Origin of the sequence: Solidesulfovibrio alcoholivorans DSM 5433 (assembly GCF_000702665.1) — a bacterium.
Classification (GTDB): Bacteria; Desulfobacterota; Desulfovibrionia; order Desulfovibrionales; family Desulfovibrionaceae; genus Solidesulfovibrio; species Solidesulfovibrio alcoholivorans.
Window position 1 is genome coordinate 1 of record NZ_JNJA01000010.1, and the last position, 114,880, is coordinate 114,880.

At 66.5% G+C, this 114,880-nt stretch carries 97 protein-coding genes and 2 pseudogenes (1 of these 99 cut by a window edge); 64 read left to right on the forward strand and 35 right to left on the reverse strand.

The window, feature by feature from the left end:
• The 4 genes and pseudogenes from Q368_RS25830 to Q368_RS0116050 form a co-directional block, all read right to left on the reverse strand.
• Nucleotides 1-219: pseudogene (locus tag Q368_RS25830) on the reverse strand (IS21 family transposase); the annotation flags it as partial.
• A gap of 331 nt (nt 220-550) precedes the next feature.
• Nucleotides 551-859, reverse strand: coding sequence for a helix-turn-helix domain-containing protein (locus Q368_RS0116040; RefSeq protein ID WP_029460072.1), 309 nt, complete (start codon nt 857-859; stop codon nt 551-553).
• Nucleotides 846-1,211: a type II toxin-antitoxin system RelE/ParE family toxin gene (locus tag Q368_RS0116045; RefSeq protein WP_029460073.1), complete on the reverse strand. Its 366-nt coding sequence runs from the start codon at nt 1,209-1,211 to the stop codon at nt 846-848. The genes Q368_RS0116040 and Q368_RS0116045 overlap by 14 nt, the downstream gene beginning before the upstream one ends.
• Before the next feature lie 54 nt (nt 1,212-1,265).
• Nucleotides 1,266-2,426, reverse strand: coding sequence for a tyrosine-type recombinase/integrase (locus Q368_RS0116050; protein WP_029460074.1), 1,161 nt, complete (start codon nt 2,424-2,426; stop codon nt 1,266-1,268).
• Between the two features lie 519 nt (nt 2,427-2,945).
• Between Q368_RS0116050 and Q368_RS0116055 the strand changes: the two genes are divergently transcribed.
• From Q368_RS0116055 to Q368_RS23990, 6 genes are all read left to right on the forward strand, one after another.
• Nucleotides 2,946-3,230 (forward strand): RNA recognition motif domain-containing protein, encoded by a 285-nt coding sequence (locus tag Q368_RS0116055; RefSeq protein WP_029460075.1) that lies wholly within the window; start codon nt 2,946-2,948, stop codon nt 3,228-3,230.
• 280 nt (nt 3,231-3,510) lie between these two features.
• Nucleotides 3,511-3,753: a hypothetical protein gene (locus Q368_RS0116060; RefSeq protein ID WP_029460076.1), complete on the forward strand. Its 243-nt coding sequence runs from the start codon at nt 3,511-3,513 to the stop codon at nt 3,751-3,753.
• Between the two features lie 74 nt (nt 3,754-3,827).
• The gene (locus Q368_RS26665; RefSeq protein WP_169740604.1) at nt 3,828-3,998 is read left to right on the forward strand and encodes a hypothetical protein; all 171 of its coding nucleotides are present in this window, start codon (nt 3,828-3,830) and stop codon (nt 3,996-3,998) included.
• Nucleotides 3,999-4,116: 118 nt separating this feature from the next.
• Nucleotides 4,117-5,349, forward strand: coding sequence for a hypothetical protein (locus tag Q368_RS0116070; RefSeq protein ID WP_029460077.1), 1,233 nt, complete (start codon nt 4,117-4,119; stop codon nt 5,347-5,349).
• Between the two features lie 94 nt (nt 5,350-5,443).
• Nucleotides 5,444-5,746 carry a Sec-independent protein translocase subunit TatA/TatB gene (locus Q368_RS27445; RefSeq protein WP_043786208.1) on the forward strand — a complete coding sequence of 101 codons (303 nt, stop codon included), beginning with the start codon at nt 5,444-5,446 and terminating at the stop codon, nt 5,744-5,746.
• A gap of 318 nt (nt 5,747-6,064) precedes the next feature.
• Nucleotides 6,065-7,300, forward strand: a complete 1,236-nt coding sequence (locus tag Q368_RS23990; protein WP_052360208.1) for a saccharopine dehydrogenase family protein — start codon at nt 6,065-6,067, stop codon at nt 7,298-7,300.
• Nucleotides 7,301-7,415: 115 nt separating this feature from the next.
• On the opposite strand, the gene queC is transcribed toward Q368_RS23990, so the two are convergent.
• From queC to Q368_RS0116095, 3 genes are read right to left on the reverse strand one after another with little or no spacing between them, the layout of a single operon-like run.
• A complete protein-coding gene (queC, locus tag Q368_RS0116085; protein WP_029460079.1) occupies nt 7,416-8,114 on the reverse strand; it encodes a 7-cyano-7-deazaguanine synthase QueC in 699 nt (232 codons plus the stop codon).
• Nucleotides 8,115-8,123: 9 nt separating this feature from the next.
• Entirely contained in the window at nt 8,124-8,759 is a 636-nt protein-coding gene (locus tag Q368_RS0116090; RefSeq protein WP_029460080.1) for a 7-carboxy-7-deazaguanine synthase QueE, read from the reverse strand.
• On the reverse strand, nt 8,756-9,130 hold the full coding sequence (locus Q368_RS0116095) for a 6-pyruvoyl trahydropterin synthase family protein (protein ID WP_029460081.1): 375 nt from the start codon (nt 9,128-9,130) through the stop codon (nt 8,756-8,758). Before Q368_RS0116095 ends, Q368_RS0116090 begins: the two co-directional genes overlap by 4 nt.
• A 119-nt stretch (nt 9,131-9,249) precedes the next feature.
• Here Q368_RS0116095 and queF point away from each other — a divergent pair, with 119 nt between their 5' ends.
• Nucleotides 9,250-9,687 carry a preQ(1) synthase gene (queF, locus tag Q368_RS0116100; RefSeq protein ID WP_052360209.1) on the forward strand — a complete coding sequence of 146 codons (438 nt, stop codon included), beginning with the start codon at nt 9,250-9,252 and terminating at the stop codon, nt 9,685-9,687.
• Here queF and Q368_RS0116105 read toward each other — a convergent pair.
• Nucleotides 9,650-10,573: a YhjD/YihY/BrkB family envelope integrity protein gene (locus tag Q368_RS0116105; protein ID WP_052360210.1), complete on the reverse strand. Its 924-nt coding sequence runs from the start codon at nt 10,571-10,573 to the stop codon at nt 9,650-9,652. The two genes, queF and Q368_RS0116105, sit on opposite strands and share 38 nt — an antisense overlap.
• 237 nt (nt 10,574-10,810) lie before the next feature.
• Between Q368_RS0116105 and Q368_RS26670 the strand changes: the two genes are divergently transcribed.
• Entirely contained in the window at nt 10,811-10,984 is a 174-nt protein-coding gene (locus Q368_RS26670; RefSeq protein ID WP_169740605.1) for a hypothetical protein, read from the forward strand.
• A 160-nt stretch (nt 10,985-11,144) separates the two neighbouring features.
• On the opposite strand, the gene Q368_RS0116115 is transcribed toward Q368_RS26670, so the two are convergent.
• Both Q368_RS0116115 and Q368_RS0116120 read right to left on the reverse strand, forming a co-directional pair.
• Complete coding sequence (locus Q368_RS0116115) at nt 11,145-11,963, reverse strand: caspase family protein (RefSeq protein ID WP_052360211.1); 819 nt, start codon at nt 11,961-11,963, stop codon at nt 11,145-11,147.
• A gap of 238 nt (nt 11,964-12,201) precedes the next feature.
• On the reverse strand, nt 12,202-13,257 hold the full coding sequence (locus Q368_RS0116120; protein WP_029460085.1) for a hypothetical protein: 1,056 nt from the start codon (nt 13,255-13,257) through the stop codon (nt 12,202-12,204).
• A gap of 267 nt (nt 13,258-13,524) precedes the next feature.
• On the opposite strand from Q368_RS0116120, the gene uvrA reads away from it, so the two are divergent.
• Entirely contained in the window at nt 13,525-16,290 is a 2,766-nt protein-coding gene (uvrA, locus tag Q368_RS0116125) for an excinuclease ABC subunit UvrA (RefSeq protein ID WP_029460086.1), read from the forward strand.
• Between the two features lie 121 nt (nt 16,291-16,411).
• Here uvrA and Q368_RS0116130 read toward each other — a convergent pair whose 3' ends face one another.
• Together Q368_RS0116130 and Q368_RS0116135 are read right to left on the reverse strand one after the other, a co-directional pair.
• A complete protein-coding gene (locus Q368_RS0116130) occupies nt 16,412-17,215 on the reverse strand; it encodes a 4Fe-4S dicluster domain-containing protein (protein ID WP_029460087.1) in 804 nt (267 codons plus the stop codon).
• Nucleotides 17,216-17,318: 103 nt separating this feature from the next.
• Nucleotides 17,319-17,480 carry a hypothetical protein gene (locus tag Q368_RS0116135; RefSeq protein WP_029460088.1) on the reverse strand — a complete coding sequence of 54 codons (162 nt, stop codon included), beginning with the start codon at nt 17,478-17,480 and terminating at the stop codon, nt 17,319-17,321.
• Nucleotides 17,481-17,754: 274 nt separating this feature from the next.
• On the opposite strand from Q368_RS0116135, the gene Q368_RS0116140 reads away from it, so the two are divergent.
• Together Q368_RS0116140 and Q368_RS0116145 are read left to right on the forward strand one after the other, a co-directional pair.
• Complete coding sequence (locus Q368_RS0116140; RefSeq protein WP_029460089.1) at nt 17,755-20,094, forward strand: methyl-accepting chemotaxis protein; 2,340 nt, start codon at nt 17,755-17,757, stop codon at nt 20,092-20,094.
• Nucleotides 20,095-20,452: 358 nt separating this feature from the next.
• Nucleotides 20,453-22,744: a methyl-accepting chemotaxis protein gene (locus tag Q368_RS0116145; protein ID WP_029460090.1), complete on the forward strand. Its 2,292-nt coding sequence runs from the start codon at nt 20,453-20,455 to the stop codon at nt 22,742-22,744.
• A 164-nt stretch (nt 22,745-22,908) separates the two neighbouring features.
• On the opposite strand, the gene Q368_RS0116150 is transcribed toward Q368_RS0116145, so the two are convergent.
• Nucleotides 22,909-23,808 carry a hypothetical protein gene (locus Q368_RS0116150; protein WP_156955758.1) on the reverse strand — a complete coding sequence of 300 codons (900 nt, stop codon included), beginning with the start codon at nt 23,806-23,808 and terminating at the stop codon, nt 22,909-22,911.
• A 305-nt stretch (nt 23,809-24,113) separates the two neighbouring features.
• Here Q368_RS0116150 and Q368_RS0116155 point away from each other — a divergent pair, with 305 nt between their 5' ends.
• From Q368_RS0116155 to purE, 4 genes are all read left to right on the forward strand, one after another.
• Entirely contained in the window at nt 24,114-26,447 is a 2,334-nt protein-coding gene (locus Q368_RS0116155; RefSeq protein ID WP_029460092.1) for a methyl-accepting chemotaxis protein, read from the forward strand.
• Nucleotides 26,448-26,624: 177 nt separating this feature from the next.
• Entirely contained in the window at nt 26,625-28,961 is a 2,337-nt protein-coding gene (locus tag Q368_RS0116160; protein WP_029460093.1) for a methyl-accepting chemotaxis protein, read from the forward strand.
• Between the two features lie 171 nt (nt 28,962-29,132).
• A complete protein-coding gene (gene purD, locus Q368_RS0116165; protein WP_029460094.1) occupies nt 29,133-30,413 on the forward strand; it encodes a phosphoribosylamine--glycine ligase in 1,281 nt (426 codons plus the stop codon).
• Between the two features lie 2 nt (nt 30,414-30,415).
• Nucleotides 30,416-30,910, forward strand: a complete 495-nt coding sequence (gene purE, locus Q368_RS0116170; protein WP_029460095.1) for a 5-(carboxyamino)imidazole ribonucleotide mutase — start codon at nt 30,416-30,418, stop codon at nt 30,908-30,910.
• Between the two features lie 66 nt (nt 30,911-30,976).
• Here the strand turns inward: purE and Q368_RS0116175 are convergent, their stop codons facing one another.
• The 3 genes from Q368_RS0116175 to Q368_RS26675 form a co-directional block, all read right to left on the reverse strand.
• A complete protein-coding gene (locus Q368_RS0116175; protein ID WP_029460096.1) occupies nt 30,977-31,390 on the reverse strand; it encodes a Ros/MucR family transcriptional regulator in 414 nt (137 codons plus the stop codon).
• Nucleotides 31,391-31,722: 332 nt separating this feature from the next.
• Nucleotides 31,723-32,451, reverse strand: coding sequence for an EAL domain-containing protein (locus tag Q368_RS0116180; protein WP_052360213.1), 729 nt, complete (start codon nt 32,449-32,451; stop codon nt 31,723-31,725).
• A 191-nt stretch (nt 32,452-32,642) separates the two neighbouring features.
• Entirely contained in the window at nt 32,643-32,801 is a 159-nt protein-coding gene (locus Q368_RS26675; RefSeq protein ID WP_169740606.1) for a hypothetical protein, read from the reverse strand.
• 102 nt (nt 32,802-32,903) lie between these two features.
• Between Q368_RS26675 and Q368_RS0116190 the strand changes: the two genes are divergently transcribed.
• The 10 genes from Q368_RS0116190 to Q368_RS0116235 all read left to right on the forward strand — a co-directional run bounded on the left by Q368_RS0116190 (nt 32,904) and on the right by Q368_RS0116235 (nt 43,691).
• On the forward strand, nt 32,904-34,223 hold the full coding sequence (locus Q368_RS0116190) for a MiaB/RimO family radical SAM methylthiotransferase (RefSeq protein ID WP_245611373.1): 1,320 nt from the start codon (nt 32,904-32,906) through the stop codon (nt 34,221-34,223).
• Nucleotides 34,220-34,798, forward strand: a complete 579-nt coding sequence (locus tag Q368_RS0116195; RefSeq protein WP_029460099.1) for a DUF4416 family protein — start codon at nt 34,220-34,222, stop codon at nt 34,796-34,798. Before Q368_RS0116190 ends, Q368_RS0116195 begins: the two co-directional genes overlap by 4 nt.
• Nucleotides 34,783-35,664 (forward strand): YicC/YloC family endoribonuclease, encoded by an 882-nt coding sequence (locus Q368_RS0116200; RefSeq protein WP_029460100.1) that lies wholly within the window; start codon nt 34,783-34,785, stop codon nt 35,662-35,664. Before Q368_RS0116195 ends, Q368_RS0116200 begins: the two co-directional genes overlap by 16 nt.
• A 14-nt stretch (nt 35,665-35,678) precedes the next feature.
• Nucleotides 35,679-35,939 carry a DUF370 domain-containing protein gene (locus Q368_RS0116205; protein ID WP_029460101.1) on the forward strand — a complete coding sequence of 87 codons (261 nt, stop codon included), beginning with the start codon at nt 35,679-35,681 and terminating at the stop codon, nt 35,937-35,939.
• Nucleotides 35,929-36,558 (forward strand): guanylate kinase, encoded by a 630-nt coding sequence (gmk, locus tag Q368_RS0116210; protein WP_029460102.1) that lies wholly within the window; start codon nt 35,929-35,931, stop codon nt 36,556-36,558. Before Q368_RS0116205 ends, gmk begins: the two co-directional genes overlap by 11 nt.
• A 90-nt stretch (nt 36,559-36,648) precedes the next feature.
• A complete protein-coding gene (locus tag Q368_RS0116215) occupies nt 36,649-37,521 on the forward strand; it encodes a tetratricopeptide repeat protein (RefSeq protein ID WP_029460103.1) in 873 nt (290 codons plus the stop codon).
• Nucleotides 37,518-38,378, forward strand: a complete 861-nt coding sequence (locus Q368_RS0116220; RefSeq protein ID WP_029460104.1) for an HDOD domain-containing protein — start codon at nt 37,518-37,520, stop codon at nt 38,376-38,378. Before Q368_RS0116215 ends, Q368_RS0116220 begins: the two co-directional genes overlap by 4 nt.
• Nucleotides 38,379-38,445: 67 nt before the next feature.
• Complete coding sequence (gene recJ / locus Q368_RS0116225; RefSeq protein ID WP_029460105.1) at nt 38,446-40,164, forward strand: single-stranded-DNA-specific exonuclease RecJ; 1,719 nt, start codon at nt 38,446-38,448, stop codon at nt 40,162-40,164.
• A 166-nt stretch (nt 40,165-40,330) separates the two neighbouring features.
• Nucleotides 40,331-41,809, forward strand: a complete 1,479-nt coding sequence (locus tag Q368_RS0116230) for an outer membrane homotrimeric porin (RefSeq protein ID WP_029460106.1) — start codon at nt 40,331-40,333, stop codon at nt 41,807-41,809.
• 400 nt (nt 41,810-42,209) lie between these two features.
• A complete protein-coding gene (locus Q368_RS0116235) occupies nt 42,210-43,691 on the forward strand; it encodes an outer membrane homotrimeric porin (RefSeq protein ID WP_029460107.1) in 1,482 nt (493 codons plus the stop codon).
• A 78-nt stretch (nt 43,692-43,769) separates the two neighbouring features.
• Here the strand turns inward: Q368_RS0116235 and Q368_RS0116240 are convergent, their stop codons facing one another.
• Together Q368_RS0116240 and Q368_RS0116245 are read right to left on the reverse strand one after the other, a co-directional pair.
• Nucleotides 43,770-45,131 carry a tetratricopeptide repeat-containing serine protease family protein gene (locus Q368_RS0116240; RefSeq protein WP_029460108.1) on the reverse strand — a complete coding sequence of 454 codons (1,362 nt, stop codon included), beginning with the start codon at nt 45,129-45,131 and terminating at the stop codon, nt 43,770-43,772.
• On the reverse strand, nt 45,128-45,664 hold the full coding sequence (locus Q368_RS0116245; protein WP_043786213.1) for a hypothetical protein: 537 nt from the start codon (nt 45,662-45,664) through the stop codon (nt 45,128-45,130). Before Q368_RS0116245 ends, Q368_RS0116240 begins: the two co-directional genes overlap by 4 nt.
• Before the next feature lie 233 nt (nt 45,665-45,897).
• Between Q368_RS0116245 and Q368_RS24805 the strand changes: the two genes are divergently transcribed.
• The 5 genes from Q368_RS24805 to Q368_RS0116270 all read left to right on the forward strand — a co-directional run bounded on the left by Q368_RS24805 (nt 45,898) and on the right by Q368_RS0116270 (nt 51,195).
• Nucleotides 45,898-46,227 (forward strand): hypothetical protein, encoded by a 330-nt coding sequence (locus tag Q368_RS24805; protein WP_084158840.1) that lies wholly within the window; start codon nt 45,898-45,900, stop codon nt 46,225-46,227.
• 69 nt (nt 46,228-46,296) lie between these two features.
• Complete coding sequence (locus Q368_RS0116255; RefSeq protein WP_029460111.1) at nt 46,297-47,028, forward strand: EI24 domain-containing protein; 732 nt, start codon at nt 46,297-46,299, stop codon at nt 47,026-47,028.
• A 161-nt stretch (nt 47,029-47,189) separates the two neighbouring features.
• Entirely contained in the window at nt 47,190-49,082 is a 1,893-nt protein-coding gene (locus tag Q368_RS0116260; RefSeq protein ID WP_029460112.1) for a potassium transporter Kup, read from the forward strand.
• A gap of 122 nt (nt 49,083-49,204) precedes the next feature.
• A complete protein-coding gene (tatC, locus tag Q368_RS23300) occupies nt 49,205-50,290 on the forward strand; it encodes a twin-arginine translocase subunit TatC (RefSeq protein WP_052360214.1) in 1,086 nt (361 codons plus the stop codon).
• A gap of 404 nt (nt 50,291-50,694) precedes the next feature.
• Nucleotides 50,695-51,195, forward strand: a complete 501-nt coding sequence (locus tag Q368_RS0116270; RefSeq protein ID WP_029460114.1) for an RlpA-like double-psi beta-barrel domain-containing protein — start codon at nt 50,695-50,697, stop codon at nt 51,193-51,195.
• 147 nt (nt 51,196-51,342) lie between these two features.
• Here the strand turns inward: Q368_RS0116270 and Q368_RS0116275 are convergent, their stop codons facing one another.
• The 3 genes from Q368_RS0116275 to Q368_RS0116285 all read right to left on the reverse strand — a co-directional run bounded on the left by Q368_RS0116275 (nt 51,343) and on the right by Q368_RS0116285 (nt 54,079).
• Complete coding sequence (locus Q368_RS0116275) at nt 51,343-51,543, reverse strand: hypothetical protein (protein WP_029460115.1); 201 nt, start codon at nt 51,541-51,543, stop codon at nt 51,343-51,345.
• Nucleotides 51,544-51,762: 219 nt separating this feature from the next.
• Complete coding sequence (locus Q368_RS0116280) at nt 51,763-53,415, reverse strand: AMP-binding protein (RefSeq protein WP_029460116.1); 1,653 nt, start codon at nt 53,413-53,415, stop codon at nt 51,763-51,765.
• Between the two features lie 103 nt (nt 53,416-53,518).
• Nucleotides 53,519-54,079: a helix-turn-helix domain-containing protein gene (locus Q368_RS0116285; RefSeq protein WP_029460117.1), complete on the reverse strand. Its 561-nt coding sequence runs from the start codon at nt 54,077-54,079 to the stop codon at nt 53,519-53,521.
• Nucleotides 54,080-54,282: 203 nt separating this feature from the next.
• Between Q368_RS0116285 and Q368_RS0116290 the strand changes: the two genes are divergently transcribed.
• On the forward strand, nt 54,283-54,861 hold the full coding sequence (locus Q368_RS0116290; RefSeq protein WP_029460118.1) for a helix-turn-helix domain-containing protein: 579 nt from the start codon (nt 54,283-54,285) through the stop codon (nt 54,859-54,861).
• Nucleotides 54,862-54,876: 15 nt separating this feature from the next.
• Nucleotides 54,877-56,550, forward strand: a complete 1,674-nt coding sequence (locus Q368_RS0116295; RefSeq protein WP_029460119.1) for an AMP-binding protein — start codon at nt 54,877-54,879, stop codon at nt 56,548-56,550.
• A gap of 102 nt (nt 56,551-56,652) precedes the next feature.
• Here Q368_RS0116295 and Q368_RS0116300 read toward each other — a convergent pair whose 3' ends face one another.
• The 5 genes from Q368_RS0116300 to Q368_RS0116320 form a co-directional block, all read right to left on the reverse strand.
• On the reverse strand, nt 56,653-57,867 hold the full coding sequence (locus Q368_RS0116300) for an acyltransferase family protein (RefSeq protein WP_043786217.1): 1,215 nt from the start codon (nt 57,865-57,867) through the stop codon (nt 56,653-56,655).
• Nucleotides 57,868-57,923: 56 nt separating this feature from the next.
• Nucleotides 57,924-58,364, reverse strand: a complete 441-nt coding sequence (locus tag Q368_RS0116305) for a MarR family winged helix-turn-helix transcriptional regulator (RefSeq protein ID WP_052360215.1) — start codon at nt 58,362-58,364, stop codon at nt 57,924-57,926.
• 5 nt (nt 58,365-58,369) lie between these two features.
• Complete coding sequence (locus tag Q368_RS0116310; RefSeq protein WP_029460122.1) at nt 58,370-60,274, reverse strand: heavy metal translocating P-type ATPase; 1,905 nt, start codon at nt 60,272-60,274, stop codon at nt 58,370-58,372.
• 250 nt (nt 60,275-60,524) lie between these two features.
• Complete coding sequence (gene gap / locus Q368_RS0116315; protein WP_029460123.1) at nt 60,525-61,541, reverse strand: type I glyceraldehyde-3-phosphate dehydrogenase; 1,017 nt, start codon at nt 61,539-61,541, stop codon at nt 60,525-60,527.
• 12 nt (nt 61,542-61,553) lie between these two features.
• Nucleotides 61,554-62,114 (reverse strand): GAF domain-containing protein, encoded by a 561-nt coding sequence (locus tag Q368_RS0116320; RefSeq protein ID WP_029460124.1) that lies wholly within the window; start codon nt 62,112-62,114, stop codon nt 61,554-61,556.
• A gap of 345 nt (nt 62,115-62,459) precedes the next feature.
• On the opposite strand from Q368_RS0116320, the gene dksA reads away from it, so the two are divergent.
• The 5 genes from dksA to ybeY all read left to right on the forward strand — a co-directional run bounded on the left by dksA (nt 62,460) and on the right by ybeY (nt 68,312).
• Nucleotides 62,460-62,822, forward strand: a complete 363-nt coding sequence (gene dksA, locus Q368_RS0116325; protein ID WP_029460125.1) for an RNA polymerase-binding protein DksA — start codon at nt 62,460-62,462, stop codon at nt 62,820-62,822.
• 179 nt (nt 62,823-63,001) lie between these two features.
• Nucleotides 63,002-64,528, forward strand: a complete 1,527-nt coding sequence (locus Q368_RS0116330; RefSeq protein ID WP_029460126.1) for an NFACT RNA binding domain-containing protein — start codon at nt 63,002-63,004, stop codon at nt 64,526-64,528.
• A 91-nt stretch (nt 64,529-64,619) separates the two neighbouring features.
• Nucleotides 64,620-65,606: a PhoH family protein gene (locus Q368_RS0116335; protein ID WP_029460127.1), complete on the forward strand. Its 987-nt coding sequence runs from the start codon at nt 64,620-64,622 to the stop codon at nt 65,604-65,606.
• Nucleotides 65,569-67,887, forward strand: coding sequence for an HD family phosphohydrolase (locus Q368_RS0116340; RefSeq protein ID WP_029460128.1), 2,319 nt, complete (start codon nt 65,569-65,571; stop codon nt 67,885-67,887). Before Q368_RS0116335 ends, Q368_RS0116340 begins: the two co-directional genes overlap by 38 nt.
• On the forward strand, nt 67,884-68,312 hold the full coding sequence (ybeY, locus tag Q368_RS0116345) for an rRNA maturation RNase YbeY (protein WP_029460129.1): 429 nt from the start codon (nt 67,884-67,886) through the stop codon (nt 68,310-68,312). The genes Q368_RS0116340 and ybeY overlap by 4 nt, the downstream gene beginning before the upstream one ends.
• Nucleotides 68,313-68,334: 22 nt before the next feature.
• Here the strand turns inward: ybeY and Q368_RS0116350 are convergent, their stop codons facing one another.
• From Q368_RS0116350 to Q368_RS0116360, 3 genes are all read right to left on the reverse strand, one after another.
• Entirely contained in the window at nt 68,335-69,246 is a 912-nt protein-coding gene (locus tag Q368_RS0116350; protein ID WP_029460130.1) for a DMT family transporter, read from the reverse strand.
• Between the two features lie 87 nt (nt 69,247-69,333).
• A complete protein-coding gene (locus tag Q368_RS23305; protein WP_043786222.1) occupies nt 69,334-70,149 on the reverse strand; it encodes a helix-turn-helix transcriptional regulator in 816 nt (271 codons plus the stop codon).
• A 31-nt stretch (nt 70,150-70,180) separates the two neighbouring features.
• Complete coding sequence (locus tag Q368_RS0116360; RefSeq protein WP_029460132.1) at nt 70,181-71,839, reverse strand: PAS domain-containing sensor histidine kinase; 1,659 nt, start codon at nt 71,837-71,839, stop codon at nt 70,181-70,183.
• 140 nt (nt 71,840-71,979) lie between these two features.
• Here Q368_RS0116360 and Q368_RS0116365 point away from each other — a divergent pair, with 140 nt between their 5' ends.
• The gene (locus tag Q368_RS0116365) at nt 71,980-72,315 is read left to right on the forward strand and encodes a hypothetical protein (protein WP_029460133.1); all 336 of its coding nucleotides are present in this window, start codon (nt 71,980-71,982) and stop codon (nt 72,313-72,315) included.
• Between the two features lie 83 nt (nt 72,316-72,398).
• Here the strand turns inward: Q368_RS0116365 and Q368_RS0116370 are convergent, their stop codons facing one another.
• Nucleotides 72,399-72,707, reverse strand: a complete 309-nt coding sequence (locus Q368_RS0116370; RefSeq protein WP_029460134.1) for a Dabb family protein — start codon at nt 72,705-72,707, stop codon at nt 72,399-72,401.
• Between the two features lie 107 nt (nt 72,708-72,814).
• Here Q368_RS0116370 and lplA point away from each other — a divergent pair, with 107 nt between their 5' ends.
• The 7 genes from lplA (at nt 72,815) to Q368_RS25835 (ending at nt 80,431) form a co-directional block, all read left to right on the forward strand.
• Nucleotides 72,815-73,792 (forward strand): lipoate--protein ligase, encoded by a 978-nt coding sequence (lplA, locus tag Q368_RS0116375; protein ID WP_029460135.1) that lies wholly within the window; start codon nt 72,815-72,817, stop codon nt 73,790-73,792.
• A 199-nt stretch (nt 73,793-73,991) separates the two neighbouring features.
• Nucleotides 73,992-74,681, forward strand: a complete 690-nt coding sequence (locus tag Q368_RS0116380; protein ID WP_052360216.1) for a CerR family C-terminal domain-containing protein — start codon at nt 73,992-73,994, stop codon at nt 74,679-74,681.
• A complete protein-coding gene (gene hlyD / locus Q368_RS0116385; RefSeq protein WP_029460137.1) occupies nt 74,678-75,679 on the forward strand; it encodes a secretion protein HlyD in 1,002 nt (333 codons plus the stop codon). The genes Q368_RS0116380 and hlyD overlap by 4 nt, the downstream gene beginning before the upstream one ends.
• Entirely contained in the window at nt 75,676-77,418 is a 1,743-nt protein-coding gene (locus Q368_RS0116390; RefSeq protein ID WP_029460138.1) for an ATP-binding cassette domain-containing protein, read from the forward strand. The genes hlyD and Q368_RS0116390 overlap by 4 nt, the downstream gene beginning before the upstream one ends.
• On the forward strand, nt 77,415-78,542 hold the full coding sequence (locus tag Q368_RS0116395) for an ABC transporter permease (RefSeq protein WP_029460139.1): 1,128 nt from the start codon (nt 77,415-77,417) through the stop codon (nt 78,540-78,542). The genes Q368_RS0116390 and Q368_RS0116395 overlap by 4 nt, the downstream gene beginning before the upstream one ends.
• Complete coding sequence (locus Q368_RS0116400; protein ID WP_029460140.1) at nt 78,539-79,651, forward strand: ABC transporter permease; 1,113 nt, start codon at nt 78,539-78,541, stop codon at nt 79,649-79,651. The genes Q368_RS0116395 and Q368_RS0116400 overlap by 4 nt, the downstream gene beginning before the upstream one ends.
• Nucleotides 79,652-80,215: 564 nt before the next feature.
• Complete coding sequence (locus Q368_RS25835; RefSeq protein WP_052360217.1) at nt 80,216-80,431, forward strand: hypothetical protein; 216 nt, start codon at nt 80,216-80,218, stop codon at nt 80,429-80,431.
• Between the two features lie 115 nt (nt 80,432-80,546).
• On the opposite strand, the gene cooS is transcribed toward Q368_RS25835, so the two are convergent.
• From cooS to Q368_RS0116425, 4 genes are read right to left on the reverse strand one after another with little or no spacing between them, the layout of a single operon-like run.
• The gene (cooS, locus tag Q368_RS0116410) at nt 80,547-82,427 is read right to left on the reverse strand and encodes an anaerobic carbon-monoxide dehydrogenase catalytic subunit (protein ID WP_029460142.1); all 1,881 of its coding nucleotides are present in this window, start codon (nt 82,425-82,427) and stop codon (nt 80,547-80,549) included.
• Between the two features lie 17 nt (nt 82,428-82,444).
• Nucleotides 82,445-82,978, reverse strand: a complete 534-nt coding sequence (locus Q368_RS0116415) for a 4Fe-4S dicluster domain-containing protein (RefSeq protein WP_052360218.1) — start codon at nt 82,976-82,978, stop codon at nt 82,445-82,447.
• Nucleotides 82,979-83,026: 48 nt separating this feature from the next.
• Nucleotides 83,027-84,292, reverse strand: coding sequence for an NAD(P)/FAD-dependent oxidoreductase (locus Q368_RS0116420; RefSeq protein ID WP_029460144.1), 1,266 nt, complete (start codon nt 84,290-84,292; stop codon nt 83,027-83,029).
• Nucleotides 84,293-84,295: 3 nt separating this feature from the next.
• The gene (locus tag Q368_RS0116425; protein ID WP_052360219.1) at nt 84,296-85,084 is read right to left on the reverse strand and encodes an ATP-binding protein; all 789 of its coding nucleotides are present in this window, start codon (nt 85,082-85,084) and stop codon (nt 84,296-84,298) included.
• 1,437 nt (nt 85,085-86,521) lie between these two features.
• On the opposite strand from Q368_RS0116425, the gene Q368_RS0116430 reads away from it, so the two are divergent.
• The 19 genes and pseudogenes from Q368_RS0116430 (at nt 86,522) to Q368_RS0116520 (ending at nt 112,213) form a co-directional block, all read left to right on the forward strand.
• On the forward strand, nt 86,522-88,126 hold the full coding sequence (locus Q368_RS0116430) for an efflux transporter outer membrane subunit (RefSeq protein WP_052360220.1): 1,605 nt from the start codon (nt 86,522-86,524) through the stop codon (nt 88,124-88,126).
• A gap of 213 nt (nt 88,127-88,339) precedes the next feature.
• Nucleotides 88,340-89,509: an efflux RND transporter periplasmic adaptor subunit gene (locus Q368_RS0116435; RefSeq protein WP_029460147.1), complete on the forward strand. Its 1,170-nt coding sequence runs from the start codon at nt 88,340-88,342 to the stop codon at nt 89,507-89,509.
• 8 nt (nt 89,510-89,517) lie between these two features.
• Entirely contained in the window at nt 89,518-92,688 is a 3,171-nt protein-coding gene (locus Q368_RS0116440) for an efflux RND transporter permease subunit (protein WP_029460148.1), read from the forward strand.
• A 121-nt stretch (nt 92,689-92,809) separates the two neighbouring features.
• Nucleotides 92,810-93,864, forward strand: a pseudogene (locus Q368_RS23995) (SulP family inorganic anion transporter); the annotation flags it as partial.
• Nucleotides 93,865-94,035: 171 nt separating this feature from the next.
• Nucleotides 94,036-94,443 carry a sodium-independent anion transporter gene (locus Q368_RS27060; RefSeq protein ID WP_281174642.1) on the forward strand — a complete coding sequence of 136 codons (408 nt, stop codon included), beginning with the start codon at nt 94,036-94,038 and terminating at the stop codon, nt 94,441-94,443.
• A 157-nt stretch (nt 94,444-94,600) separates the two neighbouring features.
• A complete protein-coding gene (locus Q368_RS0116450) occupies nt 94,601-95,818 on the forward strand; it encodes an MBL fold metallo-hydrolase (protein ID WP_029460149.1) in 1,218 nt (405 codons plus the stop codon).
• A 355-nt stretch (nt 95,819-96,173) separates the two neighbouring features.
• Nucleotides 96,174-98,168 carry a TonB-dependent receptor gene (locus Q368_RS0116455; RefSeq protein ID WP_029460150.1) on the forward strand — a complete coding sequence of 665 codons (1,995 nt, stop codon included), beginning with the start codon at nt 96,174-96,176 and terminating at the stop codon, nt 98,166-98,168.
• 15 nt (nt 98,169-98,183) lie between these two features.
• Nucleotides 98,184-98,879, forward strand: a complete 696-nt coding sequence (locus Q368_RS24005) for a class I SAM-dependent methyltransferase (RefSeq protein ID WP_052360223.1) — start codon at nt 98,184-98,186, stop codon at nt 98,877-98,879.
• Nucleotides 98,880-98,910: 31 nt separating this feature from the next.
• Nucleotides 98,911-99,543 carry a class I SAM-dependent methyltransferase gene (locus Q368_RS0116465; protein WP_052360224.1) on the forward strand — a complete coding sequence of 211 codons (633 nt, stop codon included), beginning with the start codon at nt 98,911-98,913 and terminating at the stop codon, nt 99,541-99,543.
• Nucleotides 99,540-100,394: a metal ABC transporter solute-binding protein, Zn/Mn family gene (locus Q368_RS0116470; RefSeq protein WP_052360225.1), complete on the forward strand. Its 855-nt coding sequence runs from the start codon at nt 99,540-99,542 to the stop codon at nt 100,392-100,394. The genes Q368_RS0116465 and Q368_RS0116470 overlap by 4 nt, the downstream gene beginning before the upstream one ends.
• A complete protein-coding gene (locus Q368_RS0116475; RefSeq protein WP_052360226.1) occupies nt 100,366-101,163 on the forward strand; it encodes a metal ABC transporter ATP-binding protein in 798 nt (265 codons plus the stop codon). Before Q368_RS0116470 ends, Q368_RS0116475 begins: the two co-directional genes overlap by 29 nt.
• Before the next feature lie 9 nt (nt 101,164-101,172).
• Entirely contained in the window at nt 101,173-101,997 is an 825-nt protein-coding gene (locus Q368_RS0116480; RefSeq protein ID WP_029460155.1) for a metal ABC transporter permease, read from the forward strand.
• Between the two features lie 560 nt (nt 101,998-102,557).
• Nucleotides 102,558-102,953 carry an energy transducer TonB gene (locus Q368_RS26485; protein WP_052360227.1) on the forward strand — a complete coding sequence of 132 codons (396 nt, stop codon included), beginning with the start codon at nt 102,558-102,560 and terminating at the stop codon, nt 102,951-102,953.
• A gap of 261 nt (nt 102,954-103,214) precedes the next feature.
• Complete coding sequence (locus Q368_RS27450) at nt 103,215-103,307, forward strand: DUF4113 domain-containing protein (protein ID WP_425423684.1); 93 nt, start codon at nt 103,215-103,217, stop codon at nt 103,305-103,307.
• A 996-nt stretch (nt 103,308-104,303) separates the two neighbouring features.
• Nucleotides 104,304-106,049, forward strand: coding sequence for a potassium-transporting ATPase subunit KdpA (gene kdpA, locus Q368_RS0116500; protein WP_029460157.1), 1,746 nt, complete (start codon nt 104,304-104,306; stop codon nt 106,047-106,049).
• Nucleotides 106,050-106,063: 14 nt separating this feature from the next.
• Nucleotides 106,064-108,133, forward strand: a complete 2,070-nt coding sequence (gene kdpB / locus Q368_RS0116505) for a potassium-transporting ATPase subunit KdpB (protein WP_029460158.1) — start codon at nt 106,064-106,066, stop codon at nt 108,131-108,133.
• Between the two features lie 128 nt (nt 108,134-108,261).
• Nucleotides 108,262-108,849, forward strand: coding sequence for a potassium-transporting ATPase subunit KdpC (kdpC, locus tag Q368_RS0116510; protein WP_029460159.1), 588 nt, complete (start codon nt 108,262-108,264; stop codon nt 108,847-108,849).
• A 9-nt stretch (nt 108,850-108,858) separates the two neighbouring features.
• Nucleotides 108,859-111,528, forward strand: coding sequence for a sensor histidine kinase (locus Q368_RS0116515; protein ID WP_029460160.1), 2,670 nt, complete (start codon nt 108,859-108,861; stop codon nt 111,526-111,528).
• A complete protein-coding gene (locus Q368_RS0116520; RefSeq protein WP_029460161.1) occupies nt 111,515-112,213 on the forward strand; it encodes a response regulator in 699 nt (232 codons plus the stop codon). Before Q368_RS0116515 ends, Q368_RS0116520 begins: the two co-directional genes overlap by 14 nt.
• 523 nt (nt 112,214-112,736) lie before the next feature.
• Here the strand turns inward: Q368_RS0116520 and Q368_RS23315 are convergent.
• A protein-coding gene (locus Q368_RS23315) for a PAS domain S-box protein (RefSeq protein ID WP_043786226.1) crosses the window boundary here: on the reverse strand, nt 112,737-114,880 show its 3' portion. Its footprint extends 901 nt past the window's final position; the window shows 2,144 of its 3,045 coding nt (coding positions 902-3,045); its start codon lies beyond the right edge, outside the window; its stop codon occupies nt 112,737-112,739.

The window sequence follows — 114,880 nt, forward strand, 5'->3', positions numbered from 1 at the left end:
TTTATCTTCCTCCAGCCGACGTTCCAGGGACGCAATAAATGCTCCAAGCATAGGGCGTGGCTGCACACGACGTTCGTAATGCAGTTCTGTCAGGTCGCCCCGCAGGATTTTCCGTACCGTGTTTTTGGAAAGGCGCAGTTCTCTGGCAATCTGCTTGATCGGCTTTTCTTGCCGCATCGCGGCCAGCCGGACCTTCCTGATCGTTTCCACTATCAGCATCTCCTCTCGCTGCCCCTCCCGTCTCCGATGATCGAAGACATCTAAGGGGGCTGCCGAGGGGGTCAATTTTGGACGCTGATTTCATCCAAAGAGGGGTCAATATTCCATGCTGATCAACAGCGATAGCATTCAGCTAGATATTCATCATCAGGAAACATTATCTTTTCCATGACTTCTGCCCAAGCATCATCTTGACTTTTGTCTTGTATGTCTAGGTCAGGCACAACAAGCCCCCTTCAGCTTATCCCTTGAAGAATCCAGGGCCAGCCGCCAAGGGAAGCGGCTTTTCGCCGGTGATGATCAGTCGCCGGCTAGACCCTGGAAGAATCGACTACCGGCAATCCCGGCCGGGTTCCCGCAGGACGCGGCGCACCACATCCGGTTCGCGGTCAATGACGAGCAGGTACGCCCTTGCCGGGCCTTCCGGGTTGCGGGATTTCTGCTCCCAGTGCCGAAGCGTGGCGAGCTTGAAGCCGAAGACACGGGCAAACTCCGCCTGGGTCATCTGGAGCTTTTCCCGGATGCGTCGCACGTCCACCGTTTCGGGGATATGAACGGCGAAGTCCTCTTCGGGTATCTCACCTCGGGCAATGGCCAGGGCCTCCCGTGCGCCCTGAAGAATACGGCTACCCTCTCCCATGCTTGGTTCCTTCTCGATATTCCTGGACGATCCGGGGAAGGATCGCCCGAAGTTCGTTGCGTTCAGCCATGCTCAGGTTCGCCTTCTCGTTTTTGGCGAACAGGGCCAAGGCGAAAAGCGGGATGCTGAGATCGTGAAAATAGTACACGACACGATAAGCCCCGCTCTTACCCTTCCCTTCCCCGGCAAAGCGGACCTTGCGCACCCCGCCCGTGCCTTCCATGAGCACGCCGGCCGAAGGATTCGCGGCCAGAAAATTGACGAGGCTCCGGTGCTCTTCCTCAGACAGCCCGACCCGTTTGACGTCCCTCAAAAACGTGGGCGTCTCGATCACTGTGAGCAGCTTCGTCATAACAGAAGTAATCCAATGGCGTACAAAGTCAATGTGGGCGCTGGCGAGGCGGGGCTATTTCACGCCACGCAGCTTTTGGGGCTCCGATTGGATTCCATTCATGATATCCCCGGCGACATCCGCCGCCCGCTTGAGCGCTTCGTCGGCCAAATGCGCATATCGTTGTGTCATTTTAGGGCTTTTGTGAGTCATGAGCTTTTGCAGGGTATAAAGATCGACCTTCCCCGATGAGGCCAGAAGGGACGCGTAGGTGTGCCGCAGGCCATGCAGCGGGCGGAAATCCTCGGGCAAGCCCGCCCGCTGCTTCACCCGATCCACCATGCGGCGTACGTCAGTCCGTTGCCCGCCCCCGCGCCCGGGGAAGACATATGGGCTCTCTGTGCGCGGATGATTTTCCAGCACCTGCCGGGCCGGGTCGCTCATGGGGATTTTCTGGTCCCGACCGCCTTTCGGGTCGCGCAGGGTGATGAAGCCTTGCAGGAAATCCACGTCCTCCCATTGGAGCTTGAAAAGTTCGCCCCGGCGCATCCCCGTGAAAAGCGCCAATCGCATCATATCGGCCACGTCGATATTGGTTTCTTCGTCCAGGGCGGCCAACAGACGGGAGAGCTCGTCCGGGGTCAGGCTTTCCATCTTCTCATTGTCCACTTTGGGCAGATCGATGGAGAGCCGTCCGGGGTCGGGGTTCGAGCAAAGGCCCTGCTTGACGCCGTAGGCGATGATTCGCTTGAGCAGGGCAAGGACAGATTTCACCGTCTGCGGAGCCTTGGTCTTGGCGAGCTTGGAACGCAACCGGGTAACGTCCAGGGTAATGATATCATCCGGGGTCTTGTCACCAAAAGCGGGAGCAAGGTGCAGATGAAAGCGACCGTCGTCGGTACGAAGGCCCTTCCCTTCCTGGCGATGGCTTTTGTACTCGTCCCAGATACGGGTGAGGGTCCAGCGGTTGGCCTCAGCATCCTTGGCGGCCTGGATGGCATCCCGACGGCCCTGATTCGAGAGCGCCTTGCCTTCGATGCGCTCCGCCCTGATCCGCGCCGCTTTGGCCGGGGTCATGTTGTCCTGAACCGCCCTGCCGGCCTTTTCCTCGACGAGCTTTCCATCGCGGCGGTAGCGGATAAAATAGATGCGTTCGGGCTTGCCCGAGGCCACGGCCGTACCCATGATGAATGTGACACCCGGGTAATCGGTCTTGAAGCGTTCCTGCTTCGGCATGGTGAGCTCCATGGTCGGAGGGCTTTGGCGGAAGGTCGGAGGGATGCGTCCCCCACACTATCCCCCACACCTGAAGTCAAAATAGATGGCTTTCGGTAGAAGTCGATACGAAAAGACATCTTGAAAAAGCCATTAAAATAGCAGGATATAAAACTTTGTACGAACCAGTAACAACCGAGCCCGCCGGCCTGTCACGTCGGAGGGCGCGAGTTCAAGTCTCGTCGGCCCCGCCAGGAAATCCAGGGAGTCAGATGCAAATCTGATTCCCTTTTTTCTTTTGGCGCAGGGTATTCCCAGCGCCATCCCCGGCACACAAAATCGCGAAAGGCCCAGGAGAACCGGACAAAACACACCGCGTTCATTTTTTTTATTTTTACCTGTTCGCCTTTACATTTTCAGGGCTGTGCGTATATTGTAATTCTGTCTTTAAACGAGCATACTTTTTTGGATCTTGGACGTCTCCCGGTGCACAGCTCCAAGCAATGCGAAAAAACATGCCCAAAACGGGAGCGAGAAACCTTGTCCAAGAAACTTTATGTCGGAAACCTGTCCTTTAATTCCACCGAAGAAGACATCCGTACCCAGTTCTCCACTTTCGGGGAAGTCATCAGTGTAAACCTCATCACCGACAGGGAAACCGGACGCCTTCGTGGCTTCGGCTTCGTCGAGATGGACGAGGAAGGCGCTCGGGCCGCCATTCAGGGTATGGATGGCAAGGATTTTGGTGGGCGGAATCTGAAAGTCAACGAGGCCGAAGACAAACCCCGTTCCGGCGGCGGTGGCCGCGGAGATCGCCGCTGGTAGGCCGAAAGCCCCAGCGCATATCCCGAAAAGAAAGGGTCAGGACTGGTTCCTGGCCCTTTCTTTTTGAGAACGGCTCGTCGAAAAAGGGGAGACCTTGGCCGGCCGGAGTCCCGGCGGCCCCCGCTTGCGGCAGCCCGTTTTCCCAGGGACCGGGGATGCCGCATCCGGTCCGTCCCGCCGGCTTTCCCATCGCCCTTGCGCGGTGGCGACGCGGGACGCGCCAGACCCAGGCCGAGCATATCCGCAACGGACCGTAACGGACCGGGTTCAAAGGAGCATCATGAAAATCGGGGCCACGAAACAGCCGTGCGTCGCGGACAAAATGGCCGAGGCGAAAGAATTGTGCCTGACCCGCCTCCGAGCCGTGCCCCGGGAAAAACGGGACGCCGTCGCCGACGCGATCCTCGCCCTGGCCGAGCCGGAGTGGTGGGACCGAAGACAAAAAGGTTCGGATGTTTTTCTGCTCATCCTTGAGTCGCGCAAGGCGGAAACAATACGAATCATTCAAGACGCCTCCAAGTAGCCCCACGGGTTGCAGCCGCGCTGTCGCTTCCCCTCCCGGGATGACATGTGCCCCTGTCCCTGGTATTTGGGATCATGGAATGGATCTTCATCAGCTTTGCCGTGGGGCTCATTGCCGTACTGGCCATCTTCGCGACAGCGGCCAATAACAATGACGGCGCGACCGTCCCCGGCCATTTCGATTTCGACAAATACAAATCCCGGGAAATCTCCAAGCGCGGCCTGTTCGCCAAGACGAAGTGGTGATGCCGCTCGCCAGCGACAAACGGCTCTTCGTTTCTCATCAGCGCGTTCAGCCACCCGGCTGACCGGTTTCCTCAGGGCCGGAACGTGCCCTAACCAGGCGATACAGGGAGGTTCCCCCATGCCCCCGTGCCCGTACAGAAGGACAGCGCTTCGTCCCTGGACGCGTTTTGCCGCAAACGCCATCGCCTTGTGCGGCTTGCTCGTACTGGCCGCATCGCTGGCCGTGCCCACGCTTGCCGCCCCGCCCGCCAACGAAGCGGCCAAGCCGTCCGGGACAGCCGCATGGTCGTTCGACAAGGTCGGGCTCAAGGGCGTGCTCTATCCCTCGCTGATGCTGAACATCGCCAAGATGAAGCTGGACATGCAGCACAACGACGACGAATTGGGGGACCGCAACGGCCTGTTCGGCGTCAAAGTGACCGCACCCCGCGCCGGAGCCAAGGCGGTCGTGGAGATGCGCGCCTCCTCGCCGCTGGTGAACCCAGGCCGGGCGGAAGCGACGCTTTCCCGCAGCGGCAAGGCCTATCACATCTATCCCTTTCTCACCTTCGCCGATCCGATCACCCTGGTGAAACAGCCTGTGCGGATGACCATGACCGCCACCTTGTGGCTGGACGGCGTACCGCAAGGAGAACGCAGCGCCCAGGTCACCATCGCCTCGGCCAACGACTGCGTGCACAGCTTCGAGGACGACGACGAGTACTACGACACGGATTGGCTCTACGCCGCCTATGTCAACGAGAACCATCCGGTGGTGCAGCAGATTTTGCGGGAGGCCCTGGCTACGGGAGAGGTTGCGTCATTTTCGGGTTACCAGACGGATGCCGTGGGGGTGCGCAAACAGGTGAAGGCGGTCTGGCAGGCGTTGCGCCGGCGCGGCATCCGCTATTCGAGCATCAAAACGCCCTCGGTCAAACCCAAGGATGTCGGCGTGCAGCACGTACGTTTCATCAGCGAGGCCCTCGCCGGCGGGCAGGCCAATTGCGTGGAAGGCAGTTGCCTGCTGGCTTCGATCTTCTACAAGATAGGCCTGGAAACGGCGCTGGTTTCGCTGCCCGAACACATGCTCGTCGGCGTCGCGCTCGATCCCGGCGGCAGGCGGCAATTGTACCTGGAAACCACCATGCTCGACGATTCCACCTTCGAGGAAGCCCTGGAATCCGGCGAGGAGCAGGTCGCCGAGGCCAACGAAAAGGCACGCAAGGCCGCGGCGCGGAAAAAAGCAAGCAAGGAGGATGACGACGAGGACGAAGCGCCGAACATCATCTCCATACGCGAGATGCGCAAAGCCGGAGTGCTGGCGATCCCGGACCGCGACGCGTCGCGCCAGCAGTTCTTCCAGGTCAAATGACCCGGGCGCGGATTGCAGATTGTTCAGGATGCCTTGTCCAGGCGCTGCCAGCGCATTATACGGGCGGGCGAGACGACAGCACTGGAGGCATGCTATGGGATTGTTCGAGCCGATTCACTTTGTCGTCATCCTCGCAATCGCCCTCGTCATCTTTGGCCCGGGCAAGATCGGCGACCTTGGCGCGACCCTCGGCCGGTCGATCCGGGATTTCAAAAGAGCCATGAACGAGGAGACGCCCGCTCCCTCCCCCGCCATACAAACGGCAACGCTCCAGGCCGCACCCGCCGCACAGGAGGGGGCAAACGCCGTCCCACCCGAGTCCCAGGCCTCTGTGCAGCCGCATGCAGCGCCGACAGGCGCTGCGGCGAAGTCTCCCGACGTACCGGCGTCCGCATGACGTTTCCCGTAATCTGACGCCACCCGCCGGCCGCAAAAAGGGATCGGACGCCGCCTTGCCGCCGGCACAGGCGCGTCCTTCCCGGCGGCCGTTGCGGGCATGCGCCAGGTGCCGCTCACGCCCGCCGCCCGGACGCAGGCCGTCGAGGCCGGCCCGGCCGCATTGCCTTTGCGGCGATTATGCTCTAGCCAGGGAACCTGCTTAAAAGAAAAACATTTCCTGCGCGGGCGCAACGACCGGTCCGTGGCGGCCCGCCGCAGCGGCCAGGGAACGCCGAGCCGTACGGCTCCCCGGGACCCGGCGGGGAGGAGGCATCGCATGCACGGACGCGTCCTGCTGCTCGGCGCGGGCGGCACAGGGGCCATGGCGGCGCGCGCCCTTTCCCACTTCGACGCCGTCACCGGACTGGTCGTGGCCGACCCCGACCGCAACGCCGCCGCGCGCACGGCGCTGGCCTGTCGTGCCGACGCCGAGGCCACGGTCGTGGATGCCACGGACCACGCGGCGCTCGTCGGCCTCATGGGCCGGGCCGACGTGGTCCTCAACTGCCTGTCCCCCGCCTCGCGCTTCGGCCTGCCGGTCCTTCACGCCGCCATCGAGGCGGGCACGGACGTCCTCGACCTCTGCGACGACCCGGACGCCGCCTGCGACATGCTGGACTGCGACGCCGAAGCCAGGCGCGCGGGCGTGACCGCCGTGGTCGGCATGGGCGCAAGCCCCGGCGTCAGCGGCATGCTCGCGGCCTGCGTCGTCTCGCGCCTGGACGCGGTGGAGCGCCTCGTCGTCGGCTGGAACATCGAGGAAGCGGCGAACGCCCCGCTCCCCTTTGCCGCGGACGCGGCGTATTGGATCACGCAGTGCACGGGCGCGATCCCGGAATGCCGCGACGGCGCGCTGGCCGAGGGCGCGCCCCTGTCCGACCTCCCCATCGCCTACCCCGGCCGGGGCAGGCGCGTCCTTTACAGCGTTGGCCATCCCGAGGCCGTGACCTTCCATTATTCCTGGCCCGAGGTGCGCGAGGCGCGTTGCGGCCTGGTCATGCCCGCGGCCTGGATCGGCCCGTTGCGCAAGCTGCGCGAGGAGGTGGACGCGGGCGCGATGCCCGTGGAGCAGGCGGGGAGAAAGCTCGCCGCGTTGGCGACGGGAGACGGCTGGATCGAGGACATGGTCGCGTCGCTGGCGCACCTCGTGGACGGCCCCCGGCTGCCGCGATGCTTCGTCCTCGGCGAGGGAGTACGGGACGGCGAAAAGCGCACCGTGGCCGCGTCGCTTGCGGCCACGCCGCCGGATGCGGCGTCCCTGGCCGGCGTGCCGCTGGCGCTCGGGGCGCTGCTGCACCTGCGCGGCCAGACCCCGGGACCGGGCGTCATGGCCCCGGAGCGGGCGTTCGAGCCCGAAGCCTTCTTTCGGCTGTTCGCGCCTTACTGCACGTTGCCCGGCCCCTGCCCGGCCAACCGGCTCATCGCCATGGCCGAGGCCGAAACGGCGCAAGAAGCGACGCATAACCAACGAGACGAACAAAAGAAATTTTCCCTCACCGCCTCGTCCCGATAACAGAACGCCCGTCCGGCCTGCCCCGTCGGGGAGGTCCAGGAGGGGATCATCCCCTCCTGGCCGCCGGGGGCATCTTCATCTCCTCTCCCCCTGCTCTCCCTACTCCCCCTCTCCTCTATCCCACATACCGCGTCGGGTCGGGCAGGCCGGCTTCCTCGAAGCCTTTCCTGCGCAGCAGGCAGCTGTCGCAACGGCCGCAGGCGAGGCCTTCGGGCGAGGGGTCGTAGCAGGAATGGGTCAGGCCGTAGTCCACGCCCAGGCGCGTGCCCAGGCGCACGATCTCGGCCTTGGTGAGCGTCAGCAGCGGCGTGTGGATGGCGATACGCAGCCGGCCTTCCACGGCCTCCTTGACGGCCAGGTTGGCCATGGCCTCGAAGGCGCGCACGAACTCCGGCCGGCAGTCGGGGTAGCCGGAATAATCCAGGGCGTTGACGCCGATGAAGATGTCCTGCGCGCCCAGGACCTCGGCCCAGCCCAGGGCCATGGACAGGAAGATGGTGTTGCGCGCCGGCACGTAGGTGACCGGGATGTCGGCCTCCATGGCGGCGGTGTCGCGGTCCTTGGGCACGGCGATGTCGGCCGTGAGCGCCGAGCCGCCGATGGCCCCGAGCGGCAGGGGCAGGATCAGGTGCGCGGCGACGTCCATGGCCCGGGCCACGCGTTTTGCCGCCGTAAGCTCCACCTTGTGCCGCTGGCCGTATTCGAAGCTCAGGGCGCAGGGCGCGAACCCTTCGCTTTTCGCCACGGCCAGACAGGTCGTGGAATCGAGGCCGCCGGAAAAAAGCACCACCGCCTTTGGGGGTTGCGTGGACATACGCCTTCCTTACACGCCCCGGGCGTCGGGGCTCCAGATGATCTTGTGCTGTTGCAGGGCCAGCCGCGCCCGCACCCTGTCCGCCAGCATCCAGGCGGCCAGCGCCGCCGGGTCGAGCTCGCCGGCCACGGGCGAAAAATGAACCATGCGCGTGGCCCATACGCGTTTGGCCACGTCCACGGCGAACCGGTAGTCTTCGCGCCCGGCGAGCACGAACTTGACCTCGTCACGCGGGCGCAGCCTGTCCAGGTTGGCGTAGTCGTTTTGCGCTTCCATGCCGCTGGCCGGGCATTTGACGTCGAGGATCGCGACCACGCGCGGGTCGAGCACGGCGATGTCGCGGCTGCCGTTGGTCTCGACAAGGACCGTGAGCCCGGCGTCGGCGAGGGCCGCGGCCAGGGCCGGCGCCTCCGGAGCCAGGAGCGGCTCGCCGCCCGTCAGCTCGACCAGCGGGAGGCCGAAGGCGCAAAGCGCCTGCGTGGCCGCGGCCACGGACATTTCCGTGTACGACTCCAAGGCGTAGCGCGTGTCGCACCAGCGGCAGGACAAATTGCAGCCGGACAGGCGCAAAAAGGCGCAGGGCCAGCCGGCGAAGCCCGATTCGCCCTGGATGCTGGCGAAAATCTCATGGACCTTGAGGCTCACGGCTTTTCCGCGTAGCTCGCGGCCAGGCCCTCGCTCTCGACCACGGTGACCTTGACCACGCGCACGCGGCCGTCTTCCAGGCGCGTGCGCAACTGGCCGAAGATCCAGGCCGCGATGACCTCGGCCGTGGGGGGGGAAAGCTCCGGCACGTCGTTGAGGCAGGCGTGGTCCAGGCGGACGAAGCAGGCGTCGAGGGCGGCGCGCACGTCCATGAAATCGGCGACCATGCCGGAGACCAGGGTTTCCGCGGCCAGCTTGGCCGTGACCTCGAAGTTGTGCCCATGCATGGACGCGCACGGCCCGGGATGGCCGGGCAGCCGGTGGGCGGCGCTGAATGCGCCGGAGACTTTTATGGTATAGGTAGCGGCCATGCGGCCCTCCGCGTCGTTGCAGATCCGGGGCGGTCGTCGTAGGAAAGGCCCCCTCCCCGGCGCGCCGCCGGGGGCGCAAAGACAATCACGGCCTCGTGCGGCCGTCAAGGAGAACGTCCATGCCCGAAAAAACGAACCCGGCCGCGCCGAAAGACGACGTGAGCGCGCTCAAGACCCTCGGCCAGGGGGCCACGGCCTACCCGCGCACGGTGACACCCGGGCTGCTCGAGACCTTCCCCAACGCCTTTCCCGGCCGGCACTACACCGTGACCTTTCAAAGCGACGAATTCACGAGCCTTTGCCCCAAGACAGGCCAGCCCGACTTCGGCAGCATCACCATCCGCTACGTGCCCGGCGAGCGCTGTATCGAGTCGAAATCCTTGAAGCTCTACCTCTTCAGCTATCGCGACGAGGGTACGTTCATGGAAACGCTCACCAACCGCATCCTCGACGATCTCGTGGCCGCCTGCGCGCCCCTGGAGATGGAGGTCACGGGCGATTTCGCGGCGCGCGGCGGCATCACGATCGCGGTTTCGGCGCGCTACGAGCGGCCCTGAAGCCCGGGAGCCACGGGCCGACGACGATACGGCCGCCAAAGGGGGCTCTTTCCTGCGGCGGCTGGTGCTTTTGCCAGTCGCGCACGAACCATGCCCCCCACAAGAGCACCCAGGCGTTGTAATCGAGCCAGAGCAGAAACAGGATCGCGCCGCTCAAGGGCCCATAGACCAGATGGTAGCGCGGCAGGCCGGCGACCATGGTGGTGAAGGCGGCGCTGACGCAAAAGACCGCCCCGGCGAGCACGGCCGCAAGCGCACACAGAAGCTTGAGCGGCCGCCTGGGCAGAAAGAGCAGATAAACCACCAGGAAGAGCCCCGTCAGACAGGCCACGCCCCACACGGGCGAAAGCCGGCGCGCCAGGCTGCCGACCGGCTCCAGGCGGGGCAGCTGCGCGCAGTAGAGCGCGGCCGCCATGGCCGCGACGAACAGCGCGCCCACAAACGGCCCCTTGAGCACGGCGAGCATTCGTTGCCGCAACGGCCGCTCCGCCGGCCGCTCCTCGCGCCAGGGCAGGGACAGGGCCCGGCCGAGCGCCCCCACGAAAAGCCACGACGACCAGAGAATGAACGCCACGCTGGTCCAGCTAAGGCCCGGCGACGCCCACAGGAGCTTGCGCGCGCGCGCGACCAGGATCTCGTCCACGAACGGGGCGAGCGATGCCATCTGCCGCCGCAGCAGCACCTGCGCGCTCCAGTTCTCCCCGGCAATCAGGCCGTAGCCCACGAGCATGACAAAAAAAAGCGGAATGCAGGAGAGCAGGGCGTAAAACGCCAGCGCGGCGGCTTGCGCCGGGCCGCTTGCGCGCAGAAATCCCGACGTCGCCCTGGCCGCGGTTTCGAGTACGGCGCGAAAGCGCGGTCCCGGCGTCAGGAACGCGATCTTCACGGCCGCCCCTCCCCACCCGGGCGGGTCGGACGGCGCGCACGACTCCCTGCGCGCCCGAGGAAAAGCGCGCCCCGGGCCGCGATGTTCTGCAACCGCCACGTCGCTGCACGCGACACAAGCATGGAAAGGTATTTTTTCATGGTCGGCCCCTTTGCGCTACCGGCTTCGGGGGAAACCGGCAAGGCCTGCCGTGGAACGAAATGTGCATGATTGCGGGGGAACACAGGGAGGAGACACATGTTCGCACCGAGCATCCAATTGGAATCCATCAGTTTCTTCGAGCCTGTCGCCGGTGTGTGGCGCGAGGAGGCCGTCAAGGACCCGGCAGGAAGCGACGCCGCCGCCCCTGCCCTTGCGCACGGCGACGACGACGAGGATTTCGAGGCCTTCTGCCGTCGTTCGCTGTTGTAGCAGCTCCTTGTGGCAGCCCGGCCGCAAGCGTTGTGCCGGCTTCATGCAACTGGACGCCCCTGCCGCAGCGAAAATGCGGCAACGGCCGGGAAGACCCGGCCGTTGGGGGCGAAGCGCATGGAAATGCCCACACGGCGCACAGCGCCGCGTACCCGTTATCTTAGGAGAAGACAGGCTGCTTTGCCAGTTCCTTGGCGCACTCCAGTTGGGGAATCTGGGCGTACCGGTTATATGTCATGGCATTACGCAGCCGCTGCAAAACGTCGTCCCTCGCGATTTTGCCGTTGGCCTCGCGGATGATTTTGCAGAAGTTGTAGGTAAACGCCCCGTTGTAAGAGTCGTTGATCAGGGCATCCGCCGACGTCTGCCAATCCAGGCATGCCGCCCAGCACACTTCCTTGTCCGGCACGGATTTCACCAGTTCCCTTTTCGGCAGCAGTTCGCCCTCGGCGCGGCATTGGATATCCAGCGGCGGCGGCATGAAGCGCACACGCTGCACGGCGTCGGCCACCGTATCCGGTCTGTCAAACCCGCCCTTAGTCCCGGTGTAGGAATGGCAGCAGTCAAGCAACACCTCCAGGCGGGCTCCTGTCGCCGTCATTTTCTCCATGATCACCCCGAGCTCGTCGTCGAGTATATAAGTTCCCCTATCCCATTCCATATCTACCGGGCACAGCAGTTCGTCCAGGCCATCACCCATCTTTTCGTCGTCCCTATCCCGGATCTGCGAACCGTGGCCGGAATAATGAAACACAATGAAATCACCTGACTCTGCCTTGTCCGTTAGGAGTTGCAAACGATCCAGCATGGCGGCTTTGGTGGCCCGCTCATCAAGCAACACGTGTATGCCGCTGTTTTCAAAACCATAATAGTCCTTTAGAATATTTCGGATGTTCGTCACGTCATTGACACAGCCCTGCAGCCTGTTCTGCGCATCCGGATACGCATTGATCCCGACAAGCAATGCTTTCTTTGCCATAGCGAACCTCCTTATATACAAAATAAGATACATTTAAAGCGTATTTTATCAAGAGAAATATTCATTAGGCGCACCAAGAGGATAACATGGACATCCGGTCCCGCTACGCGCAACACCTCATAGCGGGGCATCCCCGAAAAGCGACGCAACCCCGACACCACGTGGTCAAAGGAAAAACATGCTGGAAAAAGGGACCGTTCGCCGCATGAATACGCGGATTCAGCGCCTTTTCGCGCGGCTACCCGTCCCCGAAGCGCGGCAGCGCCGGTTCGCGCTCGCGCACGAGCCGGCCGGCAAGTACCGCGCAGTAGCCGCAGGCCCGGCAGTCGCGACAGCAGCCGTCCGTGCGCGCGAAAAAGTCCCCGGGCAAGGCGTCGTTCGGGATTTCCAGCCGGCCGGACAAAATTTCCTGGCTATCGAGCAACCAGGCCAGGTTTCCGTGGAACGCGCCGGCGAAATACGCGCGCACGATGGCCGCGAGGTCCGCGGCCGGGCGTGTGCGGCCGCAGATTTTCAGGAAATCGACAATCCCCTCCAGATGGTGCGCGTCCTCGGGCCGCACGAAGGGCGAGGCGAGCATCCGGCCGGGGTGGTGGTAGAACGAGCGCAGGCAGCCGAGCTCCCGGTTCATGTCCGGCCCGAGCGGACAGGAAGCCAGTCGTGAAAGCGCGATGTGGGCGTCGTGGGCGGTCTTGAACGGACAGGCGTACAGGCAGCCCTCGTTGGCCATGAGCCCCAGGCGCAGGCCGGGAAACACCTCCCGCGTCCGGGACGCGAGCGCGGCCAGCCGGGCCGTGTCGCGGTTGCAGTCGCGGTCGAGGATGAGCGCCTGCGGGAATTTGAAATGCGTGTCCGCCACGGCCTCCAGCACGGCGGCCAAGCGTTCGAAGCCGTGCAGGCGGAAATTGATGCTCGGCACGGCGCACAACGCGCCGGCCACCTCCGGCGAGGCGTCGGACAGGGCCGTGAGCAAATAATGGTCGGCGTAGACGATGCCGGTGATGGCCCCGGCCGCGAGATAGCCTTCGAGCAGCATGACGATGTCGCGCAAGGCGTCGCCGCGGTAGGTTTCCGGCGCGTGGAAGGCGGCATTGAGAAGCCCCAGGCGCGGCACGCCGGGCATGGCGCGCAGCCCCAGGGCCAGGTCGCCCGGCGAGGCGTCGCTGGCGTCCGGAAGCCGGGCGTCCGGGGTATCCGGCCCCAGGCGGAAATAGACCGCCTCGAGCGCAGGGGCGTTTTCGGCGAGAAACGCGGCATAGGCCGCATCGGGCACGAAAGGGACCTCGTAACGCATTGGGTCGCTCCTTGCCGCGCCTGCCGCCCCGCCCGGGCGCGCGGCCCTCTCGGACTAACGTGAACAGCTGTTAACAGCAAGCCTTCCCTGGCCGACGAAAGTGGTTTTCTTCACAAACAGGTCGCGCCCCCGGGCTGGCAATGGGACAAAACGGGCGCAGCTTATGCCGCCTTCGGCGACGATCCGGCGACATCGCCCCCGCACCCTTGCCTTTTGCGCGTTCGGGCTTATGTTGCGGGTTTGCCGCTATGACTTTTGGAGGCGTTCATGTCCGAGGCTCCCCGCATCCGCATCGAAGGCGCACGCCAGCATAACCTCAAAAACCTCACCCTGGACATCCCCCGCGACAAGCTCGTGGTGGTGTGCGGCCCGTCGGGGTCGGGCAAGTCCACGCTGGCCTTCGACATCGTCTACGCCGAAGGCCAGCGGCGCTACGTGGAATCGCTGTCCGCCTACGCCCGGCAGTTCCTGCCGCAGATGGACAAGCCGCAGGTGGACAAGATCGAGGGGCTGTCCCCGGCCATTTCGCTGGAACAGCAGACCGCCACGCGCAACCCGCGTTCGACCGTGGGCACGGTGACGGAAATCTACGACTTCCTGCGCGTGTTCTACGCCCGCCTGGGCAAGCCCCACTGCCCCAAGTGCGGCCAGCCCATCACGGCCCGCACCACCGACGAAATCATACACGACGTGTTGGCCTTTCCCGAGGGCGCGAAACTCCTGCTGCTCGCGCCGCTGGTCGAACATCAAAAGGGCACCCATGCCGACCGGCTCAAGAAACTCAAGAGCCAGGGGTTCGCGCGTGTGCGCGTAAACGGTGCGGTCACCAACCTGGAGCCCCTGCCGGAGCTGGAAAAGAACAAGCGCCACAACATCGATCTCGTGGTGGACCGGCTCGTGGTCAAGGACGGCATCCGCTCGCGCCTGTCCGATTCGGTGGAGCTCGCCCTGGGCCAGGGCGAGGGACGGCTCATCGTCGCCGACCACGAAGGCAAGGCGGCCGACCGCATCTTCTCCACGGCCTCCTCCTGCCCCACCTGCAAGATCAGCGTGCCCAAGCCCTCGCCGCAGCTTTTCTCCTTCAACAGCCCCCAGGGGGCCTGCCCGGCCTGCTCGGGCATCGGCGCGGTGGAATATTTCGAGCCGGCGCTGCTTGCGCCCAACAAGGGCCTGTCCCTGGCCGGCGGCGGCATCCTGCCCTGGAAAAGCGAACGGGCGCTGGCGCGCTACGCCCGCCGCCTGGAGGACCTGGGCAAACGCCACGGCTTCACCCTGAAAACGCCCCTGGCCGATTTTTCCCCCGAGGCCTGGGCGGCGCTTTTTTTCGGCGACAAGCCCTTCGGCTGGGAAGGCGTGGTGCAACTGCTCGAGCACGGCCAGTCCTTCGGCTCGGTCTGGCGCGACGAACTGGCCCGCTACCGTCAGTCGCGGCCCTGCCCGGTCTGCATGGGCGCGCGGCTGCGGCCCGAGGCGCTGGCCGTGAAGGTGGCGGACACCAACATCTTCGAATTCTGCTCCATGCCCATCGACCGGGCCCTGGCCTGGATATCGGCGCTCACCTTCGCCGGGGCCGAGGCGCTCATTGCCGAGCCGCTGCTCAAGGAACTCACGCATCGCTTGAAGTTTCTCACGGGCGTCGGCCTCGACTACCTGTCGCTCTCGCGCAACATGGCCACCCTTTCCGGCGGCGAGGCCCAGCGCATCCGCCTCGCCGGCCAGCTCGGCTCGGGGCTCGTCGGCGTCACCTACGTCCTCGACGAACCGAGCATCGGCCTGCACCCCCGCGACAACGACCGCCTCCTCGGCACGCTGCGCCAGTTGCAGGGCCGGGGCAACACCGTGCTCGTGGTGGAGCACGACGAGGCCACCATCCGGCACGCGGACCACGTGGTCGAGCTCGGCCCGGGTTCGGGGAGGCTCGGCGGCGAGATCGTCTACCAGGGCGACGTGGCCGGCATGCTTGCGGACGAGAAGTCGCTGACCGGCAAATACCTGCGCGGCGACGCCGCCTCGCCCATTCCGGAAACGCGCCGGCGGTCGGAAAAATCCCTGGTGCTGCACGGCGTGACCACCAACAACTTGAAAAACATCGACGCGGAAATTCCGCTCGGCTGCCTGGTCTGCGTCACGGGCGTTTCGGGCTCGGGCAAGAGCTCGCTGGTCATGGACACGCTCTACAAGCACCTCGCCCTGGCCAAGGGCCTCAAGGTGGACGCGCCGGGCATGATCGCGGGCATCGAGGGGGCGGAGCTCGTCGAAAAGATCGTGAGCATCGACCAGACGCCCATCGGGCGCACGCCGCGCTCCAACCCGGCCACCTACACCAAGGTGTTCGACGAGATCCGCGAGATTTTCGCCACCACGCCCGACGCCAAGCGGCGCGGCTTCAAGCCCGGCCGGTTCAGCTTCAACGTCAAGGGCGGGCGCTGCGAGGCCTGCGGCGGCGACGGGCAGATCCGCGTGGAGATGCACTTCCTGCCGGACATCTTCGTCACCTGCGAGGTCTGCGGCGGATTGCGCTACAACCGCGAAACCCTGGACGTGCGCTACAAGGGGCTGACCATCGCCGAGGTGCTGGACCTGACCGTGCGCCAGGCCAGGAGCTTTTTCGAGAACTACCCGGTGCTCGACCGCAGGCTCGCGGTGCTCGAGGAAGTGGGGCTCGAATACCTGCACCTGGGCCAGCCGGCGACGACCCTTTCCGGCGGCGAGGCCCAGCGCATCAAGATCTCGCGCGAGCTCGGCAAGCGCAGCCTGCCCGGCGCGCTCTACATCCTGGACGAGCCGACCACGGGGCTGCACATGCAGGAGGTGGGCAAGCTCATCACCGTGCTGCACAAGCTCGTGGACAAGGGCGCGAGCGTGGTGGTCATCGAGCACAACACCGACGTGGTCGCGGCCTCGGACTACGTGATCGACCTCGGCCCCGGCGGCGGCGAGGCCGGCGGGCGCATCGTCGCCAAGGGCACGCCCGAGGAGCTCAAGGCCAATCCCGATTCCGTGACCGGCCGCTTCCTCACCCTGCTCAAATAACGCCCCCGGCCCCTGCGCCACCGCCCGGACGCAGTCCTTCTCCCCCATCGAGGAGGTCCAGGAGGGGGATCACCCCCTCCTGGCCGCCGGAGGCACTCTTCCTCCCCTCCTCTCCTCCAATCTATAGAAATATCTCAGGCTCCCGCCGTTCGTGGCAGTTGGCGGCGAGGCGCTGCGCCACCGCGAGCATGGCCGGATGGGTCACGCGGCGCGCATGCGTGGGGCAGGCCTTGACGCAGGCGCAGCAGCGGATGCAGGCGAAGGCGTCCGTGGTCACGACGCCCTCCTCGTCCAGGCGCACGGCCCCGACGGGACAGATGTCCGCGCACAGGCCGCAGCCCTGGCAAAGCGCCGCATCCGCCTGCGGCGACACCCCGCCCGAAAGCCCGGCCTCGCGGTAGGGCCGGTTGCCGGGAACGGCAAGGGGCGGACAGGCCGCCACATCGGCCAGCCCCGCGAGCTTGGCCGCCACGGCCAGGCCGAATTCCCGCGCCGCGCGCAGGTCGTCGGCGTCCGGCCGGCCCGGGGCGATGGGCGTCGCGTCACTGCTGAAGGAATGCTCGCCGACGAAGGCCCCGGCCGCCAGAGGCGTAAATCCCAGTTCCACCGCCAAATCGCGGAGTTCCAGCAACGCGTCTTCATAGGCCCTGTTGCCGTAGACCACGACCAGCACAGCCGGGCCGCCAGCGCCTTTTATCCGCCGCAGGCGGTCGACGGCCGTGGCCGGCAGCCGGCCGGCGTAGACCGGCACGCCGAAAACGGCCAGGAGGTCCGCGCCGACGGCCGACGGCGCGCCCGCCTCCGCCCCGGTCAGGTCGAGGTCCTCGGCCCGCGCCAACCCCAGACCCGCGCCAATGGCCCCGACCACCGCGCGCGTGGTGCCCGTGGGCGAAAAATAAACCAGCCGCGACGCAAGTTCACGCATCGTACCCCTCCCCCGGCCTGTCCGCCTTCCCAAATCCGTCGACACGACAGCTCCGGACAAGCATGAAGCGCGTGTCGTGCGAAAACAAAAACACAGGGACGCCCTACAAGTCGTCGTCGCGGTCGTCCTTGCCGGTCATCCACTTGTCGATGGGATTGTCCTTGCCGGGATGGCGGTCCTTGTAGTTCTTGGCCCGTCGGTTGAAATAGGCCAGGATCACGAAGCCGAACACGATCAGGACGAGCAGGAACATGCCGTTGCTCATAGGCGCCTCCGGGCTGTGCGATCAGGAGCAGGCCGCGGCGGTTCTTCCACGTCGGAACGCCCGACGCCTTGCCGAGGCCAAACCTTGCAAAAACGTCATCGCAGTATTCCCGATACGCCGCCCCCGTCGCCTTGTACAGCCTCCGCAGCCGCATCGCCGCGCCGCCGTTGCCGACCCGACACACATCGTCTTTACAGTCGCGTCCCTCGACCAACGGAGGGGACCGGGCAAGCGTCCCCCACATCCTGGCGCAACATTTTCCCTGGAGCCACCCATGCGCAGTTTCGGCATAAGCGGCGTACTGACCCTGGCGGTCAGCGCAACGGTCCTGGCCGGCATCCTGGCCCTGCTGTTCTACGTTTCGCAAACCACGACCTCCCTCGCCGAGGTCATGGCCGAGCAGTCCATGCGGCAGCTGGCCGACGCCGCCTCCGATTCCCTGGACCTCCGCGCGGCCCAGGCCACGGAGTTGGCCTCCGCCCTGGCCAGGCGTCCCGGCATCCGCGACGCCTTCGAGGGCAACCAAGCCGTCGCCAAGACAGTCCTTAACGAAACACTCGGCAGCTACAAGGACGTCTTCTCCATCCTGGTCCTCGACGCTTCGGGCAGACTGCTGGCCGGGCGCAACGCGAAAGGCCAGGACTACGAGCAGGGCATGTCCTACGCCGAGCGTTCCTACGTGGCGGCCTACCAATCCGGCGCGGCCACGTACGTCACGCCTTCGGCCTACAAGTCCAAGCACGGCGGAGGGCTCATCATGTCCGCGTCGAGTCCGGTCTATGGCCCGGACAGAAAGCTCCTCGGCGGCGTGGTCGTCAACATGGACATCGCCCCCATCGCCGCCGATCTCGTCAACCACCTGCGTGTCGGCGAGAAGGGCTATGGCTTCGTGGTGGACGCCTCGGGCATGGTGGTCGCCCACGGCGCGGATGCCGGACTGGTTGGCCAGGATGTGTCCGGGCTCGATTTCATCCGTAAGCTCATGGAAATCCGGACGGGCATGTTCGACTACCTCTGGAAGGGCGAGGAAAAGGCCATGGCCACGGTCCGCTCCGCCAAGACGGGCTGGTACACGGGCATCACCGCGGCCAAGGCCGACCTTACGGCAGTCGCCCACAGCCAGCGCTTCGTTCTCCTTGGCGTGGGCCTTGCCGTGGTGGCGCTTTGTACCTGCGTCATCGTCCTCGTCACGCGCCGGCTTGTGCTGCGGCCTCTTGCGGCGCTTGCGGCCTACAGCGACAGCATCGCCTCCGGCGCATACGGCGCGACGCTTTCCGGCGGCTTCCGCTTCGAGATGGCGACGCTGGCCGAGCACCTGCGCAGGATGGTCGCCCAGCTCAAGGAGCGCCTGGGCTTTGCCAAGGGGCTGCTCGACGCCATGCCGCTGGCCTGCGTGGTCGCGGGCCCGAACGGCAACATCCGCTTCCTCAACCAGCCCGTGCTCGACTTTCTGGAAGCCGACGGCAAGCCCGAAGACTACCTCGGCCAGCCGGCCGGCGCCTTTTTCTACGGCGATCCGGACCGTCCCACCATCACCATGCGCACCATGCAGGAAGGCAAGGCCCTCACCGGCATCCAGACCGAGGTGGCCACGCGCAAGGGCAACATGGCCTTCACGCAGATCGACGCAGCGCCCCTCTATGATCTCGACGGCGTCTGCCTCGGCGGTTTCGCCATGTTCACGGACCTGTCGCAGTTGCGCTGCCAGCAGGAGCAGATCGCGGCGCAAAACGATTTGATCGCGCACGCCGCCGCCGAGGCCGCCGCCGTGGCCGAACGCATGGCCTCGGCCTCCCAGGAACTGTCGGCCCAGATCGAACAGTCGAGCCAGGGGGCCATGGACCAGAGCGACCGGGTGCGGGGCACGGCGACGGCCGTGGAACAGATCAACGCCACCATCCTGGAAGTGGCCAGAAACGCCGCCGACACGGCCGCGAACGCGCACGAGGCCCAGGAAATGGCGCGCAGGGGCGCTTCGCTGGCCGAGGCCGTGGTCACGGCCGTGGACACCGTGCGCGGCCGGGCCGTCGGCCTCAAGGAAACCATGTCCGAACTCGGCGGCCGCGCCCAGGGCATCGGCGCGGTCATGAACGTGATTTCCGACATCGCGGACCAGACCAACCTGCTCGCCTTAAATGCCGCCATCGAGGCGGCCCGGGCCGGCGAGGCCGGACGCGGCTTCGCCGTGGTCGCCGACGAGGTGCGCAAACTCGCCGAAAAAACCATGGCCGCGACCAAGGAAGTCGGTGCGGCCATCGCCGGCATCCAGCACGGCACGGCCGAAACCGTGGCCATGGTGGACGGGGCCGTGGCCAGCGTCGAGGAGGCCACGACCCTGGCCAAATCCTCGGGTTCGGCCCTGGCCGACATCGTGGCCGTGGTGACCACGGCCGGGGACCAAGTCCGGGCCATCGCCACGGCCGCCGAGGAACAGTCGGCAACCGTCGAGGAGATCAGCCTGTCCGTCGCGGCCATCAACCGCATCGCCTCGGAGACCGCGGACGCGATGCTCCAGTCGGCCACGGCCGTGACGGAACTGGCCGACCAGGCGCAGGGCCTGTCCGGCCTGGTCGCGGACATCCGCGGCAACGGCCGGACCGCCCTGCCGGCATAACGCCCGCCCGTCCACGCCGCCCCGGCCGCCGCTGCCGGGGCGGCGTCCCGCCTCCCTCCGCTCCCTTCCTGTGCCGTCGCCAAGGTGCGGCGCGAGGCCAAACCTGATTAATTGGTATTTCTTTGGGACCGATAAGAATCGAAAAAACAGCCTAGAAAAAAAGATCGGAGTACCTTAAAGAATGGCGGTTCGACTCTCCGGGACCGTCAAATATAGAGCGTTTCATACTCTATACTTGACAAGATATCTTCTCGAAGTGCGTTCTCCTTCCAGATCAACGACAGCCCGGGCGCCGGCATAATATCTTTTTCAGGATTCACGGCGCACGCAAGCACGCCGTCCATTATGGAGAACCCTCATGCGTAAGATGGGCATCAATGCCGTCCTGACCCTTGCCGTCCTCGTTTCGCTTTTTATCGGCATCGCCACGCTGATCGTCTACACGACCACCTCCACCTTCACCATTTCCACGACGCTCCAGGAGCAGGCCCTGACGCAGACGGCCAAGAGCACGGCCAGCGTGCTCGAGCTTTTCATCGAAAACGCCAAGGATGCGGCGGAGAACCTGGCCAACCTGCGCGTCGCCCAGGAGGCCCTGTCCGGCGACGCCGCGCGCGCCCAGGCCATGCTCAACAAATACGTGGCCAATTCCAACAATCTCACCTCGGCCATGCTCATCGCCCCCGACGGCAAGCCCGTGGCCGGCGTGACCAAATCCGGGGACCCCCTGGCCGCAAGCTACGCCGACCGCGAGTATTTCAAGGCCATCATGGGCGGCAAGCAGGAATACACCACCAAAACGATTCTCAAAGGGAAAACCACGGGCACGCTGCTCTTCGTGGTCGCTCACGCCGTGGTGGACGACGCGGGCAAAACCCTCGGCCTGGCCGTCGTGTGCCCCGCCTGGGAACACTTCACCAAGAAGTTCATCGACCCCGTCCGCTTCGGCAAGACAGGCTACGGCTACATGCTGGACGCGGACGGACGGGTCATCGCCCATGCCATGAACAAGTCCCTGCTGCTGGGCCGCCTTCTTGACGAAAGCATCACCGAACGGGTCCTGGCGCTCAAGAACGGCATCCTGAACTATCTGTTCCAGGGCGAGAAAAAGTACATGGCCGTGGCCGAGGTGCCGCAAACGGGCTGGCTCGTGTGCATGACCGCCGCGGAATCGGAGATGTCCGGGCTGGCCGCCGGGCAGCGCAACGTGCTCATCGTCCTCGGCGTCGCTGTGCTGGCCGTGGTCGCCGGCCTGATCATGGTCTTCAACCGGGTGGTGGTCATAAGGCCGCTTCACGCCATCATGGACTTCGCCGGAAAAGTCGCCGCCGGCGACCTCAAGGCCGCGCTTTCCGGAAAATTCCGTTTCGAGCTGGCCGCCCTGGCCCAGGATCTCGGCGCCATGGTCGCGGAGCTCAAAAACAAGCTCGGCTTCGCCCAGGGCGTCATGAACGGCATCCCCACCCCCTGCGGCATCGTCGGCCCGGACTGCAACACGATCTGGGTCAACGAGCACATCTGCCGGCTCCTGGAAAAGCCGGGCGCGCCGGAAAGCTACGTCGGCCAGCGCTCGGGGCTTTTCTACCTCAACGACGCCGGCAAGGAGACCTGCTCCGACCGGGCCATCCGCGAACGCCGCCAGGGACACAACCAGCTCGACTACGTCACTCCGTCCGGGAAAAAGTTGCACATCCAGGTCGTGAGCACCCCGTTCTACGACATGGACGGCCAGATCCTCGGCTCCATTTCCTTCTGGGACGACCGTACGGAACTCCACGAGCAGCAGATGCGCATCGAACGCCAGAACGCGCTCATGGCCGACGCGGCGGCCAAGGCCGCGGCCGTTTCCGACCGCATGGCCTCGGCTTCCCAGGAACTCTCCGCCCAGATCGAACAGGGCAACCAGGGGGCCCAGGAGCAGAACAACCGCGTCCAGGACACGGTCACGGCCGTGGAAGAGATGAACGCCACCATCCTCGAAGTGGCGCGCAACGCCGGCGACACCGCCCGGGGCGCGCAGGAGGCCGGGGACAAGGCCCGCGAAGGGGCCGACGTCGTCGTCAAGGTGGTGGCGGCCGTGGGCGGCGTGCGCGACGCCGCGGGCAAGCTCAAGGACAACATGCGCGACCTGGGACAGCAGGCACGGGATATCGGCGCGGTGCTCGGGGTCATCTCCGACATCGCCGACCAGACCAACCTGCTTGCGCTCAATGCCGCCATCGAGGCGGCGCGCGCAGGCGAGGCCGGACGCGGCTTCGCGGTCGTGGCCGACGAAGTGCGCAAGCTCGCCGAGAAGACCATGCACGCGACCAAGGAGGGAAACAAAAACATGGTGGACGAGGCCGCGGCCGCCGTGGATACGGCGACCGCCCTGGCCGAGCGTTCGGGCGCGGCGCTTGCCGAGATCGTGAGCGTGGTCCAGGCGGCCGGCGACCAGGTCCGCGCCATCGCCACGGCGGCCGAACAGCAGTCCGCCACGTCCGAGGAGATCAACCGCTCCATCGAAGCCATCAGCAGCATCGCCTCGGAAACGGCCGACGCCATGTCCCAGTCCGCCCAAGCCGTGACCGAACTGGCCGAACTGGCCCAGAACCTGACCGCGCTCGTGGCCGGCATCCAGGGCGGCGGGCAGGCCGCCCTCGGCGCGTAACGGCCTTTCCTCTTCGTACCGCCCCGGCCGCAACGCCGGCCGGGGCGCTTCCCTGCCGTGCGGGGCGCGCGACGCGTCCGTAAAAGCGCCTCCGCTTTTCGGAAACCATTCGCTCAATCCGTTCTTTTCCGGAAAAACACGGACGGACCAGGAACGATCGCGGCCTAGACGCCGGCGAAATACGCCGTCACCGCCGCATAGTCCGCGTCCTCTTGCGTCAGCGGCTTTTCACGCAGCGTGCGCGTAAGCAGCGTATCGAACGCCGCGGACATCCCCTGCCCCTCCGCCAGGCGCTGCTTGACCGCGCATGCCGTAAAGCGGTCCGGCTCTGCGCTGAATTCCAGGTTCCCGGACAGTCCCCGCAGCTTCAGGTAAAACGGGTCGCGTCGGCGCATCAGCATGGATTCCATCGGATTGGGGCCGACCATGTAGCCCAGGAGCTGGAAGTCTTCCGAATGGTAATGGACGTGGACGAAGTTGTTCCAACGGAAGACCGTGCCGCGCAATTCCACGGGGATGCCGTCGATGACGATGACGCCGGCGATGGCGATGCCCTCGTCCGTCTGCGCCTCGGTCCTGGCCACTCCCTGGAAAATGATGTCGCGCTCCTCGGGCCGGTAATAGATTTTGTGCACGCCCGACAGGAGCTGGTACAGGGGGTAGTTCGCCGCAACGCCGTTGTGCGCCGCGATGTGCTTGCGCGCCTGGTTGTCGTAGAGACAGACGTCCAAGGCGCGCCCGCGGGCGAACCTGTTTTTGTGCCGCAAGATCTCGCAGGAAAAAGCCGCCGAGTATGCGCCGATGGACGCATCGACGAACACGTGGACCGGAACCTGGAAAAAACCGGCGTAGCGTTCCAGGCGGTGCGCCGGAATGCCCGAGCGGATATCCTCGATGACGGTGTTGACGCTGCGCGGCAGGCCGCACTGGGCCCAGCGGTCGTTGGCGGAGATATGGTTCGGCCCCACGCGGGTGCCCCATGACAGACCAGACAGCTTCAAGGCCATGTAGAGCTTTTCGCCCGTAGCGTTGACGCGTAGGGTTTTCGGTCTTCCCTGAGCCATCCACATGCTCCGCCGCTTCTTACGAATACGTCAGCAAGATAAATTGGTGTTTGTTTTATGTCAATAATAACCAAGAAATACGTCTGCAGCTCCTCCGTGCGCCGCGGCGCAGGAACGCGGCGATGCGCGACGCGGGACGCAGGCTTCCGCCGACCCGCCCTTTTTTGTTTTCCGATTGCGCCGATTCACAACATCCTGTAAAATGTTGCAAGGTTGTATCAAATGTCGGGAGAACGTGTCGTCGGCGAACGGGCTTGGTCCGGCCCGCCCCGTCGCCCGGCACATGCCGTCGACCGGAGGAAGGCATGAAAAAAGCGAGCATCAATACGGTTCTCACCCTGCTTGTCGCCGCCCTGGTCCTTGCCGCCGTGCTCGTTCTGGTCGGGTACGTCTCCACCTCTTCCTACGAAATGGCCACCCGCCTTGAGGAGTCCTCGTTGCGGCAACTGGCCACGGGTGCGAGCCGCACCCTCGAACTCTACCTCGACGACGCGGCCGACGTGGCCAGGGCGCTGTCCACCCAGGACGCGGTCGTGGAGGGGCTTGCCGGCAACAGCGGACGGCTGGCCGCGCGGTTTCGCAACTACATCGAAAGCTACCAGCAGTACTGGGCCATCTTCGCCTTCGACACCTCCGGCAAGATCGTGGCCGGCTTCAACGCCAAGAAGGAGGACATGGCCGGGGGCAGCCGCGCCGACCGCAGCTACGTCAAGGGCGTGCTCGGCGGCCAGGATCTGGTGTTCACGGACAAGGTCCTTTCCGCGCGCAGCGGCGACATCCTCATCTTCGTGGTGGCCAAGGCCGTGCGCGACGCCTCGGGAAAACTCCTCGGCGGCGTGGCCGTGTGTCCCAAGTGGAACGTCTACGCCAAGGATTTCATCGACCCCCTGCGCTTCGGCGAGCGGGGCTACGCCTTCATGCTCGACGCCGCGGGCACGGTCATCGCCCACGGCACGGACAAGGGCCTGCTCCTCAAAAGCATGGCGGACGTCGATTTCATCAAGGAGGCCCTCGCGCAAAAGGACGGCTCCCTGTCCTACGACTGGAAAGGCGAGCGCAAATACATGGCCCTGGCCCGGGTGCCGACCACGGGCTGGATCGTGTGCATGACGGCCTACGAGTCCGAGATGACCGCGCTTGCCCGCAGACAGCGCACGATTGTCTTCGCGATCGGCGCCCTGGCCCTCGTCCTGGCCGTGGCCGGCATCGCCCTGGCCAACAGGAGCCTGGTGCTGCGCCCCCTGTCCCGCATGGCGGCCTATACCGCCCGGATCGCCGGGGGCGACCTGCACGCCACCCTCGACGGAACCTTCCGTTTCGAACTCGCCGCCCTGGCCGGCAACCTGCAGCGCATGGTCGGCGAACTCAAGGAGCGCCTCGGCTTCGCCCAGGGCGTGCTGGCCGGCATTCCGGCCCCCTGCGCCGTGGCCGGGCCGGACAGCCGCATCCTGTGGATCAACCGCCAGGCCGTGGAGCTCCTGGAACTGCGCGCCACGCCCGAATCCGCCAAGGGGCAGGACGCGGGAGCGCTTTTTTACGACGACCCCGGCCGGGAGACCCTGACGCACAAGACCATCGCCGCGCGCCAGGGCCTGTCCCTGGACGTGGACTTCACGACCAGAAGCGGCCGACTCCTGCACCTGCACGTGGACACCACGCCCTTTTACGACATGGACGGCAGCCTCCTTGGTTGCCTGGTGTTCTGGAACGACCTGACCGCCATCACCGCCCAGAAAAATCGCATCGAGGCGCAAAACGCCCTCATCGCCGACGCGGCAGCCAAGGCCGCGGCCGTTTCCGACCGCATGGCCTCGGCCTCCCAGGAGCTCTCCGCCCAGATCGAGCAGGGCAACCAGGGGGCCCAGGAGCAGAACAACCGCGTCCAGGACACGGTCACGGCCGTGGAAGAGATGAACGCCACCATCCTCGAGGTGGCGCGCAACGCCGGCGACACCGCCCGGGGCGCGCAGGAGGCCGGGGACAAGGCCCGCGAAGGGGCCGACGTCGTCGTCAAGGTGGTGGCGGCCGTGGGCGGCGTGCGCGACGCCGCGGGCAAGCTCAAGGACAACATGCGCGACCTGGGACAGCAGGCACGGGATATCGGCGCGGTGCTCGGGGTCATCTCCGACATCGCCGACCAGACCAACCTGCTCGCCCTAAACGCCGCCATCGAGGCGGCGCGCGCAGGCGAGGCCGGACGCGGCTTCGCGGTCGTGGCCGACGAAGTGCGCAAGCTCGCCGAGAAGACCATGCACGCGACCAAGGAGGTCGGCGAAGCCATTTCCGGCATCCAGCACGGCACGGCCGAGACCGAACATATGGTGGACGAGGCCGCGGCTGCCGTGGATACGGCGACCGCCCTGGCCGAGCGTTCGGGTACGGCGCTTTCCGAAATCGTGAGCGTGGTCCAAGCGGCCGGCGACCAGGTCAGCGCCATCGCCACGGCGGCCGAACAGCAGTCCGCCACGTCCGAGGAGATCAACCGCTCCATCGAAGCCATCAGCCGCATCGCCTCGGAAACCGCCGACGCCATGTCCCAGTCCGCCCAGGCCGTAAGCGAGCTGGCCGAACTGGCCCAGAACCTGACCGCGCTCGTGGCCGGCATCCAGGGCGGCGAACAAACCGCCCTCGCCGCCTAGCTTCGCGTCTCCCGGCTCGGGCCCGGCGTCGCGCCGGGAGACGCACTTGTCCCTTTCGTCACAAATCCGGCTTGCCTCTCTCCTTGTTCGCGGCTATGGGGACAGCCGCATCGCCGCCGACGCGCCGGCATGTTGCCGCGCCGCCGCGCATCCGGCGATCTTTCCAAAGGAGTCCCCATGCGCAAAGCCGGCATCAACGCGATTCTGGCCGTGACCGTCACCCTGTTCATCCTGGCCGGCGTCGCCGTTCTCGTCGTCTACGTTTCCCACTCGTCCCTGGACATGGCCGAAACGATCCAGACGCAGGCCCTGTCCGAACTGGCCCGCGCCACGGCCGACAGCACGTCCACGTACCTGCGCGGCACGGCGCAGGTCGTCGATTCTCTGGCCTCCCAGGACGCCATCAAGGAGGCCTTCGCCGGCTCCCCGACGCGAGCCCAGGAGCGACTGCGCAATTATATACAGGGATTCAAGGACTATTTCTCCTTTTTCCTGTTCGACGCCAAGGGCAGGATCATCGCCGGCGTCAATGCCGACGGCAAGGATCTCACCGGCGGCGACCGGACGAACCGGGAGTACGTCCGGGCCATCCTCGACGGCAAGGACCTCGTGTTCAGCCGGTCGATCATGAAGGCCACAAGCGGCGACGCCCTCATTTACGTCGTGGCCAAGGCCGTGCGCGGCGCGGATGGCAAGGTGCTCGGCGGCGTGGTCGCCTCGCCGCTTTTAAGCGACTTCACGGGACACACCATCGACGCCGTCCGCTTCGGCAAGCGCGGCTACGCCTTCATGCTCGACAGCCAGGGGCGGCTCATCGCCCACGGCGGGGACAAGAACCTCATCCTCACCGACCTTTCCCGGGAACCCTTCGTGCGCAAGGCCCTGGACGCGGGCTCCGGAACTTTTGCCTACGACTGGAAAGGCGAGGCCAAGGTCATGGCGGTCGCACCGGTTGCCGCCACGGGCTGGCTCGTGTGCATGTCGTTTTACACCGACGAGATGACCGCCCTGGCCCGGCAGCAACGGTTGACGCTTACCGGCATCGGCCTGGCCGTGGTGTTCGTGGTCGCGGGCCTCATCACGCTGCTCAACCGCCGGCTGGTGCTGCGCCCGCTGCATTCCCTCGGCGCGTTCACCAGGCGCGTGGCCGACGGCGACTTCAGCGCCACCCTCGACGGCGCGTTCCGGGCGGAACTCGGCGCCTTCGCCGACGCCCTGCGACACATGGTGGGGCAGCTCAAGACACGGCTCGGCTTCGCCCAGGGCGTGCTCGACGGCATCCCCACCCCCTGCGGCATCGTCGGCCCGGACTACGCCATGACCTGGGTCAACGACCACCTTTGCCGTTTCCTGGAAAAACCCGGCACGCCGGAATCCTACGTCGGCATGCGCTCCGGCGCTTTCTACTACGACGACACGCAACGCGAGACCCTCTCCGACCGGGCCATCCGGGAACGCCAGCCCCTGGAAAAGGAGTTCGACTACCGGACGCCTTCAGGCAAGGACCTGCATGTCGCCGTGCGCACGACCCCGTTTTTCGACCTTGACGGCAATATGCTCGGCTCCATCTCCTTCTGGCTGGACCTCACGGAAATCCACGCACAGAAAAGCCGCATCGAGGCGCAAAACGCGGTCATCGCGCAAACCGCGGCCAAGGCGCTCGTCGTGGCCGACCGCATGGCCACCGCCTCCCAAGAGCTTTCGGCGCAGATCGAGCAGTCGAGCCAGGGGGCCCGGGAACAGAACAACCGCGTCCAGGACACGGTCACGGCCGTGGAGGAAATGAACGCCACCATCCTCGAAGTGGCGCGCAACGCCGGCGACACCGCGCGCGACGCGCAGGAAGCCGGGGCCAAGGCCCGCGAAGGAGCCGCGCTGGTGACGCGGGTCGTGGGCTCCGTCGGATCCGTGCGCGACGCCTCGGCCAGGCTTCGGGACAACATGCACGAACTGGGGCAGCAGGCGCAGGGCATCGGCACCGTGCTCGGGGTCATCTCCGACATCGCCGACCAGACCAACCTGCTCGCGCTCAATGCCGCCATCGAGGCGGCGCGCGCCGGCGAGGCCGGGCGCGGCTTCGCGGTCGTGGCCGACGAGGTGCGCAAGCTCGCCGAAAAGACCATGCACGCGACCAAGGAGGTCGGCGACGCCATTGCCGGCATCCAGCAGGGCACGGTCGAAACCGGGCACATGGTGGACGCCGCCGCCGCCGCCGTGGACGATGCCACGACCCTGGCCGAACGCTCGGGCGCGGCGCTTTCCGAAATCGTCAGCGTGGTCGAAACCGCCGGCGACCAGGTGCGGGCCATCGCCACGGCGGCCGAACAGCAGTCCGCCACCTCCGAGGAGATCAACCGCTCGGTCGAGGCGATCAGCGGCATCGCCTCGGAAACGGCCGAGGCCATGACGCAGTCCGCGGACGCCGTGGCCGACGTGGCCCGGCAGGCCCAGGAACTCCACGGCCTCATGCGCGAACTCGACCAGGGCGGCGGGGACCGGCGCGCCCTGGCGTAGCCCGGCACGTTTGCCATTCGACGGCTTTCCCGTTATCTTTCGCTGCTTCGGTCGGCACGGCCGAAGCAGCGGAAACGCTCCTTATTTCCCCTTCCGGGGGACGGCGCCGGCAGGCCGCGACACGCTGCCGCCAGCGGCTCCGTTTCCCGTGACCCCAAGGAGAGAAACCTCATGCGCATACTCGTGGTCGGCTCGGGCGGGCGGGAGCACGCCCTGGCCCGCACGCTCGTAAAAAGCCCCGACGTGTCGGCGGTGCTCGCCGCGCCCGGAAACGGCGGCACGGCAGGCGTGGGCGAAAACGTCCCCGTCGCAGACAGCGACGTCCCCGGGCTCGTGGCCCTGGCCAAGGACCGCGGCATCGACCTCGTCGTGGCCGGCCCCGAAGCGCCGCTCGTGGCCGGCATCCGCGACGCCATGGAAACGGCCGGCATCCCCTGCTTCGGCCCGGACGCCTACGCCGCGGGCCTCGAAGGCAGCAAGGCCTTTGCCAAGGACGTCATGGCCGCGGCCGGCGTGCCGACCGCCGCCTACGCGACCTTCACCGACGCCGCGTCGGCCCGGGCCTACGTGGAAAAGGTCGGCGCGCCCGTGGTGGTCAAGGCCGACGGCCTGGCCGCCGGCAAGGGCGTGACCGTGGCCGCGACCAAGGAAGAGGCGCTGGCCGCCGTGGACGAGTCCCTGGTCGCGGGCGCGTTCGGCAAGGCCGGGACCAAGGTCGTGGTGGAAGAGGCGCTTGTCGGCGAGGAGGCCTCGTTTCTGGCCTTTTGCGACGGCGCGGCCTCCGTGGCCATGACCGCCTGCCAGGACCACAAGGCCGCCTACGACGGCGACACCGGCCCCAACACCGGCGGCATGGGCGCGTACTGCCCGGCCCCGGTGCTGCCCCCGTCGCGCTACGAGGAGACCAAGGCCCTGGTCATCGACCCGATCCTGCGCGAGATGGCCAAGCGCGGCCACCCCTTCACGGGCATCCTCTACGCCGGACTCATGATGACCGCCGACGGCCCCAAGGTCCTCGAATACAATGTGCGCTTCGGCGACCCGGAATGCCAGCCGCTGCTCGCGCGCCTGGAAAGCGACCTGCCGGCCATCTTCTTCGCCTGCCGGGCCGGGACGCTCACGCCGGAGCTCGTGCGCTGGTCCGCGAAAAGCGCGCTGTGCGTGGTCATGGCCGCGCCCGGCTATCCGGGCAGCTATCCCAAGGGCATGGAGATCACGGGCATCGCGGCGGCCGAGGCCGATCCGGCGGTGACGGTCTACCAGGCCGGCACGCGCCGCGACGGGGAGCGCATCCTCACCTCGGGCGGCCGGGTGCTCGGGGTCACGGCCCTTTGCGACACCCTGGCCGCGGCCAAGGCGACCGCCTACGAGGCGTGTGCGAAAATCCGTTTCGACGGCGCGTTCTACCGCCGCGACATCGGCGACAAAGGACTCAAGCGGGAGGGCAAATAGCTATGCGCGTTGCCATTTTCATCGGCTCGATCTCGGACGAAGAGAAGATGCGTCCCTGTTCCAAGGTGCTCGATTCGCTGGGCATCGACCACATGTTCACCGTCACCTCGGCCCACCGCACCCTGGAGCGCACGGAGCGGCTGCTGCGCGAATGCGAGGCCGCCGGCTGCCAGGTGTTCATCTGCGCCGCGGGACTCGCCGCGCACCTGGCCGGGGCCGTGGCCGCGCGGACGGTCAAGCCGGTCATCGGCGTGCCCCTGTCGTCCTCGGGCTCGGCGCTCGGCGGCATGGACGCCATGCTGTCAACTGTCCAGATGCCGCCCGGCTACCCCGTGGCCACGGTGGCCCTGGACGGGGCCGGCGCGAAAAACGCCGCCTGGCTCGCCGCCGCCATCCTGGCCCTTGGCGACCCGGAACTGGCCGGGCGCATCGAAGCCGCCCGCCAGGGTTTCGCCAAGGATGTGGAGACGGCCGCCGCCAAACTCAAGAAAGCGTAACCCGCTTTTTTCCGGCTCAAAAAACGAAAAAGCCCGGGGCCGCCCCCGGGCTTTTTCGTGTCGGCCCTAGGCCTGCGTGGCTTTCACGCGTTTTTCCCAGAGCTTCATTTCCTTCATCTTCTTGCGGCGCTCCCGCTGCAATTCCTTGCACACAAGCGGCATGCCCTTGGGGTATCCCCACTTCTCCCGGTAGGTATCCGGGGTCAGGCCGAACTTGCCCAAGTGCTTTTTGGTGAGGATCTTGAAGGACTTGCCCGACTCGAGGCAGATGATGCTGCGTTCGCGCACGGCCTTTTTCGGGTCCACGGCCGGCGTCTGGACAACCTGCTCGGCGGCGTCCTCGGCCGCGCCCGCGCCTTGCAGGCTGCGGATGCTTTCCGAAAGGCGACGCACCATGGAACTGATCTCTTCCTCGGTCATGTTCCGGACACTGGCCTGGGCTTTGACGATCTCCAAGGCCTCCTTCAAACTGTCATCCATGGATACTCCTTCATCGCGCATGCGATACGACAAGGGCCACGCCGTTTCCGGCAGGCCGGCATTTTTATTGCTCGAACGGGCACGCATCCCCGGCCGCCGCGCGGGTTTCGCCGCAACAGCCGCGTTCCGGGCCATGGCGGCGTCCGGCGGACCCTCTGCGATCCGCCGCCGCGCAACCGACCCCGCTCCGCCTTCCCCGAACCGGGACCGGCAAAAACGGCGGCGGGGAGGGTCCGAGGGCAGGCAGACCATCCCCGCGCCGCAACCCTTCCGTGCCAACGGAAGGGAAATCGCTTCGCGCGCCGTTTCCGCTTGAGGGCCGTCAGGCCGTGCTATCCGTCCGCCCGCCGAAGGACGGCGGCGGAGACCGTCTTTGCGGCCTCCCTGCGCCACGCGCCGAGGACATAGCGCACACCCAGACGCTTGTAGGCCGGGCGTTTGCTGTCGGCGCCGACATCCTCCACGGCCACGTCCATGAGCAGGTTGCCGGCGAACGCCAACACCTCCTCCAGGGCCTGGTGACGCCTGTCCATGTCCCAGTGCCAGGGCATGCGCCCGGGGGAAACGCGCAGGATATCGGCCGGCAGCAACTCCATGAACCGTGCCGGCGGCGCATCCAGGTCGAAATTGTCGAGCAGGATGCGCGCCCCGGCCCGTTTGCAGGCCACGAGCAGCTCCAGGGACCGGGCGGGCTGCGCGAACAGTTCGCCCACGTCGAACATGAGGATGGCGCGCGCGGGGGCCACGCCGTAGGTTTCGCGGATGCGCTGCGGCAGCAGGCCGAGGCGCGCGCGCACCAGGGAGGCCGCGCCGTCGCGCGTCTTGCGGGCGAGAATCGCGCGCACGTCCGCGGGCCGCTCCGGCGACGCGGAATGCCAGTGGACCGGGCCGGCCGCATCGACCTCGCGCGCCGGCGCGGTTTCGATGCCGGCCACGGCCCCCGACCGGATTTCAACCAAGTCGCGGAAATAGAACTCTCCCCGGAACCGGGGCGTCATTTCCGCAGCGGGCCCTTCGAGCCGGGCGGCCGGATAAGGCCACTGAAAAAGCGTGTGCGCCATGAGCGTCCTTCACCTGTTTTGCCGGGACGCTCTTCCAAGAATCGCTCCAATCATGAACTTCTGTCTGTACAGTATGTTACAAAATCTGATCAGTCCTGAATCCGGGATTTTTTGATCGTTGCCATTGTTTTGTCTTTTTTCCAGGACATCAAAAACCACCACACCCTGTCCGGGAATTCCTTTACGCGGCGTCAGCCGGTCATGCCCGTCAGCTTGGCCAACACGCCGAGCGAGGCCGCCAGCAGCTTGTAGCGCAACGGCTCGGGCAAATGCCACACGGTCATGGCCATGTACGCGCCGAAGCCGGCCAGGACGAGGAGGTCGAACAATACGATGACGCGCTTTTTCATGGCTGCCTCCCAGGGGAATTTTTTTCCCCGCCGCCATACCCGAAGCAAACCCCGTTCCCACGCGCCATGGACCCCGCCGCCCTCCTCTGCTATGCGCCTGCCATGCGAAACGACCGTCCCGTGCGCTTTTACCTGGAAACCCTGGGCTGCAAGGTCAACCAGTACGAAAGCCGCGCCCTGTATGAAGCCTGGACCGAAGCCGGCCTGGTCCGCGTGGACGCCCCGGACCAAGCCGATCTGGCCGTGGCGCTCACCTGCGCCGTCACGGCCAGGGCCGAGGCCGAAAGCCGCAAACTCGTGCGCGCCCTGACGCGCGAAACACCCGAAGGCGCACGCGTCGTGGCCACGGGCTGCGCCGCCGTGGTCAGCCCGCAAGCCCTGGCTGCCCTTGGCGCGGCCGTGGTCCCGGACAAGACGCACCTCGGCCGCCATCCCCTGGGCCCGGATAGCGCCGCGCCGCGCCCGGACGACGTCTATCCCGCCCTCGCCGTATCCGGCTACGACCGGGCGCGCGGCCTGCTCAAGGTGCAGGACGGCTGCTCCCACGGCTGCTCCTACTGCATCGTGCCCGCGGCCCGGGGGCCGTCCGTGTCGCGGCCCCTCCCCGACATCCTGGCCGAGGCCGGCCGCCTGCTCGCCGCCGGACGCCGCGAGCTCGGCGTCACGGGCATCAACCTCGGCCACTACGGCCGCGAGTTCGCCCCGCCGCAGACGTTCTGGACGCTGCTTGCCGCCCTGGACGCGCGCCTTGGCCAGGAGCCGCCCGGCACGGCGCGGCTGCGCCTGGGCTCGCTTGATCCGGACATGCTCACGGACGCGGGCCTGGAAGTTCTTGCCCGCTGCCGCAACGTCTGCCCGCACCTGCACATCTCGCTGCAAAGCGCCGACCTGGACGTGCTTGCGGCCATGGGCCGCCGCCGCGGCGACGCGGACCGCGTGTCCTCTTTTGTGGACAAACTAAGTCAAGAATGGCCGCTCCTGGCCGTCGGCTGCGATGTCCTGACCGGCTTCCCGGGCGAATCCGAGGCGGCTTTCGCGCGCACACGGGAATTCCTTGCCGCCCTGCCCCTGACCTACGCCCATGTTTTTCCCTATTCGCGCCGCCCGGGCACCCGCGCCGCATCGCTGCCAGGCCAGTTGCCCAAGAAGGAGCAGGCCGCGCGCGCCAAAATCCTGCGCGAGCTGGCCGTGGCCAAGGGCCGGGAATTTCTGGCGCGCCTTTCCCGGGCGGCGCGCCTGGACGTGGCCCTGGAACGCCTGGACCCGGCCGTCGGGGCCTGCGGCCAATACGTCGATTGCCGTTTCGAGGCCCCGGTCGCCGCGCCGGCGGGGGCCATCGTCGCGGCGCGGCCCGTGGGGCCCGTGGGGACGGACGGGCAGGTCCTGCGCGTGCTGCCCCTTGCGCAAGAGGGCGCGCCGTGAGCCAGCCCCACGAGCCGCTTCCGGCCAAGCGCGTCTGTTCCGTGCTCTCGGCCGCATTGCCCGAGGTCTGGCCGCAGGTCGTCTCCGGGCTTGCGGCCTGCTTCGGTCCGGCGGAAATCGTCTATCCCGAGCGGCCGTTCACGCACACGGCCCACTACGACGCCGAGCTCGGCGCGCCCATTTCCCGCCGCGTGCTGGCTTTTACCGACCTGGCGGCGCAGGGGAGCCTCGGGCGCGACAAGGCCGCGACCAACGCCCTGGAAAACGCCCTGCGCCTGCCGGACGGCCGCCGCCGCGTCAACCTCGACCCGGGGCTTTTAACCCAGGAGCGCTTCGTCCTGGCCACGGGCAAGAACTTCACCCACCGCATCTACCTCGGGGACGGCATTTTCGCGGACCTGACCCTTGTGTTTCAGGCCGGCTCCTGGCAAACCCTGCCCTGGACGTTTCCCGACTACGCCTCCCCGGACATGCTCGAGATCCTGACCGACATCCGCCGCCGCTACAGGCGGGACCTGCGGGAGGCCGCGTCCGCCATCATTTCCTCCAAGGAGCGCCCATGCCCAAAAGCATGACCGGCTACGGCAAAAGCCTCGTCGAAACCGATTCGTATACGCAAGTCTGGGAAGTGCGCGGCGTCAACAGCCGCTTTCTCGACCTCAAGTGGCGTCTGCCGCTTTTCCTGCGCCCGAGCGAAGCGGCCCTGGAACGGGTCGTACGCGAGCAGGTGGCGCGCGGCCGCCTGGAAGTCCACCTGGAATTTTCGCCCAAGCGCACCGACATGTGGAAGGCTACGCTCGACACGGGCCTGGCGAACGCCATGCTCGACGAGCTCGACGCCCTGGCCAAGGCGCGGGAAATCCCCCACGCGCCCGACCTCAACCGCCTGCTCGGCCTGTCCCAGCTGTGGCGCGAGGAGGCCGTCGAGCCCGATCCCACGCTGTTCGAGAACTTGAGCCACGGCCTGCGCCTGGCGCTGACCGACTTCAACGACGCGCGCTCCCGCGAGGGCCGCGCCCTGGCCGACGACCTGCTCGCCCGGCTCGTCACCCTGTCCGCCTGGCGCGACGCCATCGAGGCGGCCTCGCCTGCGGTCAAGGCGGAAAAGATGGAGCAGCTCGCGGCACGCATCGCGCTGGTGCTGGAAAAGGCGGGCATCGAGCCGGCCCAGGACCGGCTGCTCCAGGAGACGGCCATCCTCGCCGACAAGCTCGACGTGTCCGAGGAACTGACGCGGCTTTCCGGCCACCTCGGCCGCCTGGAAGGGCTGCTGCGCGAGGGCGGCGAGGTCGGCAAGAAGCTCGACTTCCTGGTGCAGGAAGCCTTCCGCGAGATCAACACCTGCGGCAACAAGGCGCAAAACCTCGACATCAGCCGGCTGGTCGTGGATTTCAAGGCCGAGCTGGAAAAATGCCGCGAACAGGTGCAAAATCTCGAATAGCCAAGGAAGGACGCATGGCCCAGGGACTGCTCAACATCGGCTTCGGCAACTTCGTGGCCGCCGCGCGCGTCACGGCCATCGTCAACCCCGCCTCCTCGCCCATGCGCCGCCTGCGCGAGGAGGCACGCAACGACAAGCGGCTCGTGGACGCGACCCAGGGCCGCAAGACACGATCCATTATCATCACCGATTCCAACCACGTGATCCTGTCGGGCATCCAGGCCGAAACCTTAAGCGCCCGTTTCACCGTGGAGGAGGACGACCATGCCGGCTAAACGCCTCGGCCTTTTTCTCGTGGTCTGCGCCCCGTCCGGGACGGGCAAATCCACGCTCGTAAGACGCCTTTGCGCCGAATTTCCGAATCTCTCCTTTTCCGTTTCCGCGACCACGCGCCCGCCCCGCCACGGCGAGACCGACGGCGTGGACTACCACTTCCTCGACCGGGACACGTTCCTCGCCTGGCGCGAGGCGGGCCGGCTCGCCGAATGGGCCGAGGTCCACGGCAACTTCTACGGCACGCCGCTGGCCCCCGTGCGCGAAGCCATGGCCGCCGGCAAGGACGTGCTCTTCGACATCGACGTCCAGGGCGCGGCGCAACTGCGCCAAAGCCTTGGGGCCGGGGCCTACGTCTTCATCCTGCCGCCCACACGCGCGGAACTCTCGCGCCGGCTCTCGGCGCGCGGCACGGACTCCCCGGAGGTCGTGGCCAAGCGCCTCGCCGCCGCGCCCAAGGAACTCGCCGACGCGCCGCTTTTCGACTACTGGGTCGAAAACGCCGAATTGGAAGCGGCCTATGCCGACCTGCGCGCCATCTACATGGCCGAGCGCCGCCGACCGTGCTGCCACCCGGACCTGCTGCCCGAACTGCTGGCCCAATGGGATGCGGCCATTTAGTCGGGAAAACCATTTTCCGAGGACATTGACCCTTTCCATTGTTTCCGGTTAATATGCAATAAAGTATTTTCTTCGCATTCCAGGGACGCCATGAGCCAGAACCAGGACAAAGCCCCGAAGCCTGGCGCAGCCGGGCCGGACGATGCTGCCGGCCAGAAGCGCGAGCGCATCAAGGGCATCTTCTCCACCCAGGCCATCCAGAAGGTGGGCACCGGAACGACGACGCGTCGCACCATCCAGAAGATGTACTGGTTCGTGGAGGAAGATGCGTCGCACAACCTGGAGATCCAGCCGCTCAACAAGAACTACGTGCCGTCGGGCCCCAAGCGCCGCATCAGCCTGGAAGAGCTGCTCGAAAAATTCTCGCCCGAGCCCGAATTCTACGTCTCCACGGTCTATCCGCGCCTGCGCGAACTGAACATGGTCATCCAGAAAGGCGAGAAGCACCGCGAGAAGGGCGAGATCTTCAGCGCCGAACTGGAATTCGGCCAGGCCCTGGCCGTGGACGAGGAGAACATCCGCGCCAACTTCGGCCTGGGGCTCACCTACCTCGACCGCGGCGAGTCCAACAAGGCCGACGACATCTTCCAGCGCCTGGTGCGTCTCGACGCCTCCTTCGACAAGGAGCACAAGCACCTGTTCAACGAATTCGGCATGAGCCTGCGCAAGAACAAGATGCTCGACCAGGCCATCGATTATTACCAGCGGGCCGAAAGCCTGGCCGTGCGCGACGACCACCTGATGTTCAACATCGCCCGGGCCTTTTTCGACAAGAAGGACTACGCCCGGGCCATGGAGTACCTGCAAAAGGCCCTGGCGCTCAATCCCAACCACGCCGAGTCCCGCCGCTTCGCCGCTTTTCTCGAGGAAAAGGGCTTGGCCAAGGGGACCCTGCCCGCCGCGACACCCGCGCCCGGCGACGACGACGAACCCTCCCGGGGGGGGGAAGAACTGCCCTCATGAGCCAGGAACGCGGCCAGCGCTTCCTGCTCGACCTGCCTGCGGTCAAAAACGACCTGCCCTATTCCCCTGACCTGCTCACGCGCCTGTTTCGCTTGACCGGCGAGGAAGGCCTGTCGCCGCTCGAGGCCATCGCCGCGGCCGTGGCCGAGGACCAGGGCCTTTCCGCCCGCCTTCTGGCCCTGGCCAATTCCGCCTTCTACGGGCTTCAGTCCCAGGTGGGCACGGTGGGCCGGGCCGTGGCCGTGCTCGGGCTGCGCGAGGTGCGCTCCCTGGTGCTGGCGCTCGGCATGCGCGGGCTGGCCGACGCGCGCCCCCTGCCGCCGGGCTTCGCCTTCGCGCCCTATCTCGCGCACCAGCTGGCCGTGGCCGGGGCCGCCCGGGGACTGGCCCGCACAACCGCCGCCATGGACCCGGACGACGCCTTCACCGCGGGGCTGCTCCACGACCTCGGCAAGCTGCTCACGGCCCTGTACCGGCCCGAGGACTGGCAGGCGCAGGCGGCCCTGGCCGCGGCCGAAAGCCTCTCCTGGCACGAGGCCGAGGAACGCTACTGGGGCCTGGACCACGGCCTGATCGGCGGCATGGTCCTGCGTTCCTGGAACCTGCCCGAGACCCTGACCGAACCCGTCAACTGGCACCATGCGCCGCTCGCCGCGCCGGGCCGTCCCCTGCCCTGCGTCCTGGCGAGTCTGGCCGACGCCCTGGCCCGCGAAGTCACGGACACGCCGCAACCGGGCATCGCGCCCGACCCCTCCCTGGCCGCGCTGCTCGGCCTGTCCCTGGACGCGGCCCGGCAGTGCGTGGAAACGGCCCTGGCCGACGGGGACACCGCGGCCCTGGCCGCCGCCCTGGCCTGAAGCGACCCGCCACCCATCTTGCCTTGCGCCCCTGCCCGGGGCATCATGGCTTTTTCCGGAGCGCCCCTTGCAAAAAAAATGGATTTTCCCGCCAAACGGCGTCGGCCCCGCCCTGGCGATGGCCGAGGCCCTCGGCATCTCCCCGGCCATCGCCGCCCTGCTTTTGCGTCGCGGCTGCGAAACGGCCGAGGCCATGGACGCCTACCTTTCGCCCGGGCTGCGTCGCCTCATGCCGCCCGCGGCCATCCCGGGCATGACCGAGGCCGCGGCGCTCCTCGCCCGCACCCTGGACGCCGGCGGCACGGTCGCCATCTGGGGCGACTACGACGTGGACGGCATCACGGGCACGGCACTGCTCGTCGAATTCCTGCGCGGCCACGGGCACGAGCCCCTGTGGCGGCTGCCCGAGCGCGCGGCCGAGGGCTATGGCCTCAACGCTTCCGGCATCGAGGAACTGGCCGCGGCCGGGGCGACGCTGCTCGTCACCGTGGACTGCGGCATCGGCGGCGTGGCCGAAGTGGCGCGCGCCAAGGAGCTCGGACTTGGCGTCATCGTCACGGACCACCACCTGCCCGGCCCCGAACTGCCGCCGGCCGACGTGGTGGTCGATCCCAAGCTGGCCGAGGGGCCGGGCTTCGACCTGGCGGGCGTGGGCGTGGCCTTTTTCCTGGCCGCGGCGCTCAACCGGTTGTTGCCCGGCGCGCCGTCCGACGTGCGCCGCCTGCTCGACCTCGTCGCGCTCGGCACCCTGGCCGACGTGGTGCCGCTGGCCGGGCAGAACCGCATCCTGGCCAAAAACGGCATGCTGCTTCTGGCCGAAGCGCCGCGTCCCGGCATCCATGCCCTGAAGGAAGTCTGCAATCACAATCCCAAGGCCGCGCTGACGGCGTCCCAGGTGACCTTCGGCCTGGCCCCGCGCATCAACGCCGCAGGCCGCATGGGGCGTCCAGACGCGGCGCTTTCCCTGCTGCTGGCCCCGGACCTGGACACGGCCCGGCCGCTCGCCGCGGAGCTCGACGCCGAAAACGCCCGACGCCGCGCCGAGGAGGACGCCATCCTCGCCGAAGCCATGGCCCAGGCCGAAGCCGGTCCGGACCGCTTCGGCCTGACCCTTTTCGCGCCCCACTGGCACCAGGGCGTCATCGGCATCGTGGCCTCGCGCGTGGCCGAGCGGCGCAACCGCCCCACGCTCATCCTCACCAGCGACCCGGCCAAGGGCCTGCTCAAGGGCTCGGGCCGCTCCATCGAAAACTGCGACCTGCACGGCCTGTTGTGCGAAATCGCGGACGTGCTGCAAGGTTTCGGCGGCCACAAGCAGGCGGCCGGACTTTCCATTCTTCCGGAAAACCTCGACGCCCTCGGCCGCGCCTTCGACGCGGCCGCGGCCCGCGCGCTCGGGCCGGCGGTGCCGCCGCCCACGCTGCGCCTGGACGGGGAACTGTCCTTCGGCGAGGTCACGGCCACGCTCGTGCGCGAACTCGGGCTGCTCGAGCCGTTCGGCTGCGGCAATCCCGAGCCCCTTTTCGCGTCGCCGCCGGTGGCGGTGCTGTCGCGCCGCGTGTTCGGTGAAAACCATGTGGCGGTTTCGCTTCGCGACGGGGCCGCGGGCGTGACGCTTCGCGGCAAGGCCTGGCGCATGGCCGACGTTTTCGGGGAGCGCAACGGGGCCCGCGCGGTGCGCGTGGCATATACGCCAAAAATGTCGTATTTTTCGGGCGTGCCGGAAATCGAGTTGCGGCTTCGCGATATGCAGGAAGAAAACCCCCGCGAAGTTTCCAATTTGTAATTTCTGTGTAAATTATTTCAATACGTTAACACCTCATACGTCCTTGCTCCATTTCGTAACAATCGCATAGTGTTGCGCCGTGATGGTGGAATCGGCTTCGCCAGCCCGATCCGCCGTCACGGCCGTTCGGCAATCGGAACCGGATCACGCAAGGAGGAAGGATTTTATGAAACGTTTTGGCATGTTGGCCATTGCCGCCGCCCTGCTCCTGGGCTCGGCCATTGGCGCGTCCGCCGCGACCGAAGTGAAAATGGTCGGCGACGCCTTCGTCTACGGCACGTTCAACGCCAACCAGAACTTCACCGGCTGGAGCACCGGCACCTGGGACAACAATTCCGGGGCCTACACCGGCGCCGGCACCCAGACCGAAGACCGCTTCCAGATCTGGGAGCGCTTCCGCCTGCGCACCGACTTCGTGGCCAACGAGGCCGTGAAGTTCCGCCTGGGCATCAAGGTGCAGGACACCTGGGGTCACGGCACCTTCACCGCCGCCAACCCCACCACGGCCGTCGAGGTCTACCAGGCCTTCCTGCAGTTCAAGCTGCCGGATTGCAACGTGGAAGTGACCGCCGGTCTGCAGGACTTCTCCCTGCCGGCCAACGCCTTTTTCACCGACTCCGTCATCTACGGCGGCGACCGCGCGGCCGCCCTGGTCATCAACGCCCCGTTGATCGACGACACCCTGTCCGTGATCGCGTCCTACGCCCGCATGCTGGACAAGAACCGGACCTTCGACACCACCACCACCCAGGTGGCCGACGAGTTCGATCTTTACACGCTGGCCCTGCCCATCACCGTCGAGGGCTTCAAGGCCACCCCGTACGGTGCCATCGGCGTCGCCGGCCGTGACGCCAACTACTTCACCGCCGGTTCCTACGGCCCCAACTCCACCTTCGCCGACAGCCTGCTCTCCGCCGGCACGTTCCTGACCCCCACGGGCATGCGCAACGCGCAGAACGCCTACTGGTGGGCCGGCGGCACCTTCGAGGTGACCGCGCTTGACCCGGTGAAGTTCTATGCCGACGTGATCTACGGCGCCGGCAACCAGGGCGACCGCAAGAAGGACAGCCGCGAAGGCTGGTTCATCGACCTCGGCGCCGAGTACACCGGCTGGGACGTGCTCACCCCGCAGGTCTTCGCCTGGTGGTCCACGGGCGAGGACAAGTCCACCCGCAACGGCTCCGAGCGCATGCCCTCGATCATGACCAACTGGGGCCCGGGCAACAGCTTCCTGTTCGACGGCTCCCAGGAGCTGCTCAAGCAGGGCAACATGGGCGTCAACCCCATCGGCTCCAACGGCATCGGCGCTTCGCTCAACAACATCTCGTTTATCGAGAAGCTGACCAACCGCCTGACCTTCGTCTACCTGCGCGGCAACAACTCGGCTTCGGCCATCCGCTACCTGAACACCTACATGGGCAGCAACCCGTACTTCACCATGGGTCGCGACCTGACCACCAACGAATACATCATCGGCGCCAACCTGGACGCGACCTACCAGATCTACGAGAATCTGGCCGCCGTCCTGGAAACCGGCTGGGCCCACGGCGATTTCCAGACCAGCGTCTGGGGCCATCGCCTGGCTGACAAGGCCCGTCAGGGCGACGCCTGGAAGGTCGCCTTCGGCCTGACTTACAAGTTCTAGTTTCCCGCGAAACCCTGCCTGCGACGCAGCCGGCCCCCCTCGGGGGGCCGGCTTTTTTTATTCGCTGGCCTTGCCGTGACGGGCACCACGCGAGTCCATGGCGTGCACAGATATTTGTCTAAATCGTGACAGTAAGATATGCTTCTCGCTGCAATGGGAAACGGGACAACCTGTTTTGATATTCATTGTTTCCCACCGACATTACTAACAATTGCAACATTACATTTTAGAAATTCATTATGATTTTTGTAATCTTTGCCCAAAAATTATACACACGCATCTTGAAGCGCCAGGAAACACGCGGTACAGGATAAATCGTGTCTGTGGAGAACTCGCCTTTCTTCGCAGCACGCGCGCCAACGGTTTCCGGTCCCATAACCGCGTTCGGGAGGAAGGAATCATGAAACGCATGCTGCCTATCGCCTTAGCCGTCGTGTTCGTCCTGTGCGCCTTCGCCAGCGCCCAGGCGGCCACCGAAGTGAAGATGACCGGTGATGCCCGCATCTACGGCGTCTTCTTCGCACAGCACAACTACACCGGCTGGAACAACGCCAGTTGGACGTCGAACACCCCGACCTACAGCGGGGCCGGCACCAGGACCGAGGATCGCTTCGAGATCTGGGAACGCTTCCGCCTGCGCACCGACTTCGTGGCCAACGAGGCCGTGAAGTTCCGCCTGGGCATCAAGGTGGAGGACACCTGGGGTCACGGCACCCTGACCGCCGCCAACCCGGCTGTGGCCATCGCCGTCTACCAGGCCTACCTGCAGTTCAAGTGGCCCGGCTGCTCCACCGAGATCACCGCCGGCCTCCAGGACATCGACCTGCCCATCAGCCAGATGTTCTACGGCAACCCGGTCTTCGGCGGCGACCGCATCGCGGCCCTGACCGTCAAGGCCCCGCTGATCGACAACACCCTGGCGGTGCTCGCCGGTTTCGGCCGCCTCATCGACACCAACCGCACCTACGACACCACCACCACCCAGGTGGCCGACGAACTCGACGCCTACTTCGTGGCCCTGCCCATCACCCTCGAGGGCTTCAAGGCCACCCCGTGGGGCGTCGTCGCCGTGGCCGGCAAGAACGCCGGCTACTTCACCTCCGGCGCTTCGACCTTCAATTCGACTTCCTTCGCCGAAAACCTGGTCTCCGCCGGCACCTTCATGACCCCGGCCCTGTGGAAGAACGACCAGAACGCCTTCTGGTGGGCCGGCGGCGCGTTCGAAGTCACCGCGCTCGACCCGGTCAAGTTCTACGCCGACGTGATCTACGGCGCCGGCGCCCAGAGCGACCGCAAAAAGAGCAAGCGCGAAGGCTGGTTCATCGACCTCGGCGCCGAGTACACCGGCTGGGACGTGCTCACCCCCAAGGTCTTCGGCTGGTGGTCCACCGGCGAAGACCACGCCACGCGCAACGGTTCCGAGCGCATGCCCTCCATCCGCCCCAACTGGGGTCCCGGCAACAGCTTCCTGTTTGACGACAGCCAGACCCTGGCCAAGAACTCCAACATGGGTATGAACCCCATCGGCGCCTGGGGCCTGGGCGCTTCTCTCGACAACATCTCGTTTGTCGAAAAGCTGACCCACCGCCTGACCTACACGTACCTCCACGGCAACAACAATCCGTCGGCCATCCGCACCCTCAACGCGACCATGGGGAGCAACCCCTACTTCGTTATGGGCCGCGACCTGACCACGGACGAGTTCGCCATGGGCGTGAACTTCGACAGCAAGTACATGATCTACGAAAACCTGGCCGCCGTCCTTGAGACCGGCTGGGCCCACGGCCAGTTCCAGACCAGCGTCTGGGGCCATCGCCTGACCGAGAAGTCCCGTTCCGGCGACGCCTGGAAAGTCGCCTTCGGCCTGACCTACAAGTTCTAAAGCGGCTTGAAGGAAATCGCTGGCGCGGACCGGGCCCTTCGGGGCCCGGTTTTCTTTTGGGGAAGACGCCGTCCGGAATCAACGGCCCTTGGGCAGGCACCACAGCGGCAGGACCGCGCCCGAAACCGCGGCGGCAACGCCGTCGGCATCGAGGCCCCGGTCCGAGGGCAAGGCGCTTATGGGCGTCTGCCCCCTGGCCAGAAACGCCTTGACCGTGGCGAGCGGCACCACGAACCCCATCTCGGCCGGGGTTTCGCCCAGGCGCTCCCGCGCCCCGGCCGTGTCGCGCCGCGCCGTGACCACGCCGGCCACATGACCTGCGGCGTCGAGCAGCGGACCGCCGCTGTTGCCGGGCAGCACCTGCGCCGTGATCGCCTGCTCGCCGCGCGGCCCCGCCCCGTCGGCCAGGGCCCGCGTGCGCCCGGTGGTGACGCGCATCTTGCCGCTGACGGCCGCTTCTCCGGGATAGCCCGCGGCGAAGACCGCCGCCCCCTCCGGCAATTCCCCGCCTTCACGGAAGGCCAGCGCCCGGGGCGGGGCCACGGCCAGCTCGAGCAGGGCGAGGTCGTTTTTCCGGTCGATGCGCACAACGCGCGCGGCCGTCCGTTTGCCGTCAACGAGCGCAAAGACCCGGCCGCAATCCGCGGCCACATGGGCGTTGGTCAGCACGTGCCCGAGCCTGCTGACCACGAATCCCGTGCCCGTGGCCAGGCGCTTCGCCGCATCCTGCGCAGGCGGAGCCTTGCGGTCCTTGGCGCTTGCGGCCTTGCCCGCGAGGGACAGGGCCACGGTGGGGTCGAGCTGTTTCTTGGCCGCCTCGGCCAGAGCGGCGAGACGCGCGGCCAGGGCGGGGTCGTCGCCGGCCTGCGCCTGCCCCGCAAGGGCCAGCCGGTAGGCCGCGGCCGGGTCGCGCGCCGCCACGCGCCCGGCAAGATGCAGCTCCCCCAGGGCCAAGGCGGCCTGCGCCGAGCCGGCCAGGACCGCGCGGCGCAGGTAGCCGGGTGCGTCCGCAGCCGGGCCGCCCCGGTTTTCCAGGCGCATGGCCCCGAGCAGGAAAAGCGCCCGGGCCGAGCCTTTGCCCGCCGCCCGCTGGAGATAGCGTCCGGCCAACTCGTCGTTGCGGGCCACGCCGTCGCCGCGCAGATACAGCTGCGCCAGGTCGGTCATGGCCGGGACGTTGCCGGCGTCGGCCGCCTTGCGGTAAAGGCGCGCCGCGGACTGCGCATCGCGCGGCCCGCCCCGCCCGGTTTCACGCATGACGCCGAGCAGGTGCAATGCGGCGGGGCTGCCTGCGGCGGCCAGGGGCGCAAGCTCCTTTGCTGCCGTCGCATCGTCGCCGCGCGTAAAGGCCCGCAACGCCGCGTCGAAGTCCGCCCGGGCCGCCTGCGCCGCCAAAAGGGCCACCACGGCAAGGACGCAGGCGGCGACGGCGCGCCTCACGGCTTGTGCCCGTGCCCCGCTTCCTTTTGCGGCGCGGGCGCTGGCGCGGCGGGCGGTGGCATCTCGGCCACCCGGCACAGGCCGTAGCGCTGGCTGACCTTGGGCATGGTCGCCGCATCGTGGTGCGAAGCCACCATGAGGAAATTGTCGGATGCGCCGGAATACAAAGGATAGACCGTCACCAGCGCCATGCCGCCGTCGGGGTAGCGGGCCATGACATGCAGCCCGATAGGGCTTACGGTGAAGACCGCGGGCGTTTCCCGGTCGTCTTCCTCGAGCTTCGCCCGTTTTTTGTCCGCGTCGACGATATCGATGGTGAGCCCCGGCGTATTGGGGTCGAGCGGCGGCTTGACGGTCACCCCGCCCTGGGGCGTAAACCCGGCGTTGACGCCGCGGGTGAAGGCGCAGGCCAGCCGCTTGGCCGCATGGAGCACCGTGGCCGGGTCGGCGACGGGAGCGGCAGCCAGGACAGGCTGGCCGGCCAGGCACAGACAAGCGGCCGCCAGGCTCGCGGCCCTTGATAAAACGCGCATGCTTTCCTCCGTGGCAGGGAATCGCCCTGTTACCCGAGCAGTGAAACAGCCGACCGGAAAGGTCAAGCGGGGCCGCCCCGACGCCGCCGCCCCGGCCGGGCCGGGGCGACGGAAAGCGCTTGCCGCCAAAGCGCCCTTGACGTACTGTGCGTCCCCTCACGCCCCTGGCGTCGGCCGTGACTTTTCAGGTCCTACGCGCCGTAACCGGACGTGTCTTTCGGAGACTTCGCATCATGCAAAAGTATCGCGTGTATTTCGCTACCAAGGATCATGTCCCGACCCGCTGGTTCCGTCCGAAAAAAGAGATATCGGAAACGGAATACGTCGTCGTGCATGCACACAATGAAGCGCATGCTTCCAAAGAAGCCAGGCAGCATGTCGATATCGCCGCCCTGGGCATCCCGTTCCAGGTGACGCATATCGAGCATGCCCCGGACAGCGAACCCGAAGGCTGCCACGGACAACTGGCCAGGCGCGTCGCTCCCCAGGCGCAGGCGCAGCCCGAGGCCGAAAACGCCCCCGAGGCCGCGCCCTCCGGGGAAGAAGAAGAGAAACAGGCGTAACAGCGCCATTTCCCCCACGCGCGCAAGCCCCGAGGGCCGGCCGCGCCGGCCCGGATCGGAGGACGCACCATGCTGACCGCCTTTCCCCGCGCCGTGCTGGCCCATGTCCGCGGTATCCGTTTCGCCTTCGCCCACAAAGGCTACCTGCTGTTGGCGCTCGCGCCCTTCGTCCTGACGCTGGTCCTTTTCACGGCGGGTTTCGGCTGGTTCGCCTCATCGGGCGACCGCGTGCTGGCCTTTTTCTGGTCGCCCGAGACCGCGCAGACGGGCGGCGCGCTCGGCGCGCTTTACTGGCTCTACGTGCACGTGGCCAAGTACCTGCTGTACCTGCTCGCCGCGACGCTTTTGTATTTCCTGTTCATGGTCACGGCGAACATCCTGGCTTCGCCGCTCTACGACGTCGTGGCCGGGCGGATGCTGGCCGGCGCCCGTGGGCACGCCCCCGCGGAGTCGCTGCCGTGGTGGGCGGTGATGCTCGAGGAGCTCAAGAAGGCGGTGTTCGTGGCCGCCGTGCCCGTGCTGCTGGTCTTCGTGCCGGTGGTCGGCCAGTTCCTGGCACCGGTCGTCGCGGCCGCGCTTCTGGCCTTCGATTTCCTGGATATCGCCTTCTGCCGCGAGGAGCCGCATTTCGCGGCACGGCTGCGCCGCGCCGCCGCCAATCCCCTCACCCTGCTCGGCTTCGGCGCGCCGCTGCTCATCCCGATTGTCAATATCGTGCTTTTCCCTTTCGCCATCTTCGGCGCGACACTGCTTTATCTGGACACGTTCGGCCGTATTGCGGCAGACTCCAAGCGTCCATGACATTTTGGCAACATGCCCCCGGCGTTGCCGGTTTTAGGCTATAGGTCGGGCGCCCCCAAAGCGACGCGCCGCCTTGGTCCCCCATCGCGGCGAAAGGACCACCGTTTCATGCAACATTCCTTTTTCACGGCGCGCCGCGCACGCCTTCGGAGCGTCGCCGCATGAGCGACCACGGCCACGCTCCGGACAAATCCCTGTCCCATACCCTCGGCCTGGCCTTCGGCGCCCTCGGCGTCGTCTACGGCGACATCGGCACGAGCCCGCTCTACGCCATCAAGGAATGCTTCCACGGCATGCACGCCATCGCCGTGACGCCGGACAACGTGCTCGGCGTGCTCTCGCTCATCTTCTGGTCCCTGACGATGGTCATCACCATCAAGTACGTGCTTTTCATCACCGCCGCCGACAACCGGGGCGAAGGCGGCATCTTCGCGCTGATCGAACTTCTGCCCAAGGACCGGGGCCACCGCCACGTGCGCGTGACGCTGGCCGTGCTGGGCCTTGTCGGCGCGGGCCTGCTCTACGGCGACGGCGTCATCACCCCGGCCATCTCCGTGCTTTCGGCCGTGGAGGGCCTCAACGTCGCCACGAGCGCCGCCGAGCCCCTTGTCGTGCCCATCACCTGCGTCATCCTCTTTTGCCTGTTCATGGTGCAGCGCCGGGGCACGGCCGGTATCGGCAGGGTCTTCGGCCCGGTGATGCTCGTCTGGTTCACGGTGCTGGCCGTGCTCGGGATCAAGGAGATCCTGGCCGCGCCGCAGGTGCTCGCGGCGATCAACCCCTGGCACGCGGTGGATTTTTTCCTGCGCAACCACCTGCACGGTATGGTGGTCCTCGGCGCGGTCGTGCTGTGCATCACCGGCGGCGAGGCGCTGTATGCCGACCTTGGGCATTTCGGCCGCCGTCCCATCCAGATTTCCTGGCTCGTGATCGTCTTTCCGTGCCTGATCCTCAACTATTTCGGCCAGGGCGCGGGCCTCCTGCTCGACCCCTCCATCGCGCCCAACCCCTTCTACAGCCTGGTGCCCGACGCCCTGCTCTATCCCATGGCGGCGCTGGCCACGGCGGCCACGGTCATCGCCTCCCAGGCGCTCATTTCCGGGGTCTTTTCCCTCACGCGCCAGGCCATCCAACTCGGCTGCTGCCCGAGGCTCCGCATCGTGCACACCTCGAGCGCCATGGAAGGACAGATCTACATCCCCGAGGTCAATTTCGCCCTGATGTGGGCCTGCATCGGCATCACGCTGGCCTTCGAGGAATCGAGCCGCCTGGCCGCGGCCTACGGCATCGCGGTCACGGCCACCATGGGCATCACCTCCATCCTGTATTTCTTCGTGGCCCATTGGACCTGGAAACAGCCGCTTCTCCGTTGCGTGCCGCCGGTACTCGTGTTCCTGGCCTTCGATCTGGCCTATTTCGGTTCGAACCTGCTCAAGGTCGCCGACGGCGGCTGGTTCACGCTGCTGATCGCCGCCGGGATCTTCATGGCCATGGCCACCTGGCAGGACGGTCGCAGGGCGCTGCGCGAGATGTCCCTGGCCGCCACGGTGCCGCTACGCACCTTTCTCCAGGAGGTGGCCACGAAAAACCCGATCCGCGTGCCGGGCACGGCCGTCTTCATGTCGCTCTCCCCGCAGGGCACGCCGGTGACGCTTTTGCACCACTACAAGCACAACAAGGTCTTCCACAAAAGCGTGGTCATCCTGAGCATCACCGCCGCGGACACGCCCACCGTGCCCGAGGACGACCGCCTGGACATCCACGACCTGGGCTCGGGCTTTTTCCGGATCGTGGCGCGCTACGGCTTCATGGAAACGCCGAATGTGCCGGAAATCATGGCCCGGGCGCGGGAAACGGGCATCCCCATCGATCCGCCGGCCGACACCACCTACTTCCTCGGCCGCGAGAGCCTGCTCACCACGGGCAAGGCCAGGATGGCGGGCTTTCGCAAGTCGCTTTTCGCGCTCATGTCCCGCAACGCCCGTCCGGCCACGGCCTATTTCGGCCTGCCCCCGGGACGCGTGGTGGAGCTCGGCGTGCAGGTCGAACTCTAGGTCTTTCGGGCAGCCCGATTGCCCCGCGCCCCTTGACCCGGGGCGCTTCCTGCCGTAACCGCAAGGCGCGGCGCCCCCAAGCGCCACGCCATCTTCGCCCGACGCCGGCAAAAGAGGAGCGCATGACCGATTCGCCCGACAAAGAGCACACCACGCCGCAGGACGCACCCGGAACCGCCGGGGCCGACAACGCCCCCGGAGACGCCGCCGCGCCGGCCGTGCCCGGCAACGCTCCGGAGGGGGCCGACCCGTCGCTCCCCGAGACCGTGGCCGTCGAGGGTCCGGCCGCGCCGCCGGCCCCGCCCACGCCCCCGGGCGCTTCGGACGCCGGGGACATGAAGGAAGCGCCGCTGCTCGAACACCTGGTCGAGTTGCGCACGCGCCTGGTGCACTGCCTCATCGCCGTGGGCATCGGCTTCGCGGCCAGCTACGCCTTCGCCGAAAAGCTGCTTGGCGTCCTGCTCAAGCCGCTGATGGACGTCATGCCCGGCGGCAGCAAACTCATCGCCACGAGCCTGCCGGAAACCTTTTTCACGGTCATGAAGCTGGCGCTCGTCGCCGGCGCGTTCGTGGCCAGCCCCTACATCTTCTTCCAGCTGTGGAAGTTCGTGGCCCCGGGACTTTACAAGGAAGAGCGCAAGATCATCGTGCCCGTGGCCGTGGCCACGGCCGTCTGCTTCGTCGGCGGCGCGCTTTTCGGCTATTTCATCGTGTTCCCGTTCGGGTTCAAGTTCTTCATGGATTACGCCTCGGACTACATCACGGTGATGCCGACCATCAGCGCCTACTTTTCGCTCGCCGTAACACTGCTCTTTGCCTTCGGCCTCATCTTCGAGCTGCCGGTCTTCATCTTTTTCATGACGAGCCTCGGGCTCGTGACCACCAAGACCCTGCGCAAATTCCGGCGCTGGGCCATCCTTTTGAGCTTCGTCGTGTCCGCCATCCTGACCCCCACGCCCGACGCCGTGAACCAGCTGCTCATGGCCGGCCCTATGATCGTGCTCTACGAGGTCGGCATCTGGGTTTCCTGGTTCGTGGACAAGTCGCGCAAGGAGGAAAAAGCGGCCAGGAAAGCCGCCAAGGAGGCCGAGAAAGCCGCCGCGGCCGCCCCGCCAAAGCCTGGCGAGGACCAGGAAAACGCCGCGCAGCAACCCGAAGCCGCCGCCGCGCAACCGGCTGGGACGGAAAACAATTCCAAGGACGCGTAAGCCTCTCCCGAGTCTCGGGGGCCGTTACGGACGGCCCCCGAGACTCCCCTGCCTTGACAAGCCCCTCCCCTCCAGGCATAGATAAGCTAGAGGCGACGGCCGCCGCCATTTGGCCGGCGAAGCCTTCCGCCCGGGCCGTCCTCAACGGGTACAGGCCCTATCGGGCTGACAGCGCCGCATTGCGGCTTTCCGCGCCTCGTCGCGACCACCGCGTCGCAACGTCCCTCCGTCGGCTGTCGGCGGCCGGGACGCACACTCGCCACGCGAGCCACTCCACAAGCGGACGACCGAGACGGCCAGGCGTAACGCACCTGGCCCATAGGCCACCCCGCCCCTATGGCGTCCCCCTTTTCGGACGCCGGCGCATCCGGCCTTTCTCGGCGTCGCACAGCAATGGAGCGACGATGCGACACGCCCGTATCCTGCTGACGACCATGACCCTCCTGGCCCTGGCCCTGCCGGGCTGCGCCGGGACCAAGACGACCAGGACCGCACCCACCCTTGCCGCCGCGCCCGCGCGCACCACCGATGCCCTGGGCCGCCTGGCCGACCCGGATTTCCTGTTCACCGGCTCCGACAAGCGCTCCGGCAACCGCCTCAAAGTCAAGGCCATGGCCTACACCAGCTGCTCGGCCACCGGGAAAAAGAAATCCAAACGCGCCGCGCGCGGTGCCTGGGGCGACGCCCTGACCGACGACATCAACGCCGTGGCCGTCTCGCCTGACCTGCTGGAAATGGGCCTGGACCGGGGCGACCTCATCACCATCGAGGGCCTGCCCGGCCAATACAAGGTGCTCGACGTCATGCACGGCCGCCACGACAAGACCATCGATATCTTCTACGGCGACGACCGTTGCGGCGCATTGCAGTGGGGCAAGCGCACCCTGACCATCACCTGGCAGTAGCCCGCCCCTGCCGCCGCGCACAGGCGGAAGTCGGCGGAGACGGGCCGCACCCGCCGCACCCCTGGCGCGTTTCGCCGCTCCGCGAAGTTGACGGAATTGCCGCAGGCCTGGGTCCATGCCCAGGCGCAACCCCAAGGGGAAGCGAATCTAGGGCAGGACTTCGACCAGGACGTAGCGGGCCGCAAAGCCCAGGGCGTAGACGCAGACCAGCATCAGGAAAAAGACCCGGAAAAGCCCCTTGCCGCCCCGGCCCTCGGCCAGGCGCGACAGCACGAACCCCACGATCACCGCCGCAAGCAAGCCAAGCCCCAAGGCCAGGGCGACTTTCGTCAGCGCGATATCGGCCATCCCTCCCCCCTTTCCGAAACGCCGCCCGAGCGGCGGCGGTCGCCGTCACGGCTCCGGCGCACCGCGTCTTCCAGCCTCCCGAAACGGGAAGCAGGACCTCTCCCCGAAAACGCATCGCCGTGCCGGCTTGCGCTGTCCCGCCGCACCCGTCCCCCTTTCGGGAGGTCCAGGAGGGGCAGTCGCCCCTCCTGGACACCGGAGGCATTTCCTCTTCTTTCTCTATATTTCCCTATTCGCATCCCGTGCGCGGATCTCGGCGCGTTTGATCTTGCCGCTGATCGTCTTCGGGAGTTCGTCGACGAAGTCGATGATGCGCGGGTATTTGTAGGGCGCGGTTTCCTTTTTCACGTGGGCTTGCAGTTCCTTGGCCAGTTCGTCGGAGGGCTCGAAACCCGGGGCGAGGACCACCGTGGCCTTGACGGCCTGGCCGCGCACGGGATCGGGCACGCCGGTCACGGCCGCCTCGACCACGGCCTTGTGCGTGATCAGCGCGCTTTCGACCTCGAACGGCCCGATGCGGTAGCCGCTGGACTTGATGAGGTCGTCGGTGCGGCCCAGAAACCAGCAATAGCCGTCCTCGTCCATCCAGGCCTTGTCGCCCGTGTGGTAGTAGCCGTCGATCATGACGCTTTCGGTCTTCGCGGGCTCGAGCAGGTAGCCGGCGAAAAGCCCCACGTTCTTGCCCTCTTCGAGCTTGAGGCAGATCTCGCCTTCGACGCCGGGCGGGCAGACCTTGCCCTCCTCGTCGAGGATGGCCACGTTCCAGCCCGGGGCCGGCCGGCCGATGGAGCCGGGCTTGGGTGTCATGCAGGGGAAGGTCGCGATCTGCAGGCACGTTTCGGTTTGGCCGTAGCCTTCGTAGATGGGCAGACCGGTGATCTCCTTCCAGGCACGAAACACGCCGTCGTTAAGGAGCTCGCCGGCGGTGGTGCAGTAGCGCAGCGCCGTGAGGTCGTACTTGGAAAGGTCCTCGCGGATGAGGAAGCGGTAGACGGTCGGCGGAGCGCAAAAGGTCGTGACCTTGTGCTTGCTCATGATCTCGAGCAACTCCGCCGGGATGAACTTGCCGCGAAAATCCCAGACGAAGACCACGGCCCCGGCCATCCACTGGCCGTAGAACTTGCCCCACACGGCCTTGCCCCAGCCGGTGTCGGCCACGGTCAGGTGCACGTCGCCGGGCTCCAGGTTGTGCCAGTAGACGCCGGTCGCCATGTGGCCCAGGGCGTAGCCGTGGGTGTGCTCCACCATCTTGGGCATGCCGGTGGTGCCGGAGGAGAAGAAGATGAGCAGGGTGTCCTTGCCGCCCGGGGCGTCGCAAGCGCGGGGGAAGGAATCCGGGGCGGCGGCGCGGATGGCTTCGTAGTCGAGCCAGCCCGCGGGCATGGCGGCCTCGCCCACGTGGATGAAGACTTTGAGCGACGGGCAGGTGGGGCGGGCGGCCTCCACGCGCGAAACCACCGAATCCTCGGCGATGATGCCCTTGATGCCGGCGTAGTTGACGCGGAAATCGATGTCGTGGGGGGTGAGCAGGTTGGGCGACGGCACGGGCACGGCCCCGAGCTTGTGCAGGGCGAGCATGGTCACCCACCACTCCACGCGGCGGTAGAGGATGACCATGACGCGGTCGCCTTTTTTAAGCCCCGCGTCCTTGAAGGCATTGGCCAAGCGGGCCGATTCCCGGCTGAAGTAGGCCAGGTCGAAATCCCGGCGGCTGCCGTCCGGGCCGATATGGATCATGGCCGGCCGGGTCGGATCCGCGGCGGCCTCGGCGTCGAGAAAGTCGAAAGCGAAATTATAGTTTTCGGGCACGGAGACGGACACCGTCTCCAGCAATTCGCGATAGGTGTTGGGTCGCAGTTTGGCGACAGGCATGGTCTTGGGCTCCCGGGCAAAACGGTTGTTTTCGCGTCGTTACACTCAGGCACTGGTCGTGACGGAAGGCCAGGCGCCGCACCGGACGGCAAGCGGCGCCCGGCTAGATAATCACGTCGAGGAATTCCGCTTCGGCGCCGTCGAGGCCCCGCATGGCATGCGGCGTGCGGGAGGAAATGTACAGGGAATCGTGGGGCTCGAGCGTCAGCACGTCCTCGCCCAGGCGTACTTCCATGCGACCGCGCAGCATGTAGATGAACTCCTCGCCCAGATGCCGGTTGAATTCCATCTCGGACTCGTCCTTGGGCGGCACCGTGACCAGGAACGGCTCCATGGACGGCTTGTGGAAACGGTAGGCCAGAGCCTGATATTTGTAGGCCCTGCGGCGGTCCACGGACAGGCCGTTGCCGGCGCGCACCAGGGAATAGGCGTGCAGGTGGGCTTCGCCGCCGGTCAGGAGCGCGGTCAGGTCCACGCCCGCGGCCTTGGCCACCTCATAGAGATAGCTGACGGGAATCTCCTCCTCGCCGGTTTCGTACAAAAGGGCCTGGTCCGCCGTGACGCCGGTGGCCTCGGCCAGTTCTTCCAGGGAAAACCCCGCCACTTCGCGGATGCCGTGCAGCCGCTGGGCGATTTCCCGCACCGGCCCGATCTCCTTGCTCATAAGGTTCCCTCTCGCCTGCTCAGTTGGGGTTGCAAACATGCTTCCCCGTCATTTCGCACGAGCAATCCCCTTGTCAATGCGTTTTCCGAGCCCAAGGATCGCAAAAACGGCTGGAATTCCGGCGCGCGCTAGGATATGAAAGCGGTTCCGCGGGGCCGTGCCGCCTTTGCCCCACCCCATCATATCCGACCAACGAGGGTACCATGAGCGACAAGAAGCTTGGTGATCGTATCCGCACGTATCGCGAAGGCCAGGAACTGTCCCGGGAGGAGTTGTCCCGGCGCACCGGCCTGTCCGTGGAATTCCTGACCGCCCTGGAGGAAGAGGACGTCACCCCCTCGATCGGGCCCCTGCTCAAGATCGCCCTGGCGCTCGGGCAGCGCCTGGGCACGTTCATGGATGACAACGTGGACGGCGACCTGTGCATGACCTGCCGCGCCGACCTCGCCGAGGACGACGCGGTGCTGCGCAAGGCCCGGGGCAAGCGCGCCTCCTTCCGCTACCATTCGCTGGGCAAGGCCAAGACCGACCGGCACATGGAACCCTTTTTCATCGAGGTCTACCCCGACGAGGACCCCGCCGCCGAAAAGCCGCTGTCCTCCCACGAGGGCGAGGAGTTCATCGTGGTCATGTCCGGCGAGCTCGAGGTCATCGTGGGCAACGAGCGCCACATCCTCGGCCCCGGGGACTCCATCTACTACAATTCCGTGGTGCCCCACTACGTCGGCTGCGGCGACGCGCCCAAAACGGACATCTACGCGGTGCTCTACATCCCGCAGTAAGCAAAGGAGCCGCCCATGACCTTCGTGCCGCCTCCCCTGCACCAGCCGCCGCTTTTCGACCTGACGCTCGGCGCGTTGCTCCACCAGACGGCGACCAAATTTCCCGACCAGGACGCCGTGGTCTACGTGGACCGCGACTACCGGCTCACCTGGCGGCAGTTCGACGAACTGACCGACGACCTGGCCAAGGGGCTCATGGCGCTTGGCATCGAGAAGGGCGAAAAAGTGGCGGTCTGGGCCACCAACGTCCCCTTCTGGGTGGCGCTGATGTTCGCCACGGCCAAGATGGGCGCCGTGCTGTTGACGGTCAACACCGCCTACAAGCGCAACGAACTGAAATACTTGATGACCAACTCCGAAGCGGAAAACATCTTCATCATCAACGGGTTCCGCGACTCGGACTACATCGAGATCCTCTACAGCCTCGCCCCGGAACTGCGCACCATGCAGCGCGGGGCCGTGAAAAGCGAAACCTTCCCGCACTTGAAGCGCGTGTGCTTCCTCGGCGTCGAAAAACACCGCGGCATGTACTCGATCCCCGAGATCCTGGGCCTGGCCCGCACCGTCAGCGACGAGGACCTGCGCGCAAGGCAGGCGACCTTCACCTGCCACGACGTGGTGAACATGCAGTACACCTCGGGAACCACCGGCTTTCCCAAGGGCGTCATGCTCAGCCACCACAATATCCTGAACAACGGCTACTCCATCGGCCAGCGCCAGCGCTTCACGAACAAGGACAAGCTGTGCATCCAGGTGCCGCTGTTCCACTGCTTCGGCTGCGTGCTCGCGGTCATGGCCTGCGTCAACCACGGCACGACCATGGTCTTCACCGAGGTCTTCAACCCGGTGCATTCCATGATGAGCATCGAACAGGAAAAATGCACGGCCATCTACGGCGTGCCCACGATGTTCATCGCCATGCTGGAGCACAAGCTCTTCCCGAAATTCGACTTCTCGTCGCTGCGCACCGGCATCATGGCCGGCGCGGTCTGCCCCATCCAGACCATGCGCCAGGTGACCGAGAAGATGTACATGAAAGAGATCACGAGCGTGTACGGCCTCACCGAAAGCTCGCCCGGCATGACCCAGACCGACGTGACCGACCCCTTCCACTATCGCGTCGAGGGCGTGGGCCGCGCCTTCCCCCACGTCGAGGTCAAGGTGGCCGACCCGGAAACGGGCAAGGAAGTCGAGCGTGGCAAACAGGGGGAATTGTGCTGCCGTGGCTACAACGCCATGAAGGGCTACTACAACAACCCCGAAGCCACGGCCAAGTGCATCGACGCCGACGGCTGGCTGCACTCCGGCGACCTCGGCGTCATGGACGAGTACGGCTACGTGACCATCACCGGCCGTATCAAGGACATGATCATCCGCGGCGGCGAGAACATCTATCCCCGGGAAATCGAGGAATACCTCTACACCATGCCCGGCATCGCCGACATCCAGGTGGCCGGCGTGCCGAGCCGCAAGTACGGCGAGGAAGTGGGCGCGTTCATCATCCTCAAAAAGGACGTGGAAATGACCCCCGAAGAGGTGAAGGACTTCTGCCGGGGGCAGATCGCCTGGCACAAGATTCCCAAGTACATCGCCTTCGTGGAGGAATTCCCGCTGACCACCAGCGGCAAGGTGCAGAAGTACAAACTGCGCGAGCTCGCGGCCAAGCTCTTCCCCGAAGCCATGCGCTGAGCGCGCGCATTCCAACGGATCGCAAGCGCCGCCGGGAGCCTCCCGGCGGCGCTTTTGCGTTGTTGTGCCTGGATTCTTGCCGCGTTCGCAAGAGAGGCGGAACTACAGGGCGATGGGACGCTCGAAGGCCCGGCGCAGGGGGCCGGACAGGAACCGGTCGAAGGCCAGCTGGTAGCCCACGCCGCCGAGAAGCAGTACGCCGTAGAGGAGCGACGCGCCGCAGAGGAAATGGTCGCGCACGAAACCCGGCAAGAGAGCCGTGGCGGACAGGACCGCGTCCGCGAACGCCGGGGCGTGTCGATAGAGCTGGAAGAGCAGGTAATGGTAGACGTAAACGGCGAAGGTGCCCCGGGCCGCCGTGCGCAACGCCCGCCCCAGCCGGTCCCCGGCCGGAACGAGCAGCCCCAGTGCAAGGATCAGGAAAAAGGACGTGGTCCCCAGCGCGTGGGTATCGTAGTTCACGTTTCCGGCGGCGACCAATTCTGCGTAGGCCAGGGCGTAAAGCCGCGCCGCGCAGACCGCGGCCAGGGCGACCGCGCCAACGGCCGTGGCCCAGGACCCACCCCGTCCGCGCAGCCGCGCGCCGAGGACGTAGAGCACGTCGGCCGCGGTCACGCCGAGCAGGAAAAAGGAAAAGGCCGTGGGCAAAAAACTCAGGCCGGCCAGCGTGCCCTTGAGGCGCAGCCAGGTGAAAAGGACGAGCAGGGCAAAAAGCCCGGGCAGGCGCAGCCGGCGGTAGAGCGCGGGGATGGCCGGGAAAACGAGATAGAGGACGAAGAGCACGCTGAGAAACCACAGCGTGTCGTTGTAGGCCATGGTCTCCCGGGCCCGGGCCACGCCCAGCAGCAGGAAGTTGAGGTCGTGCTCGCCCGGCCTGTGGCCGAAGACGCCGACCACCACGGCGAACGCCGCCAGGGCGGCCATGGCAAATCCCAGGTAGATGCCGAAGAAGCGGCCGAAGAAATAGTCGCGCAAATTGAAGACGCCGCGCCGGCGCGTGGCGTACCACAGGGAAAAGCCGCTCAGGGCGTAGAAGGCGAAATTGAGCGACCAGAAGGTGAGCCCGCCGGCAAAGGCCATGCGGTCGAAAAGCCCCTTCTGCCCGGCCAGGGCCGCCCGGAAGGCGGCGAATCCATCCGCTCCGGCGGGATAGGGCACGCCTGGCGCGTAGAGGCCGAGGAAATCCGGCAGGAGCATGGCGTGCCCGGTGACGATGCCGGCCATGAGCACGAGGCGCGCCACGGAAATGGCGACACTCACGCGCCGGTCGAAACCACCGCGGCCGGGATCGACCGGATTCTTCACGTCTTTTGCCATGGCCCGGCACGGGTATCATGACGGGCCGGCCTTGACCAGCCGGCCCGCAGCGCCCGTCAGAGGCAGGCGCACAAGCGCTCGAGCAGCCGCGCGAACTGCGCCGCCTCTTCCGGGGACAAGGCGCAGAGCAGTTCGCCCGTCAGGCGTTCGTGCAGGGCGTGGTGTTCGGCGAAAAGCCGCGCGCCTTCCCCGGTCAGGCCCACGCGGATGGAGCGGCGGTCGGTCTCGTGGGGCTTTCGCGCCACGTATCCGCCCCGCTCCAGGCGATCGACGAGCACGGTGAGCGAGCCGGTGGTCACGCCCATGCGCGCGGCAAGCTCGGTCATGCGCAGGTCGCCGTCCGCGCCGAGGATTTCGAGGGTGTGCATCTGCGGCAACGTCAGCCCGCTTTCGCGCACCACGCCGTGCTCCCAGGAGGAGAACTTCTCGTAGAACTCGATGAGCAGGCGGGTCAGGCGCGACGCTCCGGGCGCTTGCGCGTGTTCGGGCGTGTCCACGGCGCTTACCTCCTGCCCCCCAGGGGTGGTTCGGACGTGAAGGCGAGGCTCGCCGAGGACAGCACCACCACGACCGAGCCCACGTTGTGGAAGACGGCCGCGGCCACGGGCGAAAGCAGGCCGTACGCCCCGCCGAGGATCGCCACGGCGTTGAAGACGAGCCCCAGGCCGATGTTCACGCCGATCATGCGCACCATGCGCCGCCCCAGGTGGACCAGGAACGGCAGGCGGCCGATGTCGTCGTTGGCCAGGGCCACGTCGGCGGTCTCCAGGGCCACGTCGGAGCCGGCCGCGCCCATGGCCACGCCCACGTTGGCCCGGGCCAGGGCCGGGGCGTCGTTGACCCCGTCGCCGACAAAGAGCACCCGGCGGCCCTGCTCCTGAAACCTGGCGAGCACGTCGAGCTTGCCCGCGGGCGTCAGTTGCGCCCAGACGTCCTCGATGCCGACGCCCTTGGCCAGGGCGCGCACGGCCTTGGCGTGGTCGCCGGAAAGGATGCCGACGGTGCCGATGCCGAGCTTGCGCAGGGCGTCCACGGCGAGAAACGCCGTCTCCCGGGCCTTGTCGGCCACGCCGATGACGCCGAGGACCGCGCCTTCGCGGCGCACCACGAGCGCGGTCGCGCCGCGCTCCCGGATGTCGGCCAGGCATTCGCGCAGGGCTTCGGGCAGTTCCGCTTCGCCGCCGAGCAGCTCCGGGCTGCCGACTTCCGCGGCCTGCCCCGCCACAGTGCCGCGCACGCCAAGGCCGACGACCGTGGCCATGGCGTCCGGCGCGGCGACCGGGATGCCCTCGCGCCGGGCCTTGCCCACGATGGCCGTGGCCAGCGGATGCGTGCAGTCCTTTTCCAGGCAGGCGGCGCAGCCGATGACGTCGGCCGCGTCCTCGCCGTCCATGGGGACCACCACAGTCACGTCGGGCCGGCCGAGCGTCAGGGTGCCGGTCTTGTCGAACAGCACGGCGTCGGCGCGGGCGGCCTCCTCCAGGAACTGTCCGCCCTTGACCAGGATGCCGCGCCGGGCGGCCAGGCCCACGGCCGCGACCGTGGCCGTGGGGCCGGCCATGAGCAGCGCGCACGGGCAGCCCGCCACGAGCACGGCCACGGCGCGATCGAGGTCGCCGGTGAACATCCAGGCCAGCCCGGCAAGGCCCAGCACCGTGGGCGTGAACCACGCGGCCCAACGGTCCACGATGCGCGCCGCCCTGGGTTTGCCGGCCTCGGCCGCGACCACGAGCTTCACCACTTTGCCGAAGGTCGAGTCCTCACCCACCTTGACGGCCCGGGCCTCGACGCGTCCGGTGTAGTTGAGGGTGCCGGCCAGGATCGTGTCGCCGGGGTGGCGCTCCCGGGGCAGCGATTCGCCGGTCAGGGCCGATTCGTCCACGGCGGTCGCGCCCGAGACGATTTCCGCGTCCACGGGGATGCGCTCGCCCGGGCGCACGAGGATGCGGTCCCCGGGCTTGACGCTCGCGACCGGAACCACGCGCTCCCTGCCATCGGCGTCGAGCACGGTGGCTTCCTGCGGCGACAGGGCGGCCAGGGCTTCGATGGAGCGCCTCGCCCCGTCGCTGACGGCCTCCTCGATGAGCGCGCCGAGCGTCATGATAAAGCTCACCACGGCGGCGGTCAGCACCTCGCCCTGGGCCAGGGAGGCGAGGATGGCGATGCTGACGAGCTCGTCCACATTGACGCGGCGTTCCATGACGCCCCTGGCCGCGCCGACCACGATGGGCAGGCCGTTTACGGCCACGGAGGCAAGGCCGAGCAGGACCGACAGGGGGGACGTCCCGGATACGGGCGCGACGAGATAGGCGGCCAGGGCGAGCGCGCCGCCGGCCAGGCACAGGGTCAGTTCCTTGAGGGCGAACAGCCCCTTGTAAGCGTCGAGGCGGGAAAAACGACCGATCATGACAACTCCTGGGCGAACGTCTTGAGGACGAAGAAGCTTTAGGAGATTACTTCTTGATAGTCAAACAATTTGATCGCAAAGCTACAGCGAGCACAAAAAAAGCGCGGGAAGGCGTTGCCACCCTCCCGCGCCGCGAGACTGTCGGTTGTGGGTCCGTGTCGCGACCTCACAGAAAGCGCCTGCCTTCTCGAGGACAACACCCTTGAATAACGATTGTTCTAAAAGATACTGCCGTCTTTTTTGGGGGACGCTACAGGCCCTTTTTCGCCATGAAATCGACGAGGTCGGCCACGCGGCAGGAATAGCCCCATTCGTTGTCGTACCAGGAGAGCACTTTGACCATGTCGCCGCCCTGCACGGTGGTGTACTCGGCGTCCACGATGCTCGAATGGGCGTCGCCCTTGAAGTCCATGGACACAAGCTGCTTTTCGCAAAAGGCCAGAATGCCCTTGAGCGGCCCTTCGGCGGCTTCCTTGAGCCTGGCGCGCAGTTCCTCGGTCGTGGTCGGCTTCGCGATCTGGACCACGAAATCGACCAGGGAGACGGTCGGGGTGGGCACGCGCACGGAAAGGCCCGAGAACTTGCCCTTGAGGTCCGGGATGACGAGCGCCACGGCCTGCGCCGCGCCGGTCGAGGTCGGGATCATGTTGCAGGCCGCGGCCCGGGCCCGGCGCAGGTCCTTGTGCGGCAGGTCCAGGATGCGCTGGTCGTTGGTGTAGGAGTGGATGGTGGTCATCACGCCCTTGATGATGCCGAACTGGTCGTGGATCACCTTGGCCACCGGAGCGAGGCAGTTGGTGGTGCAGGAGGCGTTGGACAGGACATGGTGCTTGGCCGGGTCGTACTGGTCCTGGTTGACGCCGAGCACCACGGTGAGATCCTCTTCCTTGGCCGGGGCCGTGATGATGACCTTTTTCGCGCCGGCCTCGATGTGGGCCTGGCACTTGGGGCCGGTGCGGAAGATGCCGGTGGATTCGATGACCACGTCCACGCCGTACTCGGCCCAGGGCAGGCCGTGGGGATCGCGTTCGGCGAAATTCTTGATCTTCCAGTCGCCGACGACCATGACGTCGCCGTCGACCGAGGCTGCCACGGGCAGCTTGCCGTAGTTGGTGTCGTAACTGAGCAGATGGGCGTTGGTGGCCACGTCGAAGAGGTCGTTGATGGCCACGACTTCCATGTGCTCGGCATGATGCTCGAGCATGGCCTTGAGGACCTGGCGGCCGATGCGGCCGAACCCGTTGATGGCGATGCGAAGTTTGGTCATGTGCCTGCTCTCCTACTCGTGCATGGTGTAGTCGTAGGCCGTCAGGAGTTCGTAGTCGGTCTTGAGCGCCTGATGGAGCCGCGCGTTCTCGATGGCGATGGCGCTCAAATTGGCGATGGCCGTGGCGAAATCGATCTCGCTTTGCTCGAACGCGCGGATATTGCCGCAGTAGAGCCGCAGCACGCCGATGGCCCGGCCCTCGACGGTCAGCGGCAGGGCCATGACCGAGGCGATGCCCTCTTCCTTTGCCGCTTCGGGATACTGGAAGCGCGGGTCGGCGCTCGCGTCCCGGATCTGGACCACGGCCCCGGCCAGGGTTTCCTGGTCGATCTTGCTCTTGTCCACCTCGACCGGACCCTTGCGCAGGTAGCCTTTGCTCAGGCCGTACGAGGTGCTGGCGAGCAGCGTGCGGCCCTTGCGGTCGAGCAGGCGGATGGAGCAGGCCTTGGCGTCCAGGGCCTTGGCCACCTGCTCCACGATGGCCCGCAGCACGGTCACGGGCTCGAGGCTCGAATTGATGCCCTTTGCCACCTCATACAAAGTGCGGTAGTAGGCGCATTCCTTTTCGCTCATGGTTCCCTCCTGAAGGGGATGGTTGCGCGCCCGGCCCGGCGGCCGATCCGTGAACCGGGAGCCGCGATAATGCCGGGAGTTCGCGGATGCGTAATGGCGAACCGGTGCCAGCATACGTCATTTCCATGAAATGAAAAGACGCGTCCCGCCGGGGAATCGTGACCGCAGGGGCCTGCCGCCGCGCCCCGTGGGCAGGGGCTGTCCTCCCTTTTGCCATCTTGCGTCCCCGCGCCGTCAAGGGACGAGCCGCGCCGGGAGCCCCCCCCTTTACCTTCCTGCGGGTTTGCGGTAGGGGAGTCAATTTCAAAGCTGGAGCCGTGAAGACCTTAGGCCGAGGAGGGCTGCATGGACCCCAAGGACGTCGAATATTTCCGCGAACTTCTCAACAACATGCTTCAGGACATCCTCAAGAAAGGCGAGGAGACCATCGAAGACATGACGGACACCGTGGAGGTCTACGCCGACCCGGCGGACCGGGCCACGGCCGAATCCGACCGGGCCTTCACCCTGCGCCTGCGTGACCGCGAGCGCCGGTTGATCAAGAAGATCAAGGAAGCCCTGGAACGCATCGACGACGGCACCTACGGCGAATGCCTGGAGTGCGGCGAGGACATCAGCGTCGCCCGGCTCAAGGCCCGTCCCGTGACCACATTGTGCATCAAATGCAAAAGCCGCCAGGAAGCCGACGAAAACCTGCGCGGGGAATGACCGCGCCGCCTTTGCCGCTTTCTCCGCACGCCGCGCCGCAGTCCTTGAAACACATGCCCGTGTTTTTCGGAGAGGCCATCCGTCGCCAGCGTTGTTTCGCACGCGTGACACATCCGCTTGGGGACGTCGTCCCCCTCCCGCTTCGCCCCAGGCCGTGTTAGCAAGCCCCTCGACTCCCCATGGAAGCCGTCTTCTTCCGATTCCTGGCCCGCGAACTGGCCGCGCTCCTGCCCGGCTGCCGGGTGGAAAAGGTCTTTTTGCCCGCACAAAACGTCTTTTCCATGGCCCTGTACCTGCCCCCGGGGCGCGAAGCGCCGGACGGGTCCGGCAAGAAGACCGTGTACCTGCACGCCCGCTACGGCACGGGCCGTTTTTTCCTCTTTCTCTCGCCGCAAAAAACCGTACAGCCCGAGCGCGCGCCGGCCGCGGCCATGCGCCTGCGCAAACACCTTCGCGGCCGGCGCGTGGCGGGCGTGGTCGCGGACTGGCAAAACCGCCGTCTGGCCCTGGTCATGGCCGGCGAAGGCCCGCACCTGCTGCTCGACCCGAAAAGCTTTCCGCAGCTGTGCGACGCGCCCCCGCCGCCGCAGGAGGGCGAGCCCGACTGGCCGCAACCGGACGCGATCCTGTCCGACCCCGACATCTGGCGGCCCCACCCCCAGCTTTCCCCGGCGCTTCGCCGCCGCCTGGCCGCGCTGCCGCAGGAACAGGCCGCGGCCGTCTACGCCAGGCTGCGCGCGCCCGAGGCCGAAGGCTATTTTCTGGAATACGCCAAGGGCGAACCCGACGCCCTGTGGCCGGTCCGCTGGGCGGAAAAGGACAAGCCGGGCCGCGAGACGCGCGCCTTCCCGAGCGCCCTGGCCGCTGCCGCCGCCTTCGGAGAGCCCCTGGCCTTCGGCGAGGTTTCCGGCCGCCAGGATGCGCCGCAAGCGGCCGCGGCCACCGCGGCCGCGCGCCGGCTGTCCCGGGCCCTGGTCAAACTTGCCGCTGACGAGGCGCGCATGCGGGAATTTCTTGCCCGCCGGCCCCAGGCGGACCTGCTCGCCGCCAACCTGCACGCCTTGGACAAACAGGCCAAGATTCCTCACCTTTTTCTGCCAGGACCGGACGGCGTTCCCGTTGCGCTCGAACTGGACCCGTCGCTCACCGTGGTCCGGAATATGCAAAAGCTGTATGATCTCGCGGCCAAGGGCGAACGGGGCCTTGCCGCCATCGCCCGGCGTCGGCAGGACTTGCAAGGCGGGAAAAAAGACTTACAAAGTCGACAACGCGGCGCGCCCACGGCGCAACCGCCCCGCCCCGCTCCCGGCCCCTTCGAGGGCGTCGCGGCCAACGCCTACCGAACGAGCGACGGATTCCTGGTTTTACGCGGCAAGAACGCCAAGGCCGGCGAAAGCCTCCTGCGCAAGGCCAACCCGTTCGACCTGTGGTTCCACGTGGCGGGAGGGCCCGGGGCGCACGTGATCCTGCGCCGCGACCATCCGCGCCGGGAAGTGCCGCGCGAGAGCCTGCTCCAGGCCGCGGGGCTGGCGGCCCTGGCGAGCTTCGCCTCGGGCGCGGGCGCGGCCGAGGTCATGCTGGCCAAGGCCGGGGACGTGCGGCGCATCAAGGGCGCGGCAACGGGCAAGGTGGCTGTCGGCGCGCTTCTCGAAACCCTGCGCGTGGACGTGGACCCGGCGCTGGAAAACCTGCGACAGCCCGGCTGACACGCGGATTCGCTTGTCGTCGCCGCAGGGTTGTATTAGGAGCGTAACCGGGCCATGCACTGCATTTTTACCGTAACAGCGTTGTGACGCCATGATGGAAACGCCTGGGCTGACGCGGCGGCTGGAGTTCGACGACTCGGAGCTGGCCAGGGACCTTTTCGGGCCCCACAACGAAAATCTCGCCCTGATCGCCGGCAAGTCCGGGGCGCGCCTCGACACGCGGGGCAACGCCGTGGTCCTTGCCGCCGATTCCGAGGAGACGCTTGCCCACGTGGCCAACGTGCTGGTCCAGCTCTACGGCCTGCTGCGCCAGGGAAAACCCGTCTACCCGGCCGACGTGGAGCAGGCGCTGAGCGTCCTGGCCAGGGAGCCGGAGGCGAACCTCCAGCGCGTCTACCGCGAGGAGGCGCTGGCCGTCTCCCCCAAAAAGACCGTCGCTCCCCGCACCGCCACCCAGCGCGACTACCTCGCCTCCATCAGGAAAAACGATCTCGTTTTCGGCATCGGGCCGGCCGGCACGGGCAAGACCTACCTGGCCGTGGCCATGGGCGTGCATTTTCTGGTGGCCAAGCGGGTCAAGCGGCTGATCCTCACCCGCCCGGCCGTGGAGGCCGGCGAAAAGCTCGGCTTCCTGCCCGGCGACATGGTGGAGAAAATCAACCCCTACCTGCGCCCGCTCTACGACGCCTTAAACGACATGCTGGACTTCCGGAAGGTGCGGGAGATGCTCGACACCGGCGTGATCGAGGTCGCGCCGCTGGCGTTCATGCGCGGGCGCACCCTAAACGACGCGCTGATCATCCTCGACGAGGCGCAAAACACCACGCCCGAGCAGATGAAGATGTTCCTCACGCGCCTGGGACTGGGCTCCAAAGCCGTGGTCACCGGCGACGTGACGCAGATAGACCTGCCGCCCCGGTCCGTGTCCGGACTGGTGGAGGCGCGGCGGGTGCTGCGCGACGTGCGCGGCATCGATTTCATTTCCTTCAGCGACGCGGACGTCATCCGCCATCCCCTCGTGGGAAGGATCGTCAAAGCCTATGAGCGACATAGTCAACAAGGTCAAACGGAAGTTTAAGGGGCAGCCCCAGGCGGGCCACAACGGCCACGCCTTCGCGCTGCCGCCCGGCGTCGCCGGCTTCGCCTTCTTCCTGACCGCCGTTTTCGCCCTGAGCTTCGTGGCCAGGCTCGGGCTCGACAACTCGGTGAAGCTCTTCACCGCCGGCGAGATCGCCACGCAGGACGTGGCCGCCGACCAGAACCTCCAGATCGAGGATGTGGAAGCCACCAACCGCAAGCGCGAACAGGTGGCCGAATCCCAGCCCCCGGTCTTCGACGTGAGCCCCCTGCCCTACGAGGCCCTGGCCAAGACCGCCGGGGACATCGTCGCCTCCGTGCGCAACACCGGCGGCGACGACCTGGAGAAGTTGCGCTGGCAGATCGCCGAGAACCTCAACACCGACATCGGCGGCGACATCATCGAGGTCTGGCGCCAGGACGAATTCAAGGATCTGCTCGAAAAGGACGTCCTGCCCTGGCTCAAGCAGAACTACGAAGGAGGCGTCGTGGCCTCCACGGCGCTTTTCGCGCCGTATAAAAACGGCATCCTCATCCGCGACCTGCCCTCCATGATGGAGACGCTTCGCGTCGAGACCCGCGACGTCAAGGACTTGAAACAGGTCAAGGACGACCTGGAGCACCGGCTCAAGGTCTCCCTGAACAAGCCCTTCCGCCTGCGCAAGGCCGTCTACGTCCTGGTCTATCCCCTGCTCGCCCCGAACATGACCTTCAACCAGGAAACGACGCAGGCGCGCAAGCGCGAGATCACCCGCGCGGTGGAGCCGCTTTACTACATCATCAAGAAGGGCGAGGTCATCGTGCGCCAGGGCGAGCGCGTGGGCCCCATCCAGCAGCTCAAGCTGCAGGCGCTCTATTCCCACCGCAAGGGCTCGTACAACATGCTGCGCGCCTTCGGGCTCTTCGGCATGTGCCTCATGTTCCTGGCCGTGTTGACCATGTCCCTGGACAAGCCCGGCATCCGGCGCGTGCGCGACACGGACTGGGTGTTCCTCGGCGTGATTCTGCTGATCTTCGGCATGCTGGCCAAGGTGGCGGACGTGGTCACGCTGTTGCCGGGCAGCGGCGGCCTGCCCGAGGCCACGCGCTCGCTCTATTTCGCCGCGAGCCTGCCCATGGCCGGCGCGGCGGGCATCCTGGCGCTTTTCTTCTCCAAGCGCCTGTGCATCTTCGTCAGCCTCATCCTGTCGTTTCTGGCCGCCAACATGGTCTACGGCGGCATCGGCATCTTCTGCTACTATTTCGTCGGCGGCATGATCTCCATCTACCTCATGAAGCGTTCGGAGACACGCCCGCAAGTGATGCGCTCCGTGCTGCCGCTTTTCGCATCGCTTTGCATCATGTGGGGCTCGCTCAACCTCATGGATTTGAGCGACCCGGCCGTGACCGGGACGGGCCTGGCCTTCGTCGCGCTGTCCGCGTTCCTGTCGCTTCTGGCCGTGGTCGGCATCGCGCCGATCATGGAGCTCATCTTCGGCTACACGTCGCGCTTCCGCCTGATGGAGCTTTTGAACCTCGAGCAGCCCCTGCTCCAGGAGCTCATGGTCAAGGCCCCGGGCACCTACCACCATTCGCTGATCGTCTCCAACATGGTCGAGGCCGGGGCGCGGGCCATCGGCGCCAATCCGCTGCTGGCCAAGGTGGCGGCGCTCTACCACGACATCGGCAAGCTCAAGAGCCCGCATTATTTCATCGAGAACATCTCCTGCAAGGAGAACCGCCACAACAAGCTCGCGCCGTCCATGAGCGCGCTGATCCTCATCGCCCACGTGAAAAAGGGCGTGGAACTGGCCAGGGAACACCGCCTGGGCCAGCAGATCACGGACCTCATCGGCCAGCACCACGGCACCACGCTGATCGCCTACTTCCACCACAAGGCCAAGGAGCTCGCCGAGGCCAAGGGCGACGACCCCATCCGCGAGGAAGATTACCGCTATCCCGGGCCCAAGCCCCAGACCAAGGAGGCCGGCCTGATCCTTCTGGCCGACGCCATCGAGGCCTCGAGCCGCACCCTGGTCGATCCGACGCCGAGCCGCATCAAGGGGCACATCCAGAACATCGTGCGCAAGATCCACGACGAGGGCGAGCTCGACGACTGCCAGCTGACGCTCAAGGACCTGACGCTTTTAAGCGACACCTTCCAGCGCATCCTGACCGGCATCTTCCACCAGCGCATCGAGTACCCGAGCGCGAGCAAGACCACGGACCCGAAAAACGGCAAGACGCGCGAGGAGCCGCCCTGCGCCGTCACGGCCAAGGGCGCGGCGGAACACGCGGCATGATCGGCGTGGCCCCGGGGCTGCTCCATCCCGACCTGCCCTGCCGGCGGCCGGAGCTTGCCGTGCTGTGCCGGGACATCCTCGACGCCCTGGACCTCGGCGGCGGCGCTTTCGACCTGCGCGTGGTCGGTGACGGGGAGATGGCGGCGCTCAACCGCGCCCACTTGGGGCTTCCCGGCCCGACCAACGTGCTGAGCTTTCCGGCCGAAGACCCGCAGCGCCCGGACTATCTCGGGGAAATGGCCGTCAGCCTCGATACCGTGGCGCGCGAAGCCTTCCTTTACGGCCAGCCGCCCCGGGCGCACCTCGTGCGCCTGCTCGCCCACGGCTTCCTGCACCTCGCCGGTTTCGACCACGGCCCGGTCATGGAGGCGCTCACCGAACAGGCGGTGGACGCCCTCGCCCTGACGGACGCACGCCTTTCGTAGCGAGGCGGCGGCAGGCGCCGCCTCAGGCTTCCCTTTGCTCGCGCGCCGCCGCGCCGCGCCGCCACCCCGGCGCGGCCACGGCCGCGCACACCACCGCGCCCCCCACCGCCTCGAGCAGCGTGAGCCGCTCGCCAAGAAACGCCCAGGCGGCGAGCGCCGTCACCACCGGCACGGCGTTGAGCCACAGCGCGGCCCGCGTCGCGCTTAAGCGCGCCAGCGCGAAGTTGTAGCAGAGAAACGCGGCGAAGCTCGCGAGCACGGTCAGCGCCGCCAAGGCCGCCGCGCCCCGGCCGGAAAGCGGCGGCCAGCCCCGCCGCGCCAGTTCGAAGGCGCAGCCCGGGGCGAAAAGCGCCGCCCCCCAGGCCAGTTGCGCAAACGTCACGGTCCAGGCGTCCAGACGCCGGGTGAGCGCGCCGCCGAGCACCACGTACCCGGCCGTGGACACGACCGCGCCCACCATGAGCAGATCGCCGGCCAACTGCCCGCCCAGACGCAGCCCCGTGCCGCCCGCGATGACGCACCCCACGCCGACGATGGACGCCAGGATGCGCGCCAGTTCGCCAAGCCCCGGCCGGGAACGGCCGAGCGCCGCGTCGAGGCCGGCGACCGTGAGCGGAATGGTCGCGACGATGAGCGCCGCCGCCGTGGCCGTGGTCAGCACGAGCCCGCAGGTTTCAAAGGCGAAATGGCCCACGGGCTGCATCAGGGCGAGCAGGAAAAGCCTGCCGTGATCGGCCCGGGAAAGCCTTTGCGGCCGGCGGCCGGTGACGGCGTAGGCCAGGACGAAAAGCCCCGTCGCCAGGACGAACCGGAAACACACCAGGGTGAAAGGCCCCATCTCGGCCAACGCGATCTTGGTCCAGACATACGACATGCCCCAGGCGAAAAGGGTCAGGGCCAAAGCGGCCGTGACCGCAAGCTCCCTCTTGCGCACATTCCCTCCAGGCGGCCCTGCGGCCGCGCGGCGGGAGCATCGCAGACCGGACGCCCGGGGAATTGGACGAAATTGCCTTCCTTCGCGTCAGGACTGAAGGCTGCGGCGGTACTGGGCGGGCGTGGCTCCGACCTGGGGCGTGAAGGCGCGAATGAGGTGGCTCTGGTCGGCAAAGCCGGCTTCCAGGGCCACCTGGGCGGCCGGAAGGTCCGTGGCGAGCAGCGCCTTGGCCCGCTCCACGCGCAGATGGTTCTGGTAGGCATGGGGCGGCAGGCCGTATTCCCGTTTGAACAGGCGCAGCAGATGGGTCGGGCTGCGCCCGGCCAGGGCGGCGAGCGCGGCAAGGGGGACGTTTTGGCGGTAATGGGCGCGCAGGTATTCCCGCACCCTGGCCGCGGCCCCGGGTTCGCGCAAGGGGACGCGGCCGGCGCGGCGCAAAAAGAGCGGCGCAAATGCCAGGCAGACCAGGGATTCCTTGCGCAGCCGCTCGCACGGCGTCCCGAGCGTCCGGTAAAGCCCGGCGCAGCGCCGCACGAGCAGGGAATCGCGCACGAGGGGCGCGCGAAACGCCGGCTCGCCCGCGCCGCCGACGACGAGACGGATCGCTGCGGCGTCGAGCGACAAGACGAGGGAGCACAGCCGTCCGTCCGGCTCGGGATTGCAGGCATGCGGCTCGCCCGGCCCGATCAGGGCCGCTTCGCCGGCCGCGATCCGATATGTCGCCGCGCCAAGCCGGGCCCTTGTCGCGCCGGAAAGCACCAGCCCCACGCACCAGGCGTCGTGGATGTGGAGGGAGAAGGCTTGACGGCGGTAGGCGGTCAGGCGGGCTTCGAGGCCGGGCAGGTCCGGGTCGAGGCGGCGGCGCAGGATTTCCGGCGCGAAGCGCGGCGTGCGGGCGGACATGGGGCGAGCATGGCCCGCAACCCCGCCCGGGTCAAGCGCCCGGGGTATCCGGCGCGTCCGCCGTGTCGGGCAGGGCGAAGGGCACGCAAAAGCAAAACGTGCTGCCCTTGCCGGGCTTGCTTTGCACGTCGAGGTAGCCGCCCATGGCCTCGGCCACCTTGCGGGCGATGGCCAGCCCCAGGCCCGCGCCGCCGAAACGCCGCGTCATGCTGCCGTCCACCTGCCGGAACGGCTCGAAAATGCCGGGTAACGTCTCGGGCGCAAGGCCGATGCCCGTGTCCCGCACGCTGAAGGCCAAATAGACCGTGCCGCCGTCCCGGGATGCGTCGGGCACGCTACGGCAGCCCCAGCCCCGCGCGACGTCCAACTCCACCGTCCCCGCAGGCGTGAACTTGACCGCGTTGCCGACAAGCGCCGCCAGCACCCGGCGCAGCCCGCCGCCGTCGCCGAGGACCACCTCGGGAATGTCGAGGGAGATGCGGGAGACAAGGGCGAGCCCCTTGCGCCGCGCCGCGGACAGGAAGGAGTTGCACGTCCCCTGGACGATGTCCCTGATGGAGAACGGCTCGCGCCGGGGCGGCTCCCCGCCGCCGGAATCGAGGCGCGAGAAATCCAGCATGCCTTCCAGCAGGTCGACGAGGTTGCCGGCGCACTGGCGAAGCGTCCCGAGCCACTCCTGCTGTTCGGCGGAGAGTTCCGTCGCCTCCAGCATCTGGATCATGCCCATGATCCCGTTGAGCGGCGTGCGGACTTCGTGGGACATGTTGTCGGTAAATTCCCGCTTGAGCCGGTCGGCGGCCAGGGCGGCCTCTTCGGCCAGGCGGCGCTCGGTAACGTCCTCCATGATCCAGATGGAGCCGGCCTGGGGACGTTCGGGGAAAAGCACCTGGCCGATGATGCGGCACCAGAAATCCGTGCCGTCGAAACGGCGCATGAGGCGCACGGTGTCCACGCGCTCCCCGCGGCCGAGGGCGGGATAAAACTCCTCGCCGAACGCTTCGAAGGCAGCCTGATCGGGATAGAAGGCAGCCGTGGACCGCCCCACGATCCCGCCCGGGGAACTGGCGAACAGCTCGTGGAAGCGCGGATTGGCCCGGCGCACGATGCGCTCGGACACGAGGGAGATGCCGATGGGGCTGTTTTCGAAAATAAGGTTGACGGTGCGCAGCGACTCTTCCAGGGCCTTTTCGGCCTGATGGCGCTGGATGACCTGGCGGCGCAGCTCCTGGTTGATCCGGCGCAGGTCGTCGGTCGCCTCGGCCAGATCCTGGCTGCGGTCGTTGCGCAGGATGCCGGCGCCGGCCTCCAGCTGCTTCCCCGTGGTGATGTTGCGGGCCGCGCATAAGAGGCCCGCGATGCGCCCCGAGGCGTCGCGCACGGGCGTCTTGACCACCTGCAGCCACACGGCGCGGCCCATGTGGATGACCTCGTAGTCGAAGGAGGCGAAGCGGCCGGAGGACAGCACGGACAGGTCGGCCCGGCGGTGGCGGCGGGCGTTGACCCGGGGGAAGATGTCGAAGTCGCTGCGCCCGATGATCGTCTCCCGGGCAATGCCGAACAGGTCGCAGAACGCCTTGTTGACGTAGCGGTAGATGCAGGCGGCGTCCTTGAAGAAATACGGATCCGGCGACGCGTCCATGAAGGCGGCGACGAAGGCGGAATTGTCGTTGGGCGCAGGCGTGTCCGGCATCCTTATCTTCTACGTGAACTCTCCCCGCTTGGCCAGAACCGCACGCCCCCCCGGCCGCCCAAGCCCATTGCCGGCGCAGGGGAAATGTGATTAGGTCCAGCCGACCGTCATGCGGCCCACCGGGCCGCCAGGGAGAATCCATGCGCAAGGTCGTCGCCTCGTGTTTCGTCGCCGCAAGCGTGCTCGTTGCGGCCGTTTCCGCTGTTGCCGCCGAACCGGCCCCGGCCGCCCCGCCCGCCGCCGAAGCCGCCAAGCCCGCGACGCCCGCCAAGCAATCGCCCTCCACGGCCCGCTCGGACGCGGCCGAAGCGCGTTACCGCGCCTGGTCCGAGCGCGAACACGCCAAGGACGCGGTGGAATTCGCCAAGGAAAAGTCCAAGATCGAGGACAAATACAAAGGCTACGTGCGCCCCAAGCGGGACAAGAAAAACGCCAAGGGCGAAGCCGCCCCGGACAAGGCAAGCGCGACCCAGTAATCCGGCGCGAAAAAGGCCCGCCATCCCCCGGACGGCGGGCCTCGCCAGAAGACGCCCCGTGCGGGCGGCGCAGGAGCGCGGTCCTAGGACTCGAAATCGACCACCCGGCGTTCGGCCGCCACTTTCTTGATGAATTCCACAACTTCCATATGCAGGGGATGCACGGCGTAGGTTTGCAAATCCTCCTTGCTGCGGAAGGTGGTGTAAAGCACGATGTCCGTGGCCGGCACGGCGGCGAAGATATCCCCGCCCTCGGCCACCCGCATCTCCAGCACGAGCGGCACCTTGGCGGGCAGCGCCAGAAGCCGGGCCTTCATTTCCGCCGCGTTGGCGGCCTTGTCCCGGCCCTCGGCCGCGTCCTTGAGGGTCCACATGACGATATGCGTGATCATGATCCTCTCCTTGAGCGATTTCGCCGCCACACTACCCTGAATGCCGCCGGGAAACCAGGGGCGTCCCCTGCCTGTCCCGGCAACGCGCAACCCCCTTGGCGCACCGCATGCGATACCTGCTCCTGACAAGCACGGACCCCGCCGTCAACCTGGCCACGGAAGAATGGCTGCTCCGCCACGGGCAGGGCGACGTGTTCATGCTCTGGCGCAACGCGCCTTCCATCATCGTCGGGCGCAACCAGAACACGCGCGCGGAAATCAACGAGGCCTACGTGCAGGCGCACGGCATTCCCGTGGTCCGGCGCCTGACCGGCGGCGGCGCGGTCTTCCACGACCTCGGCAACGTCAACTTCACCTGCATCGGCAGCCGGCCCCCGGGCGGACAGCTGGATTTCCGGCGCTTCACCGCCCCCGTCATCGAGGCCCTGGCCGCGCTCGGGGTCACGTGCCGCTTCGACGGCCGCAACGACCTGTCCATCGACGGCAAAAAGATTTCCGGCAACGCGCAGTGCATGCACGGCAACCGCGTGCTGCACCACGGCACCCTGCTCTTTTCCGCCTCCATCACCGACCTTTCCGAAGCGCTGCGCATCAACCCGCTCAAGTACCAGGACAAGGCCGTCAAGAGCGTGGCGCGGCGCGTGACCAACATCAGCGCCTGGCTGCCGGTCCCCATGCGCGTCGAAGCGTTCATGCGGGCCGTTTTCGACCACGTGTCCGGCGGACGCGGGGAGGACGCACTACCGCTTGCGCCCGAAGAGGAAGAGGCAGTGGCCCGGCTGGCCGACGGCAAATACCGCACCTATGCCTGGAACTTCGGGCGCTCGCCGCACTACGCCTTCGCCAGGGCCGTGCGCACGCCGGGCGGCATGCTGGAAACGCACTGCGACGTCACGCAAGGCGTCATCACCGCCCTGCGCTTTTACGGCGAGTACTTCGGCGCGCGTGACGTCGCCGCCCTCGAGGCCCGGCTCGTCGGCTGCCGCCATGCGCCCGAGGCCCTGGCCGCACGCCTTGCCGGCATCGCCCTGGAAGAATACATGCACGGCATCGACGCCGCGACGCTCGTGGCGAGCTTTTTCTAGCCCCGCGCACCGCCGCGTTTCGCCCCCCGCCTGCGCCCGTCGCGGTTCCCTCCGCCCCTTTGCGCCAAGCCGTGCTGTCCGCCGGCTCGACTTTGCGCGTTTCGTCGCCGGAAGCGGCCATGCCCGCGGCCGGGAGTTGACGAAACCGGGAAAAGGATTCATTCATACGAATGAATCGCATCATTCCGGGGGGGCGGACATGCCGCGCAGCCAGGCACAACCCAAGGACAATGACACCCGGCAACGGCTCATTGAAGCCGGCCTGCTCCTTTTCGGCCGGCACGGGCTCGAGGCCACGACCACCCGTGCCCTGGCCAGGGAGGCGCAGGCGAATCTCGCGGCCATCCCCTACCATTTCGGCGGCAAGGAAGGGCTGTACCGCGCCGTGCTGGAACACATTGTCGCCAGCAAGCTTACGGAGATCGGCCCCTGCCTGCGCCGGGCGCAGGCGGCCTGCGACGACGCCGCGACGGACCGCGAAACGCTCCTTACGCACCTGCGGGAGCTGGTGCGGACACTGACGACGACCATGCTCCGGGACGCGCAGTCGGGTTCGGGCACGCAGATTCTCCTCCAGGAACAAATCGCGCCCACGCAGGGTTTCGACTTCCTTCACAACGGCTTTCTCCTGCACATCCACGCCGCCCTGTCCGCGCTTCTCGGCCGTCTGACGGCGCTTGCCCCCGGCTCCCTGGAACTGCACCTGCGCGCCATGGCGATGCTCGGGCAGATATTCATCTTCCGCATCGGACTGCCCAGTCTCCTGCACCTGCTGCAAAGCGACCGCCTCACCGACGAACACCTGCACGCGCTCGTCGAGTCCTGCATCCGGCAGGCGGAAGCGTTCGTCGCGGGTTCCACGGCGGCAGGCACGCGAGGCATGCCATGACCAGGAAATACATCGTCATCGTCGCGGCGCTCGCCGCCTGCGCCGTCGGCTGGTACGCGGCGCGCCACAACGGGCAGCGCGCCCCGGGCCTCAAGCTCTTCGGCAACGTGGACATCCGCCAGGTGGAGCTTTCCTTTCGCGTGCCCGGCAAGATCGCGGCCGTGCGCGTGGACGAAGGGGACCGCGTCACGGTCGGCGACGTGCTGGCCACACTGGACGCGCAGCCGTACGAGGACGCCCTGGCCAAGGCCAAGGCCGAACGCGACGTGGCCCTGGCCGACATGAACAAGCACCATGCCGGCTCCCGCAGCGAGGACATCGCCCAGGCCCGGGCCGAAGTCGCCCGGCTCGAGGCCGAGGTGGAAAACGCCGCCCGCCTGGCGCGCCGGCGCAAGACCCTGCTCAGCGACAAGGCCGTCTCCGTGGAGGAGAGCGAATCGGCCGGCTACAGCCGCGATTCACTGCGCGCGCAACTGGACAAGGCGCGCAAGGCCCTGGCGCTCCAGCTCGCCGGCTTCCGGGTCGAGGACGTGGCCGCGGCCGAGGCGTCGTACCGCTCCGCCCAGGCCTCCGTGGACACGGCCGAAACGGACCTTGCCGACACCCGCATCGTCTGCCCGGCGGGCGGCCGCGTCCTGTCGCGCGTGCGCGAGCCGGGAGCCGTGGTCGCGGCCGGGGTCACGGTGCTCGTGGTGTCCCTCGACAAGCCGGTCTGGGTGCGGGCCTACGTGCCGGAGCCGTCGCTCGGCAAGGTGAGCCTCGGCATGCCCATGCGGGTCTTCACCGACTCGCAGCCGGGCAAACCCTATGCCGGACGCGTGGGCTTCATTTCGCCCGTGGCCGAATTCACGCCCAAAAACGTGGAAACCGAAGCGCTGCGCACGGACCTCGTCTACCGGCTGCGCATCCTCATCGACAACCCGGACGACGGGTTGCGCCAGGGCATGCCCGTCACCGTCCTGCCGGAGCTTCCCGCCACAGTGAAGGACGCGCGATGAACCCGCCCCTGGCCACGGTCGCGGCGCTGACCATGCGCTTTGGCGCAAGCGGGCCGCCCGCTCTCGACGCCATCACGGCGGCCATTCCCGCCGGCATGGTCACGGGGCTGATCGGCCCCGACGGCGCGGGCAAGACGACCTTCATCCGACTCCTGGCCGGCCTGCTCCACCCGACCCGGGGCACGCTCACGGTACTTGGCCGCGATCCCGTGACCCAGGCCGACGCCATCCATGCGCGCATCGGCTACATGCCGCAGAAGTTCGGCCTCTACGAAGACCTGAGCGTCATCGAAAACCTGCGGCTCTACGCCGCCGTACGCGGCCTGCCTGACGCCGAGCGCGCCGCGACGTTTGCGCGCCTGCTCGGCTTCACCGGGCTTACGCCCTTCACGAAGCGCCTGGCCGGCCGGCTTTCCGGCGGCATGAAGCAGAAGCTCGGCCTGGCCTGCGCCATGATCCGCCGGCCGGAACTGCTGCTGCTCGACGAACCGAGCGTCGGCGTGGACCCCATTTCACGACGCGAGCTCTGGCGCATGGTGCGCGCCCTGGCCGACGACGGCATCGGCGTGCTCTGGAGCACGTCGTATCTCGACGAGGCCGAGGCCTGCGACCATGTGCTGCTTTTCGCCGCAGGGCACATGCTCTTTGACGGCGCGCCCGGGGCGCTCACTTCCCGGGTGGACGGCCGCGTCTTCCAGGTCCGGGGCATCGCGGACAACCGCCGGGCCGTGCTGCGCCGGGCCCTGGGGCAACAAGGCGTCCTCGACGGTGTGATCCAGGGACGCCACGTGCGCCTCGTCGCCGCGAAGGACGCCGCGCCCATCGACCTGGACGCCCTGAAAGCCGGCCCGGAAGCGGCGCTCGTGCCCGTGCCCCCCCGGTTCGAGGACGCCTTCCTGGACATTCTCGGCGGCGGCCCGGGCGGCGTCTCGGCCCTGGCCCAACATATGGAGCCGAAAACGCCGCGCCGCACGGCCGTGGTCGAGGCCAGGGACCTGACCAAACGCTTCGGCGCGTTCACCGCGGCCAGCGACATCAGCTTCGCCATCCGCCAGGGCGAGATCTTCGGCCTGCTCGGCCCGAACGGCGCGGGCAAATCCACCACGTTCAAAATGATGTGCGGGCTGCTCAAACCGAGCGCCGGCCAGGCCCTCGTAGACGGCCTTGCGCTGGGGAAAAGCCCGGGCGCGGCCAGGGCGCGCATCGGCTACATGTCGCAAAAATTTTCGCTCTACGGCACGCTGAGCTGCCGCCAGAACCTGGAATTTTTTTCCGGCATCTACGGCCTCTCCGGCGCGCGGCGCAAGGCGGCCATCGAAGGCATGATCGACATCTTCGCGCTGGGGCCGCACCTTGCGGCCTCGGCCGACACGCTCCCCCTGGGGTTCAAGCAGCGCCTGGCCCTGGCCTGCGCGGTGATGCACGAACCCGCCGTGCTCTTCCTCGACGAGCCGACCTCCGGCGTCGATCCCATCACCCGGCGCGAATTCTGGACGCACATCAACGGCATGGTCGAGCGCGGCGTCACGATCATGATCACGACCCACTTCATGGACGAGGCCGAATACTGCGACCGCATCGCCCTGGTCTACCGCGGCGCGGTCATCGCCATCGGCTCGCCCGACGCCCTCAAGGACGAGGTACGAACTCCGGAGACGCCAGACCCGAGCCTGGAGCAAGCCTTCATCGCGCTGGTTGCGCGAAGCGACCGGGAAGAACCTTCGGGGGCGGCGGCATGAGCGCCCTGTCCCTGCGCCGCCTGCGCGCGATCATGGCCAAGGAATCCCTGCAAATCGTGCGCGACCCCTCGTCCATCCTGATCGGCCTCATCCTGCCGGTCTTCCTGACGCTGCTTTCCGGCTACTCGACCAACCTGGACATCGAACACATCGCCATCGGCCTGGCCCTGGAGGACCACTCCCCAGCCGCCCGGGGCCTGGCGGCCTCTTTTGCGGCCACGAAATACTTCGACGTGCGCCAGGGCGATGACCGGCGCGAGTTCACCGACGCCCTGACGCGCGGCGACCTCTACGGGCTGGTGGTCATCCCCCAGACCTTCAGCCGGGACCTGGCGCGCGCCGACGTCACGGTCCCCTTCCAGGTCATCGCCGACGGCTCCGTCCCCAACACGGCGACCTTCCTCCAGAACTACGCCATGGGCGTCTGGCAGGCCTGGATGGAGCGTCGGGCGCGGGAGCAGGGGACAAGCGCGACCGAGCCCGTGCGCCTTGCGCCGCGCACGTGGTACAACCAGGAACTGGTCAGCCTCAACAGCCTGCTGCCCGGCGGCATGGCCATCAACCTCACGCTGATCGGGGCGCTGCTCACGGCCCTGGTCGTGGCCCGGGAATGGGAGCGCGGCACCATGGAGGCCATGCTCGCGACACCCGTGGGGCGGTTCGAGATGCTGCTCGGCAAGCTGCTGCCCTATTTCCTGCTCGGCATGATGGCCATGTTCCTGTGCCTTGGCATCACGCTCGCCGTTTTCCGCGTCCCGTTTCGCGGCTCGACCTTCGCGCTCGCGGTGGTGTCCTCGGTCTTCATGCTTTCGGCACTGGGGCTCGGGCTTCTGATCTCCTCGCTCTCCAACAGCCAGTTCGTGGCCTCCCAGGCCGCGATCATCACCGCGTTTCTGCCGGCGTATTTCCTGTCCGGCTACGTGTTCGAGCCCTCGAGCATGCCCCTGCCCGTCGAATGGCTCTCGCACTGCATCGCGGCGCGCTACTACGTGTCGTGCCTCAAGACCCTGTTCCTGGTCGGGGACGCCTGGGCGCTGCTCGTGCCCAACATGGCCGGCATGGCCGTCATCGCCGCCGTCATGTTCGGCCTCACCTTCAGGAATTCGAGCCGGACCCTGTCATGAACATTGCGCGCATCCGTTCCCTGGTCGTCAAGGAGCTGCTGGCCGTGCTTCGCGACAAAAAAAGCCGCATCGCCCTTTTCATGCCGCCCATCCTGCAACTGGGCATCTTCGCGTTCGCCGCCACCCTCGAAGTGAAAAACGTCTCGCTCGCCGTGCTCGACAAGGACGGCGGCAAGGCCGCCGTGGAACTGGCGCAACGCTTTTCCGGCTCGCCCTACTTCACCAGGGTCTTTGCCCTCGCCGGCCAGGGGCAGGTGGCCCCGACGCTCGAAAACGAGCGGGCCATGGCCGTGCTGGTCCTTGACGAAAACTTCTCGCGCGACGTGGCCGCCGGCCGCCAGGCCACGGCGCAGCTGCTCCTCGACGGCAGGCGCAGCAACGCCGCCCAGATCGTGGAGGGCTACGCCCAGTTCGTCGTCAAACAGTACAACGACGACCTCTACGCTAAGCGCGGCCTGACGGGCCTGCCCGCGACGCTCGTCGCCCGCAACTGGTTCAACCCGAACCTCGACTATCTCTGGTTCACGGTGCCGAACCTCATCGGCATGCTCAGCATGATCGTGGGGCTCGTGGTCACCTCGCTCTCCGTGGCCCGGGAACGCGAGCTCGGCACCTTCGACCAGCTGCTCGTGTCGCCGCTTTCGCCCTGGGAGATCCTCGTCGGCAAGACCCTGCCGGCCATGATCCTCGGCATCGTCGAGAGCGTCGCCATCGTGGCGGCGGCCATCCTGCTTTTCCGTATCCCCTGCCACGGGTCGCTTATGACGCTTGCGTTCTGCATGGTGCTCTACCTCTTTTCCGTGGTGGGGTTCGGGCTTTTCATCTCGTCGCTTTGCAACACGCAGCAGCAGGCGATCCTCGGCACGTTCACGTTCATGATCCCGGCCACGCTGCTCTCGGGTTTCGCCACGCCGCTCGAAACCATGCCCCAGGCGCTCCAGATCCTCTCCCTGGCCAACCCCATGCGCCACTTTCTCGCGGCCGTGCGCGGCATCATGCTCAAGGGCATGCCTTTCGACATGGCCCTGGACACGGTCTGGCCCCTTGCGCCCATCGCCGTCGTCACCCTGGCGCTGGCGGGCTGGTTTTTCCGGCGGGGCCTCGACTGAGGCCGAAACGCGCGGCGCCGCAAATCGCGCAAGGCCCGTCTTTGCGGCCACCAAGGCCGATGCAAGGCCGCGCCCACCGCACCGCTTCCACCGGAACCTGACCACGGCCATGTCCGACGAAGCCATCGCCTCCGGGAACCGCCGCAACGCCTGGCTCCGGACCAGCCGTGCTTCGTCCGCTACGTGCCGCCGATCTGCGCAAGAAGGCGGTGCTCTCCCTCCGGGAGCGGGCCGGGCAAAGGCGCTCTCCCCCTGCCGCGACGCGCCGTGGACGGCCGCGGAAAAGCGCTTTATGAACACGGCAAGGCCCATCACGCCGTAGCGTTTTTTCCGGTCCCCGTGACCGAAGTGCTCGTTGCGGGAGGCACGACAGGCAGAGATTCCGTGGCATCTCGTCGGAAGGGATCGAACGGGCGGCAAAGGCCTCCGGCTGGGAGGTCGAGCTGTCCCGCCGGGGCTTTCTCAAGCTGTCCGTCTGCGCGCTCTCCGGCATGGCCTTCATGGGCCTCGGCGAGGACGCCCCGCAGAGAGATCCGGTCGCACTCCCGGGAGTACCAGCGGCCCGTGCCCCTGGAGCTCTTTATAGCGCCGCCGTTCGACCTGGCCCTGGAAACCCTCGCGGCGGTCCTTGCGGCCATGGCCGCCGATCCGGCGTTTCGGGACATCGCCTCCACCACGACGTCCAGCGGGGAAGCGTATCTGTTCTCCAGCCTGTACCTGGAGCACGACCACGCGGCCTTTCTCGCGGAACAGGATGCCTCCTGCGTCCTGACCCCCTGAGCGCGCCAGTTCGGCGCGCGGCAAAACGTCCTCCGCCCCGGTTCGCCGCACGAAAAAAGGGCCCGTGCGCGCGGCGCGGGCCCTTGCAAGGACATGTTCCCGGCGTGACCGCCGCCTAGGGCGTCAGTCCCAGGGCCTGTCGCTTGGTGCGGATGCGGGTGTCGATCAGGTCGGCGGCCTTGACCGGGTCGCCTTCCACGGCAAAGCTCGCGCCGACGACGCCTTCCAGGCCGGACAGCGCCAGGTCCGTCACGGTCTTGCTGCCGAGGATCGGCGGCTCCACGCCGAGCACCGTGAAGATGCCGCTGGCCACGGCGTACAGGCCGATGGTGGCGGCTTTCTCGGAATACCATTCCGGGGCGGCGGCGGCCACGGGCAGGTCGGCGATATCCACGCCAAGGGCCGTGGCCAGCATGCCGCACAGCTGCAGGATCCGGGAGTTGTCCACGCAACTGCCCACGTGCAGCACCGGCGGGATGCCAAGCGCCTTGCAAACCTCGGACAGGCCCGGACCGGCCATGTCGGCGGCCCCGGGCACCAGCAGCCCCTGCTTGCCGGCGGAGACCGTCACGCAGCCCGTGACCAGGACGAGCAGGTCGCGCTTGATGCACTCGCGGATCAGATGGACGTTCTGGTAGTCGTGCTTCACCTTGGGATTGTTGCAGCCGACGATGCCCACCGCGCCGCGTATCTTGCCGGCCTTGATCGCGTCGATGAGCGGGGCGGCCGTGCCGCCAAGCGCCGCGAGCACCGCCTCGTTGGAAAAGCCGGACACGATGTCCACGGGTGCGACGGGGATGTCCACCCGGGCGGGATCGCGCTCCTTGTAGCGTTCGATGGCCAGTTCCACCACAGCGGCGGCCTGCTGTCTGGCGTTTTGCATGTCGAAGGCGATGTGCGTCGCGCCGGTGAACTTGGCCTTGGGCGAGGTGGTGACGATGCAGCTGTGGTAGCAGCCGGCCACGGTGACCAGGCTCGGCATGATGCACTGGTAGTCCACCACGATGACTTCCACCGCGCCGGTGACCAGGGCCAGTTCGGTCATGAGGTGGTTGCCGGCCATGGGAATGCCCTGGCGCATGAGCAGCTCGTTGCCCGTGCAGCAAAGCCCCGCCAGGTTGATGCCGGCCGCGCCGGCGGCCTTGGCCCTGGCCACGAGCGCCGGATCGCGCACGGCGGCCAGGATCATCTCCGAGACGATGGGGCTGTGGCCGTGGACGAGGATGTTGACGTGGTCTTCCTTGAGCACGCCGAGGTTGACCTTGGACGGCCGCGGCGTCGGCGTGCCGAAGATCACGTCGGAGAGTTCGGTTGCGATCATGGAGCCGGCCCAGCCGTCGGCCAGGGAAAGCCGCGCCGCGTGCAGGCAGATGTTGACCGCGTCGTTGTCCACGCCCATGTGCGTGCGGTGCATCATTTCCACCACGTCGCGGTCGATGCCGCGCGGGGTGATGTCGAGGGCTTTCCAAAGTTCGCGGCGCTTGGCCGGGACCCTGTCGATGAAGGACACGGAGCCGCGCCGGCTGCCGAAATCCCCGTAGAACTGCTCGGCCAGGGCCAGGGCCACCTCCTTGACGTCCTTGCCGGCCACGTCCAGGCCGACTTCCTCGGCGATGCGGCGCAGCTTGGCTTCGTCCCGGATGGCGTAATCGGTGGTCGCGCCTTCGCCGATGGCGAGCAATGTCTCCACGAGGTCACGGCCGTGGTCGGAATGGGCGGCCGCGCCGGCGGCCACCATGCGGCCGAAATTGCGGGCCACGATGACGTCCGCGTCCGCGCCGCAGATGCCGCGCTGGGGGCCGTCGCCGAAGGGATCGATGCGGCAGGGGCCCATGACGCAGTTGCGGCAGGACAGACCCAGTTCGCAGAAACCGCATTGGGGCTGCTGGGCCTTGAGGCGGTCCCAGACCGTTTCGACGCCGTCTTTTTGCGCCTTGGCGAGCATCGCCTGGGCGTCCTCGCAGATGGAATACGCGTGCAAATCCTGTTTAGCCATGTTTCCTCCCATGCCGGTCAGATCCGCACGCCATAGACGGCGTTGGCCAACCTGTTCGTGCCTTCCTTGAGGTAGAGATTGACCTCTTCAAACGCGAGCGCCCCCGTTTTGCAGGCCGTCACGCAGGCCGGGACGTCGCCTGCGGCCACGCGCTCGTGGCAGCCGTCGCACTTGACGGCCACGCCCGGGCGTTCCGGCGCGCCCGCGTCCCGGTGGAAGCGGATGACGTAATAGGGGCAGGACATGGCGCACATGCCGCAGCCGATGCACCGGGTCGGATCGACGATCTTGAGCCCCGCGGCGATGTCGTCGCGGATGGCCCAGGGCATGCAGGCTTCCTGGCAGGGCGCGGGTTCGCAGTGACGGCACTTGTTGGGAAAGGGCCGTCCCTCGGGCCCCACGCCAAGGTGGATGCGCGGCTTGGCCAGGATCGCCTCGCGGATGGCCGTACCCAGGGCCTTGGACTGCGAATGGGCCTCGGCGCAGCGGATCATGCACTGCATGCAGCCCACGCAGCGTTCGGGCCGGACAATAACGGTTTTTCGGATCATAGACCCTCCATTTGCAGGTCGATGGGCTGCCGCGATACCCGCAAGGGCTCAGGCCAGCCGTGCGTTTCGGGCCAGGAAACCGCCGGGGGCGGCCAGGGGGGCCGCCCGTTTCGGGTTGTCGAGCCACCAGGAAGGGATGTCGCGGCGGCGCATGCCGCGCCGGATGGCGAAGGCCAGTTCGCCCAGGCGGGGCGGCGCGTCGAGGCCCACCGCGCCGATGAGCCGCTCCTCGCGAAAGACCAGTTTGAGATAGCCGCTCCCCGTGCCCTGGGCCGTGACCTCGTCGCAGCCCTTGGTCAGGGACGGGTTGACCACGCCCACGGAAATCATTTTCGAGCCGAAGACGGGGATGGCGTTCATGGCCATGCTGCCGCCGTAGGCCGCCCTGACGCCGGCCATGTTCATGGCCGCCACCCGGCCCTGCTCCACGGCCACGGGCCAGATGGCGTTGACGCGCCGGTCCCCGTGGATCAGGTCCGGGGCCTGGGCCAGGTCCCCGGCGGCATACACGCGGTCGTCCGCGGTGCGCAGGTACTGGTCGGTCACGACGCCGTAATCGCACTCCAGGCCGCTGCCGGAAAGCCAGCCGGTCTCGGGGACGACGCCCTTGCCGACGGCGACGAGATCGACTTCCAGGCTTTGCCCCGTGTCGAGGTCCAGCCGCAGCGCCGTGCCGGTCCCGGCTTCCACGCGCGTCACCGAGGTGGACGTCAGAAGGGTCACGCCGGGCGTATTTTGGAGCCGCTCGCCCACCCAGTTGCCGACATGGGCATCGACATTGAGGGACAGGGGGCGCGGCGAGGTCACGATCAGGGCGACGCGCATGCCGCGCTTGAGAAGGCCCATGGTCAGCTTGAAACCCACCAGCCCGCCGCCGAGCACCGCGGCCGCGCCGCCGGGCCTGACGCGGTCCAGGATGCGTTCCAGGTCGCGCCGGCCCCGGAAATAACAGACCTGCCCGGCCAGGGGGCCGGCGAGTCCCGCCGGCCGCGGCCGCGCGCCGCAGGCCAGAAGCAGCCGGTCGTAGGACAGGGACCCGCCCGAGGCCAGTTGCAGGCTCGCCCGCGCGGGATCGAGGGCGACGGCGCGGTCCCCGAGGACGGTGACGCCCTGCTCCCTCCAAAACTTGTCCCCGGCCACCACCATGTCCCGTGACGCCATTTCCCCGGCCAAGACGTAGCTGATCAGCGGCCGGGAATAGACCGGCAGGGGCGACGGGTCGAGGCCGACGATCTCGGCGGCCTTGTCCGCCTTGCGCAGCCACATGCAGGCGCTGCGGCCCGCCGCGTGCAGTCCGACGACGACATAACGCATGGGTCACCTCGGCGATGCAGGTTGAATGCCCCCCTCCGCTTCGGGGACGACGCGCGCCTGCAGGGCGCACAGGATGTCACGGCAAATCCGGTCAACGATGTCGTGCTGGGGCAGGCCCAGCACGGACGGCGAGGCCAGCTGGCGCGCGGCCAGGCTGGAAAGCGGCGGAATCATGGCCGCCAGGGGCGGCAGTCCGGCGATTGCCGGCAGCGTGAGGGGCGGTTGCGCCCGGTTGAGCACCAGAACCTGGCGCGTCAGCCCCAGCGCGGCGGCCATGGTCGCCACCTGCCCCGCAACGGTCAGGCTGCGCCAGCTCGGCTCGGCGGTCACGATCAGCCCGTCCACGGCCGCCACGGTGCCGCGCCCCAGATGCTCCACCCCGGCTTCGAGGTCCACGAGCAGGCACTGGTCGCGATCGAGCAGCAGATGGGCGAGCAGCGACTTGAGCAGGGCGTTGGCCTCGCAGGCGCAGCCGCCGCCCGCGCCGGCGACCGAGCCCATGACGAGCAGGCTGATGTTGCCAAGGCGCACCCGCAGCCTCTCGGGAAGATCGGAAACATGGGGATTTAAATTGATAAATCCCTTGCCGACGCGCTCGCGGATGAGCGCCTCGTCCTCAATGAGGGGCATAGGCAACGCGTCTGCGGGAAGGCCCAAGGCCGCGCCCAGGGAAAGCGCGGTATCGGCGTCCACCAGCCAAGGGCTTTGGCCCTGGCGGGCGAGATAATCGCCCAGCCACGCCGTGAGCGTGGTCTTGCCCACCCCACCCTTTCCCGCCACGGCAAATTTCATGGCAGCCTCCAGCGCAGTCTGTGAAAGACGATCCACCGCTGCCGGCAGAGGAAACAGGCGGACAGCACCTGTCCGAGCCGTTGGCAGTCCGCCTGTCGTCCGGCTCTTTCCCGGGGCAATGGCGGGACAGCATGCCCGCCATATTTATTTTTATCCTGTCAAAGGACCCGTGGCTGTCGGCTAGCCGACAAAACCCGAAAGAAAATGTCCGATGATAAAAAATACTGGCGACGGCTCAGGCAGGCGCGGCAGGATGGAGCCAAAGAGGATATCCTTTCCAGGGACATCCCGTTTTGGCGCCAGACAAGTCCTCCCTCCCCCAATTCCAGATCACGACCGGCTCGAGGCCGCCTCTGGGACTTTTTCATCTCAATATCGCGCCTGTCCAAAAAAACAACATGTTTTCCCGGCCATGCTTCCGTCCGAGCCGATATGATGCAAACCCATGAACCGGGAACTCGCCCGATGCCGCAACGGGCAAGCGCCCGCCATGCTGCTGGGGTCGATTTCCTTTTTTTGCTGTTCGGTTACAGGCAGCAAGGCAACCATCCCTTCCTCGGACCCGTTGTGCATCCGTGCGCTGTGGTCCTCCGGGCCTTTTTGAAAGCCCTCGCGCTGCCGTCGGCTCAGCCGGCAGGCGCATGGGCGGCGTGTCGGAGGCCAGGGCGGTCTGGACGTTGCGGCCCAAGCGGACGCGGACGCCAGCATGGCGTCCCGTAAGAATGTTGCCGGTATTGTTCGCCTCTTCAATGATGCGGCACGAGCGTCCCCAAGCGAGGCGGCGCTGGCGTCGGTTTTCTTTTCGGAGCCGCGACCACGATGAAAAGACTTGTTGGGGCGCTGCCGGTCGCCGGCGAAGGTGCCGGACACGGTCCTCTCGCGTTCGCGAGGGGTACGTTCCCTGGCCGCCTTGCCAAAGCGGGTGCGAACCTCTAACCGTCATGGAAATCCCGGAAGGTTCGCGCCGATCCTATCATGTCGCCCCCTTCGCGGAAGCGTGGATTGAAACGGCAGCACCGATTCAGCGTCGGGGCGGGGAACAGAAGACTTTGCGCGGAGGTCGATCCAGCCGGCGCTACTGTAACCGACCACACCAATTTCCGACACCTGGCATAAGCGACACGTGCTCGCAGGATGGTGCGGGCGTTAACGCAAGCAAAATGGTTTTCACAGTTCGCGGCGTGTGACGTAAATTTGAGAAATCCAGGCCGGCACAGAGTCGAATCCGGCCTGCTGCAGCAGCTGCCAGACCGGATTCGACATATTGCAACTTGACGTTATGTTGCCAGGTCCGCTATTCTGTATAATAGTCGAATTACAGATTTCGCCATGTTCGTAGCCGAGGCCAGAGTCGCGCAATCCAAGGCGCAACGCCCTCCCCGGCGACACGGGGATTTTCCGGGCAATCCTGCCGCAAAGGCCACAGGGTCGGCATCCATGAACGCGATTCCCAAGAGGCTTTGGCTGTGCGCGGCGTTTTTTCTCGCCGTAGGCCTGTGCGGCTGCATGAAGCTCGGTCCCGATTTCAAGCGGCCCGGCGTCCAGACCTATGACAGCTGGAGCGAGGACGGCACGGACGGCCTTTCCACGCGGCTTCCGGTGCAAAACGAGTGGTGGGAGGTCTTCGGCGACCCCGAGCTCGCGAGGCTCGTCCGCACCGCTTTCGACAGCAACCTGCCCCTGCGCGTGGCCGGGCTGCGGGTCGTCGCGGGTCGGGCCCAGCTCGGCATCGCCGTCGGCGAGCTCTATCCCCAGTCCCAGGCAGCCTCCGGCGGCTACACCTACACCAAGGAAAGCCGCCTCGGTCCGACCTGGCCCCAGCCGAGCACCGAATCCAAGTCCACCTCCCCGGACCAGGTCTGGCAGAACTCCGTGGCCTTAAGCGCCGCCTGGGAGCTCGATTTCTGGGGCAAATACCGTCGCAATATCGAATCGGCCGACGCCGCCATGCAGGCCTCGGCCGCCGACTACGACAACGCCCTGGTGAGCCTGGCCGGCGACGTGGCCCGGACCTACCTCGATTTGCGCGTCAACCAGGCCCAGCTCGACATCGCCCGGCAAAACGTGGAGCTGGAATCGGAAGGCCTCAAGATCGCCGAAGCCCGTTTCCGCTACGGCGCGACCAGCGAACGCGACGTGCAGCAGGCCAAGACCATGCTGCTGTCCACCGAGGCCACCATCCCGGGCTTTGTCAGCGCCATCAAGAAGAACCGGCATGCGCTGTCCGTGCTGCTCGGCCTGCCGCCGAACCAGGCGCCGGAAGGCCTGTCCGAGTCCAAGGGCATTCCCGCGCCGCCGTGGGAAATCGCCGTCGGCGTGCCGGCCGACCTGTTGCGCCGCCGGCCGGACGTGCGCGCCGCGGAATTCGCGGCCATGGCCCAGTGCGCGCAGATCGGCGTGGCCAAGGCCGACCTTTTCCCCTCGTTCTCCCTCGTGGGCAGCATCGGCTTCCTGGCCAGCAACGTCGGCGTGTTCAAGCTGTCCGAACTGCTGTCGCAAAAAGGCTTCACGGCCCAGTTCGCGCCGCAGTTTTCCTGGAACCTCTTCAACTACGGCCGCATCATCGACAACGTGCGCGTGCAGGACGCCAAGTTCCAGAAGCTGCTCATCCAGTACCAGCAGACCGTGCTCACGGCCCTGCGCGAGGTGGAAGACGCCCTGGCCGCGTACATCGGCGCAAGCGCCCAGGTGGTGTCCCTGGTCAAGGCGGCCGACGCGGCCAAACGCTCGGCGGAACTGGCCTTCATCCAGTACAGCGAAGGCAAAACCGACTACACTACCGTGCTCGTGGCCCAGCAGCAGCAACTCAAGCAGCAAAACGACCTCGTACAGACGCAGGGGCAGGTCGCGACTTCCCTCGTCGCCCTCTACAAAGCCCTGGGCGGCGGCTGGGAGGTACGCCAGGGCATGCCCTACGTGCCCGAGGACGTGCGCCGCGAGATGGAAAAGCGCACTTGGTGGGGCAGGCAGATACGGGAGAACCCGGAAAAGATCACGGACCCGCAAAAGCGCAACCTCCTGTGGTACGCGCCAGACATGTAGCGTGGCGCTGGCGGCCGCAGGACTGTTTTCCGCGAACGAAACGCTCGCAATCAAGGGTTCCCCACCGGCACGCCCCGCCGTCGGGGGAACGCGACGAAGGCGTACGGCCGGCCGGAAAGGCCGGATGCAGCGCCGGCATGCTTGCGACGGATGATTTCCATAAAGCGGTCCGCCCAAGGCGGCCGGCGCACCCCTCACCGCGGCGGATTGCCCATGCACACGCTCCACAAAATGCTCGTTTTGCCCCTGGCCGCCTGCATCGCCCTCACGGCGGCCCTTTTCGCCCTGTCTGGCTGCAACAGCCGCAACGAATACGTGCCGCCGCCCGCGCCCAAGGTCCGGGTGGCAAGGCCCGAGAAGCGGGACGTGACGGACTACCTGCAGTTCACCGGCAACACCCAGGCCGTCAACTCGGTCGATTTGCGCGCCCGCATCGAAGGCTTTCTGGTCAAGCAGGCCTACGTCGACGGCGCGGACGTCAAGAAGGGGCAACTCCTCTTCGTCATCCAGCCCGAACCCTACGAGGCCAAGGTCCTGGAGGCCAAGGCCGGGCTGCAAAGCCAATTGGCCGGGCTGCACCAGGCCGAGATCGAATACGTACGGGCGAAAAACCTGTTGCGCGAGAAGGCCGGCCCTGACACGGACGTGGTCAAGTGGGACGCCCAGCGCGAGCAGTACAAAGCCGGCGTGGAAAACGCCAAGGCGCAGATCGAACTCGCCGAGATCAACCTGAGCTACACCCGCATCATGGCGCCTTTCGACGGCCGGGTCAGCCGGCGCAACGTGGATGTGGGCAACTTGGTCGGCGGCGGCGAGAAAACGCTCCTCGCCACCATCATCAGCTACGACCCCATGTACGTCTACTTCACCCTGGGCGAACGCGACCTGCTGCGCCTCCAGGCAAGCCGCCACGGTTCGGCCGCCCCGGGCCAGCACGTCAAGATCCCGGTGGAGGTTGGCTTCAGCGATTCGTCCGCCTATCCCTACAAGGGTTCCCTGGACTACTACGGCCTCGGTATCGACCCCAAGACCGGCACCATCCTGCTGCGCGCCGAACTGCCCAACGCCGACGAGAAGATCGCGCCCGGGCTTTTCGCCAGGGTGCGCATCCCGCTCAAGGACCGCCCGGGCCTGCTCGTGCCGGACACGGCCGTGGGCCAGGACCAGACCGGACATTTCGTCCTGCTTTTAAATGACCAGAACGTGGTGGAGCAACGCCCGGTCACCATCGGCTTCGCCGTGAACGACATGCTCGTGGTGGACAAAGGGCTCAGCGGCGACGAGCGGGTCATCGTCAGCGACCTGCAGCGGGTCCGCCCCGGAGGCAAGGCCGAGCCCCTGCCCGACGCACCCAAGGCGAAGGACGCCGGGGCCAAACCCTAGGGGCCGCCATGTTCTCCAAATTCTTCATTGAACGTCCGGTCCTGGCCAACGTGCTCGCGGTGCTGATCATGCTCCTCGGCGTGGTCACCCTGCTCGGCCTGCCCGTGGCCCAGTACCCGGACATCACGCCCCCCACAGTCCAGGTCACGACCAGCTTTCCCGGCGCGAGCCCGCAGGTGATCATCGATTCCGTGGCCGCACCCATCGAGCAGCAGGTCAACGGCGTGGAACAGATGCTCTACATGAGCTCCAACAGCGCCTCGGACGGTTCCTACACCCTGACCGTGACCTTTGAGGTCGGCACCAACGTGGACATGGCCACGGTGCTCGTCCAAAACCGCGTCAACCAGGCCCTGGCCCGCCTGCCCCAGCAGGTCCAGGCGCAGGGCGTCACGGTGCAGAAGAAGTCCACGGCCATCCTGATGTGCGTCACCCTGGAATCGCCGGACGGCGCGTACGACAGCCTGTTCCTGTCCAACTACGGCTACCTGCGCGTGCGCGACGAACTCTCGCGCATTCCCGGCGTCGGCTCCGTCACGGTCAACGGCAGCGACGAATATGGCATGCGCATCTGGCTCGACCCGGACAAGGTCAAGACCTACGGGCTCACGGCCCAGGACGTGGTCAACGCCGTGTCCCAGCAGAACGTCCAGGTGGCTGCCGGCCAGATCGGCCAGCAGCCGGCCCCGGACACCATGCACTTCCAGTACATGATCCAGACCCAGGGCCGCCTGGACGAGGTCCGCCAGTTCGAGGACGTCATCCTCAAGACCAACTTCAACCAGACCGGCGAGGTACTGCGCGTCAAGGACGTGGCCCGGGTGGAGCTCGGCAGCAAGACCTACGACCTGTTCGCCCAGAAAGACGGCAAGCCGGCCAGCATCATCGCCATCTACCTGCTGCCCGGGGCCAACGCCCTGCAGACGGCGGACATGATCAAAACGTCCATGACGAAGCTCGCCAGGGACTTCCCGCCGGGCCTCGTCTACAATATCCCCTTCGACACCACGCGCTTCGTCAACCAAGCCATCCACGACGTCTACAAGACGCTGATCGAGGCCGGCATCCTGGTGCTTCTGGTCATCATGCTCTTCCTCCAGGACTTCAAGGCCATGCTCGTGCCCGCGACGACCGTGCCGGTCACCATCCTCGGCGCGTTCATCGCCATGGCCATGCTCGGCTTCTCCGTCAACCTCGTGACGCTTTTCGGCATCATCCTGGCCATCGGCATCGTGGTCGACGACGCCATCATCATCGTGGAGGGCACGGCCCACCACATCGAGCACGGCAGCACGCCCCACGACGCGGCCATCCAGACCATGAAGGAGCTCTTCGGGCCCATCATCGGCATCACATTGGTGCTCATCTCGGTCTTCCTGCCGGCCTCGTTCCTGCCCGGCATCACCGGCCAGCTCTACCGCCAGTTCTCGCTGGTCATCGCCGCGACCGCCGTGATCAGCGCACTGAACGCCGCCACGCTCAAGCCCACCCAGTGCGCCCTGTGGATGAAGCCGCACAAGGGCGAGCTCAACGCCTTTTTCCGGGGATTCAACGCCGTCTACCAGCGTTGCGAAAACGTCTACGCCGGCATCGTCGGCTTCCTGGTCCGCCACGCCAAGGTCGCCATGCTCGGCTACATCGTGCTCATCGCCGTCACCTTCATCGGCTTCTCCGCCCTGCCTACGGGCTTTTTGCCGGAAGAGGACCAGGGCTACGCCATCGTCAGCGTCCAGCTTCCGCCGGCGGCGTCGCTGACGCGCACGGCCGCGGTCATCAAGCAGATCGACGGCTTCCTCAAGGACGCGCCCGGCGTCGCCGACTGGATCACCTTCGGCGGCATGTCCATCCTCGATTCCCTCAACCAGCCCAACATGGCGGCCATCTTCATCACCTACGTAGACTGGGACAAGCGGCCCAAGGGCGTGACCCAGGCGACCATCCTGCGCTACGTGCAGGGGCGTCTGGCCACCCTGCAGGACGCCGTGGCCTTCGTCATGGTCCCGCCGGCCATCCAGGGCCTGGGCCAGGCCGGCGGCTTCCAGATGATGGTGGAGGACCGGGGCAACCTCGGCCCGGTCGCGCTGCAAAACGCCTGTCTCCACCTGATCGACGTCGGGCGCACCCAAACGGGGCTGACGCCGCTGAACGTCACGTACAACGCCTCCACCCCGCAGATCTACGCCGACATCGACCGCACCCAGGTCCAGTACAAGGGCGTGAGCTTCAACAACCTCTTCAGCACGCTGTCGACCTACATGGGTTCGACCTACATCAACGACTTCAACAAGTTCGGCCGCGTCTACCAGGTGCGGGCCCAGGCCGAGTCGCGCTTTCGCCTGAGCGCCGCGGACGTGATGCAGCTCGAGGTGCGAAACGACAAGGGCGAGATGATGCCCCTGTCCGCGGTCACCACCATCAAGGACATCCTCGGACCCACGGTGCTCACCCGCTACAACCTCTACACGTCGGCCTCGGTCTACGGCTCGGCCGCCGCCGGCTTCAGTTCCGGCCAGGCGCTTACGCTCATGGAGCAAATGAGCCAGAACAACCTGCCCGCGTCCATGGGCATCGACTGGACCAACATGTCCTACCAGGAGAAAAAGGTCGGCAACCAGGCCTACCTGATCTTCGCCCTGGCCGTGGTCCTGGTCTATCTGGTGCTTGCGGCGCAGTACGAAAGCTGGTGCACGCCCACGGCCGTCATCCTGGTCGTGCCCCTGGCACTGCTCGGCACCATGGTGGCTCTGCTGGTGCGCGGCATGGACAACAACGTCTACACGCAGATCGGCGTGGTGCTGCTTATCGCCCTGGCGAGCAAGAACGCCATCCTCATCGTGGAATTCGCCCGCGAGCACCGCGCCCGGGGCGTGCCCATCCCCCAGGCCGCCGTGGAAGCGGCGCGGCTGCGCTTTCGCCCCATCATCATGACCTCGTTCGCCTTCATCCTCGGCGTGGTGCCGCTGCTCACCGCCGCGGGCGCGGGCGCGGCCAGCCAGCGGGCCGTGGGCACGGCCGTCTTCGGCGGCATGGTCGCCTCCACGCTCCTCGCCGTACTGGTCGTGCCGGTCTTTTTCGTGCTGGTGCAGGGATTCGCGGAACGGGTGCTCGGCGTGGACAAGCCCAAGCCGGAAGCCGCCCAGGATGCGTCAGGCCAAGCCGAAGAGGGGAAAAAGCCCTAGTTAGCGCCCGGTCCCATTTCTCTGCCCTCGCCTGCCGCCAGCCTGTGCGCTGCGTTGCCGGCAGTTGTCCGCGTTCGGGAGGAATATGCCGTTTACTCGTGCTGCCCCCTGGCTGGCGGGGATGGGGCGGATCGCGCCCGGAGCGGACCTGCTGGCCGGATTGACGCTCTGGGGCGTGCTCGTGCCCGAGGCCCTGGCCTATGCGGGCATGGCGGGTATGCCGGCCTCGGCGGGCCTTTTCACCCTACTCGCCTCGCTGCCGCTGTATTTCCTCTGCGGCGGCAGCCCCGTGCTGGTGTGCGCCGCGACCTCGGTGGAATCCATCATGATGGCGGCGGTGGTCGCCCCCCTGGCCGGAGGGGATGCGGCAAGATACCTGGGGCTTATGGCCCTGCTTATCGCAACGACCGGGATCGTCTTTCTCGCCGGTGGCCTGCTGCGCCTGGGGCGCGCCACGTCCTTTCTCTCCAAGCCCGTGATGACGGGCTTCACCTGCGGCCTGGCGATCTATATCGCGGCCGACCAGCTGCATAAGCTGCTCGGCCTGCCCCACGGCCACGGCGACACGTTGCGGCAAATCGCGCAACTGGCCGCCGGGATCGGCCGCTGCAACCCGGCCACCGCGAGCGTCGGCGTCGCGTCGCTGGCCCTGCTCTTCGTCCTCGAACGGCTGACACCGCGCGTGCCGGCCGGGCTTTGCGTCATGGTGCTTGGCCTCGTCGCCTCGAAGGCGTTCGCGCTCGGGGAAACCCACGGCGTGGCCGTGATCCAGGGCATCAGGGCCGGCTTGCCGTCGCTGGCCCTGCCCCATGGCGGCATGGCCGACGTGCGCGCCGTGGTTCCGGCGGCGCTCGGGCTTGCACTGGTGGCCTTTTCCCAGGCCCTCGGCGCGGTGCGAAGCTATGCCCCGCGCTTTGGCGTGGGCGTGGATGCCGACCGGGAACTTCGCGCCCTGGGCCTGGCCAACCTCGGCTCCGCACTCCTTTGCGGCCTGCTCGCCGGGGGCAGCATGTCCTCCACCGCCGTCAACGTGGCGGCCGGGCGAGAAGTCGCGTCTCCACGCTGGTTACGGCGGGAATGATCGTGCTGACGCTGTGTTTTTTCACGCCCCTCTTCCACGGCCTGCCCGAAGCCGTGCTTGGGGCCGTGGTCATGCACGCCGTGGCCAGGCTCATGAAAATTGCCGAACTCCGGCGCTTCTACCGCCTCAACCGCGTCGAATGCGCCCTGGCCGTCCTGGCCCTGTCGGGCGTGGTGCTTCTCGACATCCTGCCGGGACTGGTCCTTGCGCTGGCGGCGTCGCTCGCGCGCCTGCTCCTGGTCGCAAGCGGCGTCAATCTGTCCGTCATGGGCGAACTCGCCGGCTGCGGCGTGCTCTGGGTCGATACGAGCCAGCACGCGCAAGCCAGGGAGCGTCCCGGAGTACGCGTGCTGCGCATGGAGGAGGCGCTTTTTTTCGCCAACGCCGAGAAATTCCGCAGCGCCGTGGTCGCGCTGGCCCTGCAACCGCCAAGGCCCGGGGCAGTGGCCATCCAATTGCGGGCCAACAGGCGCCTGTGCATCACTGCGGCCGACATGCTCCGGGCTCTGGCGGCAGAACTCGCCTCCCACGGCGTGCTCCTGGCCTTCGTCGAACCGGCTCCGGAGACGCTGCGCATGCTGCGCCAAAATGGCGTGCTGGAGCTTGTCGGAAAACAACGCATCTACCCTGGCATCGGACAAGCAGTGGCCGATCTGCAATCACAAATCAGGTAATGCATTGCGCAGACAAGGAGAAAAGGAAACAAGGGAAAGTCGTTGCGGCAATGCGCCGCAGAGATTTCATACACAACCAGAAGAGGTGCCCATGCAGTCCAAGAAAGCAAATGCGTCATGGATTCCGCGCCGGTCCATCCTAAAAGGAGCCGGGGCGTTGCTGTTCGCACCGCTGCTCTCGGGCCTTGGCGCAAAAAGCGCTTTCGCCGCGCCGTCCGCATCCCCCAAAAGCCTTCGCACATCTCCGTACAATACCCGGCTGGTGCTGCTCGGCACCACGGGAGGCATGACCTGGTGGCCGGGTTCGAACCGGGCCAGCAATTCCCAGGCGTTGCTCGTGGGCGACGCCATGTACATCATCGACCTCGGGTTCGGGGCCTGCGCCCGTCTGGCCGAAGCCTTCAACTACGGACATTTCGTCACCATCGGCGGCCAGCGGACGCAACTGGAACTGTCCTCATTCCTGAGCAACATGCGGGCGGTGTTTTTCACCCACCTGCACATGGACCACCTGGGCGACTACCCCACGTTCCTGGAAATCGGGGCCCGGGCCGGCTATGCGGAAAAACAGCCCCTGATCATCATCGGCCCCGGCGACCGCGGCCGGCTCGACGACAACCAGTCCGGCTACAAAGGGACCATCATCCAGGCGCAAAGTTGCAACCCGGCCGTGACCACCCCCACGCCGGGCACCAAGATGATGACGGACCACATCCTGCAAGCCTTTGCCCAGACCTTCAACGACTGCGCCCAGGACGAGGGCTACCCCGACATCCCGAAGTGCATCGACGTCAGGGAAATCGGCGACCCCAAAGTCATCCCCTGGCCGGCCGACTTCATCATTCCCGATCCGGGCAAACCCTGGTCGGCGGACATCACCTGCCCGGCCATGGAACCCTTCGAGATATACAAGGACGATCGCCTGCGCGTCACGGCCATCCTGGTCGACCACTACGAGGTCTACCCCGCCTTCGCCTTCCGCTTCGACACGGCGGACGGCTCCCTGGTCATTTCCGGCGACACCGGTCCGGACACCAGGGGCAACCTGCAAAAGCTGGCCAGGGGAGCCGAGGTCCTGGTGCACGAGGTCATCGACGACTTCTGGATCAAGGCCAGCTTCAAGGGCGTCAAGGAGGGCGAGCCCGCCTGGCCGCTCTATCACCACGTCGTGACCGCACACACGAGCACAGCCGATGTCGGCAGGGTGGCGCAACAGTGCGAAGTCAAGACGCTGGTTTTGACCCACATCGCGCCGGCCAACACGCCTGTCGCACGCCTGCGGCTCGCCCAGCAGAATTTCTCCGGGAAATTGATCGTCGGGGAGGATCTGATGGAGATCGGCATCGGCAAACCGCACGGCCGCTCCAAAGCCTAGGGAGAAGGGCTCACACCGCGCGTTGCGACCCGGAATCAGGACTGGTTCCGGGCCGCAATGCGAACACGGCGAGAACAGCCTCCTTCTCATGCGCGGCCTCGGCCCGAACTGCCGGAATCAGCGGCCGCGATGACGACAAAATACCCTCCGCTGTCTCGATCGCAATCATGCGGATCGGACTTCCAGCCACACGCGGGATGTCGCTCAGAACAATATTTTTTACTGCTTCTTGACATACGATTTTTATTTTCATAACCGAAGGTGTTATTTTTTTTAATTTTTAATACGCCAGAAGCTTACCTATTTATTTTTTGTAATTACTCCGAATTTTCAACCCGTTACAAAAGGAGCGAGCATGGTTCCCTGTCGTTTCTCCCGCGCTGCCCTTCTTGCCCTTGGCCTCGTTTTTGCCGCCTTGCCGTCGTTGGCAGCCGATCCCCAGCACACGGAGAAAGCCGACGAAACCATGCTCGACGAAGTCAACGTCGTTTCCTCGCCCATCATCGAAGGGAACAGGGTGGACAGCTTCGCCAATGAAACGACGACGGTCTCAAAGGAGCAGATTTGGGACCTCAATGCGTCAGACCTGACCTCGGCCCTGCGGCGCACGCCCGGCGTGACCATCTCCCGCTTCGACAACATCGGCTCGTTCGGCGGCGCGGAAGGCGGCGCGATCTTCATCCGGGGCAAGGGAGCGAGCCGGCCCGGCGCGGAAATCTCGGTCATGATCGACGGCGCGCCGGCCTATATCTCGGTCTGGAACCACCCGCTGCTCGATTACCTTTCCGTGGACCCGGCCAATTCCCTCACCGTGTACAAAAGTCCCCAGCCGCTCAACTTCGGCAACGGGTTGGCCGCCGTGGACATGACGCCCAAAAGCCGGGACAAGGAAGGCTTCGAATCGAGGGTCACGGCCCAATACGGTTCCTACAATACGCCCCAGGAAACGGCCGAGACCGGCGGCAAGGTCGGCCGCTTCGACTACTATGCCTCCCAGAGCTACCGCTATTCCTCGGGATCGCGGGCCATGTCCGACGGCATGCTCACGAGCTATTACGGCCGCATGGGCTATGGACTGACCGACAACTGGAACGCCCACGCCACGGTCATCCGCACGGATAATTACGCCATGGACCCGGGCCCCGAAGGGGACGCGGCGGAACGCGACGGCAAGTTCGTCACCCGCGACTGGCACATGGTGGCCACGTTTGCGAACACATACGATTGCGCCGAAGGCACCCTCAAAGGATATTGGAACACGGGGCAGGGCTATTGGTACAACCAGTCCGGCACGGACAACGACACCAAGACCGATTCGGACCTGTACGGCGTGCGGGCCAAGGAAAAACTGCGCCTCTGGCAGGGCGGCGAGATCGCCCTGGGCGCGGACATGGACTGGATCAGCGGGCAGACGGAATTCACCACCGACCCCTCGCTGACCATCAACTCCCTGACGGACTGGTCGTTCACGCCGGGCGGCGTGTCCCACTTCGACCGCATGACCTGGTCCATCTTCTCGCCTTTCCTCGGCGTCTCCCAGATGATTGGCGGCAAGGACGGATTTTACGCCACACCCTCGGCCGGCCTGCGCTACTACGGCCACAGCCAGTTCCAGTCGGAATGGTCGCCCCAGGCCGGCCTGCTGCTCGGCTACAAGGACCTGGAACTGCACGGCACCTACTCCCGGGGCGTGAACTATCCGGGGCTCAATGTGGCCGCCTTCTCGCAAAACGTGATCACGTCCCTGGGCCAGAGCTGGCGCGACCTCAAGGCCGAAACCATGGACCACTTCGAGGCAGGCGCGTCCTACAAGTACGAAAACCTGCTCAAGCTCGATGTGACGGCGTTCTCCGACAACGGCCACGACCGGTATGTGATGTATCCCTCCTCCGGGAAACCGACCGGGTTCGAAAATTACGGCACATACTCCATCTGGGGGCTGGAAACCACGGCAACCTACACCCCGGTCAAGGACCTGTCGTTCTTCGCCGGCCTCAACGCCATGGGGCACACGCCGCAGTACCTGCCTTACGTGCCGAACCTGAGCGTCAGCCTCGGCGGAAACTACCGGTTTCTGGAGCATTATAAGATCTCGGCCGACGCCCAGTACGTGGACGAGATGTACGTGCTCTCCGAGACCCGACGCGTGGGCACACGCAATACGGAAAAGGTGGACGGCTACTGGCTGGCTAACGCCAAGTTTTCCTATTTCTTCACCATTCCCAAGCCCAAAGTCGAAACCGAACTCTTCGTGGCCGTGCAGAACCTGACCAACACCTTCTACAAATACAAGCCCGGCTACCCCATGCCGGGGACCGGCGTTTCGGCCGGCGTGGCCCTGACGTTCTAACCTTGGAGGGCGTATATGGAAGAAGCTATTTCCACGGTCTTCGACCGGCGTGAGGTCTTCTCGAAGCTGCGGGCGCATGACCGCATGCGCCATGGGACGGCCTATGCCTGGCTGGAAGGGTTTCTGGCCGGACGGAGCCGAGGCGATCTGCGCCTGCTGGACCTCGGCTGCAACGACGCCCGGGACATGGCGCGCGTGCTGGCTGCCGGGGACGTGGCCTCCTATATGGGCGCGGACACGGATACGGACTGTCTCGCCGCCGCGCGGAAAAACCTCGCCGGGAGTCCGGCCGCCGTGGAGCTCGTGGCCGCCGACGGCCGGGAGGTCCTGGCCGGCCTGCGCGAGGCCGTGGACGTCATCTGGATGGGGTTGTTGCTCCACCATTTCCCGCAAGGGGAAAAAGCAAAGCTCTTCGCCATGGCCAAAAACGCCCTGCGTCCGGGCGGGGTGCTCCTCAGCCACGACCCCATGCCGGACGAGGGGGAAAGCGCCGAAGCCTATCTTGGGCGCTACAATCGGGAGATCGAAAACGGTTGGGCGGAACTCGCGCCGGAGGAACGGCGCGTGCTCGTCGACCATTTCCGCCGCCACGGCCGCCACGATCCCGTCGACGTCGTGGAGGGGCTGGCCAGGGAGGCGGGATTCTCCCAGGTGGTTCGCAAACGCCTGGACCCCGCCGGCTTCTACGCGTTGTTGCGCTTCGCGGCCTGAGCAGGCGCGGGGGGGCAAGAGAGGCATGCAAATGCAAAACGAATCCGATCCCCGGGCCGCCTTCTTCGACGCCCGGGCCGCGAACTGGGAAGCCAATTGCTACCCGCCGCCCGTGCGGGAAAAGCTCCCGCGTCTGGTCGCGTCCTTCCATCTGCCGGGCGGGGCAACGGTTCTCGACATGGGCACCGGCCCGGGAACGCTGGTGCCCTATCTGCAAGACGCCGTGGGCCCGTCGGGACGGGTGTTCCCCTTTGACCTGTCCCTGGAGATGCTGCGACAGGCCCGGTCCAAGCTCGGGCCGGCGGCTCCGCCGCCGGTTCTGGCCACGGCCATGCGCCTGCCCTTTCGTGATGCGAGCTTCGATGCCGTGGTCTGTTTCGCCGCCTTTCCCCATTTCGAGGACAAAGGCGTCGCCCTGTCGGAAATGGCCCGGGTCGCCAAGTCCGGCGCGCAGATCCTCATCGCCCATTTGCTCAGCCGCGTCGAACTGCTCGCCCATCACGGCACCCACAGCGCCGTAGCCCGGGACGCCCTGCCCGAGGAAGGCCGCATGCGCGATCTTTTCCAAGCCGCCGGCCTGCCCGATCCCGTCATCGTGGACGCGCCCGGACGCTACCTGGCCAAGTGCCGCAAACTGGCGAACCCGTCGGAGAGCCGGCCATGACGCGCCTTGCACGTGCCCTCCGCTGTCTCGCCTTCGTTTGTATCTGTGTGCCCCTGGCAGCCTCCCTTGGGGAAGCCGGACAACAGGAAGCGCCCATCGTCGTCGCCGCCGGCACCACGCTGGTGTCGGACATCGTAAACGACCTGGGGCGGGGATTGGTGACGGCGACTCCCATCATGCCCGCCGCCGCCTGCCCGGGACACACCGACCTGCGCGCCTCGGACATGCGCGCCCTTGCGGACGCCCGGGTCATCCTCCTGCACGACTGGCAAAGCCATCTGGACAGCGTCATGGGCCCCATCCGCAACGACCCGTCCCTTGCCGCCAAGGCGCGCACCATCGATGCGCCCGGCAACTGGATGGTGCCTGATCGCCAGAAGTCCGCCACCCTGGCCGTGGCCCGGGTGCTGGCCGATATCGATCCGCCCCATGCCGCCCTGTACGGGGAGCGGGCCAAGGCGCGCATCGTCGCGGTCGATCGCGTCGCCGCCGCGCTTGCCGCCAAGGCCGGGCCCCTCGCGGGGTTGCCGGTCATGACCGACGTGCAGCAGCAGCCCTTTCTGCAATGGCTGGGCTGCGACATCGCCGCCGAGTACGGCCGGTTCGAGGAAAGCGGGCCGCAAAAACTCGCCCGGGCCCTGGCCCGGGCCAGGGAGGCGAAGGTCCGGCTCGTGGCCGACAACCTGCAAAGTTCGGGCGGTTCCGGCAAAACCTTCGCCGAGGACCTGGGCGCGGCCTTCGTCGTGTTGACGAACTTCCCGGGCGGGTTCCCCGACGCACCGACCTGGGCCCAGGCCATGGCCGCAAACCTGGACCGTTGCCTTGCCGCGCTTGGTCGCCATGGCCAATGAGCCCGCCCTTTCCCTGCGCGACGTCACGGTCAAGCGGCGCGGCCGCGTCGCCCTGCGCATGGACGCCCTGGACCTGGACAAGGGGCGGGTGCTTGGCGTCATCGGCCCCAACGGGGCCGGCAAGAGCACGCTGCTCGCCGCCGTTTGCGGGCTGTTGCGCCTTTCCTGCGGCGTGGTGCAATTGTTTGGGCATGATTTGGCCGGTCCCGGCGCAAGCCAGGCCCGGCGGGACATCGCCCTGGTCATGCAGGCCCAGGACGTGGACCCGCGCCTGCCCATAAGCGTCCTGGAATCCGTCATGTCCGGCGGCTATGCAAGGCGCGGCTGGTTGCGGTCCCCGGGGCGGGAACTCGCCCGGCGGGCCTTGGAAATGCTGGAGCTCGTCGGTATCGGCCATCTGGCCGGCCGTCCCCTGGGGCAGCTTTCCGGTGGCGAACAGCAACGCGCGGCCATTGCCAGGGCCTTGACCCAGCAGCCCCGAGTGTTGCTGCTCGACGAACCCACCTCGGCCCTGGACTGGCGCGCCCAGCGCGACATCCTCGGCTGCATCGCCTCGTTGCGCGAACGGCTGGAACTGACCGTGCTGCTGGCCACCCACGACCTCAACAGCCTGGAAAGCCTGTGCCACGAGGTGCTGTGCCTGGAATCCGGCCATCCCCTCTGGCGCGGGCCGGCCCGGGAAGCCCTCGACGCCGACCGGCTCGGCGGCCTCTACCAGGCCGAAGTGGCGGTGGTGTCCCACGGCGAGCGGCGCGTGGTGCTTTTTTGAGGATTCGCCATGGATGCCTTTCTTGACGCGGGATTCATGCGCCATGCCGTGCTGGCCGGGCTGTTCGCCGGCGTGGCCTGCGCCGTGGCCGGCGTGTTCGCCGTGCTCATGCGCCTGACCTTCATCGGCGTCTGCCTGGCCCATGCCGCTTTTGCCGGCGGACTTGTGGGGCTGCTTTTCGGCTGGGACCCGCTTGCCGGCGCGCTCGTGGCCAGCCTGACGGCGGCGGCGGTCATCGGACCGGTGGCCGATCGGGGGGAGCTCTCCCCGGATACCGCCGTGGGCGTCGTGTTTTCGGCCATGCTCGGATTGGCCATTTTTTGCCTGGGCCTGCTCCCCGGCCCCAAAACGGCCGGACTGAACCTCTTTTGGGGCAATATCCTCACCGTCAGCCGGCGCGACCTCTGGCTCCTCGGCACGGTGGCCGTGGCGGCGAGTCTGGCCATCATCGCCTTCTTCAAGGAAATCCAGGCGGTGGCCTGTCATCGCCGGATCGCCCGGGCCAGCGGCCTGCCGGCCACGGCCATCTTCTACGGCATCCTCTTTTTCACGGGACTAACCGTCACGGCCTGCCTGCCGAGCGTCGGGGGCCTGCTCGTCTACAGCCTGCTCATCAATCCGGCGGCCGCCGCCTATCAGCTGACCTACCGCCTCGGGCGCCTTTTCTTCCTGGCGGCCCTGTTCGGCGTCATCTCCTGCGAGGGCGGCCTGCTCATTGCCTGGAAACTCGACGTGCCGGCCGGCGCGTCCATCGTCCTCGTGTCCAGCCTGCTCTTTCTGGCGGCCGTGGCCTGCTCTCCCAAGAAAAAGGCCGGTTCCAGGGCCGAGGGATAACGGCCATGGCGGACATCCCCTCTGTTCTGCCCGCGTGGCAACACCCCACGAGTCCCCGTCGCCGGGCATGGCTGGGATGGCTTTTGTCTCTCGCGTTGCATTCCGTCGTCCTTGTCGGTCTTGTCTGCTTTTGCCGTTTTCTCGCCGATCATCCTGCCGGCGGGGGAGGCGGGACCGGCGGGGGAGGCGGGTCTGTCTTGGCCGTGGATCTCTCCGGGCTGGGGGCGGGGGATTGCGGTTCACCTCCCGGATCGGACGCGGCAGCGGACGCTGACGAGATGCCCGCGGCTGAAGAAACCACGTCCCCTCAAGCCCGGCAGGAGGCCAGGACAGAGGATGTGTCGGAGATCAACCAGGAAAAGGCGTTGCCTGTTCCGACGCCCCCCCCCGCACACGCGGTCAAATCCAAAACCGAGCAGAAGCAATGCGTTCCCCGAAAAAAACGACCCCCTCACGCTGCCGCCGTAGCCACGGCTCCGGCATCCGTATCGGGGCAAGGATCGGAAGGCCCCGGCAGGAGTGACGCTTCCCAAGCCGGACCGTCGGGAGTCGGGCCGGGCATGACCGGAGGCGTTTCCGGCCAGGGTGGCGGGACCGGAGGCGGCAGCGGCGGCGGCGAGGGACCCGCCGCCGGCGCGGGGCGGGGCATGGGTGAAGACGGTGGCATGAGCCTGGCGGCCGTGGACGTGAAGCCGAGGATCATGCGGCAAGTCGAGCCCGCTTATCCTGCGGATGCGCGTCGGCATGGGATCGAGGGACGGGTTGTCGCACGGCTCCTGGTCACCGCGGACGGCGGGGTAAACAGAATCAGCATTGTTTCCGCAAAACCGCCGCAGATATTTGAGCAAGCCGTCATTTCGGCCCTTGAAAAATGGAGGTTCCATCCTGCCCGGTACAAAGGGCGTGAGGTGGCGACCTGGGTCATGCTGCCGATCAGGTTTGATTTGAAGGACTGACAGGGTGAGGGGAAGCCGAGGGCCCCAGATGCTCGGCCCGGCCCAAAACCCGCTTTTCACCGGCAGCCCGTGACCGGCCCCGTGGGCCAAGTGGAGTTCACCCGATTCTGTGGAGACTTTTTGACTTGGAGCCAGTCGGGTATCGCCAATACTTTCACTCCTTAGCCCGGTGCCGACTCCTGACCCAAAAGCGGAACGCCCCCTGGCGGTTCCGGACTAGGCGAACGCCCACTGGGGCCGCGGCACGCTTCGCTTTGCCGCCTGCGGCATCAGCAGGACTGGCAAATGAAGCAAGCGGCTCGGTCGCCCCAATATACCACGTGCGTGGCGGATTTGCCGGAGGTAAGGACATAGAAGTTTGTCCCTCAGGCCTGTTGCCTCTTTCAACTCCATGTTCTCCATCCCCCCCCTTTGAAATTCCTCGTTTTTTCGTCTGTCTGGCCAAAAGGCTATCCAACCCGGCCAGCTGCACGAAAAAGGGCCGGGCAAAAGCAGCCTAACCCCTTGGAATTTCGTGTTGGTGCGCCCGGCTGAATTCGGACCTGCGGCCGCCTGCGTAGAAGGCCAAACAAAACCCGACACCATACTGATTTTACTAATATTTCTAAAGATATCGAATAAAACCACCGGACATCCTTTGCCTGGCGACAAAGGGGAACGGTTATCCAGGGGTTATCCAGATTGCAACGCCGGCCCAGGTAAAAGTTAATAAGAAAGAAGGCAAACATGCTTAGCCAACCAAACAATTCCAGACAAGATACACACCATATCAAACATTGCCCAACAACAGCCGATATCCGTTTCGACACAAGCTCTATATTCAAATCTATATCATTTTTTCACTCACATAACAGCGACTCAAGCAATCACTCCTATGACCAAAGATTTATTCGAAAAAACTTGCAGCCAGTTCCTTTTGTACATTTGACTTGACACCTCCACGAGACACGGAGAGACCCCCGGTGGCTCCAAACTTGGTAACGGCTCCCAGCAACTTGTCGGAGGTTGGACGGTCGGCAAGCGTCGAACCCTGCTTCACCTCGACGCAAAATCGACTGGGCCACATTTGCTCTGGAGCTGTAAATAAAAATTTACGCGCCCTTCCAGCTGTTTTACGCCTTCTATACATGCCGCGGACTATAGCCAAGCCATCGACAGCCGCATCAAGGAGATTTTCGATGGATACGCTTTTTATTGCCGGTATGGTAGTCCTGCTTCTCGCACTGGTCGCCTTGATCGAGTTCCTCGAATGGCTGGAGAGGAAGTAAACATGGATAGCGTCGTCTTGGCCATTGCCGCCGTGTTGTTCGTCTATCTCCTCGCCGCCCTCTGCAAACCGGAGTGGTTTGAATGAACCAGAGCAACCTGTTGCAACTCTTGTTTTTCCTGGCTGTGCTGCTCTTGTCGTCCTGGCCGCTCGGGCGCTATGCCGCCCGGGTCTACCAGGGGCGGCCCTGCGGCCTGGACATGCTGCTCGGGCCGGTTGAGCGCCTGCTTTACCGGATCAGCGGCGTCGACGCCTCCCGGGAAATGGACTGGAAGACCTATGCCCTGGCCATGCTCGGCCTAAACGCCCTGGGCATGCTCTGCGTCTACGCCCTGGAGCGCCTCCAGGGAGCGCTGCCGCTCAATCCCCTGCACCTGCCGGGGGTGAATCCCTTCGTCGCCGTCAACACGGCCGTCAGTTTCGCCACCAACACCAACTGGCAGGCCTACGCGGGCGAATCCACCATGAGCATCCTCACCCAGATGCTGGGGCTCGCCGTCCAGAACTTCCTCTCCGCCGCCACCGGCATGGCCGTGGCCGTGGCGTGCATCCGGGGACTCGCCCGCCGGGAGACCGCGCAACTCGGCAACTTCTGGCAGGACCTGACACGGTCGGTTCTGTACATCCTGCTGCCGCTCTCCTTCGTGCTCGCCCTTGTCCTCATCTGGCAGGGCGTGCCCCAGACGTTCACGGGACAGGTCGAGGCAGCCTGGCTCGATCCCGCCCCCCATGTTGCTTCGTCCACGTCGCCGGACATACCGTCGCCCGACCAGCCCCCGGCCACACAGACCATCATCCTTGGCCCCGTGGCCTCGCAGGTGGCCATCAAGCAGCTCGGCACCAACGGCGGGGGGTACTTCAACGTCAATTCCGCCCATCCGTTCGAGAATCCGACGCCCCTGACCAATCTTCTGGAGATGCTGGCCATCCTGCTCATCCCGGCGGCTTTTTGCCACACCTTCGGCGCCATGGTCGGCGACAGGCGGCAGGGCCTGGCGATCCTGGCGGCCATGACCATCCTCTTTGCCGGATTCGCCGCGCTGACGCTCGCCGCCGAATCGGTCCCCAATCCGGCCCTGTCCGGCATCGGCGTCGCAACCGCGCCAAGCCTCGAGGGCAAGGAAGTCCGCTTCGGCGCTGCCGGATCGGCCTTGTGGGCCGCAGCCACCACCGCCGCCTCCAACGGCTCGGTCAACGCCATGCACGACAGCTTCTCGCCCCTCGGCGGCATGTGGCCCATGCTCCTCATGCAGCTTGGCGAAGTGGTTTTCGGCGGCGTGGGTTCGGGGCTCTACGGCATGCTGGTCTTCGCCGTGGTCACGGTCTTCGTGGCCGGACTCATGGTCGGGCGCACGCCGGAATACTGCGGCAAGAAAATCGAACCCTTCGAGACGAAGATGGCCGCGCTGGTCATCCTGATTCCGCCCTTTCTCTGCCTGGCGGGGACGGCCCTGGCCGCCGCGATCGGACCGGCCGACGCCGTGTCCAATCCGGGGCCGCACGGCTTTTCCCAGATGCTCTACGGGTTCTCCTCCATGGGCAACAACAACGGCAGCGCGTTCGCCGGCCTGACCGCCACGTCGCCCTTCTGGACCATCGCCGGGGCCGTGGCCATGTTCGTCTCCCGCTATTGGCTGATCGTCCCGGTCCTGGCCCTGGCGGGATCGCTTGCCGGGAAGAAGCGTCTGGCCCAAGGCCCCGGCACCCTGCCCACCCACGGGGCCATTTTCGTCGCCCTGCTCATGGTCGTGGTCCTGGTGGTCGGCGCGCTCACCTTCGTGCCCGCCCTGGCGCTGGGCCCCGTGGCCGAACAGCTCGCCCTTTTCTAGAAGAGGTTTCCGCCATGCCCAAGCATACGAAACGTCCGCTTTTCGATCCCGCCATCGTCCGCCAGGCCGGCATCGACTGCCTGCGCAAGCTCGCTCCGGCCAGGCAGGCGCGCAATCCCGTCATGTTCACGGTCTACGTCGGCAGCATCCTGACCACGGTCCTGGCCATCCAGGCGGCGCTTGGCCACGGCGAGGCCCCCGTCGGCTTCGTCGCCGCCGTCGCCGCCTGGCTGTGGGCCACCGTGCTCTTCGCCAACTTCGCCGAGGCCATGGCCGAGGGCCGGGGCAAGGCCCAAGCCGCCGCCCTGCGCGGGCTGCGCCGGGACGTGACCGCAAAAAAGCTCGCGTCCCCACGGCGTGACGCCGCCGTGGCCGAAGTCCCGGCCAGCTCCCTGCGCCGGGGGGACGTGTTCCTCGTCGAAGCCGGCGACACCATTCCCTCCGACGGCGAGATCGCGGAGGGCATCGCCTCGGTGGACGAGTCCGCCATCACGGGCGAGTCCGCCCCGGTCATCCGCGAGGCCGGCGGCGACCGCAGCGCGGTCACCGGCGGCACGCGCCTGCTTTCGGACTGGCTGGTGGTCACGGTGGCGGCCGACGCCGGCGAGACCTTCCTCGACCGCATGATTTCCCTGGTCGAAGGCGCAAAGCGCCGCAAGACCCCCAACGAGATCGCGCTGAATATCCTGCTCGCCTCGCTGACGCTGATCTTCCTCGTCGTCTGCGTGACCCTGCGCCCCATGTCGGCCTACGCCGTGGCCGCCGCCGGACAAGGGCAGGCCGTAACCATCACCGCCTTGGCCGCGCTGTTCGTCTGCCTGGCTCCGACCACCATCGGCGGGCTGCTTTCGGCCATCGGCATCGCCGGCATGGACCGGCTGATCCAGGCCGGGGTCATCGCCACCTCGGGGAGGGCCGTGGAAGCCGCCGGCGACGTGGATGTGCTGCTGCTCGACAAGACCGGCACCATTACCCTGGGCAACCGCCAGGCCACCGCCTTCCTGCCGGCCAAAGGCATAGAGGAACGCCAGTTGGCGGAAGTGGCCCAGCTCGCCTCCCTGGCCGACGAGACGCCCGAGGGCCGGTCCATCGTGGTCCTGGCCAAGGAGCGCTTCGGCATTCGCGGCCATGACCTGGAAGCCCTGGGCGCGACCTTCGTGCCTTTTACGGCCCAAACACGCCTGTCCGGCGTCGATCTGTCGGGACGCAGCATCCGCAAGGGCGCGGCCGACGCGGTGAGGGCCCTGACCGAAGCCGCGGGGAACCACATGCCGACCGAGGTCGATCAAGCCATCCGCGAAGTGGCCAAATCCGGCGGCACGCCGCTGGTGGTGGCGGAAAACGGCAAGCCGCTCGGCGTGGTCTGGCTCAAGGACATCGTCAAGGGCGGCATCCGCGAGCGTTTTGCCGAACTTCGCGCCATGGGCATCAAGACGATCATGGTCACCGGTGACAATCCTCTGACCGCTGCCGCCATCGCCGCCGAGGCCGGCGTGGACGACTTCCTGGCCGAAGCCACGCCCGAGGCCAAGCTCTCCCGCATCCGCCAGTACCAGGCCGAGGGCAAGATGGTGGCCATGACCGGTGACGGCACCAACGACGCCCCGGCCCTGGCCCAGGCCGACGTGGGCGTGGCCATGAACTCCGGCACCCAGGCCGCCAAGGAGGCCGGCAACATGGTGGATCTCGACTCCAACCCCACAAAGCTTCTGGAGGTCGTGGCCATCGGCAAACAGCTGCTCATGACGCGCGGGTCGCTGACCACCTTTTCCATCGCCAACGACATCGCGAAATACTTCGCCATCATCCCGGCCGTGTTCCTCGGCATCTACCCGCAACTGGCCCTGCTCAACGTCATGGGGCTAACTACGCCCAAATCCGCCGTGCTCGCGGCCGTCATCTTCAATGCCCTGATCATCGTCTTTCTCATTCCCCTGGCGCTTAGGGGGGTCAAATACGTGCCGGCCCCGGCCGTGGTCGCCCTGCGGCGAAACCTCCTCGTCTACGGTCTGGGCGGACTGGCCGTGCCGTTTATCGGCATCAAGTGCATCGACATGCTGCTTGCCGCCCTGGGCTGGGCCTAGGGTGCGGTGCGACACAACGAAAAAGTGAAGATGCCTCCGGCGGCCGGGAGGGGGCACCCCCCTCCCGGACCCTCCTTGAAGGGGGAAAGGGACGGGGCGAAGGCGTCGAAAGAAAGGAGAAAAGCAGGATGGTTACGCGTTTTGGCAAGGAATTGAAGACGTCGTGTCTGATGTTTTTCTGGCTGAGCCTGCTCACCGGGATAGCCTACCCCTTGGCCGTGACCGCATTGGGGAACAGCCTTTTCCCGCAACAGGCCCGGGGCTCCCTGCTCGAGCGCCAAGGCGTGGTGGCGGGGTCGGCGCTGGTCGGCCAGCCTTTCACGTCCGAGCGCTATTTCCACGGCCGCCCCTCGGCCACGTCGCCCTTTCCGTACAATGCCGCCGCATCGTCGGGCTCCAACCTGGCCCCGTCCAATCCCGACCTGCGCGCGGCGGCAAAGGAGCGCGCCGCAGCCCTGGCCAAGGACAATCCCGGCGCGCCCGTGCCCATGGACCTGGCCACGACTGCGGCAAGCGGGCTCGATCCCGACATCAGCCCGCAGGCCGCCGCCCGGCAGATCGCGCGGGTGGCCGGGGCGCGGAGGCTGCCCGCACAATCCGTCGCCGATCTGGTCGCCCGGCATACCGCAGGCCGCCTCTGGGGATTCTGGGGGGAACCGCGCGTCAATGTCCTGCGCCTCAATTTGGCGCTGGATGGCCTGACCGCCGCGCAGTAGGAAGGCAGCATGCACGACGAGGACAACCGCCCCGATCCGGATGCGCTGCTCGCCATGGTGCAGCGCGAGGAAGAGAGCAAGCGGCGCGGCCAGCTGCGCATCTTCCTCGGCATGGCCCCGGGTGTCGGCAAGACCTACGCCATGCTGGAAGCGGCGCGCCTGAAGATGGCCGAAGGCATCGAACTTCTGGTTGGCATCGTGGAGACCCATGGACGCCAGGACACCGAGGCCCTGCTCTACGGCATGGCCATCCTGCCCCGCCAGCGCATCGACTACCGAGGCCGCACACTGGAGGAATTCGACCTCAACACGGCCCTGGTCAAACGCCCTTCGCTTATCCTGGTGGACGAACTGGCCCATACCAACGCCCCGGGCTGCCGCCACCCGAAACGTTGGCAAGACGTGGAGGAGTTGCTCGAACACGGCCTCGACGTCTGGACGACCCTCAATGTGCAGCACCTGGAGAGCTTAAACGACATCGTGGCCCAGATAACGGGCGTTCGCGTGCGCGAAACCGTGCCCGACGCCGTGCTGGCCAAGGCCCAATCCGTCATCCTCGTCGACCTGCCGCCCGAGGATCTGCGCCAGCGTCTGGCCGAGGGCAAGGTCTACCTGCCGCGGCAAGCCGAATGGGCCGGGGAGAACTTCTTCCGGGCGGGCAACTTAAACGCCCTGCGCGAACTGGCCCTGCGCCAGACCGCCAACCGGGTGGGCACCGAGGTGCTCGTCTACCGCAGGGGCCACGCCATCGAAACGACGTGGCCCACGGCCGAACGCATCCTGGTGTGCGTCGGGCCGTCCCCGTACTCGGCCACCCTGGTGCGCGCGGCCAAACGCCTGGCCGACGGGCTGCACGCGGACTGGCACGCCCTGTTCATCCAGAAAAACCCCGAAGGCACCCCGACCAGACGGGCCATGGGCAACCTGCGTCTGGCCCAGGAACTGGGCGCGCAGACCCATGTCCTGACCGGGGCCGACGTGGCGCGGCTCATCGTCGGCTTCGCCCGGCAGCACAACGTGACGCGCATCGTCATCGGCAAGCCCTTGCGCCGCAGCATCCCGGATTTCTTCCGCGGCAGCCCGGTGGACCGGCTGGTGCGCGAAAGCGGCGAAATCGACGTGCACGTCATCAAAGGCCAGGACCCGCGCCTTCCCGCCTCGCGCGCCACACGCCCGCCTGTCCCGAAAACCCGGTGGCGGGGCCTTGCGGCCGCATGCGGCATCGTCGCAGCCTGCACGGCGGCCTGCTACGCCATGTACCCCGCTTTCGAGCTGGCGAACCTGATCATGGTCTATCTGGTCGGCGTCGTGGCCGCTTCGGTCTGGCTCTCGCGGCAGGCTTCCATCCTGGCCTCTTTTCTCAGCGTCCTGGCCTTCGATTTCTGCTTCGTGCCGCCGCGCTACAGTTTCTCGGTCTCCGACGTGTCCTATCTGGTCACCTTCGCCGTCATGTTTCTGGTGGCCCTGGTGCAAAGCGGCATGGCCTCGCGCATCAAGACACAGGCCGACAGCGCCGTCCAATTGGAACGGCAAGCCTCGGAACTGAGCGATTTCTCGCGCAATCTGGCCATGACACGCGGCGCGGCCAACCTCCTGCGCGTGGCCCGGGAACATATCGCGCGCATCTTCGGCTGCACGGCGTTCGCCCTCCTGCCGGGCGAGGACGGCAAGCTGGAAAACGCCTTCGTCGCCGAGGCGCACGAGGCGCTGGCCGACAAGGACGTAGGCGTGGCGCGATGGGTCTTCGACAATGGCAAGCCGGCCGGGCTGTCCACCCAGACCCTGGCCGAAGCCGACGCCCTGTACCTGCCCCTGGCCGGGACCGAGGCCGTGCTCGGCGTCATGGGCCTGCGTCCCGACACGCCGGAGGCGGCCGACGCCCTGGAACTTCCCGACCGCAGCCGGCTGCTCGACGCCGTGGTGCGCCAGACGGCCCTGGCCCTGGACGTGGACCGCCTGGAAGAGCGGGCCAAGACGACTCTGGTCGAGGCCGAACGGGAAAAATTGCGGGCCGCCCTGCTCTCCACCGTGACCCACGATTTCAAGACGCCCCTTTCCGCCATCGCCGGTTCGGCCGAGAGCCTTATGGTCCTCGGCGAAACCGCCACGCCCGCGGTGCGCCGTTCCCTGGAGGAGAACATCGCCCAGGAAGCCTCACGCCTGGAACGGTTGGTGGACAACTTGCTGCGCATCGCCGCCCTGGAGTCCGGTTCCGTCGTGCCGGACATCAAGCCCATTCCCATCGAAGACGTGGTGGGCAGCGCCCTGGCCCGTCTCGACGCGACGCTGGCCGGCCATGAGGTCCGCCTGGACATCCCCGACGACTTGCCTCCCATTCCCATGGACGAAGTGCTTATGGAGCAGGTGCTCATCAATCTGCTGGAGAACGCGGCCAAGCACACCCCACCGGGGACGGAAATCCTTGTTTCCGCCGCTATTCGCGGCCATAAGGCCGTTCTCGAGGTCCGCGACGCCGGCCCGGGCCTGCCCCCGGGCGATCCGGAAAAACTCTTCGAACGGTTTCAGCGCGGCGACAGGGTCAGTTCCTCCGGGTATGGACTGGGCCTGGCCATCTGCCGCGCCGTGGTCAAGGCGCATGGAGGCTCCATAACGGCCGACAGGAACAGACCATCCGGGGCCGCGTTCACCGTCATCCTTCCCCTGTATGCGAACGAATAAGCAAACCATCCTCATCGTTGACGACGAGCCGCCCATCCGCCGCTTCCTGACGCCGTTTCTGGAGGCCGAGGGCTACGGCGTGGTCGAGGCCGGCTCGGGCCGCGAGGCCCTTTCCCTGATCGCCTCCCACGAACCGGACGTCATCCTCCTCGACCTGGGGCTGCCCGACCTGGACGGGGAGGAGCTCTTGCGCGCGTTGCCCATGTGGGTCCGGGCCAAGGTCATCGTCCTGTCCGTCCGCTCGCGGGAACGGGACAAGGTGACCGCCCTGGACCTCGGCGCGTCGGACTACCTCACAAAGCCTTTCAGCCTGGCGGAACTGGCCGCGCGCATTCGGGTTTGCCTGCGGCGCGGGGGCGGAGACGGGGAGTCGCCACCCGCCCGCTACGTGTTCGGGGATTTATGGATCGATATGGAAGCCCATACGGCGGGCCTTGGGGCACAAGACCTCCACCTGACGCCGACGGAGTTCAAGTTGCTGGCCTACTTGGCCCGTCATGCCGGCAAGGTGGTCACCCACGGCCAACTGCTCAAAGCGGTCTGGGGCAAACAAAGCCAGGGGCAGGAACATTACGTGCGCATCCACATCCATAAGTTGCGGCAGAAAATCGAGCAGGACCCTGCCCGCCCCCGTTATCTTCGCACGGAAACCGGCATCGGCTACCGTTTTACGGATGGAGAGTGACGACCATTTGGGATTCTGCTCGTTATGGCCTCCTCTCCGGTGGTCAAGGGCACGGCGCGTTTCCGGTTCAAGACAACCAACTCTCTCGGCAACAGCGACTCATCACCTTTCCGGGATGCGCCCTCGCCTTTGCAGCTTGGCGACGGCCAGGCCGGATTCGGGTCGGCGCCCCCGGCCCGAATCCCTTGCCGCCAGGAGGCGGCATCGCACCGAACAACATTGACCGCCGTTGGTTGTCACTGCCATGCGCATGAAAACACTGCTGCCGCGCCCCTTGATTTTCGAGAGCGGATCGGACTGCGCCAGCCTGCTTGGCTCACTGCCCACGGGTGTGCATCAGCTCGAATTCCTCTTTCTGTAGCCCTTGCCATTCCCCCAAGGCACCCTCAAAACACGCCGTCTGCCCCGACGCGGGCCAACGTCTGCCCAGATGTCATCCAGCCCGGTTCTCCAGTCTATGCAGCACAAATTCGAAGGGGTTGAACGGTAGGAGGTCGACCAGGGAAGCAGGGACCCACGTTCTTCAGGCGCTCCCTATTTTGGCAGGACCGCCTGTAACAACCCTCGCAATGACATCCCGAAGCGTCTCCATCTCGATGGGCTTGGCGAGGTAGTCGCTCATTCCAGCGGCCAGGAACTTTTCCCTGTCACCGAACATGGCGTGGGCGGTAAGGGCGACAATGGGGATGTCGGCCTTGTCCATGCCCACTTCCCCGGCTCGGATGCGGCGTGTGGCCTCCAGGCCGTCCATAACCGGCATCTGGATGTCCATGAGGATGATGTCGAAGCTTTCGACTTGGAGGATATCCAGTGCTTGTCGCCCATTTTCAGCGTTTCGGATGCGATGGCCGGCCTTTTTCAGGAGATGGGATAGCGCTATCGCGTTCACCTTGTCGTCTTCTACCACGAGCACCGTGACTTGATGGACTGCCTCCGTCCGGGGGACCGTCTTGACCTCGGCTTGTTCAGCACCCGCCACGATCTTTCCGAATACGACGCAAAAATGCACTGTGGTGCCGACGCCCTTCGCGCTGTCGATGGAGATACCTCCCCCCATGAGCTCCACCAGATTTTTGCAGATGGACAACCCGAGACCAGCGCCCTGGTATTTCCGGGTGAAGCTGTCGTCGGCCTGCGTGAAGGGCTCAAACAAGGCTGGAAGTATCGCATCATCGATGCCGACTCCAGTGTCGGCCACGGAGAACAACACCCGAACCTTGTCCGGGGCAGGAGACGGCAAGAGGTAGGTCTCAATATTTATCTCCCCGGCCTGAGTGAATTTGATGGCATTGCCGATCAAGTTGTTCAGCACCTGTTGAAGCCGGGAACTGTCTCCCACCACGTGGTCCGGGATTCTGTCATCCGCATAAAAGGTCAAGCGGATGCCTTTCTGACGTGCCGGCATGGCGAAAAGCTGTTCAACGGCCCGAAGCGGTTCCATGAACAGGAATGGCGTGGCCTTGATCTGAAGCCGCCCGGCCTCGATCCGGGAGAGATCAAGGATGTCGGCGACCAACCCGGTAAGGCGCCGGCAGGATTGGAGCGCCATCTCGACATACGCAATCTGTTCCCGGTCAAGCTCGGTCGTTTTCAGCAACTGGACCATGCCCACGATCCCGTTGATGGGCGTGCGGATTTCGTGGCTCATGTTGGCCAGGAACCGGCTTTTGGTCTGGGTGGCCTCTTCGGCCATCTCCTTGGCTTCCCGCAATTCCATCTCGATTCTTTTGCGGTCGGTGATCTCCCAGGCGATTGTCCCCACGCCCTTAAGTCCGCCATCCTCGCCGTAGACAGGAAACTTCTTGGTCAGATAGGTGCGCACCTCCCCGTTTGGCCCCAGCGTCTCCTCCTCGACGGTGACTGACTGGCCCGGATTCAGGGGTAAGGCCTGCCGGTCGTTGGCCATATACGCTTCGATCTGCTCCGGGGTGGACTTGCCTGCAAAGAGTTCCAGGTCGCTCCGACCGATGACGTCCTGCGGCAAATGCCCGGTCAGTTGCGTGTAGGCCTTGTTGACGATGACGTAACGCAGAGCCGTATCCTTGAAGACCATCACGTGCTCTGCGTTCTCCAGCAGTGCGTAGAAATTACGCAAAGTTTGCTCTTCGCGCTTTCGCTCCTCAATGTCCCGCACGACGGCCAGGGCAAATGACCGCCCTTGAAACTTGGTCCCGCTGGCACTGACCTCCACGGGGAAGGTTGTGCCATCCTTGCGTCGGTGCTCGGTCTCAAAGACATTCTTGACCTTGTCCATGTCCCCGAATTTATTGCGGATATCTTCCTCATTCACCCTGGCTTCGTAGTCCCACGTAGCCATCCCGACCAACTCTTCCGGTGTGTAACCGAGCATATCCGCGAACCTGCGGTTGGCCTCCACCACCCGGTGCTCCTGATCGATGACGACGATGCCATCGCCGCTATTCTCCATCAGGGCCTTGCGGCGAAGGATTTCCATTTCCAAATTGTGCTGCACCTCGGTGCGCTCGATCATATCCTGTTGCAGGGTTGCGGCCATCGTATTGAGGGTGGCCCCCAGTTCGCCGAAGGTGCCCTGGGGATTGTCGAGCCCTGTCCTGGCGGACAAATCGCCACCCTCCAGACGGCGGACCATGGCAGACAACGCGTCCACCCGCTCGTAGATACCGTACTGGCACATCAGCCAAGCCG

What these genes read in the sequence shown, in the direction of transcription:
- Q368_RS0116040 (WP_029460072.1), bottom strand. Translation starts at nt 859, where the DNA reads ATGGGAGAGGGTAGCCGTATTCTTCAGGGCGCACGGGAGGCCCTGGCC.
- Q368_RS0116045 (WP_029460073.1), bottom strand. Translation starts at nt 1,211, where the DNA reads ATGACGAAGCTGCTCACAGTGATCGAGACGCCCACGTTTTTGAGGGAC.
- Q368_RS0116050 (WP_029460074.1), bottom strand. Translation starts at nt 2,426, where the DNA reads ATGCCGAAGCAGGAACGCTTCAAGACCGATTACCCGGGTGTCACATTC.
- Q368_RS0116060 (WP_029460076.1), top strand. Translation starts at nt 3,511, where the DNA reads ATGAAAATCGGGGCCACGAAACAGCCGTGCGTCGCGGACAAAATGGCC.
- Q368_RS26665 (WP_169740604.1), top strand. Translation starts at nt 3,828, where the DNA reads ATGGAATGGATCTTCATCAGCTTTGCCGTGGGGCTCATTGCCGTACTG.
- Q368_RS0116070 (WP_029460077.1), top strand. Translation starts at nt 4,117, where the DNA reads ATGCCCCCGTGCCCGTACAGAAGGACAGCGCTTCGTCCCTGGACGCGT.
- Q368_RS27445 (WP_043786208.1), top strand. Translation starts at nt 5,444, where the DNA reads ATGGGATTGTTCGAGCCGATTCACTTTGTCGTCATCCTCGCAATCGCC.
- Q368_RS23990 (WP_052360208.1), top strand. Translation starts at nt 6,065, where the DNA reads ATGCACGGACGCGTCCTGCTGCTCGGCGCGGGCGGCACAGGGGCCATG.
- queC (WP_029460079.1), bottom strand. Translation starts at nt 8,114, where the DNA reads ATGTCCACGCAACCCCCAAAGGCGGTGGTGCTTTTTTCCGGCGGCCTC.
- Q368_RS0116095 (WP_029460081.1), bottom strand. Translation starts at nt 9,130, where the DNA reads ATGGCCGCTACCTATACCATAAAAGTCTCCGGCGCATTCAGCGCCGCC.
- queF (WP_052360209.1), top strand. Translation starts at nt 9,250, where the DNA reads ATGCCCGAAAAAACGAACCCGGCCGCGCCGAAAGACGACGTGAGCGCG.
- Q368_RS26670 (WP_169740605.1), top strand. Translation starts at nt 10,811, where the DNA reads ATGTTCGCACCGAGCATCCAATTGGAATCCATCAGTTTCTTCGAGCCT.
- Q368_RS0116115 (WP_052360211.1), bottom strand. Translation starts at nt 11,963, where the DNA reads ATGGCAAAGAAAGCATTGCTTGTCGGGATCAATGCGTATCCGGATGCG.
- Q368_RS0116120 (WP_029460085.1), bottom strand. Translation starts at nt 13,257, where the DNA reads ATGCGTTACGAGGTCCCTTTCGTGCCCGATGCGGCCTATGCCGCGTTT.
- uvrA (WP_029460086.1), top strand. Translation starts at nt 13,525, where the DNA reads ATGTCCGAGGCTCCCCGCATCCGCATCGAAGGCGCACGCCAGCATAAC.
- Q368_RS0116130 (WP_029460087.1), bottom strand. Translation starts at nt 17,215, where the DNA reads ATGCGTGAACTTGCGTCGCGGCTGGTTTATTTTTCGCCCACGGGCACC.
- Q368_RS0116135 (WP_029460088.1), bottom strand. Translation starts at nt 17,480, where the DNA reads ATGAGCAACGGCATGTTCCTGCTCGTCCTGATCGTGTTCGGCTTCGTG.
- Q368_RS0116140 (WP_029460089.1), top strand. Translation starts at nt 17,755, where the DNA reads ATGCGCAGTTTCGGCATAAGCGGCGTACTGACCCTGGCGGTCAGCGCA.
- Q368_RS0116145 (WP_029460090.1), top strand. Translation starts at nt 20,453, where the DNA reads ATGCGTAAGATGGGCATCAATGCCGTCCTGACCCTTGCCGTCCTCGTT.
- Q368_RS0116150 (WP_156955758.1), bottom strand. Translation starts at nt 23,808, where the DNA reads ATGGCTCAGGGAAGACCGAAAACCCTACGCGTCAACGCTACGGGCGAA.
- Q368_RS0116155 (WP_029460092.1), top strand. Translation starts at nt 24,114, where the DNA reads ATGAAAAAAGCGAGCATCAATACGGTTCTCACCCTGCTTGTCGCCGCC.
- Q368_RS0116160 (WP_029460093.1), top strand. Translation starts at nt 26,625, where the DNA reads ATGCGCAAAGCCGGCATCAACGCGATTCTGGCCGTGACCGTCACCCTG.
- purD (WP_029460094.1), top strand. Translation starts at nt 29,133, where the DNA reads ATGCGCATACTCGTGGTCGGCTCGGGCGGGCGGGAGCACGCCCTGGCC.
- purE (WP_029460095.1), top strand. Translation starts at nt 30,416, where the DNA reads ATGCGCGTTGCCATTTTCATCGGCTCGATCTCGGACGAAGAGAAGATG.
- Q368_RS0116175 (WP_029460096.1), bottom strand. Translation starts at nt 31,390, where the DNA reads ATGGATGACAGTTTGAAGGAGGCCTTGGAGATCGTCAAAGCCCAGGCC.
- Q368_RS0116180 (WP_052360213.1), bottom strand. Translation starts at nt 32,451, where the DNA reads ATGGCGCACACGCTTTTTCAGTGGCCTTATCCGGCCGCCCGGCTCGAA.
- Q368_RS26675 (WP_169740606.1), bottom strand. Translation starts at nt 32,801, where the DNA reads ATGAAAAAGCGCGTCATCGTATTGTTCGACCTCCTCGTCCTGGCCGGC.
- Q368_RS0116190 (WP_245611373.1), top strand. Translation starts at nt 32,904, where the DNA reads ATGCGAAACGACCGTCCCGTGCGCTTTTACCTGGAAACCCTGGGCTGC.
- Q368_RS0116200 (WP_029460100.1), top strand. Translation starts at nt 34,783, where the DNA reads ATGCCCAAAAGCATGACCGGCTACGGCAAAAGCCTCGTCGAAACCGAT.
- Q368_RS0116205 (WP_029460101.1), top strand. Translation starts at nt 35,679, where the DNA reads ATGGCCCAGGGACTGCTCAACATCGGCTTCGGCAACTTCGTGGCCGCC.
- gmk (WP_029460102.1), top strand. Translation starts at nt 35,929, where the DNA reads ATGCCGGCTAAACGCCTCGGCCTTTTTCTCGTGGTCTGCGCCCCGTCC.
- Q368_RS0116215 (WP_029460103.1), top strand. Translation starts at nt 36,649, where the DNA reads ATGAGCCAGAACCAGGACAAAGCCCCGAAGCCTGGCGCAGCCGGGCCG.
- Q368_RS0116220 (WP_029460104.1), top strand. Translation starts at nt 37,518, where the DNA reads ATGAGCCAGGAACGCGGCCAGCGCTTCCTGCTCGACCTGCCTGCGGTC.
- Q368_RS0116230 (WP_029460106.1), top strand. Translation starts at nt 40,331, where the DNA reads ATGAAACGTTTTGGCATGTTGGCCATTGCCGCCGCCCTGCTCCTGGGC.
- Q368_RS0116235 (WP_029460107.1), top strand. Translation starts at nt 42,210, where the DNA reads ATGAAACGCATGCTGCCTATCGCCTTAGCCGTCGTGTTCGTCCTGTGC.
- Q368_RS0116245 (WP_043786213.1), bottom strand. Translation starts at nt 45,664, where the DNA reads ATGCGCGTTTTATCAAGGGCCGCGAGCCTGGCGGCCGCTTGTCTGTGC.
- Q368_RS24805 (WP_084158840.1), top strand. Translation starts at nt 45,898, where the DNA reads ATGCAAAAGTATCGCGTGTATTTCGCTACCAAGGATCATGTCCCGACC.
- Q368_RS0116255 (WP_029460111.1), top strand. Translation starts at nt 46,297, where the DNA reads ATGCTGACCGCCTTTCCCCGCGCCGTGCTGGCCCATGTCCGCGGTATC.
- Q368_RS0116260 (WP_029460112.1), top strand. Translation starts at nt 47,190, where the DNA reads ATGAGCGACCACGGCCACGCTCCGGACAAATCCCTGTCCCATACCCTC.
- tatC (WP_052360214.1), top strand. Translation starts at nt 49,205, where the DNA reads ATGACCGATTCGCCCGACAAAGAGCACACCACGCCGCAGGACGCACCC.
- Q368_RS0116270 (WP_029460114.1), top strand. Translation starts at nt 50,695, where the DNA reads ATGCGACACGCCCGTATCCTGCTGACGACCATGACCCTCCTGGCCCTG.
- Q368_RS0116275 (WP_029460115.1), bottom strand. Translation starts at nt 51,543, where the DNA reads ATGGCCGATATCGCGCTGACGAAAGTCGCCCTGGCCTTGGGGCTTGGC.
- Q368_RS0116280 (WP_029460116.1), bottom strand. Translation starts at nt 53,415, where the DNA reads ATGCCTGTCGCCAAACTGCGACCCAACACCTATCGCGAATTGCTGGAG.
- Q368_RS0116285 (WP_029460117.1), bottom strand. Translation starts at nt 54,079, where the DNA reads ATGAGCAAGGAGATCGGGCCGGTGCGGGAAATCGCCCAGCGGCTGCAC.
- Q368_RS0116290 (WP_029460118.1), top strand. Translation starts at nt 54,283, where the DNA reads ATGAGCGACAAGAAGCTTGGTGATCGTATCCGCACGTATCGCGAAGGC.
- Q368_RS0116295 (WP_029460119.1), top strand. Translation starts at nt 54,877, where the DNA reads ATGACCTTCGTGCCGCCTCCCCTGCACCAGCCGCCGCTTTTCGACCTG.
- Q368_RS0116300 (WP_043786217.1), bottom strand. Translation starts at nt 57,867, where the DNA reads ATGGCAAAAGACGTGAAGAATCCGGTCGATCCCGGCCGCGGTGGTTTC.
- Q368_RS0116310 (WP_029460122.1), bottom strand. Translation starts at nt 60,274, where the DNA reads ATGATCGGTCGTTTTTCCCGCCTCGACGCTTACAAGGGGCTGTTCGCC.
- gap (WP_029460123.1), bottom strand. Translation starts at nt 61,541, where the DNA reads ATGACCAAACTTCGCATCGCCATCAACGGGTTCGGCCGCATCGGCCGC.
- Q368_RS0116320 (WP_029460124.1), bottom strand. Translation starts at nt 62,114, where the DNA reads ATGAGCGAAAAGGAATGCGCCTACTACCGCACTTTGTATGAGGTGGCA.
- dksA (WP_029460125.1), top strand. Translation starts at nt 62,460, where the DNA reads ATGGACCCCAAGGACGTCGAATATTTCCGCGAACTTCTCAACAACATG.
- Q368_RS0116330 (WP_029460126.1), top strand. Translation starts at nt 63,002, where the DNA reads ATGGAAGCCGTCTTCTTCCGATTCCTGGCCCGCGAACTGGCCGCGCTC.
- Q368_RS0116335 (WP_029460127.1), top strand. Translation starts at nt 64,620, where the DNA reads ATGATGGAAACGCCTGGGCTGACGCGGCGGCTGGAGTTCGACGACTCG.
- Q368_RS0116340 (WP_029460128.1), top strand. Translation starts at nt 65,569, where the DNA reads ATGAGCGACATAGTCAACAAGGTCAAACGGAAGTTTAAGGGGCAGCCC.
- ybeY (WP_029460129.1), top strand. Translation starts at nt 67,884, where the DNA reads ATGATCGGCGTGGCCCCGGGGCTGCTCCATCCCGACCTGCCCTGCCGG.
- Q368_RS23305 (WP_043786222.1), bottom strand. Translation starts at nt 70,149, where the DNA reads ATGTCCGCCCGCACGCCGCGCTTCGCGCCGGAAATCCTGCGCCGCCGC.
- Q368_RS0116360 (WP_029460132.1), bottom strand. Translation starts at nt 71,839, where the DNA reads ATGCCGGACACGCCTGCGCCCAACGACAATTCCGCCTTCGTCGCCGCC.
- Q368_RS0116365 (WP_029460133.1), top strand. Translation starts at nt 71,980, where the DNA reads ATGCGCAAGGTCGTCGCCTCGTGTTTCGTCGCCGCAAGCGTGCTCGTT.
- Q368_RS0116370 (WP_029460134.1), bottom strand. Translation starts at nt 72,707, where the DNA reads ATGATCACGCATATCGTCATGTGGACCCTCAAGGACGCGGCCGAGGGC.
- lplA (WP_029460135.1), top strand. Translation starts at nt 72,815, where the DNA reads ATGCGATACCTGCTCCTGACAAGCACGGACCCCGCCGTCAACCTGGCC.
- Q368_RS0116380 (WP_052360216.1), top strand. Translation starts at nt 73,992, where the DNA reads ATGCCGCGCAGCCAGGCACAACCCAAGGACAATGACACCCGGCAACGG.
- hlyD (WP_029460137.1), top strand. Translation starts at nt 74,678, where the DNA reads ATGACCAGGAAATACATCGTCATCGTCGCGGCGCTCGCCGCCTGCGCC.
- Q368_RS0116390 (WP_029460138.1), top strand. Translation starts at nt 75,676, where the DNA reads ATGAACCCGCCCCTGGCCACGGTCGCGGCGCTGACCATGCGCTTTGGC.
- Q368_RS0116395 (WP_029460139.1), top strand. Translation starts at nt 77,415, where the DNA reads ATGAGCGCCCTGTCCCTGCGCCGCCTGCGCGCGATCATGGCCAAGGAA.
- Q368_RS0116400 (WP_029460140.1), top strand. Translation starts at nt 78,539, where the DNA reads ATGAACATTGCGCGCATCCGTTCCCTGGTCGTCAAGGAGCTGCTGGCC.
- cooS (WP_029460142.1), bottom strand. Translation starts at nt 82,427, where the DNA reads ATGGCTAAACAGGATTTGCACGCGTATTCCATCTGCGAGGACGCCCAG.
- Q368_RS0116415 (WP_052360218.1), bottom strand. Translation starts at nt 82,978, where the DNA reads ATGATCCGAAAAACCGTTATTGTCCGGCCCGAACGCTGCGTGGGCTGC.
- Q368_RS0116420 (WP_029460144.1), bottom strand. Translation starts at nt 84,292, where the DNA reads ATGCGTTATGTCGTCGTCGGACTGCACGCGGCGGGCCGCAGCGCCTGC.
- Q368_RS0116425 (WP_052360219.1), bottom strand. Translation starts at nt 85,084, where the DNA reads ATGAAATTTGCCGTGGCGGGAAAGGGTGGGGTGGGCAAGACCACGCTC.
- Q368_RS0116430 (WP_052360220.1), top strand. Translation starts at nt 86,522, where the DNA reads ATGAACGCGATTCCCAAGAGGCTTTGGCTGTGCGCGGCGTTTTTTCTC.
- Q368_RS0116435 (WP_029460147.1), top strand. Translation starts at nt 88,340, where the DNA reads ATGCACACGCTCCACAAAATGCTCGTTTTGCCCCTGGCCGCCTGCATC.
- Q368_RS0116440 (WP_029460148.1), top strand. Translation starts at nt 89,518, where the DNA reads ATGTTCTCCAAATTCTTCATTGAACGTCCGGTCCTGGCCAACGTGCTC.
- Q368_RS27060 (WP_281174642.1), top strand. Translation starts at nt 94,036, where the DNA reads ATGGGCGAACTCGCCGGCTGCGGCGTGCTCTGGGTCGATACGAGCCAG.
- Q368_RS0116455 (WP_029460150.1), top strand. Translation starts at nt 96,174, where the DNA reads ATGGTTCCCTGTCGTTTCTCCCGCGCTGCCCTTCTTGCCCTTGGCCTC.
- Q368_RS24005 (WP_052360223.1), top strand. Translation starts at nt 98,184, where the DNA reads ATGGAAGAAGCTATTTCCACGGTCTTCGACCGGCGTGAGGTCTTCTCG.
- Q368_RS0116465 (WP_052360224.1), top strand. Translation starts at nt 98,911, where the DNA reads ATGCAAAACGAATCCGATCCCCGGGCCGCCTTCTTCGACGCCCGGGCC.
- Q368_RS0116470 (WP_052360225.1), top strand. Translation starts at nt 99,540, where the DNA reads ATGACGCGCCTTGCACGTGCCCTCCGCTGTCTCGCCTTCGTTTGTATC.
- Q368_RS0116480 (WP_029460155.1), top strand. Translation starts at nt 101,173, where the DNA reads ATGGATGCCTTTCTTGACGCGGGATTCATGCGCCATGCCGTGCTGGCC.
- Q368_RS26485 (WP_052360227.1), top strand. Translation starts at nt 102,558, where the DNA reads ATGACCGGAGGCGTTTCCGGCCAGGGTGGCGGGACCGGAGGCGGCAGC.
- kdpA (WP_029460157.1), top strand. Translation starts at nt 104,304, where the DNA reads ATGAACCAGAGCAACCTGTTGCAACTCTTGTTTTTCCTGGCTGTGCTG.
- kdpB (WP_029460158.1), top strand. Translation starts at nt 106,064, where the DNA reads ATGCCCAAGCATACGAAACGTCCGCTTTTCGATCCCGCCATCGTCCGC.
- kdpC (WP_029460159.1), top strand. Translation starts at nt 108,262, where the DNA reads ATGGTTACGCGTTTTGGCAAGGAATTGAAGACGTCGTGTCTGATGTTT.
- Q368_RS0116515 (WP_029460160.1), top strand. Translation starts at nt 108,859, where the DNA reads ATGCACGACGAGGACAACCGCCCCGATCCGGATGCGCTGCTCGCCATG.
- Q368_RS0116520 (WP_029460161.1), top strand. Translation starts at nt 111,515, where the DNA reads ATGCGAACGAATAAGCAAACCATCCTCATCGTTGACGACGAGCCGCCC.